The 111,975-nt window shown below is 56.1% G+C and carries 112 protein-coding genes, 2 tRNA genes and 2 pseudogenes; 71 read left to right on the top strand and 45 right to left on the bottom strand.

Going from position 1 to position 111,975, the window contains the following annotated elements; genetic code table 11:
• Positions 1-190, bottom strand: a 190-nt coding sequence (gene mdtJ / locus IM273_RS05355) for a multidrug/spermidine efflux SMR transporter subunit MdtJ (protein ID WP_193055536.1), incomplete at its 3' end; no start/stop codon positions are given.
• Between the two features lie 422 nt (positions 191-612).
• Between mdtJ and IM273_RS05360 the strand changes: the two genes are divergently transcribed.
• Complete coding sequence (locus IM273_RS05360; RefSeq protein ID WP_028012964.1) at positions 613-1,647, top strand: AI-2E family transporter; 1,035 nt, start codon at positions 613-615, stop codon at positions 1,645-1,647.
• A 3-nt stretch (positions 1,648-1,650) separates the two neighbouring features.
• On the opposite strand, the gene IM273_RS05365 is transcribed toward IM273_RS05360, so the two are convergent.
• A complete protein-coding gene (locus tag IM273_RS05365) occupies positions 1,651-2,598 on the bottom strand; it encodes a zinc-dependent alcohol dehydrogenase family protein (protein WP_193050122.1) in 948 nt (315 codons plus the stop codon).
• A gap of 28 nt (positions 2,599-2,626) precedes the next feature.
• Positions 2,627-3,652, bottom strand: coding sequence for an LLM class flavin-dependent oxidoreductase (locus IM273_RS05370; protein WP_193050124.1), 1,026 nt, complete (start codon positions 3,650-3,652; stop codon positions 2,627-2,629).
• Between the two features lie 177 nt (positions 3,653-3,829).
• Here IM273_RS05370 and yajD point away from each other — a divergent pair, with 177 nt between their 5' ends.
• Positions 3,830-4,177: an HNH nuclease YajD gene (gene yajD, locus IM273_RS05375; protein WP_003857471.1), complete on the top strand. Its 348-nt coding sequence runs from the start codon at positions 3,830-3,832 to the stop codon at positions 4,175-4,177.
• Positions 4,178-4,205: 28 nt separating this feature from the next.
• On the opposite strand, the gene IM273_RS05380 is transcribed toward yajD, so the two are convergent.
• Complete coding sequence (locus tag IM273_RS05380) at positions 4,206-4,991, bottom strand: MipA/OmpV family protein (protein WP_193050126.1); 786 nt, start codon at positions 4,989-4,991, stop codon at positions 4,206-4,208.
• Between the two features lie 124 nt (positions 4,992-5,115).
• On the opposite strand from IM273_RS05380, the gene IM273_RS05385 reads away from it, so the two are divergent.
• The 5 genes and pseudogenes from IM273_RS05385 to IM273_RS22715 all read left to right on the top strand — a co-directional run.
• Positions 5,116-5,811 carry a response regulator gene (locus IM273_RS05385; protein WP_028012960.1) on the top strand — a complete coding sequence of 232 codons (696 nt, stop codon included), beginning with the start codon at positions 5,116-5,118 and terminating at the stop codon, positions 5,809-5,811.
• Positions 5,808-7,004 carry a cell wall metabolism sensor histidine kinase WalK gene (locus IM273_RS05390; RefSeq protein WP_047368442.1) on the top strand — a complete coding sequence of 399 codons (1,197 nt, stop codon included), beginning with the start codon at positions 5,808-5,810 and terminating at the stop codon, positions 7,002-7,004. Before IM273_RS05385 ends, IM273_RS05390 begins: the two co-directional genes overlap by 4 nt.
• Positions 7,005-7,082: 78 nt before the next feature.
• Positions 7,083-8,231: an efflux RND transporter periplasmic adaptor subunit gene (locus IM273_RS05395; RefSeq protein ID WP_193050128.1), complete on the top strand. Its 1,149-nt coding sequence runs from the start codon at positions 7,083-7,085 to the stop codon at positions 8,229-8,231.
• Positions 8,228-11,299 carry an efflux RND transporter permease subunit gene (locus IM273_RS05400; protein ID WP_193050130.1) on the top strand — a complete coding sequence of 1,024 codons (3,072 nt, stop codon included), beginning with the start codon at positions 8,228-8,230 and terminating at the stop codon, positions 11,297-11,299. The genes IM273_RS05395 and IM273_RS05400 overlap by 4 nt, the downstream gene beginning before the upstream one ends.
• Positions 11,300-11,377: 78 nt before the next feature.
• A pseudogene (locus IM273_RS22715) lies at positions 11,378-11,560 on the top strand (hypothetical protein); the annotation flags it as partial.
• Here IM273_RS22715 and IM273_RS05405 read toward each other — a convergent pair.
• A complete protein-coding gene (locus tag IM273_RS05405) occupies positions 11,494-12,378 on the bottom strand; it encodes a LysR family transcriptional regulator (RefSeq protein WP_045261464.1) in 885 nt (294 codons plus the stop codon). The pseudogene IM273_RS22715 and the gene IM273_RS05405 overlap by 67 nt on opposite strands.
• Before the next feature lie 136 nt (positions 12,379-12,514).
• Between IM273_RS05405 and IM273_RS05410 the strand changes: the two genes are divergently transcribed.
• The gene (locus IM273_RS05410) at positions 12,515-13,495 is read left to right on the top strand and encodes a nitronate monooxygenase family protein (RefSeq protein ID WP_047368438.1); all 981 of its coding nucleotides are present in this window, start codon (positions 12,515-12,517) and stop codon (positions 13,493-13,495) included.
• A gap of 83 nt (positions 13,496-13,578) precedes the next feature.
• Here the strand turns inward: IM273_RS05410 and umuC are convergent, their stop codons facing one another.
• Positions 13,579-14,841, bottom strand: coding sequence for a translesion error-prone DNA polymerase V subunit UmuC (gene umuC / locus IM273_RS05415; RefSeq protein WP_045630206.1), 1,263 nt, complete (start codon positions 14,839-14,841; stop codon positions 13,579-13,581).
• Positions 14,825-15,259, bottom strand: coding sequence for a translesion error-prone DNA polymerase V autoproteolytic subunit (gene umuD / locus IM273_RS05420; RefSeq protein ID WP_028012955.1), 435 nt, complete (start codon positions 15,257-15,259; stop codon positions 14,825-14,827). Before umuD ends, umuC begins: the two co-directional genes overlap by 17 nt.
• 310 nt (positions 15,260-15,569) lie before the next feature.
• Here umuD and IM273_RS05425 point away from each other — a divergent pair, with 310 nt between their 5' ends.
• Positions 15,570-15,770 carry a hypothetical protein gene (locus IM273_RS05425; protein ID WP_028012954.1) on the top strand — a complete coding sequence of 67 codons (201 nt, stop codon included), beginning with the start codon at positions 15,570-15,572 and terminating at the stop codon, positions 15,768-15,770.
• Between the two features lie 46 nt (positions 15,771-15,816).
• Here IM273_RS05425 and IM273_RS05430 read toward each other — a convergent pair whose 3' ends face one another.
• A complete protein-coding gene (locus IM273_RS05430) occupies positions 15,817-16,683 on the bottom strand; it encodes an aldo/keto reductase family oxidoreductase (protein ID WP_028012953.1) in 867 nt (288 codons plus the stop codon).
• A 143-nt stretch (positions 16,684-16,826) separates the two neighbouring features.
• Between IM273_RS05430 and IM273_RS05435 the strand changes: the two genes are divergently transcribed.
• Positions 16,827-18,488 (top strand): methyl-accepting chemotaxis protein, encoded by a 1,662-nt coding sequence (locus IM273_RS05435; protein WP_193050132.1) that lies wholly within the window; start codon positions 16,827-16,829, stop codon positions 18,486-18,488.
• A gap of 27 nt (positions 18,489-18,515) precedes the next feature.
• Here IM273_RS05435 and smrA read toward each other — a convergent pair whose 3' ends face one another.
• Entirely contained in the window at positions 18,516-19,079 is a 564-nt protein-coding gene (gene smrA / locus IM273_RS05440) for a DNA endonuclease SmrA (RefSeq protein ID WP_045630204.1), read from the bottom strand.
• A gap of 355 nt (positions 19,080-19,434) precedes the next feature.
• Positions 19,435-20,346 carry a LysR family transcriptional regulator gene (locus IM273_RS05445; RefSeq protein WP_045261470.1) on the bottom strand — a complete coding sequence of 304 codons (912 nt, stop codon included), beginning with the start codon at positions 20,344-20,346 and terminating at the stop codon, positions 19,435-19,437.
• A 175-nt stretch (positions 20,347-20,521) separates the two neighbouring features.
• Between IM273_RS05445 and IM273_RS05450 the strand changes: the two genes are divergently transcribed.
• From IM273_RS05450 to uspE, 7 genes are all read left to right on the top strand, one after another.
• Positions 20,522-21,832, top strand: a complete 1,311-nt coding sequence (locus tag IM273_RS05450; protein ID WP_193050134.1) for a M20 family metallo-hydrolase — start codon at positions 20,522-20,524, stop codon at positions 21,830-21,832.
• Positions 21,832-23,277, top strand: coding sequence for a M20 family metallopeptidase (locus tag IM273_RS05455; RefSeq protein WP_193050135.1), 1,446 nt, complete (start codon positions 21,832-21,834; stop codon positions 23,275-23,277). The genes IM273_RS05450 and IM273_RS05455 overlap by 1 nt, the downstream gene beginning before the upstream one ends.
• 41 nt (positions 23,278-23,318) lie before the next feature.
• Positions 23,319-24,845, top strand: a complete 1,527-nt coding sequence (gene abgT, locus IM273_RS05460) for a p-aminobenzoyl-glutamate transporter (protein WP_193050136.1) — start codon at positions 23,319-23,321, stop codon at positions 24,843-24,845.
• 10 nt (positions 24,846-24,855) lie between these two features.
• Complete coding sequence (gene ogt, locus IM273_RS05465; RefSeq protein ID WP_028012946.1) at positions 24,856-25,371, top strand: methylated-DNA--[protein]-cysteine S-methyltransferase; 516 nt, start codon at positions 24,856-24,858, stop codon at positions 25,369-25,371.
• Between the two features lie 183 nt (positions 25,372-25,554).
• A complete protein-coding gene (fnr, locus tag IM273_RS05470) occupies positions 25,555-26,307 on the top strand; it encodes a fumarate/nitrate reduction transcriptional regulator Fnr (protein WP_006174991.1) in 753 nt (250 codons plus the stop codon).
• A 176-nt stretch (positions 26,308-26,483) separates the two neighbouring features.
• Positions 26,484-26,636: a hypothetical protein gene (locus IM273_RS05475; RefSeq protein ID WP_223824746.1), complete on the top strand. Its 153-nt coding sequence runs from the start codon at positions 26,484-26,486 to the stop codon at positions 26,634-26,636.
• 109 nt (positions 26,637-26,745) lie between these two features.
• Positions 26,746-27,696: a universal stress protein UspE gene (gene uspE, locus IM273_RS05480; RefSeq protein ID WP_028012944.1), complete on the top strand. Its 951-nt coding sequence runs from the start codon at positions 26,746-26,748 to the stop codon at positions 27,694-27,696.
• Positions 27,697-27,736: 40 nt separating this feature from the next.
• Here uspE and IM273_RS05485 read toward each other — a convergent pair whose 3' ends face one another.
• The 3 genes from IM273_RS05485 to pntA form a co-directional block, all read right to left on the bottom strand.
• Positions 27,737-28,846: a mechanosensitive ion channel family protein gene (locus tag IM273_RS05485; protein ID WP_045261475.1), complete on the bottom strand. Its 1,110-nt coding sequence runs from the start codon at positions 28,844-28,846 to the stop codon at positions 27,737-27,739.
• A 106-nt stretch (positions 28,847-28,952) separates the two neighbouring features.
• A complete protein-coding gene (pntB, locus tag IM273_RS05490) occupies positions 28,953-30,341 on the bottom strand; it encodes a Re/Si-specific NAD(P)(+) transhydrogenase subunit beta (RefSeq protein WP_013096868.1) in 1,389 nt (462 codons plus the stop codon).
• 10 nt (positions 30,342-30,351) lie between these two features.
• The gene (pntA, locus tag IM273_RS05495; RefSeq protein ID WP_100170392.1) at positions 30,352-31,881 is read right to left on the bottom strand and encodes a Re/Si-specific NAD(P)(+) transhydrogenase subunit alpha; all 1,530 of its coding nucleotides are present in this window, start codon (positions 31,879-31,881) and stop codon (positions 30,352-30,354) included.
• A 535-nt stretch (positions 31,882-32,416) separates the two neighbouring features.
• Here pntA and ydgH point away from each other — a divergent pair.
• The 3 genes from ydgH (at position 32,417) to folM (ending at position 35,690) form a co-directional block, all read left to right on the top strand.
• Positions 32,417-33,361, top strand: coding sequence for a DUF1471 family protein YdgH (gene ydgH / locus IM273_RS05500; RefSeq protein WP_028012941.1), 945 nt, complete (start codon positions 32,417-32,419; stop codon positions 33,359-33,361).
• A gap of 184 nt (positions 33,362-33,545) precedes the next feature.
• Positions 33,546-34,928: an amino acid permease gene (locus IM273_RS05505; protein ID WP_028012940.1), complete on the top strand. Its 1,383-nt coding sequence runs from the start codon at positions 33,546-33,548 to the stop codon at positions 34,926-34,928.
• A 39-nt stretch (positions 34,929-34,967) separates the two neighbouring features.
• Positions 34,968-35,690, top strand: coding sequence for a dihydromonapterin reductase (gene folM / locus IM273_RS05510; RefSeq protein ID WP_193050137.1), 723 nt, complete (start codon positions 34,968-34,970; stop codon positions 35,688-35,690).
• On the opposite strand, the gene IM273_RS05515 is transcribed toward folM, so the two are convergent.
• Entirely contained in the window at positions 35,687-36,022 is a 336-nt protein-coding gene (locus IM273_RS05515) for a GlpM family protein (RefSeq protein WP_014883596.1), read from the bottom strand. The genes folM and IM273_RS05515 overlap by 4 nt on opposite strands.
• A gap of 128 nt (positions 36,023-36,150) precedes the next feature.
• Here IM273_RS05515 and rstA point away from each other — a divergent pair, with 128 nt between their 5' ends.
• Complete coding sequence (gene rstA / locus IM273_RS05520) at positions 36,151-36,867, top strand: two-component system response regulator RstA (RefSeq protein WP_028012938.1); 717 nt, start codon at positions 36,151-36,153, stop codon at positions 36,865-36,867.
• 243 nt (positions 36,868-37,110) lie between these two features.
• Complete coding sequence (locus IM273_RS05525) at positions 37,111-37,371, top strand: hypothetical protein (RefSeq protein ID WP_193050138.1); 261 nt, start codon at positions 37,111-37,113, stop codon at positions 37,369-37,371.
• 158 nt (positions 37,372-37,529) lie between these two features.
• Here the strand turns inward: IM273_RS05525 and IM273_RS05530 are convergent, their stop codons facing one another.
• Positions 37,530-38,492, bottom strand: a complete 963-nt coding sequence (locus IM273_RS05530; RefSeq protein WP_126326097.1) for a GlxA family transcriptional regulator — start codon at positions 38,490-38,492, stop codon at positions 37,530-37,532.
• Between the two features lie 117 nt (positions 38,493-38,609).
• On the opposite strand from IM273_RS05530, the gene IM273_RS05535 reads away from it, so the two are divergent.
• Together IM273_RS05535 and IM273_RS05540 are read left to right on the top strand one after the other, a co-directional pair.
• Positions 38,610-39,251, top strand: coding sequence for an HD domain-containing protein (locus tag IM273_RS05535; RefSeq protein WP_193050177.1), 642 nt, complete (start codon positions 38,610-38,612; stop codon positions 39,249-39,251).
• A 576-nt stretch (positions 39,252-39,827) separates the two neighbouring features.
• On the top strand, positions 39,828-40,214 hold the full coding sequence (locus IM273_RS05540; protein WP_045261479.1) for a hypothetical protein: 387 nt from the start codon (positions 39,828-39,830) through the stop codon (positions 40,212-40,214).
• A 42-nt stretch (positions 40,215-40,256) separates the two neighbouring features.
• On the opposite strand, the pseudogene IM273_RS05545 reads toward IM273_RS05540, so the two are convergent.
• A pseudogene (locus IM273_RS05545) lies at positions 40,257-40,430 on the bottom strand (KilA-N domain-containing protein); the annotation flags it as partial.
• A gap of 74 nt (positions 40,431-40,504) precedes the next feature.
• On the opposite strand from IM273_RS05545, the gene IM273_RS05550 reads away from it, so the two are divergent.
• The 3 genes from IM273_RS05550 to tus all read left to right on the top strand — a co-directional run bounded on the left by IM273_RS05550 (position 40,505) and on the right by tus (position 43,048).
• Positions 40,505-40,717, top strand: coding sequence for a hypothetical protein (locus IM273_RS05550; RefSeq protein WP_370551837.1), 213 nt, complete (start codon positions 40,505-40,507; stop codon positions 40,715-40,717).
• Positions 40,718-40,746: 29 nt separating this feature from the next.
• Positions 40,747-42,045: a two-component system sensor histidine kinase RstB gene (gene rstB, locus IM273_RS05555; protein ID WP_028012933.1), complete on the top strand. Its 1,299-nt coding sequence runs from the start codon at positions 40,747-40,749 to the stop codon at positions 42,043-42,045.
• Positions 42,046-42,118: 73 nt separating this feature from the next.
• Positions 42,119-43,048 (top strand): DNA replication terminus site-binding protein, encoded by a 930-nt coding sequence (gene tus / locus IM273_RS05560; RefSeq protein ID WP_193050139.1) that lies wholly within the window; start codon positions 42,119-42,121, stop codon positions 43,046-43,048.
• Here tus and fumC read toward each other — a convergent pair whose 3' ends face one another.
• Both fumC and fumA read right to left on the bottom strand, forming a co-directional pair.
• Positions 43,049-44,443, bottom strand: a complete 1,395-nt coding sequence (gene fumC, locus IM273_RS05565; RefSeq protein ID WP_028012931.1) for a class II fumarate hydratase — start codon at positions 44,441-44,443, stop codon at positions 43,049-43,051. It abuts the gene before it with no gap.
• Positions 44,444-44,581: 138 nt separating this feature from the next.
• Positions 44,582-46,228, bottom strand: coding sequence for a class I fumarate hydratase FumA (fumA, locus tag IM273_RS05570; protein ID WP_028012930.1), 1,647 nt, complete (start codon positions 46,226-46,228; stop codon positions 44,582-44,584).
• Positions 46,229-46,427: 199 nt separating this feature from the next.
• Here fumA and manA point away from each other — a divergent pair, with 199 nt between their 5' ends.
• Positions 46,428-47,603, top strand: coding sequence for a mannose-6-phosphate isomerase (manA, locus tag IM273_RS05575; protein ID WP_028012929.1), 1,176 nt, complete (start codon positions 46,428-46,430; stop codon positions 47,601-47,603).
• 99 nt (positions 47,604-47,702) lie between these two features.
• Positions 47,703-49,235, top strand: a complete 1,533-nt coding sequence (locus IM273_RS05580; protein WP_047365362.1) for a YdgA family protein — start codon at positions 47,703-47,705, stop codon at positions 49,233-49,235.
• Positions 49,236-49,273: 38 nt separating this feature from the next.
• Here IM273_RS05580 and IM273_RS05585 read toward each other — a convergent pair whose 3' ends face one another.
• Positions 49,274-50,128, bottom strand: a complete 855-nt coding sequence (locus tag IM273_RS05585; RefSeq protein ID WP_193050141.1) for an alpha/beta fold hydrolase — start codon at positions 50,126-50,128, stop codon at positions 49,274-49,276.
• Positions 50,129-50,143: 15 nt separating this feature from the next.
• Positions 50,144-51,124: an MBL fold metallo-hydrolase gene (locus IM273_RS05590; protein WP_100170400.1), complete on the bottom strand. Its 981-nt coding sequence runs from the start codon at positions 51,122-51,124 to the stop codon at positions 50,144-50,146.
• Between the two features lie 107 nt (positions 51,125-51,231).
• Between IM273_RS05590 and IM273_RS05595 the strand changes: the two genes are divergently transcribed.
• Positions 51,232-52,128, top strand: a complete 897-nt coding sequence (locus IM273_RS05595; RefSeq protein WP_193050143.1) for a LysR family transcriptional regulator — start codon at positions 51,232-51,234, stop codon at positions 52,126-52,128.
• A 1-nt stretch (position 52,129) separates the two neighbouring features.
• On the opposite strand, the gene IM273_RS05600 is transcribed toward IM273_RS05595, so the two are convergent.
• Entirely contained in the window at positions 52,130-53,158 is a 1,029-nt protein-coding gene (locus tag IM273_RS05600; RefSeq protein WP_193050145.1) for a Mal regulon transcriptional regulator MalI, read from the bottom strand.
• Between the two features lie 177 nt (positions 53,159-53,335).
• On the opposite strand from IM273_RS05600, the gene malX reads away from it, so the two are divergent.
• The 3 genes from malX (at position 53,336) to add (ending at position 57,247) form a co-directional block, all read left to right on the top strand.
• A complete protein-coding gene (malX, locus tag IM273_RS05605) occupies positions 53,336-54,928 on the top strand; it encodes a maltose/glucose-specific PTS transporter subunit IIBC (RefSeq protein ID WP_028012923.1) in 1,593 nt (530 codons plus the stop codon).
• 48 nt (positions 54,929-54,976) lie between these two features.
• Positions 54,977-56,149, top strand: coding sequence for a MalY/PatB family protein (locus IM273_RS05610; protein WP_193050147.1), 1,173 nt, complete (start codon positions 54,977-54,979; stop codon positions 56,147-56,149).
• 96 nt (positions 56,150-56,245) lie between these two features.
• Entirely contained in the window at positions 56,246-57,247 is a 1,002-nt protein-coding gene (add, locus tag IM273_RS05615) for an adenosine deaminase (RefSeq protein WP_193050149.1), read from the top strand.
• 55 nt (positions 57,248-57,302) lie between these two features.
• Here the strand turns inward: add and IM273_RS05620 are convergent, their stop codons facing one another.
• The gene (locus tag IM273_RS05620) at positions 57,303-58,343 is read right to left on the bottom strand and encodes an oxidoreductase (RefSeq protein ID WP_048956290.1); all 1,041 of its coding nucleotides are present in this window, start codon (positions 58,341-58,343) and stop codon (positions 57,303-57,305) included.
• Positions 58,344-58,584: 241 nt separating this feature from the next.
• Here IM273_RS05620 and blr point away from each other — a divergent pair, with 241 nt between their 5' ends.
• From blr to gstA, 12 genes are all read left to right on the top strand, one after another.
• A complete protein-coding gene (gene blr, locus IM273_RS05625; protein ID WP_168733269.1) occupies positions 58,585-58,710 on the top strand; it encodes a division septum protein Blr in 126 nt (41 codons plus the stop codon).
• 233 nt (positions 58,711-58,943) lie between these two features.
• Complete coding sequence (gene ydgT / locus IM273_RS05630) at positions 58,944-59,159, top strand: transcription modulator YdgT (protein WP_013096896.1); 216 nt, start codon at positions 58,944-58,946, stop codon at positions 59,157-59,159.
• A gap of 86 nt (positions 59,160-59,245) precedes the next feature.
• The gene (locus IM273_RS05635) at positions 59,246-59,686 is read left to right on the top strand and encodes a DUF2569 domain-containing protein (protein ID WP_193050151.1); all 441 of its coding nucleotides are present in this window, start codon (positions 59,246-59,248) and stop codon (positions 59,684-59,686) included.
• Between the two features lie 76 nt (positions 59,687-59,762).
• Positions 59,763-60,344, top strand: coding sequence for an electron transport complex subunit RsxA (gene rsxA, locus IM273_RS05640; protein ID WP_193050153.1), 582 nt, complete (start codon positions 59,763-59,765; stop codon positions 60,342-60,344).
• On the top strand, positions 60,344-60,922 hold the full coding sequence (rsxB, locus tag IM273_RS05645) for an electron transport complex subunit RsxB (protein ID WP_028012918.1): 579 nt from the start codon (positions 60,344-60,346) through the stop codon (positions 60,920-60,922). The genes rsxA and rsxB overlap by 1 nt, the downstream gene beginning before the upstream one ends.
• Entirely contained in the window at positions 60,915-62,936 is a 2,022-nt protein-coding gene (gene rsxC / locus IM273_RS05650) for an electron transport complex subunit RsxC (RefSeq protein ID WP_193050154.1), read from the top strand. The genes rsxB and rsxC overlap by 8 nt, the downstream gene beginning before the upstream one ends.
• Complete coding sequence (rsxD, locus tag IM273_RS05655) at positions 62,937-63,989, top strand: electron transport complex subunit RsxD (protein ID WP_193050156.1); 1,053 nt, start codon at positions 62,937-62,939, stop codon at positions 63,987-63,989. It abuts the gene before it with no gap.
• Between the two features lie 10 nt (positions 63,990-63,999).
• Entirely contained in the window at positions 64,000-64,620 is a 621-nt protein-coding gene (rsxG, locus tag IM273_RS05660) for an electron transport complex subunit RsxG (RefSeq protein ID WP_193050159.1), read from the top strand.
• 2 nt (positions 64,621-64,622) lie between these two features.
• The gene (locus IM273_RS05665) at positions 64,623-65,309 is read left to right on the top strand and encodes an electron transport complex subunit E (protein WP_063621463.1); all 687 of its coding nucleotides are present in this window, start codon (positions 64,623-64,625) and stop codon (positions 65,307-65,309) included.
• Positions 65,306-65,941, top strand: coding sequence for an endonuclease III (gene nth / locus IM273_RS05670; RefSeq protein WP_028012914.1), 636 nt, complete (start codon positions 65,306-65,308; stop codon positions 65,939-65,941). The genes IM273_RS05665 and nth overlap by 4 nt, the downstream gene beginning before the upstream one ends.
• Before the next feature lie 591 nt (positions 65,942-66,532).
• Positions 66,533-68,041 carry a dipeptide/tripeptide permease DtpA gene (gene dtpA / locus IM273_RS05675; protein WP_028012913.1) on the top strand — a complete coding sequence of 503 codons (1,509 nt, stop codon included), beginning with the start codon at positions 66,533-66,535 and terminating at the stop codon, positions 68,039-68,041.
• 105 nt (positions 68,042-68,146) lie between these two features.
• Entirely contained in the window at positions 68,147-68,752 is a 606-nt protein-coding gene (gene gstA, locus IM273_RS05680; protein WP_028012912.1) for a glutathione transferase GstA, read from the top strand.
• Positions 68,753-68,812: 60 nt separating this feature from the next.
• Here the strand turns inward: gstA and pdxY are convergent, their stop codons facing one another.
• The 5 genes from pdxY to anmK all read right to left on the bottom strand — a co-directional run bounded on the left by pdxY (position 68,813) and on the right by anmK (position 73,395).
• Positions 68,813-69,673, bottom strand: coding sequence for a pyridoxal kinase PdxY (pdxY, locus tag IM273_RS05685; protein WP_193050161.1), 861 nt, complete (start codon positions 69,671-69,673; stop codon positions 68,813-68,815).
• 66 nt (positions 69,674-69,739) lie between these two features.
• Positions 69,740-71,014 (bottom strand): tyrosine--tRNA ligase, encoded by a 1,275-nt coding sequence (gene tyrS / locus IM273_RS05690; protein ID WP_028012910.1) that lies wholly within the window; start codon positions 71,012-71,014, stop codon positions 69,740-69,742.
• A gap of 125 nt (positions 71,015-71,139) precedes the next feature.
• Complete coding sequence (gene pdxH / locus IM273_RS05695; protein WP_028012909.1) at positions 71,140-71,796, bottom strand: pyridoxamine 5'-phosphate oxidase; 657 nt, start codon at positions 71,794-71,796, stop codon at positions 71,140-71,142.
• 57 nt (positions 71,797-71,853) lie between these two features.
• The gene (gene mliC / locus IM273_RS05700; RefSeq protein WP_028012908.1) at positions 71,854-72,177 is read right to left on the bottom strand and encodes a C-type lysozyme inhibitor; all 324 of its coding nucleotides are present in this window, start codon (positions 72,175-72,177) and stop codon (positions 71,854-71,856) included.
• A gap of 93 nt (positions 72,178-72,270) precedes the next feature.
• On the bottom strand, positions 72,271-73,395 hold the full coding sequence (gene anmK / locus IM273_RS05705; protein WP_028012907.1) for an anhydro-N-acetylmuramic acid kinase: 1,125 nt from the start codon (positions 73,393-73,395) through the stop codon (positions 72,271-72,273).
• Positions 73,396-73,650: 255 nt separating this feature from the next.
• Here anmK and slyB point away from each other — a divergent pair, with 255 nt between their 5' ends.
• Together slyB and IM273_RS05715 are read left to right on the top strand one after the other, a co-directional pair.
• Positions 73,651-74,118 (top strand): outer membrane lipoprotein SlyB, encoded by a 468-nt coding sequence (gene slyB / locus IM273_RS05710; RefSeq protein ID WP_028012906.1) that lies wholly within the window; start codon positions 73,651-73,653, stop codon positions 74,116-74,118.
• A 195-nt stretch (positions 74,119-74,313) separates the two neighbouring features.
• Positions 74,314-75,675: a GGDEF domain-containing protein gene (locus tag IM273_RS05715; protein WP_193051647.1), complete on the top strand. Its 1,362-nt coding sequence runs from the start codon at positions 74,314-74,316 to the stop codon at positions 75,673-75,675.
• Between the two features lie 37 nt (positions 75,676-75,712).
• Here IM273_RS05715 and slyA read toward each other — a convergent pair whose 3' ends face one another.
• Complete coding sequence (slyA, locus tag IM273_RS05720) at positions 75,713-76,153, bottom strand: transcriptional regulator SlyA (RefSeq protein WP_028012904.1); 441 nt, start codon at positions 76,151-76,153, stop codon at positions 75,713-75,715.
• Positions 76,154-76,339: 186 nt separating this feature from the next.
• Here slyA and IM273_RS05725 point away from each other — a divergent pair, with 186 nt between their 5' ends.
• The 3 genes from IM273_RS05725 to IM273_RS05735 are packed head-to-tail and all read left to right on the top strand — an operon-like array spanning position 76,340 to position 79,472.
• Positions 76,340-76,576: a DUF1656 domain-containing protein gene (locus IM273_RS05725; protein WP_028012903.1), complete on the top strand. Its 237-nt coding sequence runs from the start codon at positions 76,340-76,342 to the stop codon at positions 76,574-76,576.
• 2 nt (positions 76,577-76,578) lie between these two features.
• Positions 76,579-77,439, top strand: a complete 861-nt coding sequence (locus IM273_RS05730; protein WP_049000858.1) for an HlyD family secretion protein — start codon at positions 76,579-76,581, stop codon at positions 77,437-77,439.
• Positions 77,439-79,472: an FUSC family protein gene (locus IM273_RS05735; RefSeq protein WP_193051645.1), complete on the top strand. Its 2,034-nt coding sequence runs from the start codon at positions 77,439-77,441 to the stop codon at positions 79,470-79,472. The genes IM273_RS05730 and IM273_RS05735 overlap by 1 nt, the downstream gene beginning before the upstream one ends.
• Here the strand turns inward: IM273_RS05735 and sodC are convergent.
• The 3 genes from sodC to IM273_RS05750 form a co-directional block, all read right to left on the bottom strand.
• On the bottom strand, positions 79,451-79,969 hold the full coding sequence (gene sodC / locus IM273_RS05740) for a superoxide dismutase [Cu-Zn] SodC (RefSeq protein WP_045630184.1): 519 nt from the start codon (positions 79,967-79,969) through the stop codon (positions 79,451-79,453). The two genes, IM273_RS05735 and sodC, sit on opposite strands and share 22 nt — an antisense overlap.
• An 80-nt stretch (positions 79,970-80,049) precedes the next feature.
• A complete protein-coding gene (locus IM273_RS05745; RefSeq protein ID WP_193051644.1) occupies positions 80,050-80,946 on the bottom strand; it encodes an aldo/keto reductase family oxidoreductase in 897 nt (298 codons plus the stop codon).
• Between the two features lie 48 nt (positions 80,947-80,994).
• Positions 80,995-81,234, bottom strand: a complete 240-nt coding sequence (locus tag IM273_RS05750) for a DUF1289 domain-containing protein (RefSeq protein WP_028012898.1) — start codon at positions 81,232-81,234, stop codon at positions 80,995-80,997.
• A 149-nt stretch (positions 81,235-81,383) separates the two neighbouring features.
• Between IM273_RS05750 and eptA the strand changes: the two genes are divergently transcribed.
• The 5 genes from eptA (at position 81,384) to rnt (ending at position 86,055) form a co-directional block, all read left to right on the top strand.
• Positions 81,384-83,009 (top strand): phosphoethanolamine transferase EptA, encoded by a 1,626-nt coding sequence (gene eptA / locus IM273_RS05755; RefSeq protein WP_028012897.1) that lies wholly within the window; start codon positions 81,384-81,386, stop codon positions 83,007-83,009.
• Positions 83,010-83,050: 41 nt separating this feature from the next.
• Positions 83,051-83,650: a TetR/AcrR family transcriptional regulator gene (locus tag IM273_RS05760; protein ID WP_059356952.1), complete on the top strand. Its 600-nt coding sequence runs from the start codon at positions 83,051-83,053 to the stop codon at positions 83,648-83,650.
• Between the two features lie 53 nt (positions 83,651-83,703).
• Positions 83,704-84,801: an alkene reductase gene (locus IM273_RS05765; RefSeq protein ID WP_028012895.1), complete on the top strand. Its 1,098-nt coding sequence runs from the start codon at positions 83,704-83,706 to the stop codon at positions 84,799-84,801.
• A gap of 100 nt (positions 84,802-84,901) precedes the next feature.
• A complete protein-coding gene (gene gloA, locus IM273_RS05770; RefSeq protein ID WP_013096923.1) occupies positions 84,902-85,309 on the top strand; it encodes a lactoylglutathione lyase in 408 nt (135 codons plus the stop codon).
• A gap of 95 nt (positions 85,310-85,404) precedes the next feature.
• Positions 85,405-86,055, top strand: a complete 651-nt coding sequence (gene rnt / locus IM273_RS05775) for a ribonuclease T (RefSeq protein WP_028012894.1) — start codon at positions 85,405-85,407, stop codon at positions 86,053-86,055.
• A gap of 44 nt (positions 86,056-86,099) precedes the next feature.
• Here the strand turns inward: rnt and grxD are convergent, their stop codons facing one another.
• Complete coding sequence (gene grxD, locus IM273_RS05780) at positions 86,100-86,447, bottom strand: monothiol glutaredoxin 4 (protein WP_003832760.1); 348 nt, start codon at positions 86,445-86,447, stop codon at positions 86,100-86,102.
• A 338-nt stretch (positions 86,448-86,785) separates the two neighbouring features.
• On the opposite strand from grxD, the gene IM273_RS05785 reads away from it, so the two are divergent.
• Together IM273_RS05785 and sodB are read left to right on the top strand one after the other, a co-directional pair.
• On the top strand, positions 86,786-87,559 hold the full coding sequence (locus IM273_RS05785) for a C40 family peptidase (protein ID WP_028012893.1): 774 nt from the start codon (positions 86,786-86,788) through the stop codon (positions 87,557-87,559).
• A gap of 122 nt (positions 87,560-87,681) precedes the next feature.
• Positions 87,682-88,263 (top strand): superoxide dismutase [Fe], encoded by a 582-nt coding sequence (gene sodB / locus IM273_RS05790; protein WP_028012892.1) that lies wholly within the window; start codon positions 87,682-87,684, stop codon positions 88,261-88,263.
• A 37-nt stretch (positions 88,264-88,300) separates the two neighbouring features.
• On the opposite strand, the gene IM273_RS05795 is transcribed toward sodB, so the two are convergent.
• Both IM273_RS05795 and IM273_RS05800 read right to left on the bottom strand, forming a co-directional pair.
• Positions 88,301-89,467 (bottom strand): MFS transporter, encoded by a 1,167-nt coding sequence (locus tag IM273_RS05795; RefSeq protein ID WP_100170409.1) that lies wholly within the window; start codon positions 89,465-89,467, stop codon positions 88,301-88,303.
• Positions 89,468-89,630: 163 nt separating this feature from the next.
• Positions 89,631-89,720 carry a YnhF family membrane protein gene (locus IM273_RS05800; protein WP_020688313.1) on the bottom strand — a complete coding sequence of 30 codons (90 nt, stop codon included), beginning with the start codon at positions 89,718-89,720 and terminating at the stop codon, positions 89,631-89,633.
• Positions 89,721-90,017: 297 nt separating this feature from the next.
• On the opposite strand from IM273_RS05800, the gene purR reads away from it, so the two are divergent.
• Positions 90,018-91,043, top strand: a complete 1,026-nt coding sequence (gene purR, locus IM273_RS05805) for an HTH-type transcriptional repressor PurR (protein ID WP_008500597.1) — start codon at positions 90,018-90,020, stop codon at positions 91,041-91,043.
• 17 nt (positions 91,044-91,060) lie between these two features.
• Here the strand turns inward: purR and punR are convergent, their stop codons facing one another.
• Positions 91,061-91,972 (bottom strand): DNA-binding transcriptional activator PunR, encoded by a 912-nt coding sequence (punR, locus tag IM273_RS05810; protein ID WP_028012890.1) that lies wholly within the window; start codon positions 91,970-91,972, stop codon positions 91,061-91,063.
• A 114-nt stretch (positions 91,973-92,086) separates the two neighbouring features.
• Here punR and punC point away from each other — a divergent pair, with 114 nt between their 5' ends.
• Positions 92,087-93,277, top strand: a complete 1,191-nt coding sequence (punC, locus tag IM273_RS05815; protein WP_193051643.1) for a purine nucleoside transporter PunC — start codon at positions 92,087-92,089, stop codon at positions 93,275-93,277.
• A gap of 297 nt (positions 93,278-93,574) precedes the next feature.
• Positions 93,575-94,723, top strand: coding sequence for a cyclopropane fatty acyl phospholipid synthase (gene cfa, locus IM273_RS05820; RefSeq protein ID WP_028012888.1), 1,149 nt, complete (start codon positions 93,575-93,577; stop codon positions 94,721-94,723).
• 31 nt (positions 94,724-94,754) lie between these two features.
• Here cfa and IM273_RS05825 read toward each other — a convergent pair whose 3' ends face one another.
• Entirely contained in the window at positions 94,755-95,396 is a 642-nt protein-coding gene (locus tag IM273_RS05825) for a riboflavin synthase subunit alpha (RefSeq protein WP_193051642.1), read from the bottom strand.
• Between the two features lie 225 nt (positions 95,397-95,621).
• Between IM273_RS05825 and mdtK the strand changes: the two genes are divergently transcribed.
• From mdtK to IM273_RS05845, 4 genes are all read left to right on the top strand, one after another.
• Positions 95,622-96,995, top strand: coding sequence for an MdtK family multidrug efflux MATE transporter (mdtK, locus tag IM273_RS05830; RefSeq protein WP_193051641.1), 1,374 nt, complete (start codon positions 95,622-95,624; stop codon positions 96,993-96,995).
• Positions 96,996-97,148: 153 nt separating this feature from the next.
• Positions 97,149-97,225: transfer RNA gene (locus tag IM273_RS05835), tRNA-Val, on the top strand.
• A 4-nt stretch (positions 97,226-97,229) separates the two neighbouring features.
• Positions 97,230-97,306: transfer RNA gene (locus tag IM273_RS05840), tRNA-Val, on the top strand.
• A 118-nt stretch (positions 97,307-97,424) separates the two neighbouring features.
• The gene (locus tag IM273_RS05845; RefSeq protein ID WP_193051640.1) at positions 97,425-99,020 is read left to right on the top strand and encodes an FAD-NAD(P)-binding protein; all 1,596 of its coding nucleotides are present in this window, start codon (positions 97,425-97,427) and stop codon (positions 99,018-99,020) included.
• Positions 99,021-99,048: 28 nt separating this feature from the next.
• Here the strand turns inward: IM273_RS05845 and IM273_RS05850 are convergent, their stop codons facing one another.
• Both IM273_RS05850 and IM273_RS05855 read right to left on the bottom strand, forming a co-directional pair.
• A complete protein-coding gene (locus tag IM273_RS05850; RefSeq protein WP_028012884.1) occupies positions 99,049-99,684 on the bottom strand; it encodes a carbonic anhydrase in 636 nt (211 codons plus the stop codon).
• Positions 99,685-99,756: 72 nt separating this feature from the next.
• Positions 99,757-100,539, bottom strand: a complete 783-nt coding sequence (locus IM273_RS05855; protein WP_126326115.1) for an MBL fold metallo-hydrolase — start codon at positions 100,537-100,539, stop codon at positions 99,757-99,759.
• Between the two features lie 125 nt (positions 100,540-100,664).
• On the opposite strand from IM273_RS05855, the gene IM273_RS05860 reads away from it, so the two are divergent.
• On the top strand, positions 100,665-100,805 hold the full coding sequence (locus IM273_RS05860) for a hypothetical protein (protein WP_003857665.1): 141 nt from the start codon (positions 100,665-100,667) through the stop codon (positions 100,803-100,805).
• Positions 100,806-100,840: 35 nt separating this feature from the next.
• Here the strand turns inward: IM273_RS05860 and IM273_RS22395 are convergent, their stop codons facing one another.
• From IM273_RS22395 to IM273_RS05875, 3 genes are all read right to left on the bottom strand, one after another.
• Positions 100,841-101,020 carry a LuxR C-terminal-related transcriptional regulator gene (locus IM273_RS22395; protein WP_049000831.1) on the bottom strand — a complete coding sequence of 60 codons (180 nt, stop codon included), beginning with the start codon at positions 101,018-101,020 and terminating at the stop codon, positions 100,841-100,843.
• A 16-nt stretch (positions 101,021-101,036) separates the two neighbouring features.
• On the bottom strand, positions 101,037-102,443 hold the full coding sequence (locus tag IM273_RS05870; RefSeq protein WP_193051639.1) for a DUF1996 domain-containing protein: 1,407 nt from the start codon (positions 102,441-102,443) through the stop codon (positions 101,037-101,039).
• A 144-nt stretch (positions 102,444-102,587) separates the two neighbouring features.
• Positions 102,588-102,755, bottom strand: a complete 168-nt coding sequence (locus IM273_RS05875) for a hypothetical protein (RefSeq protein WP_032644868.1) — start codon at positions 102,753-102,755, stop codon at positions 102,588-102,590.
• 253 nt (positions 102,756-103,008) lie between these two features.
• Between IM273_RS05875 and IM273_RS05880 the strand changes: the two genes are divergently transcribed.
• The 4 genes from IM273_RS05880 to IM273_RS05895 are packed head-to-tail and all read left to right on the top strand — an operon-like array spanning position 103,009 to position 106,061.
• Positions 103,009-103,827: an ABC transporter substrate-binding protein gene (locus IM273_RS05880; protein ID WP_370551836.1), complete on the top strand. Its 819-nt coding sequence runs from the start codon at positions 103,009-103,011 to the stop codon at positions 103,825-103,827.
• A 2-nt stretch (positions 103,828-103,829) separates the two neighbouring features.
• Positions 103,830-104,645: an amino acid ABC transporter ATP-binding protein gene (locus IM273_RS05885; RefSeq protein ID WP_045261541.1), complete on the top strand. Its 816-nt coding sequence runs from the start codon at positions 103,830-103,832 to the stop codon at positions 104,643-104,645.
• Positions 104,645-105,391, top strand: coding sequence for an amino acid ABC transporter permease (locus IM273_RS05890; protein ID WP_049000823.1), 747 nt, complete (start codon positions 104,645-104,647; stop codon positions 105,389-105,391). The genes IM273_RS05885 and IM273_RS05890 overlap by 1 nt, the downstream gene beginning before the upstream one ends.
• On the top strand, positions 105,375-106,061 hold the full coding sequence (locus IM273_RS05895; protein WP_193051638.1) for an amino acid ABC transporter permease: 687 nt from the start codon (positions 105,375-105,377) through the stop codon (positions 106,059-106,061). Before IM273_RS05890 ends, IM273_RS05895 begins: the two co-directional genes overlap by 17 nt.
• On the opposite strand, the gene fumD is transcribed toward IM273_RS05895, so the two are convergent.
• From fumD to IM273_RS05915, 4 genes are all read right to left on the bottom strand, one after another.
• Positions 106,042-106,251 carry a fumarate hydratase FumD gene (gene fumD, locus IM273_RS05900; protein WP_028012876.1) on the bottom strand — a complete coding sequence of 70 codons (210 nt, stop codon included), beginning with the start codon at positions 106,249-106,251 and terminating at the stop codon, positions 106,042-106,044. The genes IM273_RS05895 and fumD overlap by 20 nt on opposite strands.
• Positions 106,252-106,361: 110 nt before the next feature.
• Positions 106,362-107,174 carry a MetQ/NlpA family ABC transporter substrate-binding protein gene (locus tag IM273_RS05905; RefSeq protein ID WP_028012875.1) on the bottom strand — a complete coding sequence of 271 codons (813 nt, stop codon included), beginning with the start codon at positions 107,172-107,174 and terminating at the stop codon, positions 106,362-106,364.
• Between the two features lie 23 nt (positions 107,175-107,197).
• Positions 107,198-107,866 carry a methionine ABC transporter permease gene (locus IM273_RS05910; RefSeq protein WP_028012874.1) on the bottom strand — a complete coding sequence of 223 codons (669 nt, stop codon included), beginning with the start codon at positions 107,864-107,866 and terminating at the stop codon, positions 107,198-107,200.
• Positions 107,859-108,881, bottom strand: a complete 1,023-nt coding sequence (locus IM273_RS05915) for a methionine ABC transporter ATP-binding protein (protein WP_126345695.1) — start codon at positions 108,879-108,881, stop codon at positions 107,859-107,861. Before IM273_RS05915 ends, IM273_RS05910 begins: the two co-directional genes overlap by 8 nt.
• Before the next feature lie 400 nt (positions 108,882-109,281).
• Between IM273_RS05915 and IM273_RS05920 the strand changes: the two genes are divergently transcribed.
• Complete coding sequence (locus tag IM273_RS05920; protein WP_192970961.1) at positions 109,282-110,652, top strand: cystathionine beta-synthase; 1,371 nt, start codon at positions 109,282-109,284, stop codon at positions 110,650-110,652.
• 11 nt (positions 110,653-110,663) lie between these two features.
• Positions 110,664-111,809, top strand: a complete 1,146-nt coding sequence (locus IM273_RS05925) for a PLP-dependent aspartate aminotransferase family protein (RefSeq protein WP_049000819.1) — start codon at positions 110,664-110,666, stop codon at positions 111,807-111,809.
• Positions 111,810-111,975 lie beyond the last annotated feature (166 nt).

Below are 111,975 nucleotides of genomic sequence, written 5' to 3' on the forward strand. Positions count from 1 at the left end.
CCCACAGCGCATAGGCCACACCCAGCGCAATTTTCTTCACCGCAAATGAGAGGAAAATATAGGAAAGGGATATCATCACCAGCATTAAAATAAAACCGGTATTGCCCTCGCTGACGCTTGCCCATTTCATTGACAGCGTGCCGGTAATTTCAGCGAGGATAGCCAGGGCTAATAAGATCCAGTAAAACATGTTTTTCTCCTGCTTGAGAATATAATCCATCGTGGCCCGCTGCATGCAGCAAACCAAAAAAATATGAAATTAAATCAGACGGCTAAGCGCGTAGCGCCAGCTCAGGCAGAAGAGGTGACTATAGTGCGGTGCGCCAGTGTTGCTCACCAGCAATCAGGCAGAAGGAGGTAGAAAATAGAGCAGCGTTGTTTGAAGAATAGGTCCTGAACAAATTGTCCATAAAATTACAATTATCCGCGTTGTTGCTTCTCGTCTTTGCGGATGAAAATTGTCCTCGGTAGTTGAACACGCCAAATTTGTACCATAACTGAAGATTTTACTCAAAGTCTTTTCAATTCTTTACCCATCCCGTTTGATTTTGGTTAGTTTATTGCAGGACGTTTACCCTCTATTATAAATAAAAAGCGTTTTTTGGAGTCACCATGGCTAAACCCATTATTACCCTCAACGGGTTAAAAATTGTCATCATGCTGGGCATGCTGGTGATCATACTCACGGGCGTTCGTTTTGCCGCCGACATCATTGTGCCCTTTATTCTGGCCCTGTTTGTTGCGGTGATCCTTAACCCACTGGTCCAGCGCATGACGCGGCTGCGCATCCCGCGCGTGCTGGCAATTACTCTGCTAATTAGCGTCATTATTTTCGCCATGGTGTTACTGGTTGCGTATCTGGGTACCTCGCTGAACGAACTGGCGCGAACGCTGCCGAAATACCGTTCCTCGCTGGCGATACCGCTGCTGCAGCTTGAGCCCTGGCTTCAGCGCGCGGGAATAGAAGTTTCGGTTGAGGAGCTTCTTAAATATATCGACCCTAATGCGGCCATGACCATCGTCACAGGCCTGCTGACGCAGCTTTCCAATGCCATGACCTCCATTTTCCTGCTGTTTTTAACGGTGGTGTTCATGCTGCTGGAGGTGCCACAGCTGCCCGCAAAGTTACAGCAAATCATGGTTCGTCCGGTTGAAGGAATGGGCGCTATTCAGCGCGCGCTGGACAGCGTTTCACGCTATCTGGTACTGAAAACCGTCATCAGCCTGGTCACCGGGGTGGTGGTCTGGGGAATGCTGGTGGCGCTGGACGTCCGCTTTGCGTTCGTCTGGGGGTTACTGGCATTTGCGCTCAATTACATTCCTAACATCGGCTCCGTGCTGGCGGCAATCCCCCCTATTCTTCAGGTGCTGGTATTCAGCGGATTTTATGATGCACTGATTCTGCTGGCCGGCTATCTGGCGATTAACCTGGTATTCGGGAATATTCTTGAACCACGAATGATGGGGCGTGGGCTGGGGCTTTCGACGCTGGTCGTCTTTTTGTCCCTGATTTTCTGGGGCTGGCTGCTCGGTCCCGTAGGCATGCTGCTCTCCGTTCCGCTGACCATCATCGTGAAGATTGGTCTGGAACAGACGGCGGGCGGGCAAAGCATCGCCGTGCTGCTGAGCGATATGAGCCATCAATAGCTGTCATTCCGCCATCGACATGAGGGGCTTGCTTGCCCTTCCTCCTTCACGGTAAGCCCTGAGCGCCCTCTGCCAGTCCGTCAGAGGGTACACCGTTCCGGGGCTGTACTCACTGGCGCGCATCCGGGGCCAGATTTGATCGAACTCCGCGCGCCACGCCTCTGCGCTGAGCCCATCCAGATAGTTACGAATATGGAACCACGCCACGCGCGGCAGGGGCCGCTGCTGGCGGAAGGTCTGCCCGGAGAGCAGCCCGTAGCAGACAAATATGCCCTGCTCCGGCAGCACGCTCAGGATCGCTTCCGCCAGCGCCCCGCCGGTTGCATCGTAAACGACGTCGGCACGCGCGGCAACGGAGAGAATCCGCTGCATGTCATGCTGTGCGACAGGAACGATCCCCATCGCCGCCAGCCGTTCAGCGTGAGCGGGCGAACGATGAATACCGTACACCGCCTCTGCCCCCGCCAGACGCGCCCACTGCCCGAGCAGAATGGCGCAATCCGAACCGGCGGCCGTGAGCAGCACCCGCTTTCCCCGCGGTGGATAGTGGCTCAACATCATCTGCGCCGCCAGCGGGTTGATATAGGCCCGCGCGGCCAGGCGTGAATCGACATCATCCGGCACGGGTATCGCATACTCTGCCGGGCAATCCGCATAGCGCTGCCAGGTGCCCTGCCCGCGCAGCGGCAGAACGCGTTTACCCTGCAGATACGCAAAAGACGCGGGCGCCTGAATGACAACGCCGACGCCTTCATAGCCCGCGACGGCGGGCAGCGGGGTTCTGTGGCGGTAAGCGCCCGTAATGGGAATGAGATCGGACGCGTTCACCGGCGCATACAGCATTTGCACGCGGAGGTGTCCCGGTGCAAGCGCGCCCGGCGGCGCGGTTTCAGGTTGCAGAACAGATTCTGGCTCGCCAAAACGGCGATACCAGAGGGCCAGATTTTCCATTACGATCTCACGGCTGACGGCGGAATACTTAATCGCGCCAGCCCATTGCCGGTGCGACATGTTTGAGAATGGACTCAATCACGTGCGCATTGTAATCCACACCGAGCTGGTTCGGTACGGTCAGTAATAACGTATCAGCCTCGGCAATCGCCTCGTCCTTCTTCAGCTGTTCAATCAGCCTGTCAGGCTCCGCGGCATAGCTGCGCCCGAAGATCGCGCGCGTTTTTTCATCAAGATACCCCACGCTATCGCTGTCGTTGCGGCTGGCACCGAAGTACATCCGGTCGCGCTCGTCCATCAGGGCAAAAATACTGCGGCTGACCGAGACGCGCGGCTCGCGCGCATGCCCTGCCTCTTTCCACGCCTGACGATAGGCGCGGATCTGTTTTGCCTGCTGAATATGGAACGGTTCGCCGGTTTCGTCGTCTTTCAGGGTTGAGCTTTGCAGGTTCATGCCGAGCTTCGCGGCCCATACCGCCGTCGCATTTGAACCGGCGCCCCACCAGATGCGCTCCCGCAGCCCTTCAGAATACGGTTCCAGGCGCAGCAGCCCAGGCGGATTGGGGAACATCGGCTGTGGATTCGGCTTTGCAAACCCTTCGCCGCGCAGCACCTCAAGCAGCACCTCGGTATGACGGCGCGCCATGTCCGCTTCGTTTTCCCCTTCCTGCGGGACATAGCCGAAATGACGCCAGCCATCAATGACCTGCTCCGGGGAGCCGCGGCTGATGCCAAGCTGCAAACGGCCGCCGGAGATCAGATCTGCCGCGCCCGCATCCTCGGCCATATACATCGGGTTTTCATAGCGCATATCAATCACGCCCGTACCGATTTCAATGGTTTTCGTTTTCGCGCCTATTGCCGCCAGCAGAGGGAACGGCGAGCTAAGCTGACGGGCGAAGTGGTGCACGCGGAAATAGGCGCCGTCCGCGCCCAGCTCTTCAGCGGCCACGGCCAGGTCGATGGACTGCAGCAGCGTGTCTGCCGCCGAGCGCGTGCCGGACTGCGGAGAAGGCGTCCAGTGACCAAACGATAAAAACCCGATCTTTTTCATAACCCTGTGTCCTGATAATGCGTTGCGTTCTGTCCACTTTACGCATTACCCGGTAAGAATAAATGCCGTTTATTTAACGGAATGCATCAAATAAATTGACGGAATAGAGGGGTTCGTCATTCCGCTCCATAATGGATATAATATTCCCCACTTTTTTCATGGCAGGTAAAACCGGCAATGGCTCTGATCCCTAAAAACTACGCGCGACTGGAAAGCGGCTATCGCGAGAAAGCATTAAAAATCTATCCCTGGGTCTGCGGACGCTGCTCGCGGGAGTTCGTCTATTCCAACCTGCGTGAATTGACGGTTCACCATATCGATCATGACCATACTAACAACCCGGAAGATGGCAGCAACTGGGAGCTGTTGTGCCTGTTTTGCCACGATCACGAGCATTCGAAATACACCGAAGCGGATCAGTACGGCACCACCGTGGTCGCCGGTGAAGACGCGCAAAAAGACGTGGGTGTCGCCACGTTTAACCCGTTTGCCGATTTAAAAGCGATGATGGATAAGAAGAAATAATCTTCTCGTCCGCTCGTGCTCCGCGATTTTAAAATGTCCAGGTGATAGCGGCGGTTGCAGACCCCTCATTGCGCCGCATCACTATTGGGCTTTCATTCGCATGGTCGCCAAGCCAGGTATAGTCCGCGCTCAGGACCGTTCCCCAGTGAGCATCGAACTGATGGCTCCAGGTCAGGCTGGTGTCGACGCCATAAAATCCCCCCGGCGCTGAATAGCGGCGATAGCCGGTGCGGCGGCTCTGCTGCTCGCTGACCCCATACCAGGTATTCAGATAACGGCTGTCGCCAAACAGAGCCACAGACTGAAGGGCGATCGTGTCCTCGCTGTTTTGTAGGGGAATCAACGTAACGGACGCCTGATAACTTACACCCTGGCTGTCCGTTAACGGTAGCGTCGCCTTACCCTCAACGCTTAGCCAGGACGCAGCCTGCCAGCCGACGGCCAGGCCGGTATTCAGGGTGGCATCAATGTCCCCCATCCCTTTCAGATTGTTTGCGCCCTCACGCCAGCCAGAATTTTTCTCTGCCCTCCCGAGGTCGTAACCCAGCGTATGTTCCAGGTACCAACCGCTGTCGTTTTGCAGGTCATATCCCACTCCTTTTTGTGCATCAATAAAGAAAGCACCCTTGCGCCCCTGCAGCACAGGAACCACCTGCCACACCTGCTTGTCTGAGCCTGAATAACGGGGGGCATAGTGACCGCCCAGCCCGACGGTTAAAGAGCCAGAAGCGGCGTCATCATCCGCCTGCACACCTGAGGCAACGGCCATCAGAAGCGGAACGGTCATATACAGGCCTTTTTTTATCGCTATCATACTGTTCTCCACGCAGACGCTGGCGTCTGCTAATTCAGGGTCTGCCACACAATGTTGGCGCAGTATGGTTTGGCTAAATCAATGAATCGTCGGGATAGTGTTAAGAAACGGTCAAGGTGAACGGATGTTGTCCAGAAGAGTGCTGATTATTGAAGATGACGCCGATGCGGCTGGCGTGCTTGAAGCCTATTTACGTCGTGAAAATTACGATGTCACCATTACCGGAGACGGTCTTTCCGGGCTGGATATGGCGCAGCGGTGGAAACCCGACCTCATCCTGCTGGACGTGATGCTGCCCGGGCTTAACGGCACCGAAGTGCTGGCCGGACTGCGTCGTAAAAGCGATGTACCGGTGATCATGGTCACCGCCATGGGCGACACCCCCGATCGCATTGGTGCCCTGCGGTACGGTGCCGATGATTATGTTGTAAAACCCTATCATCCGGGAGAAGTCGTGGCTCGCGTACAGGCGGTGCTGCGACGCAGCAGTAAAAAAGAGACAGACGACGAGATCCTTCGCTGGCAAACGCTGGAGGTGGATGTGGCCGCCATTGTGGCGAGCGTGGATAACGGCGGCGACGCGCCCGTTATGCTCGATCTTACGCCAACGGAATTCTCGCTTCTGGCAACGCTGCTGCGCTCTCCCGCTCGACCCTTTTCCCGTCAGTACCTGCTGGAACACTGTCTGCCGGAAAGCGAGGCGCTGGAGCGCGTGGTGGACACCCATATTTATAACCTGCGTAAAAAACTCGAAGCGGCGGGTATTTCCGGCGTGTTGATTAACGTTCGCGGCGTGGGATACAGGTTCAGACAACCATGATAAAAAACCGGCACTCCTCTCTCTGGCGCTGGATTTGCGCGCGTATCCTGGCACTGGCCATCGGCAGCGTGATCGTCATTGCCACCTGCATGTGGCTACGTTATGCGGTACAGAACTACTGGATAATGGGCAGAATGCCAGCGGCGGTCCGGCAGGAATTTCTGACGCTCAGCCAGAACCCACAGGCCGATCCGGCCCGCTTCCACAGCATTGTGGATACCTGGTGGGGGCTGAGTTATTCCACGCCATCCATCGCCTCTGCGGACTGGGTTACGGTGGCCCTGCTGGTGCTGGTGATGATCCCGTTTATTGTGGTAATGGGGTTAAAACACGCCCGACCGCTGGCTCTGCAGTTCAGCCGTCTTCGCGATGCCGCCAAAGATGTCGCCGACGGGCAGTTTGGCCGTCAGGCTGAACTGGTCAAGGATGCGCCAGCGGAAATGGTCAGCTTTGCAAACGACTTTAACTCCATGACGGGGCAACTCGCCCGCTATGAAAAAGAGCTCCGCGCCTCGCACGTCGCGATGGCGCACGAGCTGCGTTCGCCCCTGACGGCCGCCATTGGTCGTCTGCAGGGCATGTTGGACGGTGTGTTTGATGCCAGCCCGATGCAGTTGGAAATGGTGATGAAACAGCTTCAGCATCTTAATCGCCTGACCGATGAGCTTCACCTTCTCTCGTTAGCGGACGCGGGAAATCTGGTGCTGGAAGAGCAGGCCTTTTCTCTGGATGAGCTTATTCAGGAGCGGGCGGCCTGGATCATGCCGCAGGCCGAAGCGCATCATTTTACGATTACGCTGCGTAACCCGCGTACGTTCCCGTTCAGAGGCGATGCGTTCCGCATGGGGCAGGTATTTACTATCCTTATGGAAAATGCACTACGCTACGGGCGCGAAGGCGGCCATCTTGAGGTGGCGCTGCACTACGCCAGCGGGCATTACGCCATTGAATTTCACGATGACGGACCGGGCGTATCCCCCCAGTTCTTACCGGACATGTTTAAGCGCTTTAGCCGTGAGGAGCAGTCCCGCGCGCGGCATTCCGGCGGCAGCGGCCTCGGTTTGTCTATCGCCCGGGCGATTTGTCAGGCACATGGGGGCACGATCGAGGCCTCATTACCGGAAACGGGCGGCCTTGCTGTGCGTATTTTGTTACCCTGGCAGCCGTCCGGTAATGAAAATATCCACTCTTGATAAACCCTTGACAGAACATCGAATCTTTCTCGACGTAGCGCGCATTTAATAACGCCCTCATCTTTATGGAGCGGCGTTATGTCAGACGAATTTGTTCTCTCCCTCCGCCACTGCCTGCACCATCTGTACGGCGTGGCGCGCACTCTTTCCTGGGTAAGTTTTCTCCCTCTGGTCCTGCTCGCGCTGGTGATTTTTCCGCTCACCGGCTGCGGTGACAAACAGGAAAATAAGCCTGCCCCAGTGCGTAAGGTGCGCTACGTCGTCGTACGTACAGCCCAACCCCTCCCCGCGCTGGAAAGGACCGGTGAGATCCATGCCCGCGATGAAACGACGCTGAGCTTTCAAACCGGGGGGCGAATACTGACGCGCAGCGTTGATATTGGCGATCGGGTTAATGCCGGACAGCTGCTGGCCACACTTGAAAATACCACCGGACAAAATCAGCTCGACAGCGCAACGGCCGACTATGAAGGGGCCACAGCCTCAGCGCAGGTTGCCGCGCTTAACGTCAGCCGAATGCAAAAGCTCATGCCGACGGGCGCAATAGCCCGCACGCAACTCGACAGCGCCCGCGCGGACTGGCTTGTCGCCCGCGCGCGATTAAAAAGCAGCGAGGCCGCGTGGCGTAACGCCCGCGAAAGCCTTGGCTGGACGCGCATTATCGCTCCACAAACCGGCACGATCACCGAGGTGAGCGCCTCTGCGGGCCAGGTTGTCAGCGCGGGACAGACGGTGCTTACGCTGGCGACCGGCGAAGCACGCGACGTAGCATTTGATATCGCCACGCCCGATGCGATACCGCCGCTGGATAAGGCGGAATTGCGGATTTCCCTTCTCAGCGACCCGTCGATACAGGCATCTGCCGTGCTGCGGGATATCACCCCGCAGGCCGATCCTCAGACCCGCACCTGGCGCGTCAGAGCCACCCTGATAAACCCGCCAGCGGCGATAGCGCTGGGTGCCAGCGTCACCGTCACCCTGCCCTCGACTGGCCCGCGAGGTTACGTCGTTCCCGCATCGGCGCTGAGCCGAACAGGAGATAGACCGGCGGTGTTCGTGATTACCCCGCATTCGCAGGCGCAGCTGCGCGCGGTGGTGCCTGCCTGCTATACGGCCTCCTCGGTGATTATCGCCTCCGGCCTTGAGCCAGGCGACCGGGTGATTACGGCTGGCGTGAGCAAACTCCGTTCCGGAGAGCCGGTGGTACCCGGGGAGGTTCAGCCATGAACACGAAACCGGAAGCGAAATTTAACCTGTCCGCATGGGCGCTTAACCATCAGCAGATGTTCAGTTTCTTCATGCTGCTGATCGTGGCGATGGGCGTGTTCTGCTATGAAAAACTGCCGCGTAATGAAGATCCGGTTTTTACCATTAAAACGGCGGTCGTCTCCGCGCAGTGGCCGGGCGCGTCCGTAACGGACACCACCCGTCTGCTGACCGATACGCTTGAAAAAAAGCTGCAGGAAACGCCCTGGCTTGATTATCTCGAAAGTGAAACCCGCGCCGGGAGCACGGTTATCCATGTGAATCTCCGTGACAATACCCCACCGCAAAAGGTGCAGGACATCTGGTATCAGGTCCGCAAAAAAATGCAGGACATCGCGCCGTCTTTACCGGAAGGCGTTCAGGGCCCGGCCGTGAACGACGAATTTGACGATACGTTCGGCACGATTTACGGCTTTATTCCCGACGGCTACACCTTACGGGAAGTGCGGGATCGCGTTGAGACAATACGTCGTGAGCTTGCCTCCTTGCCAGATATCGGCAAAACCACCCTGCTGGGCGAACAGCAGGATCAGATGGTTCTCGCCTTTTCTCCGGCCCGTCTGGCGGGTATGGGACTGGATATTCAGGCGGTCGCCGATGCGCTGCGGGCGCAAAACGCGGTTGTCCCGGCTGGCGTTATGCGTACCGGGCAGGAGAACATCGCGATCAAGGTCAGCGGGGCGCTCACGTCCGAAGAGAGTTTACGCGCCGTCACGCTGCACATTAACAATCGCTATATTCCGCTGACCGATATCGCCACCGTCACCCGGGAAGCCGCCGAGCCGCCGGCCCCCGCGTACCGGGTAAACGGCAAACCGGCCATCGGGCTGGCGGTGTCAATGGCGCCAACGGGCAACATGCTGCGTTTTGGCGCCGCGCTGAACGACAGAATGACAGTCCTCAGCGCCGGGCTGCCGCACGGTATTGAGATGGTGAAAGTTGCCGATCAGTCGGCGGTGGTCAGTGACGCGGTAAGTGGTTTTGTCCGGGTGCTTATTGAAGCTGTTGTTATCGTGCTGGCAGTTTCATTTGTCTCGCTGGGTTTGCGGGCGGGGCTGGTGGTGGCTGCGGCCATTCCGCTGGTGCTCGCCATGACGTTTGCCGGCATGATGCTCGCCGGCATCGGGCTTCAGCGTATCTCGCTTGGGGCGCTGATCATTGCGCTGGGTCTGCTGGTGGATGACGCCATGATCGCCGTCGAAACGATGGTCTCCCGACTTGAAGCCGGGGATTCCCGTCGGCATGCGGCCACCCATGCATTCAAAACGACGGCCTTCCCGATGCTCACCGGAACCCTGGTGATGATTGCCGGGTTTATTCCCGTTGGTTTTGCGGCCTCCAGCGCCGGTGAATATTGTTTTTCCCTGTTTGCGGTAGTGCTGATTGCCCTGCTCTGCTCCTGGGTTGTCGCGATCCTGTTTTCGCCGCTGACGGGCACGTGGCTGCTGCCGGAGAAGGTCAGACATCGCGCGGCAGGCCCTGGAAGGATCGCACGCGGGTACGGGCGGCTTTTAGGGCTGGCGCTACGTCACCGGCTCGCCACCGTGCTGATTGCGCTTTCCGCGCTGGGGCTGTCCGTGTACGGCACGACGTTTATGCAGGGTGAGTTCTTCCCCGCGTCGGACCGGCCTGAGCTGCTGGTCAGCCTGACGCTTCCGGCCAACGCGTCGCAGCCCGAAACGTTAAGAGAGGTGGAAAAGCTGGAACACGCGCTGGCCGGCAACAGCAATATCGAGCGCTACTCGACGTACGTCGGGTCAGGAGCCATCCGTTTTTACCTGCCGATGGACGTGCTGCTGGAAAATGAAAACATCGCCCAGATTGTGGTGGTGGCGAAGGATCTTCAGGCGCGGGATCGTCTGCATGGGCAGTTGAACAGGCTGCTGGCGGCGCAGTTTAGCGACATCATCACGCGCGTGTCGCCCCTGGAGCTTGGGCCGCCCGTCGGCTGGCCAATCAAATACCGGGTGAGCGGGCCTGATTATCTGCAGGTCCGGGCGCTTGCGAACCGTCTGGCCGACGCGATTGGCCAATCGCCGCTGTCGCGCGAGGTTAACCAGACGGCCGGAGAGCCGGAGAGGAACATTACTCTGAAGGTGAATCAGACGGCGGCCAGGGCGGCAGGAATATCGTCAGAAGCTCTCGCCCGCACCTTGAATACCCTCTGGTCCGGCAGCGTTGTCACCTCGGTCAGGGATAACGATCGCCTTGTCGACGTGGTACTGCGGGCCACGGACAATGAACGTCACAGCACCGCCACCCTCTCCTCGCTGACCGTTCAGGGGAATGACGGTAAAAAAATTCCGCTCAGCGCCGTCGCGACGCTGGTCTGGAGCGTGGACGATCCGGTCATCTGGCGTCGACAGCGGTTGCCTTTTATTACGGTGCAAACTGACCTCGCGCCGGGGCTGAGGGCCGAAGCGGTATCGGCGGCGCTGCGTCCGGCGATCGATACGCTGCGCGCGGAGCTGCCTGCCGGTTACAGCATAGAAGAAGGCGGCGCGGTTGCCGAATCAGATAAGGGGAACAGCTCCGTTTTTAGCGTTCTTCCGGTGACGCTTGTCATCATGTTGATGCTGCTGATGCTTCAGCTGCGCCGATATTCCCGGATGCTGCTGGCGCTTCTGATGGCCCCGTTTGGTTTACCGGGGATCGTGCTGGCTATGCTGCCCGGTGGCACGCCGATGGGATTTGTCGCGCTGCTGGGCGTCATCGCCCTGGCGGGGATGATCGTGCGTAACGCGGTGATACTGATTAGCGAGGTAGACAGTAATCTTGCTCAAGGGATGGCAAACGATGCCGCGATTGTGGCGGCCGCGGAGCATCGGGCCAGACCCATCTGTCTGACCGCCTGCGCCGCCATTCTGGGCATGATCCCGATCTCTCATCAGGTATTCTGGGGGCCAATGGCCTATGCGATTATCGGCGGGCTGCTGGTCGCGACGCTGGTAACGCTGACCGTATTACCCGCGTCGTTTAGCCTGCTGTTACAGTGGGGGACTCAGCGCAAAGCCGCAGAAGAAAGGTGAGCTGAGGCTCAATCGTTCCCCGGCAGATTACACAGCAGTCAGCGCAAAACGGTTCCTCAGGATCCGGGGGATCTCATCCTCCGTCAGATGCTGCGGCTAAACTGCGCAAACGAACCCACGCCTCGCCTGCTGAATGCCATGGAACAGACTGGCGCGCGGTGTCATGAACTGGCGGCTCCTCTCCGGTGGCGGTTTTACACTAAACTTTCCAGCCACTCGGTAAAGGCCCGCACCTTGCGGGAGAGATGGCGGTGTGGATAGAGAAGCGACAATTTACGATCCGGGGAGCGATGCTCCGGTAACACTTCAACCAGTTGGCCGCGGTCAATATAGGGCTGCAGAAAAAGATTCATCCCCTGTATTAACCCTAACCCGGCCAGGCCCGCCGCAATGTAGGCTTCGGAGTTATCCACGACCAGCTTGCCGGGCAGCGTTATTTCCGCAATGCCTTCTGGCGTAGTAAACGTCCAGGGTTGAATTTTTCTGCTGTTGTTATTGATCCAGTTGATGGCCTGATGTTTGTATAAATCATCCAGCGTTTCTGGCGTACCGTGTTTTGCCAGCCAGGCCGGGCTGGCACAGGTCGTGATTTTAATGTTCCCGATTTTGCGCGCGACATAGTCACCATCGTCCAGCTCCCCCACTCGCAGCACACAGTCCAGGCCATCGCGCAGCATATCCCGACGGCGGTCAGAGCTGCTCAGTATGATGTCGATTTCAGGATGCTGCCGATAAAAATCCGGCAGGTTGGGTATGACCCTCAGCGCCGCAAAAGCGATGGGCATATCCACCCGCAACTGACCGTGTATTGCCCGGCCAGTGCCAAACGACTCCAGTAAATCGTCCGCCTGCGCCAGCAGGGGTTTACTTCGGCGATAAAACGCCTCGCCGTCCGGCGTCAGGCTAATCCGCCGCGTTGTTCTCTGCAGCAAACGCGTGCCGCTGTGCTGCTCCAGATGCTGTAACGCTTTGGTGACCGCCGGACGGTGGATCTGCAGATTTTCCGCCGCCTGGGTCAGGCTGCCCGACTCGACAATTTCAATGAAAACTCTAATTGATTCAAAGAGATTTAGTTGCATTGGTTGTCTCTTTTGCCGTCACAGGAATGTCAGGATTGTTACTTATTTTATAACAGTGATGAATCTTTTTGGCTATTTTTCCTAACAATCTTCCGCCCTACACTCTCCTCCATTCAAACGTGAGGAATGTTCTGCTATGAAAAATAACCGTATCTGTCAGATCCTGGGGATCGAAAAGCCTGTTATTCAGGGACCGTTATCCTGGCTTACTGATGCCCGTTTAGTGGCCGCGGTCAGCAATGCAGGAGGACTCGGCGTGCTCGGCCCCAACGCAGGGTTAACCGCCGATACCGCGGTCTCCACGCCGGAAGAAACCGCCGAAAAAATGCGGGAAGAAATTCGCAAAACCAAACGGCTGACCGAAAAACCCTTCGGCGTGAACCTGATCCCCACCGCCGTTAATGACGTCTGGACCGGGCCAATTCTTAAGGTGATAAAAGAGGAAGGCGTCAGGGCCGTGGTGTATACGGGCTATGGTGAAGGCAGCATTATTCCTGCGCTGTTCAATGAGTTAAAAGAGGCGGGTATCGCCATTATCTACCGCGACATTAATCCCACCCCGGAAAACACCCGTCTCGCGGAAGACGCAGGGGCTGACATTATCGTCGCCACCGGTTTTGACGAGGGCGGGACGCTGCCCGCAACGGCGCTGGGTACTTTTTCCATCGTGCCGCTGATTGCCGATGCCGTGAAGCATGTTCCGGTGATGGCGGCGGGCGGTATTACCGATCGCCGCACCGCCAGAGCGGCGCATGCGTTAGGTGCGGAAGGCGTGTTTGCCGGTTCGGTCTTTATCAGTACCGTAGAAAGCCGCGTGCCGCAGGAGGTCAAAGAGAAAATTGTTGCCGCCAACGGCCTGGACCTGCTGCTTTTCCGCACCGTCCCTCACTACTATCGTTCTCTCCCCGGCAAGCTGGCGGAAAAACTGGCGGCGATGGATAAAGCTGGCGCAAGCAATGAAGCGCTGGGCAAGGCGATGGGAGGATTGCGGGGCCTGCGCCTGGGCATGCTGGAAGATAACACCGATGAAGGTTATATCGCGCTCGGCACGGGGATAGGAAGTATCCGCAGCGTGAGAAGCGTGGCTGAGGTTGTCGATGCGTTAACGGTTGAGTAAGCCCTTAACCCTGATGCTATGGACGCTGCACAGGAGCGGCGTCCGTAAACCGTCTTCGGCTCTTTGTCACACATAGCCGCCTTTCATCTCGCTACCGGCAAATCCGCGTACCGCGTCGTATAAGCCGGTGACAGCATCTCCCGCTTCATCGCCCAGGCTTTCTCAATCCCCTGCCCGGCAAACCATATTTTCCCTTTGCCGGAATGATTTAAGCTGTCGATGGTTTCCATCAGCGCGGCGCTGTTGGCGCTCGGGCGGTTATCGTCAAACAAATTCAGCTGGGCAACGCCGCTGCTGAAAAAGTCTGCCAGCATCACCCCCGCTTTCATATAGCGATATCCGTCAAGCCAGATACGACCCAGCGCCTCAGTGGCGGCACGAATGATATCGCGCGAATCATTGGTGGGCGTCATCAGGGTGACGGAAGCCTGATTGCCGTAATAAATTTCGTTGTCGGCATGCGGGCTGGTGCGCACAAACACGCTGATAAAGCGGCAATACTGATGCTCGCCACGCAGTTTTTCCGCAGCACGTTCTGCATAGGCGCAAATGGCCTGATGCATCTCCTCGTACTGCGTAATACGGTGTCCAAACGAACGACTACAGATAATTTGCTGCTTCGTGGGAGTAAACTCTTCCAGATCGAGGCAGGGCTCACCTCGAAGCTCGCGCGCCGTGCGCTCCATTACCACGTTAAAATGTTTGCGGATGACCCAGGATGACGCTTCCGCCAGCTCCAGCGCCGTGGTTATCCCCATCGCGTTAAGCTTTTTAGTGATGCGTCGTCCTACGCCCCACACCTCCTCCACCGGAACCTTTGCCAGCAGCTTACGCTGCCGTCCACGATCCGAGAGATCGACCACGCCACCGGTGGCTGACCACCGCTTCGCCGCATAGTTGGCCAGCTTCGCCAGCGTTTTAGTCGGCGCAATCCCGACACCCACACTTAAACCTGTGTTTTTAAAGACCTGCGTACGCATCTGATGACCGAATGCTTCCAGCGAGATGCAGTTGCTGACACCCGAAACGTTCACAAATGCTTCATCGATGGAGTAGATCTCAATGGCCGGCGCGAGATCGGTCAGCGTCTGCATCACCCGGCTGCTGAGATCGGCATACAGCGCATAGTTGGAGCTAAAGACGTAAACCCGCGACGGATACCCCTTCTCTTTGAATTTAAAATAGGGCTCCCCCATTTTTATGCCGAACTGCTTTGCCTCCCGCGACAGCGAAATAATACAGCCGTCGTTATTGGACACCACCACGATGGGCTTACCCACCAGATCGGGGCGAAACACCCTCTCGCAGGAGGCATAGAAGCTATTCACATCAACCAGCGCGAACATGTTTATGCGTTTTGAGCGTATGAGTGACGACACCGAAGATTTGCAGCTCCTCTTCGGACTGAAAGGCGATCGGCTGATAGCGGGCATTACGCGGCAGCAGCCGCAGAACCGGGCGGGTCTGTAGCTCTTTCACCGTAAACTCGCCGCCGACCGACGCCACAACAATGTCCCCGTGTTCGGCATTTAACGAGCGGTCTACCACCAGCAGATCGCCGTCGCTAATCCCTGCGCCGATCATGGAGTCCCCGCTCACTTTGATAAAGTAGGTCGCACTGGGGTGCCTGACCGCCAGCCGGTTAAGATCGAGACGATCCTCCACATAATCCTGCGCAGGGCTTGGAAAGCCACAGGCAACACGCTCAAGATATAAAGGTAATTCAATAAGTTGCTTTGGATGATAAGAAAAGAGAGTGTCCATAAATGCCTTTCCCGCCAGATGCTGTATATAAACACAGTATTACGGATTACGGCACAGGATCAAGGTCATTTCCGACAAAGACCGCAAACGCGTTGAAGTTTGAGCGGATTTAATTTAGCAACCTCTCCTGCTGGCGATCGCAGATGGGCCAACCAAAAGTCATAAAAAAGTCACTAACAAACACTTTAAAATCACTTCATGTGAAAAAAAGATCATTAAATCACTATAGAAACACTATTAATTGACTTAAACATCAGAATAACGCATATTTGAGGGCACGAATTATCAATACTTTTGGAGGACGTTTTCTATGCCAGCCCGTGACTATCCCGACAAGCGAGTTGCCCGCGGTTTAGCAAAGGAGGCCGATCTCAGGATGTTGAGCGCCCGCATTGAGCCTGACCTGATGGAATACATCAGAATCACCGCCTTTGAGACGCGAAAAAGCAAGCAGGAAATTGTGGCAGAAGCGTTAGCGCTTCACAGACAAAAAAGTCAATGCGGAGTCTGAGCAGGCAAAGCCTGGAAGTGTCCTTCCGGCTTTGCCCATGCTGTGATTAACCCATCAGCGCATTCAGTTTTTCAAGTGCTTCAGGCGGCAATTGCACCTCTCCCGCCGCGAGGTTTTGCCGCAGATGCGCCACGGATGACGTGCCGGGGATCAGCAGGATGTTCGGCGACCGTTGCAGCAGCCATGCCAGCGCAACCTGCATCGCCGTTGCGCCCAGGGAATCCGCGACGGCCTGCAGGCCGGTGGACTGCAGTGGCGTGAAGCCTCCCAACGGGAAGAACGGCACATACGCAATCCCCTGCTGCGCCAGTAAATCCACCAGCGCATCGTCGCCGCGGTTCACAATGTTGTACATGTTCTGCACGCAGACGACCTGCACCATCTTCCGCGCTTCCGCCACCTGCGTGGCCGTGACGTTGCTCAGACCAATGTGGCGTACCAGCCCCTGCTGCTGTAATTCTGCGAGGGTGGAAAGCGGTTCAGCAATCGATCCTTCTGCCGGGCCGTGTGCGCTAAACATGATCCGCAGGTTCACCACGTCCAGCACATCCAGCTTCAGGTTGCGCAGGTTGTCATGCACCGCCTGGGTCAGCTCCTGCGCGGAAAAGGCCGGCAGCCAGGCCCCTTTGTCATCGCGACGGGCACCGATCTTGGTGACGAGGGTGAGATCGTCCCGGTAAGGATGAAGCGCCTCGCGGATCAGCTGGTTCGTCACATGCGGGCCGTAAAAATCGCTGGTATCGATATGATTCACACCCGCCGCCACGGCTTCGCGCAGCACGTCCAGCGCGGCCTGTTTATCCTTCGGCGGGCCAAATACGCCCGGCCCGGCAAGCTGCATTGCCCCGTAGCCCAGTCGTTTCACCGTTCGCGTTCCGAGCGCGTACGTCCCGCTTTTATCAATGCTGCTCATGTTAACCTTCCTCATAAAATGATCCGGATTTACAACAGGTTCCTGACCGAAGCCCTAAGTTAAGCGCGAGTTAAATTAAAGTTTAAATTCTATACGACGATAGTATGGGTGTACCTCTGCATCTTTTCTAACGGACGACCGCTATGCTGAAAAATCTGCACGTGATTACCGGAATTATCTTTGCCCTCACCATATTCTGTCTGCTGCAAGTTGTCACGGGAGGGTTGTTCTACTCTGCCGTCAGCAACGATCGCCATAACTTCCAGAACTCCGGCGTGCTGAATGCCCAGCAGGAAAGCCTGAGCGACAGCGTGAACACGCTGGTGAAAACGCGCGTTACCGTCACCCGCGTGGCAATCCGCTACCTGAAGAACCAGCGCGACCCGGCATCCCTTGCCGCGATTAACAAACTGCTCGGCACCGCAGGCGACTCGCTGGCTAAAGCTGAAGCCTATAACAAAGAATGGCAGAAAATGCCGCAGGTTAACGGCCAGAATGCGGCGTTAACCGACGAGATGCAGAAGTCATGGAATCAGATGCACGAGGTGATGCGTTTGTCGATTGAGTATCTGCGTGCCGACAACTACCAGGCCTATGGCGATCTGGACGCTCAGCAGGCCCAGGACGACATGGAAGCGGTCTATAACCGCTGGCGCGCCGAGAACAACACGCTGCTGAAGGCGGCAACCGAAGAGAACCAAAGCAGCTTCACGCAGATGCAGTGGACGCTGGCAGCCATTTTCCTGGCCGTTATCGCCGTGCTGGTGGTGATCTGGCAGGGTTTACAGCACCTGCTGTTAAAACCGCTCAACGCCATCATGAACCATATTCGCGCCATTGCGGGAGGCGATCTGACGCAGGATATCACCCTCTCTGGCCGCAATGAGATGGGTCAACTGGCGGCTGGCCTGCACGAGATGCAGCAGTCGCTGGTGACGACCGTCAGCGCCGTACGCGGCAGCACCGACTCCATCTACACCGGCGCGGGTGAAATTGCCGCAGGGAGCAACGATCTCTCCGCCCGCACCGAAGAGCAGGCCTCCTCGCTCGAAGAGACAGCCGCCAGCATGGAAGAGCTGACCGCAACGGTTAAACAGAACTCCGATAACGCCCGTCAGGCGACGCTGCTGGCGAAGAATGCCTCTGAAACAGCGGCTCGCGGCGGCCACGTCGTGGATAACGTGGTGCGCACCATGAACGAAATTGCCGACAGTTCGCAGCAAATCGCTCATATTACCGGCGTGATTGACAGCATTGCGTTCCAGACCAACATTCTGGCGCTTAACGCCGCGGTGGAAGCCGCACGCGCAGGCGAGCAAGGCCGCGGGTTTGCGGTTGTCGCCGGTGAAGTTCGTACGCTGGCCAGCCGCAGCGCGCAGGCGGCGAAAGAGATCAAAGGGCTTATTGAGAACTCCGTCAGCCGGGTGAGCACCGGTTCTGAGCAGGTCAGCGAAGCGGGCGCGACTATGAAGGAGATTGTCGCCGCCGTCACCCGCGTCACCGATATCATGGGCGAGATTTCGTCCGCATCGGATGAGCAGAGCCGCGGAATTGAGCAGGTGAGCCTGGCCGTGTCGCAGATGGACAGCGTGACGCAGCAAAACGCCGCGCTGGTGCAGCAGTCGGCCACGGCGGCAGCGGCGCTGGAAGATCAGTCCGAACAGCTGCGTCAGGCCGTGGCCGCGTTTCGTCTGAACGGTAAAGCAAACGCCACCGCCCCGCGCCCGGCCAACGTTAAAACGCCGCAGCTGCTGCGTCCGGCAACGGCTAATGCCACCCCGGACAGTAACTGGGAAACCTTCTAAGCCTCAGGCGGGCGAAGATATCGCCCGCTAACGGCTGCGCTTGGCGTGCCGTTCCCAGTTCTCCTGCTTCGCGTCGTCGGATTTTCGCAGGGAAACATAGCAAGCCCCGCTGCCGCCGTGATGCGGCAGCGCCACGCAGAACGCCTGCACTTCCTCGAACTCGGTTAACCAGCGTGCCAGATAGCTACGCACCACATTAGGATGCGAATTTTGCTCGCGCCCTTTCCCGTGGATGATGATGAGGTTACGTAATCCGTCACGACTGGCCTGGCGAATAAAGGAATACAGCATCTGGCGGCAGCGTTCAGCGGGCTGACGCAACAGATTTAAGCTGGCCTGTCGGGAGTATTTACCCGAACGCAGCTTATCAATAACGCCCTGCTGGACACCTTCGCGCTGGAACGCCAGCGGCTCGTCAAGCGGCAATAGCTCAAGGAAACCCAGGGTCAGAAAGTTGTCGAGCTGTTCGGTATCGATGTCCTGGCGAGCCCGGGTATTACGGCTTTGCTGCCAGTGGATATCGGTGCAGCGTTTCAGGGGCTGGACATCCTCCATGGCGTCAAGAAAAAGGGATTTGTCGTCAGGGTTCATGGAAATCCTCCGGCTACATCTGGGCTTGTACTATACCTGCGCCAGACAGGTGTCTCAATAACCCTTAGAAGATGAGGCACGAGATAAATATTAACCCGATGAATATATATAGTCATTATAAAATGCACTTAAACCTGACTTAACTAAAACCCCAACAACAGTAAAATAGGTGATTTGCGTTAAATTTTTCTAAAATCAGTCATTCACCTTCCTTTCATTTTTCGGGAAAGGTGTTATAACTAAATTTACCTGCCTCATGGATATAATACCCAGGACTTGCGAAAGGACGCACTGCTGTGTGTACTATAGGGTCTGTCTGATGTCGGGCAGACTCTGTTTTTTTATTATGCGACATTCACCCTGAAATTATTTTTCTCGCTTCCCTTCTGAATTGCGTAATTAATGATTCGGCAAGCGGAGTTTGACGAGAATCCCGGCGCTGAATTAAATAATATGCGGCTTTTGGAAGCGACTCGGCAACCGGCAGAATGACCAGACGGTGCGCCAGCAGCGGATCACAGCCTAACTCCTGTGGAAGGATACTTAAAAAATCACTTTGCGCAACAAGGCTAATGCAGGAAGAAAAGGTTTCGCACACCACGCCAATCCGCGGTATTTGCGAGCGGTGGCTAAATAGATCTTCTAATTGCTTATAATAACTTCCCCGCGGCGTTGGCATTGTCCAGTTATAATGCAGCAGATCGTTAATGGATGTTGCCCCTGTCGCCGGATGCCCTTCCCGGCAAAATACCGCAAACGGTTTTTCGAAGAGTTTTTCAAACGTAAACTCATGGTCGTAAGGCCCCTGATAATAGGTGTTGATGGTGAAGTCCAGTTCGCCCTGGCGTAATTCATTGATCATCGACACCAGCTGCCCTTCCATAATTCGCACTTTAACCTGCGGGTGCTGGGCGTGAAAACGGGTGATGACGGCGGGCATCAGGCTGCGTGACACGCTGGCCCCCATCCCGATATTGATCTGCCCGGCCAGATCCCCCTGCCGCTGGCGAATATCATCCTGCGCCGCACGCAGCTCTTCCAGAATCAGCCTGGCGCGCTGGTAAAATCCTTCCCCGCACTCGGTCAGCGCAACGCCTTTACTCCGGCGAACAAAAAGCTGCGCCGCCATGCCCTCCTCCAGCTCTTTGATGGATTTGGTCAGCGCCGGCTGCGAGAGATTCAGCGTCCGGCTGGCACCGCGAATGCTGCCCTGACGCGCCACTTCAACAAACGCCCGGATTTGATGAAATTTAATCTGAAATGACATAGCCCAACCGATAACCGTTGTTTATCAGAGTAAAGAAACTGTCATCTACTTTAATGGAAAGGGATGTGCGAGGGTAATTCCTGAACGGTTAAAACTGTGAAAAAACGGTTAGTGATAAGTAAAAACTATCACAGCGTGAAGCAGTTCACATTTTTTAATGATGACAGGAACAGATATGGACACACTGGCGCAGTACATCCAGACATTAGCCCCCCAGTTGATCGCATGGCGTCGCGATTTTCACCATTTTGCGGAATCCGGCTGGGTAGAGTTCCGTACCGCCGCAAAGGTCGCGGAAATCCTTGACTCCCTGGGCTACGAACTGGCGATGGGTCGCGACGTGATCGATGCCGAAAGCCGTATGGGGCTGCCCGATGACGCCACCCTTTCGCGAGAGTTTGCCCGTGCGCGGTCACAGGGGGCGCCTGAGAAATGGCTGGCACCGTTTGAAGGCGGATTTACCGGCATTGTGGCGACCCTGAATACCGGACGACCGGGCCCGACGCTGGCGTTTCGCGTCGACATGGATGCCCTTGATTTAAGCGAAGCGCTCGACGACAGCCATCGCCCGTTCCGCGACGGTTTTGCCTCCTGCAACGCGGGAATGATGCACGCCTGCGCGCACGACGGCCACACCACCATTGGCCTGGGGCTGGCAAAGGTGCTTAAGCAGAACGAAGCGCAGCTCAACGGTACCGTCAAGCTGATCTTCCAGCCTGCCGAGGAAGGCACCCGCGGCGCTCGCGCCATGGTCGCCGCCGGGGCGCTGGACGGCGTGGATTATTTTACCGCCATCCATATTGGTACCGGCGTCCCCGCCGGAACGGCGATCTGCGGCAGCGATAACTTTATGGCAACCACCAAGTTCGACGTGAACTTTACCGGCGTTGCCGCACACGCGGGCGGCAAACCGGAGGATGGACGTAACGCCCTGCTTGCCGCCGCGCAGGCCGCCCTCGCCCTGCACAGCATCGCCCCGCACAGCGAAGGCGCTTCCCGCGTCAACGTCGGCGTGATGCAGGCGGGTAGCGGCCGCAACGTGGTGCCCGCAAATGCACTGATCAAGGTTGAAACCCGCGGCGAAAGCGAAGCAATAAACCAGTATGTCTTTGAACGTGCGCAGGCTGTCATTACCGGCGCGGCCGCGCTCTATGGCGTGAGCGCGGAGATGCGCCTGATGGGGGCCGCCACCTCCAGCGCACCGACGCCGGCCTGGGTTGATTACCTGCGTGAACAGGCGAGCCAGGTATCGGGAATTGTGCACGCAATCGATAAGGTGAAAGCGCTAGCAGGCTCTGAAGACGCCACGCTGATGATGGCCCGCGTGCAGCAGAACGGCGGCATGGCATCGTATATGGTGTTCGGCACGGATTTGAGCGCCGGACATCACAACGAAAAATTCGACTTCGATGAGCAGGTCATTGCTGTCGCCATTGAAACGCTGGCGCGAACTGCGCTCAATTTCCCGTGGACGCGAGGTGTGTAATGCAGGAGAACTACGCTTTTATTGCCGATGCCATCGACACGCGATGTCAGACGCTAACCGATATTGCCGATGCAATTTGGGATCATCCCGAAACCCGCTTTGAAGAGTTCTGGTCCTCCAGACGGCTCGCTGACGAGCTGGAAGCCGAGGGCTTTACGCTGACCCGCGAGGCAGGCGGTATCCCAAATGCCTTTATTGCCAGCTTCGGCAGCGGGAAACCGGTTATCGCTCTGCTGGGCGAGTACGACGCGCTGGCCGGGCTAAGCCAGCAGGCGCACTGCGCGACGGCGCAATCCGCCACGCCGGGGGCGAACGGCCACGGCTGCGGGCATAACCTGCTGGGCACCGCAGCGCTTGCGGGCGCGGTGGCGGTAAAAAGCTGGCTGGAGCAGCACGGCGGCAGCGGAACGGTGCGTTTTTACGGCTGTCCCGGTGAGGAAGGCGGCTCCGGGAAAACCTTTATGGTACGTGAAGGTCTGTTTGATGACGTTGATGCCGCTGTCACCTGGCACCCGGAGGCCTTTGCCGGGATGTTTAACGTCAGCACGCTGGCCAACATTCAGGCGGCCTGGCGTTTTCACGGCGTGGCGGCGCATGCGGCCAACTCGCCCCATTTAGGGCGCAGCGCGCTGGACGCCGTGACGCTGATGACCACCGGCACCAACTTCCTTAACGAGCACATCATAGAGAAAGCGCGCGTCCATTACGCCATCACCGACACCGGCGGGATTTCGCCCAACGTGGTGCAGGCGCAGGCTGAAGTGCTGTACCTGATCCGCGCCCCGGAGATGACCGACGCGCAGCAGATCTACCAACGCATCGAAAAAATTGCCCAGGGCGCGGCAATGATGACCGAAACCACCGTGGAATGCCGCTTTGATAAAGCCTGCTCCAGCTACCTGCCGAACCGCACGCTTGAGGCTGCGATGTACCGCGCATTGCAGCACTACGGCACGCCGGAGTGGACCGATGAAGAGCGCGACTTTGCCCGCGAAATCCGCGCCACGCTGACGCCCAACGATCTGCAGAACAGCCTGAAAAACATTGCCGCCACGGGGGGAAAGGCAGGCAAAGCCTTTGCCCGCCGCCATCAGGAGACGCTGCTGGTGGATGAAGTCGCGCCCTATGCCATCACCGATAACGTGCTGGCGGGTTCAACTGACGTGGGTGACGTCAGCTGGAAAATGCCGGTCGCCCAGTGCTTCAGCCCCTGCTTTACCGTTGGCACGCCGCTGCACACCTGGCAACTGGTGGCGCAAGGACGAACCTCCATCGCCCACAAAGGCATGCTGCTGGCCGGGAAAGTGATGGGCGCAACCGCACTCAATCTGCTGCAGGATGCAGACCTGCTGAAAACATGCCGTGAAGAGTTCGAACAACAAATAGAAGAAAAACCGTACGCGTGTCCGATCCCACTGGGCGTGACACCGTCACCTTTAAAATAAAAAAACACAACACAACAACACAACACTCCCGAGGAACGCCCATGAGTATGTCATCCATACCTTCGCATTCCCCATCCGGTAAGCTCTATGGCTGGGTTGAAAGGATCGGCAATAAAGTGCCGCACCCTTTCCTGCTGTTTATCTATCTGATTGTGATTTTGATGGTTGCCACCGCCGTGCTCTCGGCCTTTGACGTCAGCGTGCGCAGCCCGGCAGACGGCAGCCTGGTGGCGTTGAAAAACCTGCTCAGCGTTGACGGGCTGCACTGGTTTTTACCGAACGTGATCAAAAACTTCAGCGGTTTCGCTCCGCTGGGGGCCATTCTGGCGCTGGTGCTGGGCGCCGGGCTGGCTGAACGCGTGGGCTTGTTACCCGCACTGATGGTAAAAATGGCGTCCCACGTCAGCGCGCGCTACGCCAGCTACATGGTGCTGTTTATCGCCTTCTTCAGCCACATTTCATCCGATGCCGCGCTGGTGATTATGCCGCCGATGGGGGCGCTGATCTTCCTCGCCGTCGGGCGCCATCCCGTGGCGGGTCTGCTGTCGGCCATTGCGGGCGTGGGCTGCGGCTTTACCGCCAACCTGCTGATCGTCACCACCGACGTGCTGCTCTCGGGCATCAGCACGGAGGCGGCGAAAACCATTGATGCGGCCATGCACGTCAGCGTGATCGACAACTGGTACTTTATGGCCAGCTCGGTGATTGTCCTGACGATTGTCGGCGGGCTGATTACCGATAAGATCGTCGAGCCGCGTCTGGGCAAATGGGAAGGCCGTAGCGATGAAAAGCTGGAGACGCTAAGCAAAGAGCAGCGCTTCGGCCTGCGCGTGGCTGGGCTGGTCTCGCTGGCGTTTATCGCGCTGGTGGCGCTGATGGTGGTACCGGAAAACGGCATACTGCGCGATCCGGTTAAGCATACCGTCCTGCCGTCGCCGTTTATTCAGGGCATCGTGCCGCTGATTATTCTCTTCTTCTTTGTCGTCTCGCTCGCCTACGGTATCGCTACCGGCAAAATCCGCCGTCAGGGCGATCTGCCGCAGCTGATGATCGAGCCGATGAAAGAGATGGCGGGCTTTATCGTGATGGTATTTCCGCTGGCGCAGTTTGTGGCGATGTTTAACTGGAGCAACATGGGCAAGTTTATGGCCGTGGGCCTGACCGACGCGCTGGAGGCTGCCGGATTAAGTGGCGTACCGGCGTTTGTCGGGCTGGCGCTGCTGTCATCCCTGCTGTGCATGTTTATTGCCAGCGGCTCCGCCATCTGGTCAATTCTGGCGCCGATCTTCGTGCCGATGTTTATGATGCTCGGGTTCCACCCGGCGTTTGCCCAGATCCTGTTCCGCATCGCGGACTCCTCGGTGATCCCGCTGGCACCCGTCTCACCTTTCGTTCCGCTGTTTTTAGGCTTCCTGCAGCGCTATAAGCCCGAGGCCAGACTGGGTACCTACTATTCGCTGGTTTTACCCTACCCGCTTATCTTTTTAGGGGTATGGCTGGTGATGCTGGTGGCATGGTATCTTGTCGGCCTGCCGATTGGGCCGGGGATATACCCGAGGCTAAATTAAAGGATTGAAAATGCTGAGATTACTCGAAGATAAAATTGCGACGCCGCTCGGGCCGCTGTGGGTGATCGCGGACGAGCAGTTCTGCCTGCGCGCCGTTGAGTGGGAAGAGCACAGCGACCGCATGGAGGAACTGCTTGATATTCATTACCGCGCACAGGGTTATGAACGCATCAGCGCCACCAACCCGGGCGGGCTGAGCGACAAGCTGGCGGCGTATTTTGAAGGCGATCTCAGCATCATTGACACTCTGCCAACCGCCACGGCAGGTACCCCTTTTCAGCGCGAAGTGTGGCAGGCGCTGCGGTCGATTCCGTGCGGGCAGGTCATGCATTACGGCCAGCTCGCGGAGCAGCTAGGCCGCGCAGGCGCCGCACGCGCGGTGGGTGCCGCCAATGGCTCTAATCCGGTCAGCATTGTGGTGCCCTGCCATCGGGTCATTGGCCGTAACGGCACCATGACCGGCTATGCCGGCGGCGTGCAGCGCAAGGAGTGGTTACTGCGTCACGAAGGGTATCTCTTGCTGTAGATCCCAGGCTTTTTGTGCTTAATTTTCTACCGGCTAGGCTAAAAATCCACAATCAAGCTGTGGAATTTCAAGAAGATGGCAACACGTTGCCGTCTCTTGTCCTTATTGAGAGTTTGTCAGGCTTACGTACTTACCAAAAAGATGTTAAAATTGACCAATATCAATTAAGGCTTGAGCAAACCTATGATCCCGGAAAAGCGAATTATACGACGCATTCAGTCTGGCGGTTGTGCTATCCATTGCCAGGATTGCAGCATCAGCCAGCTCTGTATCCCGTTTACCCTGAATGAGCATGAACTCGATCAGCTCGATAATATCATCGAGCGCAAAAAGCCGATTCAGAAAGGGCAGACGCTGTTTAAAGCGGGAGACGAACTGAAATCGCTCTATGCTATCCGCTCTGGCACCATCAAGAGCTACACCATCACCGAACAGGGTGACGAGCAGATCACCGGCTTCCACCTGGCAGGCGATCTGGTGGGCTTTGATGCCATCGGCACTGGTCACCACCCGAGCTTTGCTCAGGCACTCGAAACCTCGATGGTTTGCGAAATTCCGTTTGAAACCCTGGACGATCTGTCCGGTAAGATGCCTAACCTGCGTCAGCAGATGATGCGTCTGATGAGCGGTGAGATCAAAGGCGATCAGGACATGATTCTGCTGCTTTCCAAAAAGAACGCAGAAGAGCGCCTGGCCGCGTTTATCTACAACCTCTCCCGCCGCTTCGCCGAGCGCGGTTTCTCGCCGCGTGAGTTCCGTCTGACCATGACCCGTGGCGATATCGGTAACTACCTGGGCCTGACCGTTGAGACCATCAGCCGTCTGCTGGGTCGTTTCCAGAAGAGCGGAATGCTGGCCGTTAAGGGTAAATACATCACTATCGAAAACGGCGAAGCGCTGGCCGTTCTTGCCGGACACGCACGCAACGTGGCGTAACTCTCCGCCTGTTGATAACCAGACTGATAAATTCACGTGATTTATTGGTCTGGTATCATCGCTTCCGCTTTAAGACATTTTCACCGTAGCACGTCCCCACACAGCGCCTGAAAGGTTGTCGTTGAGGTTATGAATTGAGAGAAAGTTTGTTTTTCGTTTCAGTCGTGATCGCCTCAGTGACCTTTATATTCATCTGGATCATGCTTGTCGGTCCGATGAAGGGGGAGGAAAAAACCTACGTTCAGGATTCCACGACCTTTGCGATAGCGGTGATGGTGCTGCTGTTCATTGCGTTTATCGCGGTGACATCCACCGTGCTTTTCCTCTGATAAATTTTCATGAATTATTGATCTGGCAAAAGCTCCCCTCTGTTTCATTCAGGATATATAGGTTACTCTTTTAATTACAGACTGTGGTGACAGTAGTAAGGAGACCTGTATGGCCAAGTATCAAAACATGCTGGTAGCTATCGATCCGAATCAGGACGATCAGCCGGCATTACGACGTGCTGTGTATTTACATCAACGGATTGGTGGCAAAATCAAAGCGTTTTTGCCGATCTATGACTTCTCGTATGAGATGACCACCCTTCTGTCGCCTGACGAGCGCACCGCTATGCGTCAGGGCGTCATCAGCCAGCGTACCGCGTGGATCCGTGAACAGGCGAAGTATTACCTGGAAGCGGGCGTGCCTATTGATATTAAAGTGGTCTGGCATAACCGACCTTTTGAGGCCATTATCCAGGAAGTGGTTGCCGGTGGGCACGACCTGCTGCTGAAGATGGCGCACCAGCACGACAAGCTGGAGTCCGTAATCTTCACTCCGACCGACTGGCATTTGTTGCGTAAATGCCCTTGCCCGGTCTGGATGGTGAAAGACCAGCCGTGGCCTGAAGGCGGGAAAGCCGTTGTGGCGGTGAATCTCGCGAGCGAAGAGGATTATCACAATTCGCTCAACGAGAAGCTGGTGAAGGAGACCATCCAGCTTGCCGATCAGGTTAACCATACCGAAGTGCATCTGGTGGGCGCCTATCCGGTTACCCCGATCAATATCGCCATTGAGCTGCCGGAATTTGACCCAAGCGTCTATAACGACGCGATCCGCGGTCAGCACCTGCTGGCGATGAAAGCGCTGCGCCAGAAGTTCAGCATTGACGAGAACATGACGCACGTGGAAAAAGGGCTGCCTGAAGAGGTGATCCCGGATTTAGCCGAACATCTGCAGGCCGGGATTGTGGTGCTGGGCACCATTGGCCGGACCGGTATCTCTGCTGCCTTCCTCGGCAATACCGCCGAACAGGTGATCGACCATCTGCGCTGCGACCTGCTGGTCATCAAGCCGGATGAGTATCAGACGCCGATTGAGCTGGACGACCCGGAAGACGATTAACGTAAACATCAAAGCCCGCCGCTCCGGCGGGCTTTTCTCATCAGCTCTCCATTACCGGCTTCGGCTGTTCACCTGACTCATCCTGCATCCACGGCGCGTGCAATACCATGCTGGGCAGCGCCAGCTTAATCTCCTGGGCGTTCAGTCCTTCAAGAATACGGATATTGATCTCCTGCTGGATGTCCATGTATTTATTGTAATCCGCAGTATTAACGATATGGACGACTTCAAACGTCAGGCGGTCGCGGTCAAATCCCAAAAAATGGGCACGATCGAATTTTGTCTCGCCGACATCGGTAATGATCTGCCTGACCATATCCCCCACGTAGCGCAACTTATCGGGCGGCGTGTCGCTGGCAACGCCAAAGGTAAAGACGATGCGACGCGTCTGCATGCGTTTGTAGTTGTGAAGCGTCTGCTGAAGCAAAATGGCGTTACCGCAGACGATCTGCTCCCCGCTCAGGCTGCGGATGCGGGTCGTTTTCAGGCCAATGTGCTCTACCGTCCCCGCCACGTCGTTGAACACCACAAAATCGCCAATTTCAAACGGCTTATCAAAGCCGATAGAGAGCGAGGCAAACACGTCGCTGAGGATCGTTTGTACGGCGAGGGCGATGGCAATACCCCCTACCCCAAGGCTGGCAACCAGAGCAGTGATGTTGACGCCCGCGTTAGCAAGGATAGACAGCAGCATCACTGACCAGACGATGGCACGGAGAATAAGCCCCGTGATCACCAGCGTGACCGGGTTTTTATGGCTTCCAGGCGCCAGCATGACGTGACGAAGCCACGACACCACCCCCTGATCCATCCACAGCGCCACCTGGATGGCGAAAACCAGGAACCAGGCGTGGCTCACGGTGCCAAAGAGATGATCCGGCAAGTCAACGAAACGCAGGCTGAAGAGCAGCGCCACCACAAACAGCAGGAAGCGGCTGGTGCGGTTAAGCATATCGGTCAGGATAAAACGCATCCGGTTGGTGGTCGGGTGCTTGTCGCCCCAGGTGGTGATGCCTTTCTTAACGAACGCGATCAGGCGCGTTAGCAGCCAGTACACCAGCAGCGTCACAAAGACAACCGTGGCGGCGCCTATCCAGAATGTCGGCGTCATCATCAGCGCGATGATGTCGAAGCGGGACAGAAATTGCATTACACCTCCTCGTATTACACAAAGGGTAAAGTATAGACAGAGGAGAAACGCTGGCCGCAGAAATAGGAAAACCGCCCCGAAGGGCGGTTTGTCAGGAGAAAGCGAATTACAGCGCTTTCAGAATCGCATCCACGCTGGCTTTGGCGTCGCCAAACAGCATATGGGTATTCTCTTTGAAGAACAGCGGGTTCTGCACGCCAGCATAGCCGGTGTTCATAGAGCGTTTGAAGACAATGACGTTCTGCGCCTTCCACACTTCCAGAACCGGCATCCCGGCGATTGGGCTGCGCGGATCGTCCTGTGCCGCCGGGTTAACGGTGTCGTTAGCACCAATAACCAGCACGGTGTCGGTGTCGGCGAAATCATCATTGATCTCGTCCATCTCCAGCACGATGTCGTATGGCACCTTCGCTTCCGCCAGCAGTACGTTCATGTGGCCCGGCAGACGTCCCGCCACCGGGTGAATACCAAAACGAACTTTGATACCGCGCGCGCGCAGCTTCTCGGTGATTTCCGCCACCGGATACTGCGCCTGCGCCACCGCCATACCGTAGCCTGGAGTGATGATCACAGAATGCGAGTTTTTCAGCATTTCCGCGGTGTCTTCCGCGCTGATCTCACGGTGTTCACCCACTTCTTCGTCAGAGCCGGTAGAAGATCCGTCAGAACCGAAGCCACCGGCGATAACGCTGATGAACGAACGGTTCATCGCCTTACACATGATGTAAGACAGGATGGCACCGGAAGAACCGACCAGCGCACCGGTGACGATCAGCAGGTCGTTGCTCAGCATAAAGCCCGCAGCCGCCGCTGCCCAACCGGAGTAGGAGTTCAGCATCGAGACAACCACCGGCATATCCGCACCGCCGATGGACGCCACCAGATGCCAGCCAAACGCCAGCGCGATGATGGTCATCACCAGCAACGCCAGTACCTGCAGGCCCACGCTTTCGGTACGCACGAAGACCACCAGGAGCACAAACGACACCACCAGCGCCGCCAGATTCAGCTTGTGACGGTTAGGCAGCATCAGCGGTTTAGAAGAGATCTTACCGCGCAGCTTGCCGAACGCCACGATAGAACCGGTGAAGGTTACTGCACCGATGAAGATACCGAGGAACACTTCGGTCAGATGAATGTTGACAAGAATCGGCTCCATGCCCGGTTCGTGATACAGGTAGCTGTTGAAGCCCACCAGCACCGCTGCCAGGCCCACGAAGCTGTGCAGAATCGCCACCAGCTCCGGCATCTCGGTCATTTCCACGCGCTTCGCCAGGCGAATACCAATCGCGCCGCCGATGATCATCGCCACCAGGATCCACGCCACGTTGCCGGTATCCGGCCCGAAGATGGTGGCAATCAGCGCAATCGCCATCCCGGCGATACCAAAGTTATTTCCCTGCTGAGACGTTTCGTGTTTGGAAAGCCCCGCCAGACTGAAAATAAACAGGATTGCAGCAACAATGTATGCGGCTGTCACTAATCCTCCAGACATATGCTACCCCTTAGCCTTTACGAAACATTTTCAGCATGCGCTGAGTCACGGTGAAACCACCGAAAATATTGATACTGGCGATCAGCACCGCGATAAAGCTCAGGAAGCTGATCCAGCCGCCGTGTCCAATCTGCAGCAACGCCCCTACCACGATGATCCCGGAGATAGCGTTGGTCACCGACATCAGCGGCGTATGCAGCGCATGGGAGACGTTCCACACCACGTAGTAACCCACAACGCACGAGAGTGCGAAGACGGTAAAGTGGCCGAGGAACTCTTTCGGCGCGACGTCAGCCAGCCAGCCGAACAGAATAATGACCAGCGCCATGATGGCGTATTTGCGCCACGGAGAAGCCGGTTTAGCCGGTTCTTTTGGCTCGGGTGCCGCTTTCGGCGCAGCCTGGGGCTGGGCTGAAACCTGAATAGGCGGTGCAGGCCAGGTAATTTCACCTTCGCGAACGACGGTTACGCCGCGCACCACCACATCGTCAAAATCGACGGTGATGTTGCCGTCTTTCTCTTTGCAGAGCAGCTTCAGCAGGTTAACGAGGTTCGTGCCGTACAGCTGAGACGACTGGGTTGGCAGGCGGCCAGGCAGGTCGGTATAGCCGATCACCTTCACGCCGTTAGCGGTCGTGGTCACCTGATTGGCAACGGTATACTCGCAGTTACCACCGTTTTGCGCCGCCAGGTCGACAATCACGCTGCCCGGCTTCATGGAGTCGACCATCTCGCGGGTGATCAGCTTCGGCGCCGGTTTACCCGGAATAAGCGCGGTGGTAACAATAATGTCGACGTCTTTCGCCTGCGCGGCGAAGAGTTCCATTTCGGCTTTGATAAAGGCTTCGGACATCACCTTCGCGTAACCATCACCGCTGCCCGCTTCTTCCTTAAAGTCCAGCTCAAGGAATTCGGCCCCCATGCTCTGAACCTGTTCCTTCACTTCAGGACGGGTGTCGAACGCGCGCACGATAGCGCCCAGGCTGTTTGCCGCACCGATTGCGGCGAGCCCCGCCACGCCCGCGCCAATCACCATCACTTTCGCCGGTGGAACTTTCCCCGCCGCGGTGATCTGGCCGGTAAAGAAGCGTCCAAATTCGTGGGCTGCTTCAACAATGGCGCGGTAACCGGCAATGTTTGCCATGGAGCTCAGCGCATCCAGTGACTGCGCGCGCGAAATACGCGGCACGGAGTCCATCGCCATCACGGTCACGCCACGGGCCGCCAGCTTCTCCATCAGTTCAGGATTTTGTGCAGGCCAGACGAAGCTCACCAGCGTGGTGCCTGGATTCAGCAGCGCAATCTCACTCTCTTCCGGCGCGTTGACCTTCAGAATCACGGGCGACTGCCAGACTTCAGCACCGTCCACCACTTCCGCGCCAGCCTGAGTAAAGGCTTCGTCATCGAAACTCGCCAGCTTGCCTGCGCCGCTTTCAACCGCGACGGTAAAACCCAGTTTAAGCAGTTGCTCCACCGTTTTCGGTGTTGCCGCTACGCGGGTTTCATTGGCTAACCGTTCTTTTGGTACCCCAATACGCATAGTTTTCCCTTCCATCGGTTTTTGATGATGGTTTGTCGATAAATGCCCGCGGTTTGTATCAATTTTCGCCAGCATGATAGCGACGAGAAATGAGTAACCCCGCAAAATAAAACAGTAACAAACTGTCTATAACCTACTGAAAATAGCGCTTGTGATCTACCGCCAGAAAACACTATTTCTTACTTTATCTGTGAAAAATAAGCGATCGGCGTCACTGACAGTGATATTTACCTTAAATTCATCGCCAGAACCGATAAATCGCGCAAGCGAAGCGGTAAAAACATGATATAGCGCCATAAGAGAACAAGTTATTAACATTAAATTAACTTGTAAAAGTCATATGCTTTATCAGTTTTGCTTGTCAAACGCCTGTTTTTTCAACATATCACTAAATGTTATCGAATTCGGTAATTGAGTGAGCACAGGCAGTGAAAAATGGCGCAGACAGCGACGGGTTTTAAATGCCATAATCGGGGCCGTCTCAAATAAACAACAATACCAGTACATGGTTTGCGCAAGGCGAAGGATTATTTTTATGAAGCTTAAGAACACACTCCTGGCGTCCGCACTTCTCTGTGCGACCGCCCTGTCTGCGAATGCCGCAACAGAGTTAACGCCAGAGCAAGCGGCAGCGTTAAAACCTTTTGACCATACGGTCATTGTGGGTCGTTATAATTCTATTGGCGATGCCGTCGCCGCCGCATCAAAAGCCGCGGATAAAAACGGGGCGGCCTCGTTTTACGTAGTTGACCAGTCCGATTACGGCAACAGCGGTAACCAGCGCGTGACCATTGCGCTGTATAAAGATAATGCACCAAAGGCTGACGCGCCGAAAAATCGCGTGATCAACGGTATCGTTGAGCTGCCGAAAGACCAGGCCATTGAGCTGGAACCTTACGACACCGTTACCGTTCAGGGCTTCTATCGCAGCCAGCCAGAAGTGAACGATGCCATCACCAAAGCCGCGAAAGAGAAAGGTGCCTACTCTTTCTATATCGTGCGTCAGGTAGATGCTAACCAGGGCGGCAACCAGCGCATTACCGCATTCATCTACAAAGAAGATGCGAAAAAACGCGTTCTGCAGAGCCCGGATGCCATCCCTGCGGATTCTGAAGCGGGTCGCGCGGCGATAGCCAAAGGCGGCGAAGAAGCGAAGAAAGTTGAAATTCCGGGCGTAGCGACCTCTGCGGCGCCAAGCGCTGAAGTGGGCCGTTTCTTTGAAACGCAGTCCACGAAAGGTGGCCGTTACTCCGTGACGCTGCCGGACGGCACCAAAATTGAAGAGCTGAACAAAGCCACTGCCGCGCAGATGGTGCCGTTCGACAGCATCAAGTTTACCGGCAACTACGGCAATATGACGGAAGTCTCTTATCAGGTCGCGAAGCGTGCGGCGAAGAAAGGGGCGAAGTATTACCACATCACCCGCCAGTGGCAGGAACGTGGTAACAACGTGACCATCAGCGCCGATCTGTACAAGTAACAAAACCGTTGACGAAAGGCGGCGCAATGCCGCCTTTTTTGTTACTTTTTTTGAAAATCTGCCACACATCATTGCATGCTTTCGTTACACTCCGTAAAATCCCGCGCCTTAGTGTGATCCACCATTTTTATGCGCCTTAGCGAAATAATTATTCTGGATTGGGACTTTTCATAACAGGAAGCCAATGGAAAAGAAACTTGGCCTGAGTGCTTTAACTGCACTTGTATTGAGCTCAATGCTGGGCGCGGGCGTATTCAGTTTACCGCAGAACATGGCGGCCGTCGCAAGCCCTGCCGCCCTGCTCATTGGCTGGGGCATTACCGGTGTCGGGATATTGCTGCTGGCGTTTGCCATGCTGTTGCTGACGCGCATTCGCCCGGATCTGGATGGCGGCATTTTCACCTATGCACGTGAAGGTTTCGGCGAGCTGATCGGCTTCTGTTCCGCCTGGGGCTACTGGCTGTGCGCGGTCATCGCCAACGTCTCTTATCTGGTAATTGTCTTCTCGGCGCTCAGTTTCTTTACCGATACCCCTGAGCTGCGCCTGTTTGGCGACGGTAATACCTGGCAGTCTATCGTCGGCGCCTCGGTGCTGCTGTGGATTGTTCACTGGCTGATTTTGCGCGGTGTCCAGACCGCCGCCAGCATCAACCTGGTGGCGACGCTGGCGAAGCTGGTGCCGCTTGGCCTGTTTATCGTGCTGGCCTTCATTGCGTTCCGTCTCGACGTGTTTTCGCTTGATTTCAGCGGCATTGCGCTGGGCGTTCCGGTCTGGGAGCAGGTGAAAAACACGATGCTGATTACCCTGTGGGTATTTATCGGCGTTGAGGGTGCCGTCGTGGTTTCTGCCCGCGCGCGTAATAAGCGCGATGTGGGCCGCGCCACGCTGCTGGCCGTCCTGGCGGCGCTGGGCGTGTATCTGCTGGTGACCCTGCTGTCGCTGGGCGTGGTGGCGCGTCCTGAACTGGCCGAAATGCGTAACCCGTCCATGGCAGGACTGATGGTGAAAATGCTCGGCCCGTGGGGCGATGTGGTGATTGCCGCAGGGCTGATCGTCTCCGTCTGCGGCGCTTATTTGAGCTGGACCATCATGGCGGCTGAAGTGCCGTTCCTGGCCGCGACGCACAAGGCGTTTCCACGCCTGTTTGCCCGTCAAAACCAAAATAATGCGCCATCAGCCTCACTCTGGCTGACCAACATCAGCGTTCAGGTCTGTCTGGTGCTGATCTGGCTCACAGGTTCAGACTATAACACCCTGCTGACCATCGCCTCGGAGATGATTCTGGTACCCTATTTCTTAGTGGGTGCGTATTTGTTAAAAATCGCCACGCGTCCGGCGCACTATGTTGTGGGCGTAGGGGCCTGTATTTACGGCCTGTGGTTGTTGTATGCTTCCGGGCCGATGCATCTGCTGCTGTCGGTTGTGCTGTATGCGCCGGGTCTGCTGGTGTTTATCTATGCCCGCCGCACGCATCAGCTGGAGAACGCGCTGAAACGCCGTGAAATGGCCTTAATCGGGCTGTTACTGGTTGCTGCCGTACCGGCAACCTGGATGTTAATGGGATAGCACTGTCTTTCCCATTGTTGAACTGTAAAGGAGAATACGATGGGAAATGCACCGCTTCGCCCAATACTGATCACCGGTGGAGGCCGCCGTATCGGCCTCGCCCTCGCCCATCACTTTCTCAACCTTCGGCATCCGGTCATTGTCAGCTACCGTACGGAATACCCGTCGATTGAGGGGCTGCGCAAGGCCGGAGCGATCTGCATTCAGGCTGATTTTTCCACCGACGAAGGCATTCTGGCCTTTGCCGAACAGATTAAATCCACCGCGACGGGGTTGCGTGCCGTGATCCATAACGCCAGCGCATGGTGTGCCGAGAAGCCCGGCACGTCCCTCAGCGATACGCTCTCCGCCATGCTGCAGATCCACGTTAACGCCCCTTATCTGCTTAATCACGCGCTGCAGGATCTGCTGCGCGGCCACGGGCATGCGGCGGGTGACATTATTCACTTTACCGATTATGTGGTGGAGCGCGGCAGCGACAAGCATATCGCCTACGCGGCCAGCAAAGCCGCGCTGGATAACATGACGCGCTCCTTTGCCCGCAAGCTCGCGCCCGAGGTGAAGGTGAACGCCATCGCCCCGGCGATGATTTTGTTTAACGAACACGATGATACGGAATACCGCCAGCAGGCGCTGAATAAGTCGCTGATGAAAATTGCCCCAGGCGAGAAAGAGGTGATCGACCTTGTAGATTATCTGCTCACCAGCTGCTACGTCACCGGCAGAACCTTTGCCGTGGACGGCGGTCGCCCGCTGCGCTAGTGAAAGCGGCTCCAGAAGAAGATTAACACCCAGGCGCTGAGCCCCCAGCAGACCACTGCCCCGCCCAGCGCCAGGGGAAGCCGCAGAAAACCGGTGAAATACCACAGGGAAAGCAGGTAGAGAAAGTACGGAATGATTGACCACATGCCAAACACGATGGTCGTGCGTAGCGCTTCCGTACCCCGCTCAGAGGCCACAATATAGTGGGCAATCAGCGCAAAGGTCGGGAATAGCGGGATCAGCCCGGCAATATAATAGTTTTTGGTTTTTGCCAGAATGCCAATCAGTAACACCACCAGCGCCCCCAGCGCGGCTTTGATCACCAGCCCCATATTTTTTCCTATAACAATCAAATAACAAGAAACGTCAGAATAACGGAAGCGGCGTTAATTTTGAAAGATTAATGGAAGGTTAAGGTTCCGCGGTGTATTTTGGCTTTTTTCACGAAAACAGACGCTGTATGAATAAGATTGTATATGTTGAAGACGAACCCGAAGTCGGGCAATTGATCGCCGCCTATCTGGGTAAACATGATATGGACGTCATTGTCGAGCCTCGCGGCGATCGTGCCGAAGAGGTGGTCGTCCGTGAAAACCCGGATTTAGTGCTGCTGGACATCATGCTGCCAGGCAAAGACGGCATGACGCTCTGCCGGGACCTGCGCGCCCGCTGGGACGGTCCTATCGTTCTGCTTACCTCACTGGACAGCGATATGAACCATATTCTGTCGCTGGAGATGGGCGCCAATGATTACATTCTGAAAACCACACCGCCTGCCGTCCTGCTGGCCCGCCTGCGCCTGCATTTGCGCCAGCACGCCAGCATCGAACGCGAAGCGCCCGCGCCGTCCCTGACGCCGCACAAAGCGTTGCGCTTCGGTACGCTGTCTATTGACCCGGTTAACCGCCAGGTCCTGCTTTCCGGCGAGCTTATCGCCCTTTCTACCGCAGACTTTGACCTGCTCTGGGAGCTGGCCACGCATGCCGGGCAAATCATGGACCGCGACGCGCTGCTGAAAAACCTCCGTGGCGTGAGCTATGACGGTATGGATCGCAGCGTTGACGTGGCGATTTCGCGATTACGCAAAAAACTGCAGGATAACGCCACCGAGCCCTACCGCATTAAAACCGTGCGTAACAAGGGTTATCTGTTCGCCCCACACGCCTGGGAAACCTGATCGTCGGATAGGATAATCTGCGCGAATTGAAGGCATTGCGCGAAACGCCCTCTTTTCGCGCATTTATTTTTACGTTTGCGCAACATTTAACTTGCTAAGCACGCAAACTATTCCATAATTAGCTTCTCGACTCTCCTGTCTTCAGCTCATCCCGCTCTTGCGATCGTTTTACTCATTTTCGCCGTGAAGCTTTCACGACATCGCTCCCAGAAATCTTGAAATGAGGATTTAAGCCCATGAATTATGTATAGCTACGGTCAGGTAGAAGCGATAAAAACCAATCTTGAGTGGATTGTTAATCAGGCAACCCTTAACCACACCTCACCCTCACGCACCGATCAAAAAGCGCTCTTTGACCTGCTGGAACTCATCCAGTCTTATGAAATACTGCTGGATCTCATCAGCGAATACGGGCCGGATGTGATTGATACGCACATTGCGGAAGGCCTGGCCGTGACCGAAAAACTCATCGCCAAGGTAAAAAACAGCGCGAAATCCATATAACACGCTCGACAGTCGTGAAAAAACCGAAAGGTTTTCATGTATATTCTGCACATAGCGTTTTTTCGGCGAGATCCAATGAAAAAGCTGTTTGTGCAGTTTAGTGTGCAGAAAATCTGCAATTTAGTGGAAAGGCTATAGCTTCTCTCCCGTTCGCAAAGCTATTCAAGGCTCGTCATTTTCTGGTAATCATTAGGTGTTATTCCTGTCAGGCGATAAAATACTCGCCTCATAACATCCGGCCCAGAAAAGCCACATTCAACGGCAAGTTTCTTCGCTGGCATTTTTTCCTTTTCAATCAGTACTTTTGCTCTAGATACGCGCTCGCGTTCGAGCCACTGCGCCGGGGTAAGGCCAATTTCCTGCCGAAATATCCGCGTAAGGTGCCTCTGGCTGAAGTTAATATGCTCTGCCATCATAGCAACCGTTGTCACGTCTTTAATATTCGCGATTGCCCATCTCTGGAGCTCCTGAAGAGCTGTACGGCCATCAAGCGAAAGCGTATTGCTCCTCATAAAGTGAGACTGGTTAACTGGACGCCGGAAAAACATGACCATTTGATCGGCGACTTCTGCCGCAACCTCCCTACCGAGATCTTCTTCAACAAGTCGCAGTGCCAAATCCAGGCCTGAAGTAACGCCCGCCGCCGTTCTCACTCGCCCATCGTCAACATACAACGCATCTGCCTCTACGATTATTTGGGGATGCCTGGCGGAAAGGGTTTTCGCACATGCCCAATGCGTGGTCACTCTTTTTCCATTTAGCTTTCCGGTGAGCGCCAGGAGTAATGCCCCCGTACAAACTGAACCAAACCGCTTGCTTGACTCGCAGAGTGCGTTAATTCCATCCAGCACACGGGGGTCCGGCTGGTAATAAGCAATATCCGGCGCGCCGGCAACAAGGAATGTATCTGCCGTAAGCCCACCGCAGTCTGACAGGGTTGCATCTGCCGTTATCTTTACGCCTGACGAAGACCGAATCACAGGATCGGTAACCGAAACAACGCGCAGCGAGTAAAAGCTGCGCTTAAGAACCCGGTTAGCCTCAGCAAACACATCTATGGGGCCACAGACATCAAGCATCTGAACGCCTGGCACCGCCAGAATAAAAACGTTATGACTCATTTTAAGTCTCCGGAGTCCTGAATCATCTCTATGTCCCATAAAGTCTTTAAAATACATTTTGGGACATTCAAGGTAAACCTTATGCTGTATACCTACAACAGAGAAGAGGAGTATTTCATGATTCGCACAACCGAAGATATCAGTATCCCGGACAGCAAAATGGCCCGTGAAGCCACCGAGTTCATTCGTGACACGGAATCCGATCTGCTTTTTAACCATTCAAGCCGCGTTTACCAATGGGCGGCTCTGGCCGGTCAGAAAAGAGAGGTTAAAGCCGATGCTGAGCTTTTGTACATTGGATGTATGTTCCATGACATTGGCCTGACTCGCGAATACTGTAGCTGCGATAAACGTTTTGAAGTAGATGGTGCAAACGAAGCACGGAAGTTTCTGGAAAAATATGGCATCGGAACTCAGGATATTGATAAGGTCTGGACAGCAATTGCCCTCCACACCACGCCGGGTATTCCGGAATTCATGGCACCGGAAATAGCGCTACTTACGGCAGGAGTAGAAATGGACGTGCTGGGAATTGATTTTGAAGTATTCTCACAGGAAGAAATCAGCGCAGTTACCCAGCGTTTCCCACGTACACCGCATTTTAAGGAGGACATTATTCAGGCCTTTTATGACGGCATCAAACACAAGCCGCACACGACATTTGGTAACGTAAAAGCGGATGTACTTGCAGACAAGGACACACTCTTCAAGCCTATGAATTTCTGCAGCATTATCCGACAGTCTCGCTGGCAAGGCTGATAACGGACAGACTGAATAGTACCTGATGGGGGCATCAGGTACTATTCAGTCATGGGGATGTTCGGATAAGAGTAATAGTGCGAAAGTCTCCTTCCGGTCAACTGACAGTATGCCAGTGAAGCCACATTGCATCGCATTGCGTCTTATCCATCCGGTACCAAAGAGTTTTTCTCCGGATTCGGGGAAGATATAAATCTAGATTTCGCAGCTTAAGTACAATTTGCTAAGAATTTCGGCATCAGCGGCGAATTGCATAAGTTTGTAAAAAATTCAACACCTTCAGAACAAACGCTCGCATCAGATTGATCATTTCAAAATTACCAGCAGTTAAATCGATTCCCTTACAGGTTTAATGCATCTGTCGATGTAAGTCATGAACGTCTATTTATCCACTCAAGGGAATAGCAGGTGATTTATCCGCTGTAGGGATATCCCTTTTAAATCCACTTACAAATGCGCTCGTGTTGGAAGAATTTCATGTATGGTATTCTTTTGTTGTTTATATTTAGTACATTGCCCACAGTAGTTACATCCTATGCTCAATTACATTGTCATTAATTAGTTAGCGAGATAAGAATGAAATCAAATGTAAAGTATACTTTTCATCACTTCGGCATCCCGTTACAGGATGGCGTTTTTGAAGGTGCATACAGCGAAAAAGCCGGGATGTATACAGTTGATAACCCAGGTCAGTTTCGTGTGCAGTGGCATAGATTTAAAGACAGTTCTCCACTCCACAATCTGATAAAAACTGTGCCTCACGTCGCCTTCAAAGTGGACAACCTGCTAAGAGCTATCGAAGATGAAGAAGTAATTCTTGGTCCCTATGAGCCCATTGACGGTTTCTTTGTTGCCATGATTAATGACAATGGCGCACCGATTGAACTCATAGAAACTACACTCTCTGATGATGAAATCTGGGGAAGAGCAAGGTCCGGTCAAGGCGACCTTTACAGGAAGTAATTTTATCCGGGAGCCGTTGTGAAAAGGGCTCTCTGTGAATACTTATTTGAAGCCTGGCAAATAAATCTGAACTTCGCTCATCATCCACTCACGAGCCACATGAAGAAATTGTTTCCTACCACCAGCTTCCCACCGGGCCATTTTGCTGGCGCAATGACTAACCTCTTTCGTTTCGGTATTAATAATATGATCAAGCTTGTTCAGCCGAGAAATTGCTTCAAAACTGAAAGAGAAGACAGGCCTACCGAACGATAAAACGATCGGGCATTCGCCGCAGACGCCCCTATCAGCTGCGTCATACATACGCGTGCTGGATGTTGTCGGCAGGTGCTAATCCTGCTTTTATAGCGAATCGGATGGGTGATGAGAATGCAGAGATGGTCTTCCATGTATACTCTGCGAGGATAAATGTTCTCGATAGCGATCAGGTACCATTTTTGAATCAGCGCTTTGGCGGATATGCAAGTGCCCCTATAGTGCCCCTGAAGGTAAAAACAAAGTAGTTAATTACTTGATGTCCCGGTGATATTTAATGAAAAAGCTGTTTGTGCAGTTTTATCTTTTACTGTTTGTCTGCTTCCTGGTGATGACCATGCTGGTCGGGCTGGTCTATAAATTTACCGCCGAACGTGCGGGCCGGCAGTCGCTGGACGATCTGATGAAAAGCTCGCTCTATTTGATGCGCAGCGAGCTGAGAGAGATCCCGCCACACGACTGGGCGAAAACCCTGAAAGAGCTGGATCTCAATCTGTCATTCGATTTACGCATCGAGCCGTTGAAAGATTTCGATCTGGACCCGCCCGCCATGCAGCGTCTGCGCGACGGGGACATCGTCGCGCTGGATGAGAAATACACCTTTATCCAGCGCATTCCGCGCAGCCATTATGTGCTGGCCGTTGGACCGGTGCCCTATCTCTATTATCTGCACCAGATGCGCCTGCTGGACATGGCGCTGATGGCCTTTATCGCCATTTCGCTCGCATTTCCGGTCTTTATCTGGATGCGGCCCCACTGGCAGGACATGCTGAAGCTGGAATCCGCCGCGCAGCGTTTTGGCGAGGGGCATTTTACCGAACGCATTCACTTCGACAGCGGTTCCAGCTTTGAGCGTCTGGGCGTGGCCTTTAACCAGATGGCCGATAACATCAACGCCCTGATCGCCAGTAAGAAGCAGCTGATCGACGGAATTGCGCACGAGCTGCGCACGCCGCTGGTTCGCCTGCGCTACCGTCTGGAGATGAGCGAAAATCTGACCGAGGCAGAGAATCAGGCGCTTAACCGCGACATTGGCCAGCTTGAAGCGCTGATTGAGGAGCTGCTGACCTACGCGCGTCTCGACCGCCCGCAAAACGAGCTGAACCTCACCACGCCGGATCTGCCCGCCTGGCTGCAAACCCACATTGATGACGTTCAGAGCGTAAACCCGCAGCGCACGCTGTTGACGCGCGTCACGCCGGGTGACTACGGCGCGCTCGATATGCGCCTGATGGAGCGCGTGCTGGACAACCTGATGAACAACGCCATGCGCTACAGCGAAAGTACGCTCCAGATTGGCCTGGATTTGCAGGGCAACCGGGCCAGCCTGACGGTGGAGGACGACGGACCGGGAATTGCCCCGGAAGCGCGAGAAACCGTGTTTGAACCGTTTGTCCGCCTCGATCCCAGCCGCGATCGCGCCACCGGCGGATGCGGCCTGGGGTTGGCGATTGTCTACTCTATCGCGCAGGCGATGGGCGGCACGGTGCATTGCGAGGAGAGCGAGCTCGGCGGCGCGCGCTTCTGTTTTAGCTGGCCGGTGTACCATAACATCGCCCTTCCCGTCCCTGCCTGACCTCAACCGCACGCTGGCCTGACCCGGCGTGCTGTGCTATATGATAAGTATGTTGTAACTAATGAGAGTGTTTATGGCGAACTACGATCTCATCGAACGGCTTAACGGCACGTTTCGGGAAATAGAACACGAACTCCTGACCCTGACCGAGCGTTTGCAGGCCTGCCGCCTGCTGGCCGCGCGCGTCTTTACCCTGCCGGATGTGGCTAAGGGAGCCGAGCACGATCCGCTGGACACCATCGAGGTCGAACAGCACATCGGCAGCGCGGCCCTTGAGCTGGCGCTAAAACACTATCGTCGCCTGTTTATCCAGCAGCAGTCAGAAAACCGCAGCAGCAAGGCCGCCGTGCGCCTGCCGGGGGTCATCTGCCTGCAAACCGATGCGACATCGCGCGAAGCGCTGGAAAGCCAGATTGCGCATATCAACACCCTGAAAGCGGCCTTTGAAAAGATCATCACCGAAGAGTCCGGCCTCGCGCCTGCCGCGCGGTTCGAGTGGGTGCACCGACAGCTTCCGGGGCTGATTACCCTGAATGCCTATCGGACGCTGACGGTACTGCGTCACCCCGCTACGCTGCGCTTCGGCTGGGCGAATAAGCACATCATTAAAAACTTCACCCGGGATGAGATTCTGGCCCAACTGGAAAAAAGCCTGAAATCGCCGCGCACCGTCGCCCCGTGGTCGCGGGAGCAGTGGATTGAGCGCCTGGAGCAGGAGTACCACAGCATCGCCTCGCTGCCAGCGGATGCGCGCCTGAAGATAAAGCGCCCGGTGAAGGTGCAGCCTATCGCTCGCGTCTGGTATTCCGGTCAGCAAAAGCAGGTACAGTATGCCTGCCCGACGCCGCTGATTGCGCTTTACGATGCCGATCAGGGCGCGGTGGTACCCGATATTGGGGAACTGCTGAATTACGATGCTGACAATGTTCAGCACCGTTACAGACCTCAGGCGCAGCCGCTACAGCTGATTATTCCTCGGCTGCACCTGTACGTGGCGGGATGATTATTTCAGGCTACCGACCATCGCTTCCGGGCGAACCCAGGCGTCAAACTCCGCCTCCGTGAGATAGCCCAGCGCCAGGGCGGAGGCTTTCAGCGTCAGCCCCTCTTTATGCGCTTTTTTGGCGATCTCGGCGGCCTTGTCGTAGCCAATATGGGTATTGAGCGCGGTGACCAGCATCAGAGATTCATTGAGCAGCTGGCTGATGCGTTCGCGATTGGGCTCAATCCCCACCGCGCAATGCTCGTTAAAGCTCTCCATCCCGTCCGCCAGCAGGCGAACAGATTGCAGCACGTTGTGGATCACCATCGGGCGATAGACGTTCAGCTCGAAGTTGCCGGACGCACCGCCCATGTTGACGGCCACGTCGTTGCCCATCACCTGGCAGCAGAGCATGGTCATGGCTTCGCACTGGGTCGGGTTCACTTTACCCGGCATGATGGAGCTGCCCGGCTCGTTTTCCGGGATGCTGATTTCACCGATGCCGCAGCGCGGGCCCGAGGCCAGCCAGCGCACGTCGTTAGCAATTTTCATCAGCGAGGCCGCCAGCCCCTTCAGCGCGCCGTGGGTGTGGACCAGCGCATCGCAGGTCGCCAGCGCTTCGAACTTATTGGGCGCCGTGACGAACGGCTGTCCGGTGATGGCAGCAAGCTCCTCCGCCACGCGCACCGCGTATTCTGGATGGGTGTTTAACCCGGTACCGACCGCCGTCCCACCGAGCGCCAGCTCCGCCAGGTGCGGCAGGCTGTTCTCGATATGCTTCAGGTTGTGTTCCAGCATCGCCACCCAGCCGGAAATCTCCTGGCCGAGCGTCAAAGGCGTGGCGTCCTGCAGGTGCGTACGGCCAATCTTGACGATGTCGCGGAAGGCCTGCGCTTTCTCGTTAAGCGTGGATTTGAGCACGTTGAGCTGCGGGATAAGCTGCTCGCGAATGGCGATTACCGCCGCCACGTGCATCGCCGTCGGGAAGACGTCGTTAGAGCTCTGGCTTTTGTTGACGTCATCGTTCGGGTGGACCTTACGTTCCATGCCGCGCACGCCGCCCAGCAGCTCGCTCGCCCGGTTCGCCAGCACTTCGTTCATGTTCATGTTGCTCTGGGTACCGGAACCGGTCTGCCAGATAGCGAGGGGAAATTCGTCAGGATGCTTGCCCGCCAGCACTTCGTCTGCGGCGTTGATAATGGCGGTGGCTTTATCGGCGTCCAGCAGGCCCAAATCCTGGTTCACTTTCGCGGCGGCGCGTTTGGTCAGCGCCAGCGCCTGAATCAGCGAGACGGGCATTTTTTCGGTCGAAATACGGAAGTGCTCCAGCGAACGCTGGGTTTGCGCGCCCCATAGCTTGTCGGCCGGGACGTCGATGGCGCCCATCGAGTCTTTCTCATGGCGTACCGTGGTCATTACTTTCTCCTTGATAACAAAAGAGGGATTGCTCACATGCTTAAGGGATAAGTATTGATGACTTCTGAGAAACGGTATGGCGCTTTGTGCGCTCTTTTTGATGTCGGGTGGCGGCTGCGCCACCCGGTTTATTTCAATTTATTTCACGCACGCCGAACACTGGGACGACTGGATCTGCTTGAAGAAGTCGTTGCCTTTATCATCCACGAGGATAAACGCCGGGAAGTCTTCCACTTCGATTTTCCAGATCGCTTCCATACCCAGCTCCGGGTATTCCACGCACTCCAGGCTCTTGATGCTGCCCTGCGCCAGAACCGCAGCCGGGCCGCCGATGCTGCCGAGGTAGAAGCCGCCGTGCTTGTGGCACGCGTCCGTCACCTGCTGGCTGCGGTTGCCCTTAGCGAGCATGATCATGCTGCCGCCGTTGGCCTGCAGCTGATCAACGTACGAGTCCATACGCCCTGCCGTTGTTGGGCCTAACGAGCCGGAGGCATAGCCTTCAGGCGTTTTCGCCGGGCCCGCGTAGTAGATCGGGTGATCTTTAATGTACTGCGGCAGCCCTTCGCCGTTGTCCAGACGCTCCTTCAGCTTCGCGTGCGCAATGTCGCGGCCCACGATGATCGTGCCGTTCAGGGAGAGACGGGTCGAGACCGGATACTGAGAAAGCTGCGCCAGAATCTCTTTCATCGGACGGTTCAGGTCAACGCGAACCGCTTCACCCTCACCCGCTTTACGCAGCGCTTCCGGGATGTATTTGCCCGGGTTATTTTCCAGCTTTTCGATCCACACGCCTTCGCGGTTGATCTTGGCCTTGATGTTGCGATCCGCAGAGCAGGAGACGCCCATCCCGACCGGACAGGAGGCACCGTGGCGCGGAAGACGGATCACGCGCACGTCGTGGGCGAAGTACTTACCGCCAAACTGCGCCCCGAGTCCCAGATTACGCGCCTCTTCCAGCAGTTCCTGCTCAAGCTGCACGTCGCGGAACGCCTGACCGTGCTCGTTACCTTCGGTTGGCAGGCCGTCGTAGTATTTGGTTGAGGCCAGCTTGACGGTTTTCAGCGTGCTTTCCGCCGAGGTACCGCCAATCACAAACGCGATATGGTACGGCGGGCACGCCGCGGTGCCGAGGGTACGCATCTTCTCAACCAGGTAATTTTTCAGCTTGCCCGGGGTGAGCAGCGCTTTGGTTTCCTGGTAGAGATAGGTTTTGTTGGCTGAACCGCCGCCTTTGGCGATACAGAGGAATTTGTACTCGTCACCGTCAACGCTGTAGAGGTCAATCTGCGCGGGCAGGTTGGTGCCGGTGTTGACCTCTTTGTACATATCCAGCGCCGCATTTTGCGAGTAGCGCAGGTTGTCTTCGGTGTAGGTGTTGTAGACGCCGTGAGCCAGCGCCGCTTCGTCACCACCGCCGGTCCAGACGCGCTGGCCTTTTTTACCGACGATGATCGCCGTGCCGGTGTCCTGGCACGTTGGCAGAATGCCTTTCGCCGCGATATCGGAGTTACGCAGGAACTGCAGGGCAACGTACTTGTCGTTTTCGCTGGCTTCCGGGTCGCTCAGAATATCGGCAACCTGCTGCTGATGCGCGGGGCGGAGCATAAAGGAGGCATCGTGGAAAGCGTGCTGCGCCAGCAGCGTCAGCGCCTGCGGATCCACCTTGAGGATCTCTTGTCCTTCAAACTCAGAGACGGAGACGTGATCGCGGGTTAACAGGTAATACTCGGTCTGATCCTTACTGAGGGGGAAAGGATCCTGATAATGGAAGGGTTTATTCGACATTGTTCTCTCACTTACTGCTTCGGTCTGTTTATTCAGGGCAGATGTTCCGCTGCCCGGCTTAAAAGCGAGTCAGCTTATCCTACACAATTTTTTAACAAAAACTGAGACTAGTACGACTTTTTACATCCACAGGTTACTTCCACGTAGTTTATTGCTTTAATACCCGGAGTTAATTCCACATTTGAATCAGGGCTTGATAATGCAAAAACTCATTAACTCAGTGCAAAACTACGCCTGGGGAAGTAAAACTGCGTTAACGGATCTCTACGGTATCGCGAACCCGAACAACCTGCCGATGGCGGAACTGTGGATGGGGGCGCACCCGAAGAGCAGCTCAAAAATTGAAGACGCCAGCGGCCAGGTACGCAGCCTGCGTGACGTGATTGATGCCGATAAAGCCGCACTGCTGGGCGACAAGGTGGCTCAGCGCTTTGGCGAACTGCCGTTCCTGTTTAAGGTGCTGTGCGCCGACCAGCCGCTCTCCATCCAGGTTCACCCGAACAAGAAAGCGTCTGAAATCGGCTTTGCCAAAGAGAACGCGGCGGGCATCCCGCTGGACGCCGCCGAGCGTAACTACAAAGATCCAAACCACAAGCCGGAGCTGGTTTTTGCGCTGACGCCGTTCCTGGCGATGAACGCCTTCCGCGAGTTTTCAGAGATTATCTCCCTGCTGCAGCCGGTCGCGGGTGCCAACAAGGCTATTGCCCACTTCCTCGAAAACCCAAACGCGGACGCGCTCAGCCAGCTGTTTGCCAGCCTGCTGAATATGCAGGGTGAAGAGAAATCTCACGCGCTGGCGGTGCTGAAAGCGGCCCTGAACAGCCAGCAAGGGGAACCGTGGGAGACCATCCGCCTGATTTCCGAGTTTTACCCTGACGACAGCGGCCTGTTCTCCCCTCTGCTGCTGAACGTGGTGAAGCTGAACCCGGGCGAAGCGATGTTCCTGTTCGCGGAAACCCCGCACGCCTACCTGCAGGGCGTAGCGCTGGAGGTGATGGCCAACTCTGACAACGTGTTGCGCGCGGGCCTGACGCCGAAATATATCGACATCCCTGAGCTGGTTGCCAACGTGAAGTTTGTAGCGAAGCCTGCCGCTGAGCTGCTGACTCAGCCGGTGAAAAACGGCGCAGAGCTGGACTTCCCGATTCCGGTTGAGGATTTTGCGTTCTCCCTGCACGACCTCAATCAGACGGAAACGACAATCGCACAGGAAAGCGCAGCGATCCTGTTCTGCGTCGAGGGCGAAGCAACGCTGCGCAAAGGCGAGCAGCGTCTGGTTCTCCAGCCTGGCGAGTCAGCATTCGTTGCAGCCAATGAGTCCCCGGTCAGCGTGAGCGGCACCGGTCGCCTGGCGCGCGTTTTTAATAAGCTTTAAGCACTTACTGAATTTTTTAACAACTCTTGCTAAGCTAGTTGAAGGCTTAATATCTCCGGGCGGTTTTTACCGCCTGGTTTCATTTTAGGGATAGTCGCAATGAAAAAATCGGTCGTAGCGGTTGGAGTGATTGTAGCGTTAGGCGTGGTCTGGACGGGTGCCTCCTGGTTTACCGGGAAACAGCTGGAAGGCCGTCTGGCTGAGATGGTGGCGCAGGCTAACGGAGAAATTAAGCGCAGCGCGCCGGAGGCGGGTCTGGAGCTGAGCTACCAGAACTATCAGCGCGGCGTGTTCACCAGCCGCATGCAGCTGGTGGTGAAGCCGGTGGCCGGTGCGGCAAACGGCTGGCTGAAGCCGGGACAGAGCGTGGTGCTGGATGAAGTGGTAAGCCACGGTCCGCTGCCGCTGGCGCAGCTAAAGTCGTTTAACCTGATCCCGTCCATGGCGTCCGTTCATACCGTACTGGTGAATAACGACGTCACTAAACCGCTGTTTGACCTGGCGAAGAATGAATCACCTTTCGACATTAACACCCGTATTAGCTACTCCGGTGATACCAGCTCTGATATCGCGCTGAAACCGCTGAACTACGAGAAAGAGAACGAAAAAGTCGCCTTCAGCGGCGGCCATTTCAAACTTGATGCGGATCGGGACGGCAACGTCTTCTCCATGACGGGTGAAGCGGAAAGCGGCCTGGTCAACGCCGTGAACGAATATAACCAAAAAGTTCAGCTCACCTTCAACAACCTGAAAGCCGACGGCAACAGCCGTATGACCGACTTTAAAGAGCGTATCGGCGATCAGAAGCTCTCCGTGGATAAGATTGCTATCGCAATTGAAGGAAAAGAGATGGCCGTGCTGGAAGGCATGGACGTTAACGGTCAATCCGACGTATCCAAAGACGGTAAGAGCATCAATACCCAGCTGGATTACACGCTGAAGAGCCTGAAAGTGCAGAATCAGGATCTGGGCACCGGCAAACTGTCGCTGAAGATCGGCAATATCGACGGCCAGGCATGGCACGAATTTAGCCAGAAATACAGCAAAGAGAGCCAGGCGCTGCTGACCGACGCCGCGCTGCAGCAGAACCCGGAAGTGTACCAGCAGCAGGCGATGGCGGTGCTGTTCAATAACTTGCCAATCCTGCTGAAAGGCCAGCCGGTGGTCACCGTTGCGCCGCTGAGCTGGAAAAACAGCAAAGGCGAAACCAGCTTTAACCTGTCGCTGTTCCTGAAAGATCCTGCAGCCGCCACGGGTGAACCGCAGACGCTGGCGCAGGAAGTGGATCGCAGCGTGAAGTCGCTCGACAGCAAGCTGACCATCCCGATGGATATGGCGACCGAGTTTATGACCCAGATTGCGAAGCTGGAAGGCTACGGCGATGAAGATGCCGGCAAGCTGGCGAACCAGCAGGTGAAAGGTCTGGCGGCGATGGGTCAGATGTTCCGCATCACCAAAGTGGAAGACAACACCATTTCCACCAGCCTGCAATATGCCAACGGCCAGGTAACGCTGAATGGCGACAAAATGCCGCTGGAAGAGTTTGTTGGCATGTTTGGTATGCCGACGCTCGGAATGCCGGAACCGGCTGAACCCGCAGCGCCAGCCGTACCGGCGGCACCGCAGCAGTAAACGTCAAAACCCCTCGCAAGAGGGGTTTTTTATTGCCCTTATCCTTTCCATCCCTCCAGGAAATCCAGCAGCAAGGCGTTAACTTTCTCAGGCTGTTCCTCCTGAGGAAGATGGCCGCACTCGTCGATACCCTGCGCCCGCAGGTTATCCGCCATTTCAGCCCAGACGCTTTGCATATCGAAAAGCTTGCCAACCGCGTGAAAATCATTGCCCCACAGCGACATTACCGGACAGGCGATTTTCACGTCAGCGTCGGCAAGATCCTGCGCCACGTCTTCCGCGTTGGCGCGATAGTCAGCCATCGCGCCTCGCACGGCTCCGGGCGCCTGATACGCGCGAACATAGGTGTCAAACGCCTCGCCGCTGATGGTTGACGGATCGTAGGTCCAGTCCGAGAAAAAGTGGCGCAGCCAGATATTTTCACGTCCCGCAATCAGCGCTTCCGGCAGATCGGGCACAAGATGGAACAGGAAGAACCAGTATGCGCGGGCGATGGACGCATTCAAATCGCGCGCCACGATACGCGTTGGCACGTTATCCATGACCACCAGACGATCCACCAGCTCAGGGTAATCTTTTGCGAACCGCGTCGCGACGCGCGCCCCGCGATCGTGCCCCACCAGCACCGCCTTCTGTAACCCCAGCGCACGCATCAGCTCCCGGATGTCCCGGGCCATGTTCCGTTTATCATAGCCAGAAGCCGGTTTATCCGTTTCGCCATATCCTCGCAAATCCGGCGCGATGACGCGGTAGTGCCGGGACAATACAGGTATCTGGTAGCGCCAGGCATAGTTTGTTTCAGGAAAACCGTGCAGAAGAATAACCGGCGCGCCTTCACCCTCTTCAACCACAAACTGGCGAATGCCGTTTGCCGTTACGGTGTAACTTTTCATATTCGTAACCTCACTTTATTTCAGCAGAGGCACGTTGGCCGCACGTTGATAAGGACCGTAATTTACAGGGTTCCAGCTATAGCCCTGCTGCCAGGCGGTGATATGCCCAATACCGGGGAAAGGCAGATGCGCAGCGGCCATCCACTCGCCGTCTTTCGCCAGGGCGTTAAACTCCTGCGCCCGGGACGAGATGGCTTTTTTCGAATCGACATCAAAGCGAATAGACACTTCAGGATGCGGGAACTGGACGGCTGGCGCATGAATCAGATCCCCAATGAAGTTAATAGCCGTCCCCTGCGACGCAAAGCGATAAACGGTACTGCCGGGCGTATGGCCAACGGCATAGGCCGTCTGGACTTCCGGGATCGGCGAAGCTGGCGGAACGAAGGTTTTAAGATGTCCGGAGGCTTTATAATCAGACAATGCTTTTCGGGCGATAGCAAAATACTCTTTCGCATTAGCCGGCGCGCTCGCTTCTTTTGCAGGATCAAGCCAGTAGTCGGCCTCCCCCTGCGGTACGTAGACGGTGGCATTGGGGAACAGCGCTTTACCGTCTGCATCGCTCAGGCCACACACGTGGTCAAGATGAAGATGCGTCAGGAAAATGGTATCAACCTGCTCGGGACGATAGCCTGATGCTTTCATATTGTTAACCAGCTGGCCGGCCGTTTCCGGCACGCAGTGCCCCGCTCCGCTGTCAATCATGACCAGATGTTTACCGGTATTAACCAGGAAAGCGTTAAAAGCGGTCGGCATGCGGTCGGCATCGATTTTATGCTGAGCCAGCAGTTTACGAACCTTGTCGTCTGAAAGACCGTGGAGTAATGACGGCGAAAGGTCGTTATAGCCGTCGAACAGCGCCGTGACCTCATATTCCCCTACCGCCAGACGATAATAGCCGGGGACCTGCTGCTTCACCTGCGCAGGTGCGTCAGCCCAGGCGGCACTTACCAGTAACAGGCTGCTGAATGCCAGAACCGTTTTCAACTTTTTCATCTTCACTCCAGATTGATATTCTTCAGGTTGTGAAGAGACTATGGCAGCGTAACGATAAATACTGTAGATATGTACTTTGATAAGGCAGCATAACGAAAAGCGATACAATGAAACTGGAAGACGTTGAAGTGTTTGTCGAAGCGATTAAGGCGGGTAGCCTGGCGGGCGCCGCGCGTCGGCTCTCAATGAGCGCCATGGCGGCGTCACGCTCTCTTAACAATCTTGAGGCTGAGCTGGGGGTCAGGCTGGTGCATCGCACCACGCGATCCCTCTCACCCACCAGCGATGGTGACGTTTTTTTGCCTCATGCGCAGGCGTTGCTGGAAGATAAAAATAACGCGCTGGCCGATCTGTTTCCTGATGGTACGCACCTGTCCGGACGCCTTCGCATTACCGCCTCAGCGGCGTTTGGACGCAAGATCGTTGCACCGATGTTGCCGCTGTTTATGCAGCAACATCCTGCCCTGCAGGTCGACCTGCTGGCAACCGATGAGCAAATTGATATTGTCGGGAAAGGCATAGACGTGGCGTTACGCATTGCACCGCTGCGCGATAACCGGTTAGTCGCACACCGCATCTGTGATAACCCCCGCGAGCTTTGCGCCAGTGCGGAGTATCTCGCCGCGCACGGTTCACCGAAATTGCTTAACGATCTGGCTGGACATAGCTGCCTGACCACCTCAGATACGACGCACTGGTCGTTTGAAAAGGGTGAACAGCGCTACAAACAAAAGGTCTCAGGCCGATTCTCGGCTAATTCTATTGAGGCGATTTTCGAGGCTTGTCTGGGGGGACTCGGCATCGCAAATTTATCTCGCTGGTACGTAGAGCCTGCCATTGCTGAGGGTAAACTCGTGCGGATCGTCCTGGAAGATGCTCAGCCGGAATCGCTGGCCATTTGGGCGGTTTACCCGACCTCCCGGCTGATCCCGGCAAAAGTACGAAAATTTGTAGAAGCCCTGGAGACACATCTGACGCTCAACCCGCTTACGCAGCAGAGCTGAGTTATTTCACCGTCACCAGCCGCGCCGCCACAATCTGGTGCCCGGACTGGACATCCGTGTTGTCGATGCGCTGCATAATTCTGTCTGCCAGCGTGTAGCCCATCTCCCGCGCAGGGGTGGTAGCCCAGACAATCGGCAGGTCATCCAGCGCGTTTTCACCAACGTCGGCGAACGCCCCCAACGCCACCTGATGGCCGAAGAAGGTTTCCACCCCGCCCTCGCCGCTCTGACGGCCGGCGCGGATCAGGCCAAACCAGGCACCCATGGCAATCACATCGTTGTAGCAAATCACGGCGCTGATGGTCGGATTGCTTCGCAGCAGCGCGCCTATCGCTTCCGCCGCCATCTTCTGGCTGGATTCACACTCCACGACCCACTCGCTGTGGAACGGCAGGCCGTATTTAATCAGCGTCGCGCAGTAGCCGCCGACCCGCTCGGCGCGCGTCAGGGAGGAGCTTTTCCCTCCCAGCCAGGCAATGCGCTGATGCCCGCGGCGAATAAGATGTTCGGTCAACATTTGCGCGGCCTGCATGTTATCCGGGCGCAGCGTATCGGCTTCGTCGAGGTAGCTGGCGCGCGAGGCGAACACCAGCGGCACGCCTTTTTCGGCGGCACGCTCGCACAGTTCGCTACCCACGCCCGACGCTCCGGCGACGATCACTCCGTCAACCCCCTGGGTCAGCAGCATATCGAGACGGGAGAGAAGCTGCCCGGCCTCGCGCCCGCCGTGCAGCAGAAAGACCATCCGCCCCTGCGCTTCCAGCGCTTCGGTTAACCCGGCGGTCAGCTCCGCATAAAAAGGTGACGTCAGGTCACGGACAATCAGGCCAATCACCCCGCTTTGCCCACCGCGCAGCGCCGACGCCTGACGGTTACGCACAAAGCCCAGCTGTTCAACCGCCTCGTTCACCCTCTGGCCGGTTGCGGGCGAGATGCGCCCTTTACCACTGAGCACGAGAGAAACGGTGCTGACGGAAACCCCCGCCGCCAGCGCGACATCGTTGATGGTGACTTTTTTCGCTACAGCCATGTGTCAGCGTGACTCCCTGAAATGAGATCGGTAAAACGTTTTATCAATACGTTATCTTTATACTACCAGTCAAAGCCTGAGAATGTGATTTAGCGCGCACTAAACTTTGATAAAACGTTTTATCTTCTCGCAGCATTGAAGCAGGCAAACTGATTTTAACAATAAAGGAGTCGTTTTATGACGGCGAAAACAGCACAAAAAATATCGCTGTGGGAGTTTTTCCAGCAACTGGGTAAAACCTTTATGCTGCCCGTGGCGCTCCTCTCGTTCTGCGGGATCATGCTCGGGATCGGCAGCTCGCTGAGCAGTAAAGACGTTATCACGCTGATCCCGTTCCTCGGTACTCCCGTGCTGCAGGCGATCTTTATCTGGATGAGTAAGGTCGGCTCCTTCGCGTTTAGCTTCCTGCCCGTGATGTTCTGTATCGCCATCCCGCTGGGCCTGGCCCGCGAGAATAAAGGCGTCGCGGCGTTTGCCGGGTTTGTGGGTTACGCCGTGATGAACCTGGCGGTTAACTTCTGGCTGACCGCGAAAGGCATTCTGCCGACCACCGACGCAGCCGTGCTGAAGGCCAACAATATTCAGAGCGTGATTGGTATTCAGTCTATTGATACCGGGATCCTCGGAGCGGTGATCGCCGGGGTCATTATCTGGATGCTGCACGAGCGCTTCCATAATATCCGCCTGCCGGATGCTCTGGCCTTTTTCGGCGGTACCCGCTTCGTGCCGATTGTCACCCTGGTGGTCATGGGTCTGTTCGGCCTGATCATTCCGCTGATCTGGCCAGTCTTTGCGATGGGCATCAACGGCATTGGCCGCATCATCAACGGCGCGGGAGATTTTGGTCCGATGATCTTCGGCACCGGCGAGCGTCTGCTGCTGCCGTTCGGCCTGCAGCATATCCTGGTGGCTCTGATTCGCTTCACCGAAGCGGGCGGTACCATGGAGGTTTGCGGTCACGACGTGAGCGGTGCGCTGACCATCTTCCAGGCGCAGCTGAGCTGTCCGACTACCCACGGCTTCTCCGAAAGCGCCACCCGCTTCCTGTCTCAGGGTAAAATGCCGGCCTTCCTCGGCGGCCTGCCGGGTGCCGCGCTGGCGATGTACCACTGCGCGCGCCCGGAAAACCGACATAAAATTAAAGGGCTGCTGATCTCCGGCGTGATTGCCTGCGTCGTGGGCGGCACCACCGAGCCTATCGAATTCCTGTTCCTGTTTGTTGCGCCGGTGCTTTATCTCATCCACGCGCTGCTGACCGGCCTGGGCTTTACCGTGATGGCGGTGCTGGGCGTCACCATCGGCAACACCGACGGCAACGTGATTGACTTCGTGGTGTTCGGGATCCTGCACGGCCTGTCAACCAAGTGGTATCTGGTGCCGGTCGTGGCGGCTATCTGGTTCGCGGTGTACTACGGTATCTTCCGCTTCGCCATCACCCGCTTTAACCTGAAAACGCCGGGCCGCGATACCGATACCGCCACCAGCGTTGAGCAGGCGGTGGCCGGTACCGTGGGCAAATCCGGGTATAACACCCCTGCCATTCTGGCTGCGCTGGGCGGTGCGGATAACATTACCTCGCTGGATAACTGCATCACCCGCCTGCGTCTGTCGGTGGCGGATATGTCAAAAGTGGATACCAACGCCCTGAAAGCCAACCGGGCCATCGGCGTGGTACAGTTAAATCAGCACAATTTGCAGGTGGTTATCGGCCCGCAGGTTCAGTCGGTGAAAGATGAGCTGGCAACCCTGATGCGAACAGTAGAAGCCTGATGCCTCAACCCCCTCTCATGAGGGGGTTTTACTTTAAGGATTAACGTCATGTTTGATTTTTCTACCGTCGTGGATCGTCACGGCACCTGGTGTACGCAGTGGGACTACGTCGCCGACCGCTTTGGCGCGGCGGATCTGCTGCCCTTTACTATCTCTGATATGGACTTCGCCACCGCCCCCTGCATTACCGACGCGCTGCATCAGCGCATCAACCACGGCGTGCTGGGCTACAGCCGCTGGAAAAACGACGAGTTTCTTGCCGCTGTTGAACACTGGTTTCGGCAGCGCTTTAACAGCCGCATTGATAAAGAAACCATCGTTTATGGCCCTTCCGTCATCTACATGGTGTCAGAGCTGATCCGCCTCTGGTCAAAGCCCGGTGACGGCGTGGTGGTCCACACACCGGCGTACGATGCGTTTTACAACGCCATTGGAGGCAATGCGCGTCAGGTAGTGGCTGTTGAGATGGAAAAGCAGGCGACTGGCTGGCAGGGCAATATGGCGGCGCTTGAAGCGGCCCTGGCGAAACCGGAAAACAAAATTCTGCTGCTGTGCAGCCCGCAGAACCCGACCGGCAAGGTCTGGACGCGGGATGAATTGACGCAGATGGCGGAACTCTGTGAGCGCTATGACGTGGCGGTTATCAGCGATGAAATTCATATGGACATGGTCTGGGGGGCGCATCGCCACACCCCGTGGAATGCGGTAGCGCGCGGCAAATGGGCGCTTCTCACCTCCGGCTCGAAAAGCTTTAATATTCCGGCACTAACAGGCGCATACGGCCTGATCGGCGATGAAGAGAGCCGTAACGGCTATCTCAGCGCGCTAAAAGGACGGGATGGGCTCTCTTCCCCTTCCGTGCTGGCGCTGACGGCCCATATCGCCGCCTATCAGCAGGGAGAGCCGTGGCTTGATGCCTTGCGTCGTTATCTGGAAGAGAATCTGTTGTATATCGCACAGGAATTAAACAGTGCTTTTCCGAAACTGAACTGGCAGCCGCCGGAAGCAACCTATCTGGCCTGGATTGACCTGCGCCCGCTGAACATTGACGACAGGGCACTGCAAAAAGTGCTGATCGAGCAGCAAAAAGTCGCCATCATGCCGGGATACACGTACGGAAACGAGGGTAACGGCTTCGTGCGCCTTAACGCCGGCTGCCCATGCAGCAAGCTGGAACAAGGGGTGCAGCGCCTCATCGCCGGGATCAACACGCTCCTGTAATTTGTTTGCGCAACGGAATATTCCCTTGCGCAAATAGCTTTTTACCCCGTTTTGTTTTTATAATATGGCGCACTTTAACCCGAAAAGAGTGCGACCATGATTGATACACGCCTGCCCTTAACTGATATTCATCGTCACCTTGACGGTAACATTCGTGCCCAAACCATCCTCGATCTTGGCCGCCAGTTCAACTTAACGCTTCCCGCTCAGACCCTTGAGTCCCTGATCCCACACGTACAGGTCACCTCCAATGAACCGGACCTGGTCAGTTTCCTGAGCAAACTCGACTGGGGCGTGAAGATGCTGGCCTCGCTGGATGCCTGCCGCCGCGTGGCGTTTGAGAACATTGAAGACGCGGCCCGTAACGGCCTGCACTACGTTGAGCTGCGCTTCTCGCCGGGCTATATGGCGATGACCCACAGCCTGCCCGTTGCAGGCGTGGTGGAGGCCGTCATTGAAGGCGTCCGTGAAGGGTGTAAAACCTTCGACGTTCAGGCCCGCCTGATCGGCATTATGAGCCGCACGTTCGGTGAAGCCGCCTGCCTGCAGGAGCTGGAAGCGCTGCTGGCGCACCGCGATGCCATCACTGCCGTCGACCTCGCTGGCGACGAACTGGGCTTCCCCGGCAGCCTGTTCCTCTCCCACTTCAACCGCGCGCGCGATGCCGGCTGGCACATTACCGTCCATGCGGGTGAAGCAGCGGGCCCGGAAAGCATCTGGCAGGCCATCCGCGAGCTGGGCGCCGAGCGTATCGGCCACGGCGTGAAGGCGGCAGAAGACCGCGCGCTGATGGATTTCCTGGCGGAGCAGCGCATCGGCATTGAGTCGTGCCTGACGTCCAACATTCAGACCAGCACCGTAGCAACGCTGGCGCAGCACCCTCTGAAAACGTTCCTTGAGCACGGCGTGCTGGCCTCGCTGAACACGGACGATCCGGCGGTTCAGGGCGTGGATATCATCCACGAGTACAACATCGCCGCGCCGCAGGCGGGCCTGAGCCGCGAGCAGATCCGTCAGGCGCAGATCAACGGGCTGGAGATCGCCTTCCTGACGCCTGCGGAGAAGCAGGCGCTGCGGGATAAGGTGGCAACCGCGTAAAACCTTTTGCCGGGTGGCTTCTACGCCTTACCCGGCATACAAAAGAATTTAAAACTTATGCCAGACAGAGCGTGGCGCGATGTTTGGCAGATTCAATCCCCAGCTCAATCAGCTCCATAATCTGGATCGCCTGGCTGGCCGGAACCGGGTTCTCCCCCGTTCCGTTCAGCGCATCGCGGATGGCAGCATAATAAGCCGGATAGTTACCCGGGATCGTTAACAGGGTTTCCTCAACCAGCTCCTCACCTTCCGTCCGTGTCACGACACCGTCGCGCATATCATAGCCCCAGTCTTCCTGCGGCAGACGTTCACCGTTTTTGAGGCGATCTTCCTGCGGATCGAGGCCAAACTTCACGTAGCTCCCGCGCGTGCCGTGGATGATATAGCGGGCAGATTCCGCGGCAGCGACCATCGTGCCGTGCAGCACAATCCGCCGCTGCGGGTAACTCAACACCGCGTGGAAGTAATCCGTTGTCTGCGCACCGGGCCTGAGCTGGGCCAGATCGACCGTCATGCTCACCGGCAGCCCAAACAGATTAACGGCCTGGTCCAGCAGATGCGGGGCTAAATCGTACCAGATGCCGCTGCCCGGACCGGCCTGCTCGCGCCAGCGGTTTCTCACCTGCGGACGGAAACGGTCAAAATGCGATTCAAAAAAAACGATCTCTCCTAACGTGCCTTCCCCGAGAAGCGTTTTAACCGTCAGGAAGTCGCTGTCCCACCGGCGGTTATGGAAAACGGACAGCACTCTGCCCAGACTTTTTGCCAGCGCCTCCAGCTCACGCGCCTGTGACAACGTCACGGTGAAGGGTTTGTCAACTACGACGTGCTTCCCGGCTTCCAGCGCGGCTTTCGCAAGCGGGAAGTGCGTGTCGTTCGGGGTGGGAATAACAATTAAATCGATATTCGGATCGTTGAAAAGGTGTTTAGGCTCGGAGACAACCGGCACTGCGGGCCAGTCAGCGTGGACTTTGGCGGCGTCGCTGCTGGATACCGCCGCCAGCGCCATTCCCGGCGTTCCGGCTATCAGAGGCGCATGAAACGTTTTGCTCGCGTACCCGTAGCCTATAAGCCCGACGCGGATGTTATCACTCATCGTGTTGTCCTCTTTTTGCGTTTCTTATTTCATACTGGCCTTTCTGGCATTGCCCTCATTAATAATGAGCCATGGCGCTTAAAATAGCAGGCTGTAACGGCTATTTTTGTTACATAGTATTAACCTTCTGATTTTGTTTAAGGGAATCGTTCCCAAAGCGCTTGCCGTCAGAGAAACAGCGCTGTAACATTTGCGACCTGTATTTATGGATAAATTACAACAGTGAATCATGGCATCAATTATTAATCGAATCATTGAATTAGCGGGATGGATTGTTCTTGGGGTTTCGGTCATTTTGCTCGGCGTAGCCAGCCATATTGATAACTACCAGCCGCCGGAGCCTGCTGCCGTCACCCATCCTAAGTAACCGGTTGCTGCTTTAAAGAGTGACATAATGTGTCAGTTTCGTATTGCCAGCCCTGGTGAACGCGGTTAACCTTCTCTTCCAGGCATCACCTTCGGTGCCTGAATTTCAGCAAAGAAAACTCCTAATTTCGTCGCGTTATCTGAGTGGGCTGTTTACGTCTGTATTAATCCGTTTATTATTCGACCGAATTACCTTAACTGGTATTACTCACTTTTATATGGAAAATTATTAATATGACAGTTCAGGACTATTTATTAAAATTTCGCAAGATCAATTCGCTTGAGAGCCTGGAAAAACTGTTTGACCATCTGAACTACACCCTGTCGGATAATCAGGACATCATCAATATGTATCGCGCCGCTGACCATCGCCGTGCGGAGCTGGTGTCCGGCGGACGCTTGTTCAACGTCGGCGAGGTCCCGAAGTCCGTATGGCGTTACGTTTTATAAGAAAGTAGCCATCCGCGCGAAATGTTATATACTCTCCGCCCTGCAAACTGGCTGTACAACATTTCGCGCAGATAATGGGAGAGTTCATGACCGCAACGCCTGGAGAACGCATCGGAGGCTGGTTAATCGCCCCACTGGCATGGCTGCTGGTTGCCTTATTAAGCGCATCGCTTGCGCTGCTGCTTTATACCACCGCATTGATTACCCCTCACGCTATTCAGACCCTGATGTCGCAAAGCGTGCTGAATATAGCGATGTGGTTTGTGTCGTTCGTTTTCGCGATTGGGATGTGGTACTACACCCTGTGGCTGACTATCGCCTTCTTTAAGCGCCGCAAGAGTGTGCCTAAGCACTACATTATCTGGCTGCTCATTTCGGTTCTGCTGGCGGTGAAGGCATTTGCTTTTTCGCCCGTATCAGACGCGCTTGCTGTCCGCCAGCTGCTTTTCCCGTTACTGGCTGCGGCGCTGCTGGTGCCCTATTTCAAACGTTCATCGCGTGTGAAAAACACCTTCGTGAACCCGTAATAACCTTACAGATAACCTGTTGTCGCCTGCCCCGGTTTGTCCGATAATAGGCGGCTTTTTTATTTCAGGCTAAATAATGACCGATTACTTACTGCTCTTTGTCGGCACCGTGCTGGTTAACAACTTCGTTCTGGTGAAGTTCCTTGGCCTGTGCCCGTTTATGGGCGTGTCCAAAAAGCTGGAAACAGCGATGGGCATGGGGCTGGCGACGACCTTCGTCATGACGCTGGCGTCCATCTGCGCGTGGTGGATTGACACCTGGATCCTCATCCCGCTGGGGTTAATCTATCTCCGTACGCTGGCGTTTATTCTGGTTATCGCGGTGGTGGTGCAATTTACCGAAATGGTGGTGCGTAAAACCAGCCCGGCGCTCTATCGCCTGCTGGGTATCTTCCTGCCGCTGATCACCACCAACTGCGCGGTGCTTGGCGTGGCGCTGCTGAACATCAACCTTGGCCATAATTTTATGCAATCGGCGCTGTACGGTTTCTCCGCCGCTGTCGGTTTCTCATTTGTTATGGTGCTGTTCGCGTCGATTCGCGAACGTCTGGCAGCAGCGGATATCCCTGCGCCATTTCGCGGTAATGCCATTGCGCTGGTGACCGCGGGTTTAATGTCTCTGGCCTTTATGGGCTTTAGTGGTCTGGTGAAGTTGTAATGAATGCTATCTGGATTGCCATCGCCTCTATCAGCGTCCTGGGGTTGGTGTTTGGCCTTATCCTGGGTTACGCCTCCCGCCGTTTCGCGGTAGAGGACGATCCTGTTGTTGAAAAAATTGATGAGCTTTTGCCGCAAAGTCAGTGTGGACAGTGCGGCTACCCGGGCTGCCGCCCTTACGCTGAAGCGGTAGGCATTCAGGGTGAAAAAATTAACCGCTGTGCGCCCGGCGGCGAAGCGGTGATGCTGAAAATTGCCGCCCTGCTTAACGTCGATCCGCAGCCCGTTGATGGCGATGCGGAAGTCCAGGAGCCGGTTCGCGCCCTCGCGGTGATCGACGAAGCAAACTGCATCGGCTGCACCAAATGTATTCAGGCCTGCCCGGTCGACGCCATTGTCGGCGCGACCCGCGCCATGCACACCGTTGTGGCGGATCTCTGCACCGGCTGTAACCTCTGCGTGGCCCCCTGCCCGACGCAATGTATAGAGCTGCGCCCGGTTGAAACGACTACCGAAAGCTGGAAGTGGGATCTTCAAACCATTCCGGTTCGCAATATTCCTGTGGAACAACATGCTTAAGTTATTTTCTGCTTTCAGAAAAGAGAAGATCTGGGACTTTGACGGCGGTATCCATCCGCCAGAGATGAAAACCCAGTCCAACGGCACGCCGCTGCGTCAAATTCCGCTGGCGACGCGTTACGTCATGCCGCTCAAGCAGCATATTGGCGCTGAGGGCGAGCTGTGCGTGAAAGAAGGCGATACCGTCCTTCGCGGTCAGCCGCTGACCTTTGGTCGCGGACGTATGCTGCCGGTGCACGCCCCCACCTCCGGTAAGGTGGTCGCCATTGCGCCGCATACGGTGGCGCATCCGTCCGCGCTGTCGGAACTGAGCGTGATTATTGAAGCCGACGGCGAAGACCGCTGGATTGACCGTGACGGCTGGAGCGACTACCGCAGCCAGAGCCGCGAAGCGCTCATCGAGCGCATTCATCAGTTCGGCGTGGCCGGGCTTGGCGGCGCGGGCTTCCCGACCGGCGTCAAGCTGCGCGGCGGTGGCGATAACATTCAGACACTGATTATCAACGCCGCCGAGTGCGAACCGTACATCACCGCCGACGATCGTCTGATGCAGGACTGCGCCGCCCAGGTGGTGGAAGGCATCCGGATCCTTGCGCACATTCTGCAGCCGCGGGAAGTGCTGATTGGTATCGAAGACAATAAACCGCAGGCTATCTCGATGCTGCGCGCCGTGCTGGCCGGTAGCCATGATATCAGCCTGCGCGTCATTCCGACCAAGTACCCCTCTGGCGGTGCTAAACAGCTGACACAGATCCTCACCGGCAAGCAGGTCCCGCACGGCGGACGCTCTTCGGATATCGGCGTGCTGATGCAGAACGTGGGCACCGCGTACGCCGTGAAGCGCGCGGTGATCGACGGCGAGCCGCTGACCGAGCGCGTGGTGACGCTGACCGGGGAAGCGGTCTCTCGTCCGGGCAACGTCTGGGCACGTCTGGGTACACCGGTGCGTCACCTGCTGGAGCAGGCTGACTTTTGCCCGGGCAGCGATCAGATGGTGATCATGGGCGGCCCCCTGATGGGCTTTACCCTGCCGTGGCTCGATGTGCCGGTGGTTAAAATCACCAACTGCCTGCTCGCGCCTTCCCCGACCGAGATGGGTGAAGAGCAGGAAGAGAAAGGCTGTATTCGCTGCAGCGCCTGCGCCGACGCCTGCCCGGCGGATCTGCTCCCGCAGCAGCTGTACTGGTACAGCAAAGGCCAGCTGCACGACAAGGCGAAAGCCCATAACCTGGCCGACTGCATCGAATGCGGTGCCTGCGCCTGGGTCTGCCCTAGCAACATTCCTCTGGTGCAGTATTTCCGCCAGGAGAAGGCTGAAATTTATGCCATCTCCATGGAAGAAAAGCGCGCCGCAGAAGCCAAAGCGCGCTTTGAAGCGCGCCAGGCGCGACTGGAACGCGAAAAAATCGCCCGTCAGGAGCGCCATAAGCAGGCCGCCGTTCAGCCTGGCGAGAAAGATCAGGATGCGATTAACGCTGCTCTGGCGCGCGTTCGCGAGAAAAAAGCCACCGCGGCGCAGCCTGTGGTGATCCCGGCTGGCGAGAAGCCGGACAACAGCGAAGCCATTGCGGCGCGTGAAGCACGTAAAGCTCAGGCACGCGCCCGTCAGGCTGAAAAAGCGCAAACGGTCCAGGCAGAGGCGGAGATCGACCCGCGTAAAGCCGCCGTTGAGGCGGCGATAGCCCGCGCCAAAGCCCGCAAAGCCGGTGAGCGAAGCGTGGTGGTTGAGCAGGAAGCGGTCGCCCCTCGCAAAGCGGCCGTTGAAGCGGCGATTGCCCGCGCCAAAGCGCGCAAAGCAGCGCAGCAGGCGCCAGCCGCAGAACCCGAAGCACCGGTCGACCCGCGCAAAGCCGCCGTTGAAGCGGCGATTGCCCGCGCCAAAGCCCGTAAGGCGGCGCAGCAGGAAGAGCAGCCGCAGGCCGCCAACGATGACCCGCGCAAGGCCGCCGTCGCCGCCGCCATTGCGCGCGTTCAGGCAAAGAAAGCCGCACAGCAAGCAGTTAACGAGGATTAAATGGTTTTCAGAATCGCAAGCTCCCCCTACACCCACAATCAGCGCCAGACATCGCGCATCATGATGCTGGTCTGCCTGGCGGCGCTGCCGGGCATTGCCGTTCAGTGCTGGTTTTTCGGCTGGGGAACCCTGTTCCAGATAATCCTGGGCTGTACCAGCGCCTTAGCGGCGGAAGCCCTTGTGCTTAAGTTGCGCAAGGCGGCGGTCTCCCGCATTCTGGCCGATAACTCCGCGCTACTCACCGGCCTGCTGCTGGCGATCAGTATTCCGCCGTTTGCCCCGTGGTGGATGGTGGTGCTCGGCACCGTGTTTGCAGTGATTATTGCCAAACAGCTGTATGGCGGCCTCGGTCATAACCCGTTTAACCCGGCAATGATTGGCTACGTGGTGCTGCTGATCTCCTTCCCGGTACAGATGACCAGCTGGCTGCCCCCGCACGAGATTGCGGCCGCGGTTCCGGGCTTCATGGATGCTCTGCACGTGATCTTCACCGGCCATACCGCACTCGGTGCGTATATGAACGCGCTGCGTATGGGCGTGGACGGTATCAGCCAGGCGACGCCGCTCGATACGTTTAAAACGTCCCTGCATGCCGGGCACAGCGTTGAGCAAATTATGAAATCGGCCATCTACAGCGGCGTGCTGGCAGGAGCCGGCTGGCAGTGGGTCAACCTGGCGTATCTGCTAGGCGGCCTGTTCCTGTTGCAGCAGAAGGCCATCCGCTGGCATATTCCGGTCAGCTTCCTCGTGACGCTGGCGGTCTGCGCCACGCTGGGCTGGGTATTCGCTCCTGAATCGCTGGCCAGCCCGCAGATGCACCTGCTCTCCGGCGCGACCATGCTGGGTGCCTTCTTTATCCTGACGGATCCGGTGACGGCCTCAACGACTAACCGCGGACGCCTGATCTTCGGCGCGCTGGCTGGCCTGCTGGTTTGGCTCATCCGCAGCTTCGGTGGCTACCCGGACGGCGTGGCCTTTGCCGTCCTGCTCGCCAATATTACCGTTCCGCTCATCGACTATTACACGCGTCCGCGCGTGTACGGCCATCGCTAAGGGTTTCGCCATGTTAAAAACGATGCAAAAACACGGCGTCACGCTGGCTGTCTTCGCCGCGGTCCTGACGGGGCTGACGGCACTGGTTAATGCGTTGACCAAAACGACCATCGAAGAACAGGCCTCGAAGCAGCAAAAGGCGCTGTTCGATCAGGTGATCCCGTCCGATTTCTACGATAATGACCTGCAAAAAAGCTGCTTTGTGGTAGATGCGCCGCAGCTTGGGAAAGGCCCGCACCGCCTCTTTATCGCCCGCAAAGGGGATAAACCGGTCGGCGCGGTGATGGAAGCGACCGCGCCTGACGGCTATTCCGGCGCCATTCAGCTGCTCGTGGGCAGCGATTTCTCCGGTACCATCCTGGGCACCCGCGTGACGGAACATCATGAAACGCCGGGTCTTGGCGACAAAATTGAAACCCGTCTGAGCGACTGGATTTTGCACTTTGCCGGTAAAGTGATCCATGGTGAAGATCACATCGCGTTTGCGGTGAAGAAAGACGGCGGCGAGTTTGACCAGTTCACGGGCGCAACCATCACCCCGCGGGCGGTGGTAAACGCTGTAAAACGTGCCGGGCTGTACGCTGAAACGCTGCCCGCGCAGATCAACAATCTTCCGGCCTGTGAGGAGTAATCATGAGCCAGGTTAAAGAGGTTATTGTCCAGGGATTGTGGAAAAACAACTCCGCGCTGGTACAGCTTCTGGGTATGTGTCCCCTGCTGGCGGTGACATCCACCGCCACCAACGCGCTCGGTCTGGGTCTGGCAACCACGCTGGTATTGACCCTGACCAACCTCTCCATCTCTGCCCTGCGACGCTGGACGCCGTCGGAAATTCGTATTCCGATTTACGTCATGATCATTGCGTCGGTGGTCAGTATTGTCCAGATGCTGATTAACGCCTACGCGTTTGGTCTGTACCAGTCGCTCGGGATCTTCATTCCTCTTATCGTCACCAACTGTATCGTGGTGGGTCGTGCGGAAGCGTTCGCGGTGAAAAACAGCCCGGCCATGTCGGCGCTGGATGGTTTTTCCATTGGCATGGGTGCCACGTGCGCCATGTTCGTGCTGGGCTCGCTGCGTGAAATCCTCGGCAACGGTACGCTGTTCGACGGCGCAGATGCGCTGTTGGGCGGCTGGGCCAAAGTGCTGCGCATAGAAGTGTTCCACACCGACACGCCATTCCTGCTGGCGATGCTGCCGCCCGGCGCGTTTATTGGCCTCGGCATGATGCTGGCGATAAAATACCTGATTGATGAGAAACGTAAGCGCCGCGCGGCAGAGCGCAGCGTTCTGGAAGGGACACCCGAGAAGGCCTCATGAACAAAGAAAAGCGCATTGCGATCCTGACCCGTCTGCGGGACGAGAACCCGCACCCGACGACGGAGCTGAATTTTACCTCTCCGTTTGAACTGCTGATCGCGGTGTTGCTCTCTGCGCAGGCGACCGATGTGAGCGTCAACAAAGCCACCGCCCTGCTCTATCCGGTCGCCAATACGCCGAAGGCCATGCTGGAGCTGGGCGTGGAAGGCGTGAAGTCATATATCAAAACCATCGGCCTGTTTAACAGCAAAGCCGAGAACGTGATTAAGACCTGTCGGATCCTGCTGGAACAGCACGGAGGCGAAGTACCGGAAGATCGCGCCGCGCTGGAAGCCTTGCCGGGCGTGGGGCGTAAAACCGCGAACGTTGTGCTCAATACCGCGTTTGGCTGGCCGACCATCGCCGTTGATACGCATATATTCCGCGTCTCAAACCGGACCAACTTCGCCCCAGGGAAAAATGTCGAGCAGGTAGAAGAGAAGCTGTTAAAAGTGGTTCCTGCCGAATTCAAGGTTGACTGCCACCACTGGCTGATTTTGCACGGTCGTTATACCTGCATAGCCCGAAAGCCGCGCTGCGGCTCCTGCGTTATTGAAGATCTCTGCGAATATAAAGAAAAAGTCTATCCCTGACCGTCATAATCCCTTGCCAAAAGAAGGGCTACCGTTCGTTCTTCTTTTGGCCGTTATTTGTCCGCTCTTACTTTCTTCTGACTTGTCACTTGTTCGGCTCTATAACGCTCAAACAGGTTAATACTTTTTTCATAGCCAAAAATTTCTATACATCTGTGATCGCGATCACTCTGATAACGTCATGTTGATTTTTTGTAGTCAAAGTCATCGCAAACCCTTTGCCGGGCAAGATTTAAATGCGTTTAGCCGGAAGATAAGACCAGCTATTTTTCAGAATATGGGCTATATCACTACAATAAGCGGCAAATAGCAGAACATATCGCCGAAACCCCATCGCACTGGGTGTATACCAGTCGAAAAAACTACCTTTAGTTATCGTATAAAATTTAACGCTAAATAACATTTGTAGAAACCGACAATTATACCGTTCAAGATATATGTAACAGATTATTACAAACGTATTGCCAGACGGGGCAGGATAGTGAACATTACCCGCCGTTTCTCCTCCCAATATAACTATAAGGCGGATGGGCTACAGCCATCACGCTATGAACACCCCCGTTAATATGGGATGTAAAAAAAGAGGTATATGTGTCGACTGCAAACAATAAACCAACAGATGAAAGCGTGAGTCTGAACGCTTTTAAACAACCGAAAGCGTTTTATCTCATCTTCTCTATCGAGTTATGGGAGCGTTTTGGTTACTACGGCCTGCAAGGGATCATGGCGGTTTACCTGGTTAAACAGCTGGGTATGTCCGAAGCCGATTCCATCACGCTGTTCTCCTCCTTTAGTGCCCTCGTTTACGGTCTGGTTGCTATCGGCGGCTGGCTGGGTGATAAAGTTCTCGGTACTAAGCGCGTCATTATGCTGGGTGCCATTGTTCTGGCTATTGGCTATGGTCTGGTTGCATGGTCAGGACATGATGCGGCTGTGGTCTACATGGGCATGGCAACCATCGCCGTGGGTAACGGCTTGTTCAAAGCGAACCCGTCTTCCCTGCTCTCAACCTGCTACAGCAAAGATGACCCACGTCTGGACGGTGCATTTACCATGTACTACATGTCCATCAACATCGGTTCCTTCTTTTCCATGCTGGCAACCCCATGGCTGGCCGCGAAATTCGGCTGGAGCGTGGCGTTTGCGCTGAGCTTCGTGGGTATGCTGATCACCGTGGTAAACTTCCTGTTCTGCCGCAACTGGGTGAAAGACTACGGTTCAAAACCTGACTTCGAGCCTGTCCACATGGGCAAGCTGCTGGCTACCATCGTGGGCGTTGTCGTCCTGGCGGCGATCGCCACCTGGCTGCTGCACAACCAGGGTATCGCTCGTGCCGTTCTGGGCGTAGTTGCGCTGGGCATCGTGGTCATCTTCGCGAAAGAAGCGTTCGCTATGAAGGGTGCAGCCCGTCGTAAGATGATTGTGGCGTTCATTCTGATGCTGGAAGCGATTATCTTCTTCGTGCTGTACAGCCAGATGCCAACCTCTCTGAACTTCTTCGCTATTCGTAACGTTGAGCACTCTATCCTGGGTATCGCATTCGAACCTGAGCAGTTCCAGGCGCTGAACCCCTTCTGGATCATGATCGGTTCCCCGATTCTGGCCGCAATCTATAACAAGATGGGCGATCGTCTGCCAATGCCGCACAAGTTCGCGGTGGGTATGGTGCTCTGTTCTGGTGCGTTCCTGGTGCTGCCGCTGGGGACTAAGTTTGCGTCCGACGCCGGTATCGTGTCCGTTAACTGGCTGATCCTGAGCTACGCGCTGCAGTCTATCGGCGAACTGATGATCTCCGGTCTGGGTCTGGCGATGGTTGCACAGCTGGTTCCACAGCGTCTGATGGGCTTCATTATGGGTAGCTGGTTCCTGACCACTGCCGGTGCGGCGATCATCGCCGGTAAGATCGCGAACCTGATGGCTGTGCCAGAAAACGTGACCGATCCGCTGCTCTCCCTGAACGTCTACGGTACCGTGTTCATGCAGATTGGTATCGCTACGGCGGTTATCGCGGCGCTGATGCTGCTGACCGCGCCGAAACTGAATCGAATGACTCAGGACGACGACAAGACGGCGGAAGCGAATAAAACCGCTACCGCGTGATATCTGAGAGAAACGACAGAACAGAAGCCGCTAAGAGATTAGCGGCTTTTTTTTTGTCCCTTCGCGCACTAACATAGCTGAAACCTCAGCAAAAAGGAGTTACCGATGAAACTGTTCTACAAACCGGGCGCGTGCTCTCTTGCTTCCCATATCACCCTGCGCGAGAGCGGCAAAGATTTCACGCTGGATGGCGTTGATCTGATGAAAAAGCGCCTGGAAAACGGGGATGACTTTTTTGCGATTAACCCAAAAGGGCAGGTTCCGGCCCTGCTGCTGGATGACGGAACTCTGCTGACCGAAGGCGTGGCGATTATGCAATTCCTGGCGGACAACGTACCGGATCGCCAGCTCCTTGCCCCTACCGGCAGCGTCGCACGTTATAAAACGCTGGAGTGGTTGAACTATATCGCCACCGAGCTGCACAAAGGTTTTACCCCCCTCTTCCGCCCGGATACGCCGGAAGAGTACAAGCCGACCGTTCGAGCTCTGCTGGAGAAAAAGCTGCAGTATGTTAACGAATCGCTGAAAGACGATCAGTGGATTTGTGGTTCACGCTTCACCATTGCCGACGCGTACCTGTTTACCGTACTGCGCTGGGCGCGTGCGGTTAAGCTGAACCTGGAAGGGTTGGACCACATCGCATCGTATATGGCGCGCGTGGCGGAGCGTCCAGCGGTGGCCGCGGCGCTAAAAGCGGAAGGGTTGAATTAAGCGAGCCGTCTGTGTTGCCGGGTGGCGCTGACGCTCACCCGGCCTACGAACTCTGGACGATTATAGCCGTGTGGCGCTGAAATAGTGCTCCGGCTTCGCGATACGATCCTGTGCCGCGACCACCTGCAGTTCATATTCCTGCATCTCTTTCGTCGCAATCATAATTTCGTACACCGCTGCCGTCACGTGCTCCAGCGCGTCTCTCACCGTTGCACCCTGCAACAGTTTCACCAGCAGCAGTCCGCTGGTCACATCACCCACGCCCACCGGCTGACGCGTGCCGAAATCCACCAGCGGACGGCTGATATGCCATGCGTCATCTTTCGTTACTAGCAGCATCTCAAAACGCTCCTGACTCAGCCCTGCGCGGGCGAGATGTTTTACCAGCACAATCTCCGGACCCTGGGCTATCAGCTCGCGAGACGCACGTACAGCCTCTTCTACGCTGTTAACCGGATGCTCGCTGAGGATCTCCAGCTCAATCAGGTTGGGCGCAATGATATCGCTGGCGGGCAGCGCATGGCGAACGTGAAATTCCGCTACGCCAGGCGCCACGATGCAGCCTTTCTCCGGGTGTCCCATGACGGGGTCGCAGAAATATTTTGCCGCCGGGTTTGCCGCTTTCACCTGACGGACGATGCCGAGGATGTGTTCCCCCTGCTCCGCTGAGCCGAGGTAGCCGCTCAGAACGGCGTCGCAGCGCTTGAGCTGGTCGATATCCGCAATACCCTGCACAACCTCTGTGAGATGCGAAGGCGGCATCACGCAGCCGGTCCATTTGCCGTATTGCGTGTGGTTAGAGAACTGCACGGTATTGAGAGGCCAGACGTTGGCACCGAGGCGGCGCATCGGGAATTCCGCTGCGCTATTGCCAGCATGTCCAAACACAACGTGGGACTGAATGGCGAGGATGTTCTTCATCTTTTTCTTACCAAACCCTGAACAAACAAAAAGGGCGTGGTTTCCCACGCCCCTCGAGACTTTTACTTACTTCCAGCAGACCAGACAGTAGTTTTTCTTACCGCGGCGCAGCAGCGTGTAGCGGCCATACAGACGATCGCCGTCAACGAAGGTGTATTCCGGATCAGCCTGCTTTTCACCGTTGATGGTGATAGCGTTGGAGGCGATGGTTTTACGCGCCTGACCACGGGAAGGCTGGAGCTCAGAGTCCACCAGCGCCTGCATCAGGTCAGCTCCTTTTTCCATCTCAACCATCGGCACGCCGTCCTGCGCCAGCTGTTCGAAGTCCGCTTCGCTCAGATCGCTCAGCGTACCGTTGAACAGGCTTGCGGTGATGCGTTTTGCCGCGGCCAGGCCCTCTTCACCATGAACCAGTTTGGTCACTTCGTCCGCCAGAACGTACTGGGCACGCGGCGCTTTACCGCTGTTCTTATCTTCCTCTTCCAGCGCATTGATCTCTGCAATGTCCATGAAGGTGAAGAACTTCAGGAAGCGGTAAACATCGGCATCCGCCGTGTTGATCCAGAACTGATAGAATTTGTACGGGCTGGTTTTCTTCGGATCGAGCCACACCGCGCCGCCTTCGGTTTTACCGAATTTGGTGCCGTCTGCTTTGGTGATCAGTGGAACGGTCAGGCCGAAGACCTGGTTCTGATGCAGACGACGGGTCAGGTCGATACCGGAGGTGATGTTCCCCCACTGGTCAGAGCCGCCGATCTGCAGAGAGACGCCGTGCAGCTTGTTCAGGCAGGCAAAGTCATAGCCCTGCAGCAGGTTGTAGGAGAACTCGGTAAAGGAGATACCCTGATCGTCACGGTTCAGACGCTGCTTGACCGCTTCTTTGTTAATCATCTGGTTAACAGAGAAGTGCTTGCCGATGTCACGCAGGAAGGTCAGCACGTTCATGCCGCCAAACCAGTCGTAGTTGTTAGCAGCAATGGCAGAGTTATCACCACAGTTGAAGTCGAGGAACGGTGCAACCTGTTTGCGGATCTTATCCACCCACTCCTGCACGGTATCTTCGGTGTTCAGCTTACGCTCCGCGGCTTTAAAGCTCGGGTCACCAATCAGACCGGTCGCGCCGCCCACCAGGGCAACAGGCTTATGGCCCGCCATCTGGAAGCGTTTCAGGCATAACAATGGAACAAGATGCCCCAAATGCAAGCTGTCAGCGGTGGGATCGAAGCCGCAATAGAGCGCGATCGGGCCTTGCGCCAGTCGCTCTGCTAACGCTTCCTCGTCCGTCACCTGGGCCACGAGGCCCCGCTCTTGCAATTGTTTAATCAAGTTACTGCTTGCCATCAAATTCTCCATGTATAAACGACTGCACCTTTGCCGGTACACGACTTTTCGCCTGATGCGAAAGGACCATAGAATAAAGCGCAAGCGCGGTGTGCGCTAGCGCTTAAATCAACAAATTTCGGGGATTACGGCGCCAGTCTGTCGATTTTCCAGCCGCCATTCTCGCGCTGGTATAAAAAACGGTCATGCAGGCGATGCTCACCGCCCTGCCAGAATTCCATCTGCTCAATCGGAATGCGGAAGCCGCCCCAGAAGCTCGGCAGCGGAATTTCCCCCTGCTGGAACTTCTGTTTCAGCTCCAGGAATTTACTTTCCAGCACGCCGCGGGCAGAGATCCGGCTGGACTGTTTTGATACCCAGGCACCAATCTGGCTGTCGCGCGGGCGGCTGTGGAAATACTTCACCACCTCAAGGGTCGAGAGACGTTCCGCTTTACCGGTGACCATGACCTGACGTTCCAGCATGTGCCACGGGAACAGCAGGCTGATGCGCGGGTTGTTTTCTAAGTGGTGCGCCTTGCGGCTGCCCAGATTGGTATAGAACACCAGCCCTTTCTCGTCGTAATGCTTAAGCAAGACGATGCGCTGATACGGTTGACCGTTTTCATCTACCGTCGCGACGACCATGGCCGTTGGGTCGGCCAGCTTCGCGTCGCAGGCCTGTTTCAGCCAGCGCTCAAAAAGCACGAGGGGTTCAGCGGGAAGATCCTGGCGACGCAGGCCGCCTTTGGTGTATTCACGGCGCAGATGCGCAATTTGCTGCAGTTCGTCGTTATCTGACATGGCGTTAGCTGATCTTGAGATTGGGTGGCGCTATTGTGCGCCGCCCCTGTAAAAATCTCAACGCTTCGGATTTTCAAGCTGGCAGTTGTTCAGCACAATGCGGTCGCGTTTGTAGACCGTGGCGCTGTCGCCTTTCGACCAGAATACATAGATGCCGTCCGAATAACGCGCCCCGGAGGCCGAGATACCCTGTTTAAGGGTTAGCAGCTTGTTATCGTAAACGAAGCTGGCTTCCTGACGCGGGTTATTCAGCTTCACGGTCAGCGGTTTTTCATCGCAGCGATACTCCAGCGTATCGGTCTGCATGCGCTCAAGGAACTGGTTATAGACGCTGCATCCTGACAGCAATAAAGGCGCGGCAATAAGAAGAAGTTTTTTCATGGGCGTATTCCGAAGACTTTCCTGGTCCTGGAGGGCATGGCTGCCCCCCTGTTTTATTCCATTCTAACGACGAGGCGCCGCGCTGAATTTCAGTTAACTCTGATTATGACGAGGATTTGCAGGGAAAATCGCCCCGAGGACGCTGGCCTCGCGCGCGCCGGTTACCGACGGCAAATTCCCTGGCAGCCCTGCGATAGTGCGCCAGGCAAGCCAGGCGAAAGCCAGCGCTTCCATATCATCCCCGCTGATGCCGGCCTCGTCCGTCGTGGTCACCTCAGTGCCCGGCAGCAGCCCGGCAAGACGCGCCATCACCAGCGGGTTTCGGCTTCCCCCGCCGCACACCAGCAGGCGTTCGCAGCCGCCGCTGAGCAGCACTTGCTCAGAGATCGACACGGCCGTTAATTCGGCAAGCGTCGCCTGGACATCCTGCGGGGCGAGTGCCGGGAACAGCGCAAGCTGGCGCTCGAGCCAGCCAAAGTTGAAGTATTCTCGTCCCGTGCTTTTCGGCGCCGGTAAGGCAAAATAAGGGTCGCTGAGCATGGACTGCAGCAGCGGGAGAACCACTTTACCCTCGCTCGCCCACTCGGCGTTTTTATCGTACGGTTGACCGCACTGCCGCCAGATCCAGGCATCCATTAACATATTCCCCGGGCCGGTATCGTAGCCGCGAACGGGCTGCCCCGGAATAAGCATCGAGAGGTTAGCAATCCCGCCTATGTTGAGCACCATGCGGCGTTCTGTAGGGTGCGCCAGCAACGCCTGATGGAAGGCAGGCACCAGCGGCGCGCCCTGGCCGCCAAGCGCAATATCGCGGCGACGAAAATCCCCGACGACCGTTACGCCCGTCTTCGCCACAATCTGGTTGTTATCGCCGATTTGCAACGTATGCGGCGCGTCGCCAGTCGGCTCATGCCAGACGGTTTGTCCGTGACACCCGATGGCGACCACATCCTGGGGACGGAGGTGTTCTTTTTGCATTAACGCCTGCACCGCATCCGCAAACAGCGCCCCCAGCCGAACATCAAGTTGACCAAGCTGGGAGAGGGTTAACTGCTGCCCCTGACAGATGCTCAGAATATCCTCTTTCAGCGAAAGGGGGATTGGCCAGGTCAGGCTCGCCTGCTGTGCCACCATATGTTCGTCAATGGCGGCCAGAACGACATCTACCCCATCCAGACTGGTGCCCGACATCACACCAATGTAGCGACCCGATTTCATGCGCTTTCCTTACGTTGCGTGGGCTAAGGATATCCACTCAACCATAAACAGCGCTCCTTTGCCATCCGACGATAATATTTTTTAACAATGTCTTGCCGGTATGGCGAGTGGCTCCTGTTTATGTCTCGTTAAGTCAAATTCAAGTACAATTTTCTTATTGTTAGTGCAAAGATATGAACTATGGCTCTTTATGCCATATAATTTAGCCATAACGGATGCCTCCAGATGGGCGTTTTTGGTGAACAGGAGATTCAAATGATTGTACGTGTACTGGGCGTTTCGCTGATTGGTTTAACCCTCGCTGGCTGTGTGAACGACAGCTCGCTGTCTGGCGACGTTTACAGCGCTTCTGAAGCAAAACAGGTTCAGAGCGTGACTTACGGTACCGTTGTTAACGCCCGTCCTGTACAAATTCAGGGTGGTGATGAAAACAACGTGATGGGCGCAATCGGCGGTGCTGTACTGGGTGGTTTCCTGGGTAATACCGTTGGCGGCGGCACGGGCCGTTCTCTGGCAACCGCAGCGGGCGCTGTAGCGGGTGGTGTCGCGGGTCAGGGCGTACAGGGCGCGATGAACAAAACCCAGGGCGTAGAGCTGGAAATTCGTAAAGACGACGGCAGCACCATTATGGTTGTTCAGAAACAGGGCAACACCCGCTTCTCTGCGGGTCAACGCGTCGTGCTGGCGAGCAACGGCAGCCAGGTTACCGTTTCTCCGCGTTAATTAAAATGGATGTGGTCATCAGGCCACATCCATTTACAATATATATCACCCTCACAAATATATTTACAGAATACATTCATCCCACGCATTATTAAACGCGCCATATATTGTTTCTGCGCAAAGTATTTAGCGTGCTAATTGATTAAACTCTTCGCAATCATCTCTTCATAATTATTTTAATTTGTAAAACTTTATATGCTTGCGAATAGTCGTTCTGTAAAAGGTCGTTATATCTCGTTCTGTTTCGGTTGCTTTGTCGTCATCGGAATATTACAGGTTTTATTTTCAAAACTGGTTGACTGGGTTCCGTCCTTTTCGCCTCTTTTGTTCCCCACACTCACCATTTTTTTACTCGTGTTTCACCTGTTTATTGCCTGTTTTATGGCAATGAAATACTGGTGTGATAAGCGGCGGCTCTATCTGATTGCCATCTCATTTGCCTTTGCCGGTTCGGCCTTGCTGATGGTCGGCACATTGACCAGCTTTCCGGCGTGGCTGGATCTCTATCAATTCAACGTTGTGAACTACAACGATGCGATGATCTACTATATGTTCCGCCACCTCTTAATGGCGGTGCTGATGATCGTTTCGGCATTACTTTATCCCACGCGCAATCTGCCCCTTTCACGGTTGGCGCATATCATCATCGTTAGCGGTTCATTTCTTTTTACCGCATGTATGGTGATTCTGGCCTGGATGTATTCCAGCCATTCCCCGTTTTTATCCCTCGATCTGGTTGATAATGAAACGCGGCAGTTTATGGTTCTCTGGAGCCACAGCATTAATATTTCATTAATCGTTCTCTGGGTCGTGACACTAGCCACGCTGATGTTTATTACGCGCGTGCGTAATCTGTTCTGGGTAGGCGGTAATTTTCTGTGTGTCTGCTATGTCGTCACGCTCTCTATGCTGTTTGTAGGCGGACATGCAGAAGATATATCCTGGTATCGCGCCCGATTATTTGAAACCGTCGCGACGCTGATTATTATTTTTGTGCTGCTCTATGATGTCTTCAGGTTGTATCGTGACTCCCATTTGAAGTATCAGCAGTCGTATCAAAATTCGATTCGCGATCCGCTCACGCGCCTTTATAACCGCAGCTATTTTTATGAATCGTTAAACCAGGCGCTGGGCATCGCCAAACCCAGCCGCCCGGTTTCGGTTATCGTCAGCGATCTCGATCGTTTCAAGCGTATCAACGACAACTACGGTCACCTGCAGGGAGATAAAGTCCTGCAGTTTGTCGCCAATCTGCTGATGGACTCCGTACGTCCGCAGGATATCGCAGCGCGAATCGGCGGCGAAGAGTTTGTCCTGATGCTAGCAAACACCTCCGCAGAAGACGCATATCAGGTGGCAGAGCGCATTCGGTTGAAGCTAAGCGGTTTTGATAAAATTAGCAGCGAGGGTCAGTTACCAGAGCCGATTACCATCAGCATGGGTGTGTTTACGGCAACCTCTTCGTCGGTAAGCGCAGAAGCGTGCGTGGAAAGTGCCGATAAGGCGATGTATGAAGCGAAAGAGACGGGCCGTAACCGCGTCGTTGTCTTTAAGTAAAAACAAGGCCTTGCAGATGCAAGGCCGTGTTGTCTGGTCAGTCGCGAGACTGTAGCTCGTGAATGTTTTGCTCAAGGCGCGCAATGAGGCTGATGAGCATTTCCAGCTCCGTCGGTGAAACGCCTGAAAGGATTTCGCCGCGCGTTTTGGTGATCACCGCTTCCATTTCAGTGATGATAGGCGCCGCTTTCTCCGTCAGCTTAATGCGCTTGGCGCGACGATCGCTGGCGCAGGTTTGCCGGGAGATCAGTCCCTTCTCTTCCAGTTGGTCAAGCGTGCGCACCAGCGACGGTTGCTCAATGCCTATCGCTTTAGCCAGTTGAATTTGCGACTGGTCGGGCGGCAGCTGATGAATGTTGTGCAACGTGACCCAATGCGTCTGCGTCAGTTCCAGAGGTTTCAGGCGATGGTCAATCAGAGCACGCCAGACGCGTACCAACCTTGCCAGATCAGAACCTAATGGCGATTCCAATTTCATCTCCTTATAATTAGCTTGCTAAGTTATTATACTGATTTTAGAATAGTGTGCAGCATTTGTATTGGCAAAACAAATGCAATACTGCATTCATCGGACTCAAAAGTATGACTTACACTGAATTATGATGCTTCTTCATACTCAGACAAGCCAACGCGGCATTCTGTTCACTGCAAAGGATTTCTGCCTGTGATCTTTTTTCATCGCTCAGAAGGTTTACCCCTTCAGGACCTGATCTTCGGTGCGTCAGTCTACTTTCCTCCCCTGTTTAAAGCCGTGCTGGTGGGCTTTGTTCTCTGGCTCATCGCGCATCGCCTGCTTCGCGACTGGATGTACTCCGGCGAAATCTGGCACCCCATGCTGATGGATCTCTCCCTGTTTGCCCTCTCCGTATGCCTGGGCCTTGCTGTTCTGATCGTGTGGTGAATATGCCTCTGAAAACGCTGAAGTACTTTTCCACCCTGTTCGTTCTTGTCCTCGCCCTGGCTGCCGGATGGTGGTTGTGGAATTATTATATGCAGTCCCCCTGGACCCGTGACGGCAAAGTTCGCGCTGAGCAGGTCAGCATCACCCCCCAGGTCTCGGGAAGTATCACAACACTGCTGGTTAAGGATAACCAGTACGTTAAAAAGGGAGAGGTGTTATTCCGCATCGACGACACCCCGTATCACATTGCAATTCTGAACGCCCAGGCGCAGCTGGCAAAAGCCCAGTCTGACCTTGCAAAGGCCAATAATGAGGCCAATCGCCGCCGTCACCTGTCGAAAAACTACATCTCCGCGGAAGATTTAGATACCGCCAATATCAACGTCAAGGCCATGCAGGCGAGCGTCAACGTGGCTGAGGCCACGCTGAAGCAGGCGCAGTGGGAATTAACCCAAACCGTGGTCACCGCCCCCGTCGACGGATGGGTGACCAACCTCTCCGCCCGGGTGGGAAATTATGCCACCGCCGGTCAGCCGGTTTTTGCTCTCGTCGACAGCCACTCGTTCTACGTAGTGGGCTATTTCGAGGAGACCAAGCTTCGTCATATACATGAAGGCGCACCCGCCGCCATAACGCTGTATAGTGGCCCGCAAAAGTTACAGGGTCACGTTTCCAGCATTGGCCGCGCCATTTACGATCAAAGCGTTGAAACGGATTCCGGGCTGGTGCCGGACATCAAGCCGAACGTACCGTGGGTGCGCCTGGCTCAACGCGTGCCTGTGCGCGTGGAGTTTGACCGTTTACCCGAGGACATCACGCTGGTTTCCGGCACCACCTGCACTGTCTCTATCGGAACCCGTTAATGAAGCTGCAGGCGCTCTCCTGGCAAAACACGCCGTGGATGAAAGCGACGCGCCCCCAGTGGCGCTACGCGCTGCGTAACGGCATTGCCATGTGCCTGGCGCTGACTGTTGCCTATTATCTGAACCTGGATGAACCCTACTGGGCGATGACCTCCGCGGCGGTGGTAAGCTTCCCCACCGTTGGCGGGGTGATCAGCAAAAGCCTTGGCCGTATCGCAGGTAGCCTGCTGGGCGCCACCGCGGCGTTAATTATCGCGGGCCACACGCTGAACGATCCATGGCTGTTCCTGCTGAGCATGGCGGCATGGCTGGGTTGCTGTACCTGGGCCTGCGCCCATTTCACCAATAACGTGGCCTATGCTTTCCAGCTGGCGGGCTATACCGCCGCCATTATCGCCTTCCCGGTCGTCAACGTGCTCGACACCACCGAGCTATGGGATATCGCACAGGCGCGCGTCTGCGAAGTCATTGTCGGGATCCTCTGCGGCGGATTTATGATGATGATCCTGCCCAGCACCTCTGACGGCACTGCGCTTATCACTGCGCTGAAAACCATGCATACCCGGCTGCTGGAACATGCGAGCCTGCTGTGGCAACCGGATACCAGCGATGACATCCGCCTCGCGCATGAAAAGGTTATCGGGCAGATCCTGACCATGAATCTGTTGCGAATTCAGGCGTTCTGGAGCCATTACCGTTTTCGCCGTCAGAACACGCTGCTTAACTATTTGCTGCACCAGCAGCTGCGCATGACCAGCGCTATCTCCAGTCTGCGCCGAATGCTGCTCAACTGGCCGACACCGCCAGAAAACACCCGCGCGGTAATCGAAACCCTGCTCGCGGCGCTCGCGCGACCGGATGCGGACATCTATACCGTCGCGAAGATCATCGCCCCGCTCGCTCCGGTGGATGAGTTTGATTATCGCCATCGCGCCTTCTGGCAGCGGCTGAATTACTTTTGTCGGCTATACCTGCGCAGCAGCCGCTGGATTAAGGCGGTAGAGAATGCTACCCCGGTCACGGAGTTCGCCGTTCCCGGCAGCCCGGCTCTCGCACGTCACACCGATTATCTGGAAGCGCTGTGGAGCGGTTTTCGCACCTTCAGCGCACTGATGCTGGTGGGGGCGTGGAGCATTACCACGCAGTGGGAGTCAGGCTCGGCGGCGTTAACGCTTGCCGCTATCAGCTGCGTGCTTTACTCCGTCGCGGCCTCGCCGTTTAATTCGCTTACGCTGCTGCTGCGAACACTTGTTTTGCTATCACTGTTCAGTTTTGTGGTGAAGTTTGGCCTGATGGTGCAGATAAGCGATCTCTGGCAGTTTCTGCTATTCCTGTTTCCGCTGTTAACTACGATGCAGCTCCTTAAGCTGCAAATGCCGAAACTGGCGGGTCTGTGGGGGCAGCTGATTGTCTTTATGGGCTCGTTTATCTCCGTGACGAATCCGCCGGTGTATGATTACGCCGCTTTTCTGAATGACAACCTGGCAAAGATTCTTGGTGTCGGGCTGGCGTGGCTGGCCTTCGCGGTGTTGCGTCCCGGCTCTGACGCACGCAAAAGCCGTCGACATATCCGTGAATTGCGCAGAGGGTTTGTCGACCAGCTCAGCCGCAAGCCGCATCTGCAAGAAAGCGAGTATGAATCGCTGGTTTATCACCACGTCAGCCAGTTAAATAACAGCCAGGACGCGCTGTCCCGACGCTGGCTGCTGCGCTGGGGGGTGGTGCTGTTGAACTGCTCGCACGTGGTCTGGCAGCTTCGCGCATGGGAAACGCGCTCCGATCCGCTGTCGCAGGTGCGTGATGTGTGCATCTCTCTGCTACGCGATGTGATGAGCGAGCGCGGCGTTCAGCAGCGGCCTCTGGAGGCCACGCTGGCTGAACTGCAGCGGATCTGCGACACCCTTGTCCAGCATCATCTTCCCGCCGCCCGCGATTTGGCCTCGATAATCTGGCGCCTGCACTGCTCGCTGTCGCAGCTGGAACAGGCGCCCCCGCCGGGAACCATTGGGGATCAGATTACGCCGCAGGCATAGCGCGCCCCGCCGCCGCCAAGCGGTTTAGGCTGATCGGACATGTTATCGCCGCCCACATGGATCATCAGCGCTTTGCCTTTGACCTCATCCAGCTTTTTCAGCCGCGGGGCCACGACCGGATCCGTGGCTTTACCGTCATTGTTTACCACCAGCACCGGCAAGTCGCCCAGGTGTCCCATACCATCAGGCCCTTCATGTTTACCTGAATTCTGCGGGTCAAGGTGGCCCCCTGCTGCTTCCGCTGCCGACGGTTTACCCTCTTTCATGGCTGGCTGACAGCTCCCTTTGGCATGAACATGGAAGCCGTGTTCGCCCGGCGGGAGTGCTTTAAGATCGGGTGCGAATTCCAGCCCTTTATCGGTCTCGGTGATTTTCACCGTCCCGATGGACTGACCCACACCCTGTGAGGTGACGAGATTCATTTCTACTTCGTCGCTGGCTGCCTGCGCCCCTGCGCAAACAACCAGCGTGACCAATGCCAGAGTAAAACGCTTCATATGACCTCCACTGGTTATTTTTTGCCCCTTAAGTGTATACCAGGGGCACAGATTTCACCGGAAAGTCACCTTCTTGCGGTTTAAGGCACGTCGTAACCCAGCGCGGCCTTGCGGATGCGGAACCACTGCTGGCGGGTCATCTGCAGCTCTTCGGCGGCCAGCGCGGAACGGACGCGTTCAATTTTCCCTGAGCCAATAATCGGCAGCGGTTTTGACGGCAGACGCAGGATCCAGGCGTAAACCACCTGCTCTATGCTCTGGGCATTCAGCTCGCGGGCGATGGTTTCCAGCTCATTGCGCAGCGGCTGGAACGCATCATCATTAAACAGGCGTCCACCGCCGAGGCATGACCAGGCCATCGGGCGGATGCGCAGTTGCTGCAGCTGGTCGAGCGTGCCATCCAGCAGCAGCGGCTGATGCACCGGGGAGATCTCAACCTGGTTAGTGGCGAGCGTAAACGGCAGACGAGACTGAAGCAGCGCAAACTGGGCCGGGGTAAAGTTGGAGACGCCGAAGTGACGCACCTTCCCGCTCTGATGCAGGCTCAGGAAGGCTTCCGCCACCTCGTCGGCATCCATCAGCGGGTCCGGACGGTGAATCAGCAGCAGGTCGATACGATCGGTTGCCAGATTGACCAGCGACTGCTCGGCGCTCTTGATGATATGGGCGCTGTCGGTGATGTAGTGGCCGAGGGTATGCTCCGGTTTGGCCGTGGTGGCAATACCGCATTTAGTAACGATCTCCATGCGCTCCCGGAGTGCCGGAACCAGCTTGAGCGCCTCGCCAAAGGCGGCTTCACACTGATAGCCACCGTAAATATCCGCATGATCGACGGTTGTTACCCCTATATCGATATGCTCTTCAATAAAGCTTGCCAGCTGGAGGGGGGACATATTCCAGTCCATCAGGCGCCAGTAGCCCATCACAAAACGGGAGAATTCTGGCCCCTGGGGGGCAAGGGTAATACGCTGAACCATAACATTTTCCTCAAGGACGTGATGTCATGAGTATACGCAATTACCGCATTAAAACAGTGAAGGTTGCTGGGGTTCTTCGGTTTCAGAGGCTTTGTTTGCGCGGATTTTGCGCAGAAGTCGCTGTCTGCAGAGGCGCAGCACATCCTGCTTTTGCGTGTCGCTGAAGTTTTGCCAGTTAAAACGCTCGTCACGGGTACGCATGCACCCGCGGCAATAACCGCGTTCATCTGACTGACAAATCCCCCGGCACGGGCTCTGGATGGGGAAAAACTCCAGTTGCTCTGCCACACTCACCTCCGGTTAACCTCTCTCACCTACAGTGAAGACGCTAAAAGCGCCGCGTGCAAGGGCTTTACCACAGTTTTGTGGCATTAAGGTTTCACTAATCTTCCCTCTCTATACTCGCCACATCATGACAATGACAGGTTTACCGATCGATGTGGTTAAGTAAAAAGTTACAATGTAACGACATAAAATTTACTCTGGGCTGTGCACTCTTTTTTACTCTGCTCAACGGGCTGTTTATCCAGCGCAGCTGGGCCATTATTGCCCCTGCGCATCTGCACGATATTCTCTTCGCCGCATCCGTACCGGTGGTGCTGTTTTGTGGCTGGGTCATTGTATTTAGCCTGCTCAATATCCCGTATATCCGTAAGCCGCTGATGATCGTCTTAACTGTCGGGTGCGCTGCGGCAACTTACTTTATGTATACCTACGGCGCGGTGATCGATCAGAACATGATTGTGAACGTGTTCGAAACTAACTCCCAGGAAGCCACCGCGCTGGTGACCCCGCAGATGATTCTGTGGATTGTCATAGCCGGTCTTGTTCCATCCCTGGTGCTGGCGCTGACCCGCATTCGTACCGGCAAATGGTGGTACGCCCTGCTGACGCGTGTTGCCGCGATGCTCGGTGCCCTGCTGGTGATTATTCTTATCGCCGCGGTGTTTTATAAAGATTACGCGTCGCTGTTCCGCAATAACAAAAGCATCGTCAAAATGGTCACTCCGGCGAACTACGTCAGCGCCGTGGTGAAATACAGCAAGATGCGCTGGTTTGCCGGCGATCAAACGCTGGTGCGGATTGGCGAAGATGCGCACAAAGGCGCGCTGATTACGGGTCAGCAGAAGAAAACCGTTCTGGTGCTGGTCATCGGCGAAGCGTCGCGCGCGGCGAACTACTCCCTCAATGGCTACGGGCGTGAAACCAACCCCGAGCTGAAAAAGCAGGATGTGATTAACTTCCCGCAGGCCTCCTCGTGCGGCACTGAAACCGCCGTATCCGTTCCGTGCATGTTTTCCGGTATGACGCGCAGCAAATACGATGCCGACCTGGCGCACCATCAGGAAGGGCTGCTCGACGTGCTCAACCATGCGGGTATCAACCTCCTGTGGCGCGACAACGACGGTGGCTGTAAAGGTGCCTGCGATCGTATTCCCCATACCGACATGACGCAGTGGAAGCTGGATCAGTTCTGCAAAGACCAGTCCTGTATTGATGACGTGAATTTCTACCGCCTGGACAACGTGCTGGACGGTCTGAAGCAGGACACGGTGCTGGTTATCCACCTGATGGGCAGCCACGGCCCGGCGTACTATCGCCGTTACCCGGATAATTTCCGTAAATTTACCCCCACCTGCGACACCAACGAAATTCAGGATTGCGACCATCAGGCGCTGATGAACACCTATGACAATACCATCCTGTATACCGACAGCATGGTCAGCAAAACCATTGATGCGCTGAAAGCCCGTCAGGCGAACATGAACACCGCGCTGATTTATCTCTCGGATCACGGGGAATCGCTCGGTGAAAGCGGTATTTATCTGCACGGCACGCCGTACATGCTGGCGCCGGAGCAGCAGACGCACATTCCGTTTATGTTCTGGCTGTCCCCGGACTATGCGAAAAACTTTGGCATCAACGCGCAGTGTTTACGCGACCACGCAGCAAAAAATGCGGTTTCGCAGGACAATTTATTCTCGACGGTGCTGGGCATGATGGACGTTAAATCAAGCGTTTATCAGCAACAGTTGGACATTCTGAATGCGTGTCGCAGGTAATAGCGCTTGCATTAGACCGAACGGTCTATTAGAGTGAATCCATGAGCAGAAATACTGAACACGACACGCGCGAACATCTCCTGGCGACCGGCGAGCGGCTGTGCATGCACCGCGGCTTCACCGGTATGGGGTTGAGCGAGCTATTAAAAACCGCTGAGGTACCGAAAGGGTCGTTCTATCACTACTTTCGGTCCAAAGAGGCCTTTGGCGTGGCGATGCTGGAGCGGCACTATACTGCTTACCACCAGCGCCTCGCGACCCACTTCGCCACGGGGGAAGGTAACTATCGGGATCGTGTTCTGAACTACTACCAGGAAACGCTGAACCAGTTCTGTCAGCAGGGCATTATCAGCGGATGCCTGACGGTTAAACTCTCTGCCGAAGTGTGCGATCTCTCAGAAGATATGCGCACTGCAATGGATAAAGGCGCCAGCGGCGTTATCGCCCTGCTGGCGCAGGCGCTGGCGAAGGGGCGCGAAGAAAATACGCTCGCCTTCCCCGGGGATCCCTTAACGCAGGCTCAGGTGCTCTACTCCCTCTGGTTAGGCGCCAACCTGCAGGCTAAAATTTCTCGCAGTGCCGTGCCGCTCGAAAGCGCGCTGGCACATGTGATAAGTACGATTACTGCGCCTGGCGCTTAGCAGGCGTTTTTATTTACGTTATTACTAGTCGACTGGTCTACTCAGGAGTCGTTATGTCAGCTGAAAAATTATTTACCCCCTTAAAAGTGGGTGCCGTCACCGCGCCAAACCGCGTGTTTATGGCTCCGCTTACCCGTCTGCGCAGCATTGAGCCGGGTGATATCCCAACCCCACTGATGGGTGAATACTATCGTCAGCGTGCCAGCTCTGGCCTGATCATCACTGAAGCCACGCAGATTTCTGCTCAGGCCAAGGGATATGCGGGTGCGCCGGGGCTGCACAGCCCGGAGCAGATCGCCGCATGGCAGAAAATCACCGCGGGCGTTCACGCTGAAGACGGTCGCATTGCGGTCCAGCTGTGGCATACCGGTCGTATCTCCCACAGCAGCATTCAGCCTGGCGGTCAGGCGCCGGTTTCAGCGTCTGCCCTGAACGCGAACACCCGCACCTCCCTGCGCGATGAAAACGGCAACGCGATCCGTGTCGACACCTCTACGCCACGCGCGCTGGAGCTGGATGAGATCCCGGGTATCGTGAACGATTTCCGTCAGGCCGTGGCCAACGCCCGTGAAGCCGGTTTTGACCTGGTTGAGCTGCACTCCGCGCACGGTTACCTGCTGCACCAGTTCCTGTCACCGTCGTCTAACCATCGTACTGACCAGTACGGCGGCAGCGTCGAAAACCGCGCCCGCCTGGTGCTGGAAGTGGTTGACGCCGTTTGTCAGGAGTGGAGCCCGGATCGTATCGGTATCCGCGTCTCCCCAATCGGTACGTTCCAGAACGTCGACAACGGTCCGAATGAAGAAGCGGACGCGCTGTATCTGATTGAAGAGCTGGCGAAACGCGGCATTGCCTATCTGCACATGTCCGAGCCGGACTGGGCCGGCGGTAAGCCTTATACGGAAGCCTTCCGTCAGAAAGTGCGCGAGCGCTTCCACGGGGTGATCATCGGTGCGGGTGCTTATACCCCTGAGAAAGCCGAAGATCTGATTAATAAAGGGCTGATCGACGCCGTGGCGTTTGGCCGCGACTATATTGCCAACCCGGATCTGGTTGCTCGACTGCAGCAGAAAGCGGCCCTGAACCCGCAGCGTCCTGAGAGCTTCTACGGCGGCGGCGCGGAAGGCTACACCGACTACCCTTCACTGTAATCTCGCCATTGTTCATTGATAGCGGCGACACTTCGCCGCTATACTAAAACATCGTTTCTGTTCAAAAAAATAGTCTATTCCATTGGTTAATGAGGAAATTATGCGCCTACTTCACACCATGCTGCGCGTTGGCGATCTGCAACGTTCTATCGATTTCTACACTAACGTCCTGGGCATGAAGCTGCTGCGCACCAGCGAAAACCCGGAATATAAATACTCGCTGGCGTTCGTGGGTTACGGCCCGGAAACGGATGAAGCGGTCATTGAACTGACCTACAACTGGGGCGTGGACAGCTATGAGCTGGGCACCGCCTACGGCCATATCGCGCTGGAAGTGGATAACGCGGCCGAGGCGTGTGAACGCATTCGCAGCAACGGCGGTAACGTCACGCGCGAAGCCGGCCCGGTAAAAGGCGGCACCACCGTTATTGCCTTTGTAGAAGATCCGGACGGTTACAAGATCGAGCTGATTGAAGCCAAAGACGCGGGTCGCGGTCTGGGCAACTGATCCCTCAGGGCGCAACATGCGCCCGTAGTTTTACTGCATCACCCTGCAAAATTTGCCATAATGCGCACTGCTTTTTCCCCTTGTAAGAGACCCTGATGTCCGATAACGCTCAATTTAGCGGTCTGTGCGACCGTTTTCGTGGTTTTTATCCCGTTGTCATTGATGTAGAAACAGCCGGATTTAACGCTAAAACCGATGCGCTGCTCGAAATTGCCGCCATCACGCTGAAGATGGATGAACAGGGCTGGCTTACACCGGACACCACGCTGCATTTCCACATTGAACCTTTCGAAGGGGCAAACTTACAGCCGGAGGCGCTGGCGTTTAACGGTATCGATCCGCATAACCCGCTGCGTGGTGCAGTCAGTGAATATGATGCGCTGCACGCCATATTTAAAATGGTGCGTAAAGGCATGAAAGAGAGCAACTGCAGCCGCGCCATCATGGTAGCCCATAACGCCACCTTCGATCACAGCTTTACCATGGCCGCAGCCGAACGCGCGTCGCTCAAACGCAACCCTTTCCACCCGTTCGTGACCTTCGACACCGCCGCGCTAAGCGGCCTGGCGCTGGGACAAACGGTTTTATCCAAAGCCTGCATTACGGCGGGTATACCGTTTGACGGTACCCAGGCGCACTCCGCCTTATATGATACGGAGCGCACCGCAGAGCTGTTCTGTGAGATCGTCAACCGCTGGAAGCGTCTGGGCGGCTGGCCGCTGCCGATGGGCGACAGTGAAGAATAAAAAAAAGCGACCTCTTCAGGTCGCTTTTTTATTAACGCAGAAAATTATTCAGCGTCCGGCTCTTCCGTTTTGTACTTCGCCGCCGTCTCTTTGATCAGCTGCTGCAGTTCGCCGCGCTGATACATCTCAATCAGGATATCGCAGCCGCCCACCAGCTCGCCGTCTACCCACAGCTGCGGGAAGGTCGGCCAGTTAGCGTATTTTGGCAGCTCAGCGCGGATGTCCGGGTTCTGCAGGATATCAACGTAAGCAAAACGCTCACCACAGGCTGACAGCGCCTGAACCGCTTGCGCGGAGAAGCCGCAGCTTGGCAGCTTCGGAGAACCTTTCATATACAGCAGAATCGGGTTTTCAGCGATCTGGCGCTGGATTTTTTCAATAGTGGTGCTCATGTCTTGCTTCCTTTAACTTCTGTTACGGCAATAGTCTGACATTGTAGCGGGTCAGGCTGGCATCGGAAAATAACATTTTCGTCACGTTTATATATTTTACCCCGACTCCACAAAAGTTGCATTGCAAATGGTGTTTACCCCTTCGCCCGTCAGGGTTTTGCTTAGGGAGTGAACAATTGTGCGTCAGAACGATGAATTTTTTTGCACTTGCTAACGAAACACGTTTTTAGATTGAAAAATGCTATTAACTTCTCGGGTTTTTATGGATTAGAATCGACGGGCTTTGTAAATCACACGCGGGTATTATTGATGACCTGCATATATCAGGGGACTGCCCAGTGGCGCGGATAACTAAAATCTCGATCACGCTCTGTGCTTTACTGTTTACATCACTCACGTTAACGCCAGCGGCAAACGCCTCTCAGCAGGCGCGGCAATCTGCTGTACAAAAAAGCCATCTGGTTAAAGCCACAGAACGTAAGAAAAAAACCAGCAGCAAGAACGACAAGAAAAAAACTACCGCTCAGACTAAACAAACCGCTTCCAGCAAGACGAAAACAAAATCTTCCCGCACTACCCGCACCGCCAAAAATAAAGCTTCGCAGACCGCCGCTAACCTCGTTACAGAAAAATGCATTACCCGCAAAGGCCATAAAGCAAAATGCACGAAGGTAACAAAGCTGGCGGATGTGCATAAAGTGCGTGTGCAAAAAGCGCAAAAAACCGCGATGAATAAACTGATGGGGCAGATTGGCAAACCTTATCGTTGGGGCGGCAGTTCGCCGCGTACCGGTTTCGACTGCAGCGGCCTCGTCTATTACGCCTATAAAGATCTGGTTAAATTCCGTATTCCACGTACCGCCAATGAGATGTATCACCTGCGCGATGCGTCACCGGTTAACCGGGGTGAGCTGGAAAACGGCGACCTGGTCTTCTTCCGCACGCAGGGTCGCGGTACGGCTGACCACGTGGGCGTCTACGTCGGCAACGGGAAATTCATCCAGTCTCCGCGCAGCGGTCAGGACATTCAGATCACCTCGCTCAGCGAAGATTACTGGGTACGTCATTACGTCGGCGCGCGTCGCGTCATGACGCCAAAAACCATTCGTTAATCCCTGCCCTGCCGCATCTGCGGCAGGGTAAGTTCCTCTTTTGCATACTCTTTCAATTTGCTATCCTGTCCTTGTTGTCTGTAGGGTTATTGGCAACACAAAATACAATAAGGAGAGAAGCAATGTCGTTCGAATTACCTGCACTACCGTATGCAAAAGACGCCCTGGCACCGCACATTTCTGCGGAAACCCTGGAATACCACTACGGCAAGCATCATCAGACGTACGTCACTAACCTGAACAACCTCATCAAGGGCACCGATTTTGAAGGCAAAACGCTGGAAGAGATCGTTCGCAGCTCAGAGGGTGGCGTTTTTAACAACGCGGCTCAGGTGTGGAACCACACTTTCTACTGGCACTGCCTGGCGCCGAATGCCGGTGGCGAACCTGCCGGTGAACTGGCAGCCGCCATCAACGCCGCCTTTGGCAGCTTTGCAGAGTTTAAAGCGAAGTTTACCGATGCCGCCATCAAGAACTTCGGTTCTGGCTGGACATGGCTGGTAAAAGAGGCGGATGGCAAACTGGCTATCGTGTCCACGTCTAACGCGGGCACCCCGCTGACCACCAGCGCTACGCCGCTGATGACCGTGGACGTGTGGGAACATGCTTACTACATTGATTACCGTAATGCGCGCCCGAACTACCTGGAGCACTTCTGGGCTCTGGTTAACTGGGACTTTGTCGCGAAGAACTTCGCCGCGTAAGAGACACGCAGAAGGGGTAACCCTTCTGCGTTTTTGCTTATTCAGCCGTGCAAACCGCTTCAGGCTGTTTACGGCCGGACATCATCACCAGCAGCAGGCCGAGCGCGGCAATAATCGCCCCCATCACCGGCACAAAACTGTACCCAAGACCGCCTGAAATCACGGCGCCTCCGGCGGCAGCACCCAGCGCATTGCCGAGGTTGAACGCCCCGATATTCACGGAAGACGAGAGACCCGGCGCCTCATGGGCGACACGCATCACGCGCATCTGCAGCGGCGGCACCACGGCAAAGGTGGCAGCGCCCCAGACAACCATCGCAATCGCCGCGCCGAATTCATTCTGCGCCAGCCACGGGATCGCGACCATAATGACAATCAGCAGGGTTAAAAAGCCCTTCAGCGTGCCGCTCACGGAACGGTCAGCAAATTTCCCGCCGAGATAGTTGCCAATCGAGAAGCCGACGCCAATCAGCACCAGCATCGCGGTAACAAAGAGTGGCGTTGCGTGGGTAATGTCGTGTAAGACCGGCGAAATATAGGTGTAGAGGGTAAACATCGCTCCTGCCCCCAGCACGGTGGTCAGCAGCGCGGAGAGTACCTGCGGGCGCATCAGCACCGACAGCTCTCTGCGTACATCAGGGCGTTCACCCGCACTGCCTTTTGGCAGGGAGAAGAATAACGCCACCATCGAGACCACGCCCAGTCCGGCCGTCGCCAGGAAGGACATCCGCCAGCCAATGACCTCGCCCAGCCAGGTTGCCGCAGGAACACCGCCGATGTTAGCGATGGTCAGCCCCATAAACATGGTCGCCACGGCGCTGGCCTGCTTGTGTTTTGGCACCACGCTTGCGGCCACGACCGAGCCCAGACCAAAGAAGGCACCGTGGTTGAGGCTGGTCAGAATGCGCGACAGCATCAGAGTGGTGTAATCCGGCGAAATGGCCGAAAGCACGTTGCCCAGGGTGAAAATCGCCATCAGGAAAATCAGCGCATTGCGGCGCGCACGGTGCGAAAGCAGAAGCGTCATCAGCGGCGCTCCTACCATCACGCCGATGGCGTAGGCGCTGATTAACATCCCGGCGGCCGGGATCGAGACGTCCACGCCCCGGGCGATAACGGGCAGTAACCCCATCGGGGAGAATTCAGTGGTGCCAATCCCAAAAGCGCCAATCGCCAGGGCCAGCAGGGGAAAATTGATTTTCATGCGTCAACTCCGGATGCCGTGTCATGTGGTGACACAGAACAAAGAAGCGGAAAGCATGACATCAATCACAAAAAATGAGAAGTTAACAAAATGGCAAAAGATTTTTGCCAGAGAAGTAACAATCGGAGCGTTCGGGAGGGAGAAGGCTCTCCCCCCGCGTAAATCAATGCAGCGCAGCCGTCAGGCCAGCCGCCACAATCAGCGCCAGCACAATAACGGTGGTGAACAGCGAAAACTTCAGATCGGAACTCATCAATTTTTCTCCTTTTAATCCCCCCACGAAAAGTGAGCTTGCTCATTTTTGCACAGTTTACGTCAAAAATCTTCCTGGATTTAAGCTGATAAACACTTTACCTCTTCCCCTTTTCATCAAGATAGGCCAAAATTCCACGCTAAATTTATTAGCGTACCGGCCATTGACCCCCTCCTGACGTCCCGTGTCGTTTTCCCGGCGTGCCGCAATTCAAAATTGCGTGATAAGGGTGAGAGAAGGCAAACGTTTACCTTCAAGTTTTTCAGGAGCTTACGATATGGTCTGGAGTGACATTTAATGGCAACAATTAAAGACGTAGCAAAACGCGCAAACGTTTCCACTACAACCGTATCACATGTAATTAACAAAACCCGTTTTGTGGCGGAAGAGACGCGCAACGCCGTTTGGGCAGCGATCAAAGAGCTGCACTACTCGCCGAGCGCGGTTGCGCGCAGCCTCAAGGTTAATCACACCAAGTCTATTGGTCTGCTGGCGACCAGCAGCGAAGCGGCCTATTTTGCCGAGATCATTGAAGCGGTAGAAAAAAACTGCTTCCAGAAAGGCTATACCCTGATTCTCGGCAACGCCTGGAACAGCATTGAAAAACAGCGCGCCTACCTGTCGATGATGGCGCAAAAGCGCGTGGACGGCCTGCTGGTGATGTGTTCAGAGTACCCGGAATCCGTGCTGTCGATGCTGGAAGAGTATCGCCATATCCCTATGGTGGTGATGGACTGGGGCGAAGCGCGCGCCGACTTCACCGACTCCGTTATCGATAACGCCTTCGAAGGCGGTTACATGGCGGGCCGTTATCTGATCGAACGCGGCCACCGCGAGATTGGCGTGATCCCGGGCCCGCTGGAACGCAACACCGGCGCGGGCCGCCTGGCTGGTTTTATGAAAGCGATGGAAGAAGCGCTAATCACCGTGCCGGAAAACTGGATCGTGCAGGGCGACTTTGAGCCGGAATCAGGCTACCGCGCGATGCAGCAGATCGTCTCCCAGCCGCACCGTCCAACCGCCGTTTTCTGCGGGGGCGATATCATGGCGATGGGCGCCCTCTGTGCGGCCGACGAGCTGGGTCTGCGCGTACCGCAGGACATCTCCGTGATCGGGTATGACAACGTGCGCAACGCGCGCTTCTTCACGCCAGCGTTGACCACCATTCACCAGCCGAAAGATTCGCTGGGTGAAACCGCCTTCAATATGCTGCTGGACAGGATCGTCAACAAGCGTGAAGAGTCGCAGTCCATTGAAGTTCACCCTCGCCTCATCGAACGCCGTTCCGTTGCGGATGGCCCGTTCCGCGACTACCGTCGTTAATTTCATTGCGGAGCCAGTCAGTCTGGCTCCCGCAGCCACTCCCGGTTAAGCGTTTCGCTGTCCCCCAGATAGTCCAGCAGCCAGGCCATCGCCGGCGAGACATCATTTTGTTGCCAGGTGAGGCAGCAGGCCGCATCCGGGAACGGATTCTCCAGCGTTAGCTCAACCCACTCACCGGTGTCGATTCGCGGACGTGCAAAATGGGCGGGCACCATGCCTACGCAGAGCCCGGCACTGAGGCACGTCGCCGATGATCCCCAGTCGGGGGCGACAACTCGCCGCTGGTTGTCCAGCAGCCAGGTAATTCGCTTCGGCAGCGAGCGGGAGGTATCTTCCAGCACCAGCGACGGCCAACTGCGCAGCGTATCGTCGCTCAGCGGCCCTTCCGTCGCCGCCAGGGGATGATCGCTTGCCACCACGCATTTCCAGCTCAGCATCCCCATATCGCGGAAGGCGTAACGTCCCCCGACCGGGATCGCCTGGGTTGCGCCAATCGCCATCTCTACCCTGCCGTCCGCCAGCGCATCCCAGACGCCGTTGAACACCTCCTGCGAGACCCGCAGTTCTACGTCTGAGAAATGCCGATAAAAATCGACAATCATCTGCCGGGTGCGCTCGGGCTTAACGATGTTATCCACGGCAATGGAAAGGTGCCCCCGCCAGCCGTTCGCGATCTGCTGGCACTGCTCGCGGGTGATCTGCATTTTTTTGATAACAGAACGCCCTTCCTTTAAAAACCACGCCCCTGCGGGCGTTAATTCCACATCACGATGCCGCCGTTCAAACAGCGGTACCGCCAGCCACTCCTCAAGCTGTCGCACCGTATAGCTGATGGCCGAAGGGACGCGGTGCAACTCCTGCGCCGCTCCGCTAAAGCTGCCGTTACGCGCGACAGCATCGACCACTTCAAGAGAATAATCTGACCACATTTTCTGCCTGCAAAAAATTTGAATGCACCCGCCAAATATTAGCGTTTCACAAGCCGCTTTGCACTCCCTACACTCTGCGCCAACGTACACCTGCCTCCTCAGGAGAATAAAAGAATGCAACCCAGGAAAGGATTTTTAGTCTGGCTCGGCGGCTTAAGCGTGCTGGGCTTTTTGGCCACCGACATGTACCTGCCGGCGTTTGCCGCGATGCAGGAAGACCTGCAAACTCCTGCCGCGGCCATCAGCGCCAGCCTGAGCCTGTTCCTTGCCGGTTTTGCTTTCGCACAGCTGCTCTGGGGACCGCTCTCGGATCGCTTCGGTCGTAAACCGGTGCTGCTGCTGGGGCTGGCCATTTTTGCCGTGGGCTGCCTGGGGATGCTATGGGTGCGCGATGCTACCTGGCTGCTGGTGCTGCGGTTTGTTCAGGCGGTCGGCGTCTGTGCCGCGGCCGTGACCTGGCAGGCGCTGGTCACCGACTACTACCCCGCGAACCGCACTAACCGTATTTTCGCCACCATCATGCCGCTGGTGGGGCTCTCACCGGCCCTCGCCCCGCTGCTGGGCAGCTGGCTCCTCGCGCACTTTGACTGGCAGGCCATCTTTGCCACGCTGTTTGCCATCACGCTGGTGCTGATGCTGCCGGCGTTCGCCCTCAGGCCCGCGCATAAAAAAGAGGCGCACGCAGACGCGAAGCCGATTACCTTCACCTCCCTGCTGAGCGCGAAAGCGTATCGCGGCAACGTTCTGATCTATGCCGCCTGCTCGGCGAGCTTCTTCGCGTGGCTGACCGGTTCGCCTTTTATTCTGCACGATATGGGCTATAGCCCTGCGGCCATTGGCCTGAGCTACGTTCCGCAGACCATCGCGTTCCTGGTGGGCGGGTACGGCTGTCGCGCGGCGCTGCAAAAATGGGAAGGCCAGCAGATGTTGCCGTGGCTGCTGGTGCTCTATGCGCTGAGCGTCATTGGCACCTGGGCCGTTGGCTTTATTCCGGGCGCGGGTCTGGCCGAAATATTGATTCCATTCTGCGTGATGGCCATCGCGAACGGGGCGATCTACCCTATCGTTGTGGCGCAGGCGCTACGTCCGTTCCCGCAGGCGACAGGCCGCGCGGCTGCGCTGCAGAACACCCTGCAGCTGGGGCTGTGCTTCCTGGCAAGCCTGGTGGTCTCCGCGCTGATTGCCACGCCGCTGCTGACGACAACCAGCGTGATGCTGGCTACCGTTGCGCTGGTGGCGTTGGGTTATCGCATGCAGGCCTCCGCGCAGGATGAGAGCACGCAGGTAGAAACCTCGCATGCCTAATCGCGCCAGAAACTATGTTAATTTTCAGTGATTAGGTTGCTAAGAATTTTCTATTGAATCACCAAATTTTGAGGCCTATACTAAATTTGGTTCGATTAAATACGATAAATATTATGTGTTAACGGGAGCCGGAGTGCTCCCGTTTTACCATGGAAGGCATTTCGGCAAGGGTTATCTCCCTTCCTCTGTTCTACGTCGGATACTAGCCTCGCGGTATTTACCGTGAGATTTCTCACAAACCAAAAAAGCGTCTACGCTGTTTTAAGGTTCTGATCACAGTAGGGTGATGGAGAAGCTATGAGTTCATCGTGTATAGAAGAAGTCAGCGTTCCGGACGATAACTGGTCCCGGATCGTTAGTGAACTGTTAGGTCGGGCAGGCATCACTATCAACGGATCATCCCCATCGGATCCTCAGGTTAAACATCCCGATTTTTTTAAACGCGTGTTGCGCGAGGGGTCGCTAGGCCTGGGGGAAAGCTATATGGACGGCTGGTGGGAATGCGAACGGCTGGATACTTTTTTCGCCAGCGTGCTGCGTGCTGGTCTGGAAAAACAGCTCCCCCGTAATCTTAAAGACACCCTGCGTGTCGCCTCTGCCCGTCTCTTTAACCTGCAAAGTAAAAAGCGTGCCTGGATCGTCGGCAAAGAGCATTACGATCTCGGCAACGATCTGTTCAGCCGCATGCTGGACCCCTTCATGCAATACTCCTGCGCCTACTGGAAAGAGGCGTCGACGCTTGAAGAGGCTCAGCAGGCCAAGCTGCGCCTGATTAGCGAGAAATTGCAGTTGCAGCCCGGTATGCGCGTGCTGGATATCGGCTGCGGCTGGGGCGGGCTGGCGTATTTTATGGCGAAGCACTACGGCGTCAGCGTGGTCGGCGTCACCATTTCCGCTGAACAGCAAAAAATGGCGCAGGAGCGGTGCCTGGGGCTTGACGTGGATATCCGCCTGCAGGATTACCGGGATCTGAACGAACAGTTTGACCGGGTCGTTTCCGTGGGCATGTTCGAGCACGTCGGGCCGAAAAATTACGACACCTATTTCGAGGTGGTGGACCGTAATCTGAAACCGGACGGTATTTTCCTGCTGCACACCATCGGCTCTAAGCGGACCGACAATAACGTTGACCCGTGGATCAACAAATACATCTTTCCGAATGGCTGTTTACCGTCCGTACGCCAGATTGCCAACGCCAGCGAATCCCATTTCGTGATGGAAGACTGGCATAACTTCGGCGCGGATTACGACACCACGTTAATGGCGTGGCATGCACGTTTTCAGGAAGCCTGGCCTGAAATTGCGGACAACTATTCTGAACGATTCAAGCGGATGTTTAGCTATTATCTGAATGCCTGCGCGGGGGCGTTTCGCGCGCGAGATATTCAGCTCTGGCAGGTTGTTTTTAGCCGTGGGATTGAACACGGCTTGCGGGTCGCACGCTAGAAAAATAACCCCGGTCAGCCGGGGTTATTTTTTATTCTTCTTCTACAGCTTTAACTATTGCGGCTTCTTTTGCGGCCAGCACGCGCTCAACGGTATCTACAACCGCCTGGGTTTGCGGATCGATTTCGATATTCACGCGATGCCCCAGTTTTTTCGTACCCAGCGTGGTGCGCTGCAGCGTCTCGGGAATTAAATGCACGCAAAAACGCGTCGGAGTAACTTCTCCCACCGTCAGACTAATCCCATCAATGCCAATAAACCCTTTATAGAGGATGTATTTCATTAATGACGGGTCCTGCACTTTAAACCAGATTTGACGGTTATTTTCTGATGTAACGATTTTCGCCACTTCGGCGGTGGTCATGATGTGCCCGGACATCAGATGGCCGCCAATCTCGTCGCTGAACTTCGCCGCGCGCTCAACGTTGACGGTGTCCCCCACCACCAGCTCGCCCAGGTTAGTAATACGCAGCGTCTCTTTCATTAAATCAAAGCTAATCTGGTTGCCATTAATTTCGGTGACGGTCAGGCAGCAACCGTTATGAGCAACCGAGGCGCCAGTTTCGATGCCGTCGAGCATATATTCCGGCAGCTCTACAACATGAGTACGAAAATTAGGTTTTTCATCAATGGACACCACTTTGGCGGTGCCCTGCACAATACCAGTAAACATGCTTACAACTCCTGTTTTTTCCGGACGGTGGTGACACCGTTTAATCCCACCACAATAACAGTTGGAAAAACAGGTTGCCAGCGGAGCGCATTTTCTGGCGATTTTTTCACTAGATAAATAGCTAAAGCCCGCTACAATAGCTGGCACCCCCCTGCATTTTCTTCTTGCTGCCCGTTTCGGCGGCTTTTTTAGTCTCTCATATAACTACAAAATAAAGGTGTTCACGTGCAGAAGTACATGAATGAAGCGCGCCAGCTATTGGCACTGGCTATACCAGTGATCGTCGCGCAGGTGGCCCAGACCGCAATGGGATTTGTGGATACGGTAATGGCGGGTGGCTACAGCGCCACCGATATGGCGGCCGTTGCTATCGGCACGTCAATCTGGCTGCCGGCCATCCTGTTCGGCCACGGTCTGCTGCTCGCCCTCACCCCGGTTATCGCTCAGCTTAATGGCTCGGGTCGTCGCGAGCGTATTGCCCATCAGGTCCGCCAGGGTTTCTGGCTGGCAGGGTTTGTCTCTGTGCTGATTATGGTCGTGCTCTGGAACGCGGGTCATATCATCCGCGCCATGCATAATATTGACCCGGCGCTGGCAGACAAAGCCGTGGGCTATCTGCGCGCCCTGCTCTGGGGTGCGCCCGGCTACCTCTTTTTCCAGGTCGCCCGTAACCAGTGTGAAGGGCTGGCGAAAACCAAGCCCGGCATGGTGATGGGCTTTATCGGCCTGCTGGTGAATATTCCGGTGAACTACATCTTTATCTACGGGCATTTTGGCATGCCGGAGCTGGGCGGCGTTGGCTGCGGCGTGGCGACGGCTGCGGTTTACTGGGTAATGTTCTTCAGTATGATCGCTTATGTGAAACGCGCCCGTTCAATGCGCGATATTCGTAACGAGAACAGATTCAGCACGCCGGACTGGAGCATCTTGACGCGCCTGGTGCAGCTAGGCTTGCCGATTGCGCTGGCCCTGTTCTTTGAGGTGACGCTCTTTGCCGTGGTTGCCCTGCTGGTCTCCCCGCTGGGGATTGTTAACGTGGCCGGACACCAGATCGCGCTCAACTTCAGCTCCCTGATGTTCGTCCTGCCGATGTCGCTGGCGGCGGCGGTGACGATTCGCGTTGGCTTCCGCCTGGGACAGGGCTCCACCCTGGATGCGCAAACGGCCGCGCGCACCGGGCTGGGCGTCGGTGTTTGCATGGCCATCTGTACGGCGCTGTTTACGGTGGCGCTGCGCGAGCAGATCGCCCTGCTCTATAACGACAACCCGGACGTGGTGGCGCTGGCTTCGCACCTGATGCTGTTGGCTGCGGTGTATCAGATTTCTGACTCCATCCAGGTGATTGGCAGCGGCGTATTGCGCGGATATAAAGACACGCGTTCGATCTTCTTTATTACCTTTATCGCCTACTGGGTGCTGGGTCTGCCTACTGGCTACGTGTTGGCGCTGACCGATCTGGTCGTTGATCGCATGGGGCCAGCCGGATTCTGGATGGGCTTTATCATCGGACTGACGTCGGCGGCGATCATGATGATGATGCGCATGCGCTTCCTGCAGCGCCAGCCGTCAACGGTAATTTTGCAGCGCGCTGCGCGTTAACTACGCAGTAGCCGCCAGCTGGCGGCTACTTTCTCTTCACTTTGCGCGGTAATGAAGCAATCGCGTGAAATCAGAGAGAAAAATGCGTTTTCCCTCTTGCCTCCTTGATGCTGTGCCGCTAATATTCGTCCCCGTTGTCACCGACAACACGTTGCGTTCATAGCTCAGTTGGTTAGAGCACCACCTTGACATGGTGGGGGTCGTTGGTTCGAGTCCAATTGAACGCACCATTCTGCGTCCGTAGCTCAGTTGGTTAGAGCACCACCTTGACATGGTGGGGGTCGGTGGTTCGAGTCCACTCGGACGCACCATTTCAGTCCTGAAATGGTGCAAATTCTCTCCTTTTACCCTGAATTTTCTTAATCGCTTATTTTCATCATTATTCTCCTGCTACGCTTTTCTTATGGAATAAATACAGGAAGCGCGTCAATGAAGAATATCGCGATTATCGGCTCCGGCCCCACAGGGATTTACACCTTTTATCATCTGCTTAATAACAGCACCCCGCTCTCCGTATCCGTCTTCGAACAGGCCGATGAAGCCGGCGTGGGCATGCCCTATAACGACGACAATAATTCCCGGCTGATGCTGGCGAACATTGCGAGCATAGAAATTCCGCCCATTTTTATGACCTACCTCGACTGGCTCAAGGAACAGAGCGACACCCATCTGGCGCGCTTTAAGGTTGATAAAGCCAGCCTGCATGACCGGCAGTTCCTGCCCAGACTCCTGTTGGGAGAGTATTTTCGCGACAGCTTGCGTTCAATCGTGAAAGAGGCAAAAAAGCTGGGGTTCCAGGTTACGGTCCATGAATCCGCGAAGGTAACGGACATCATCCCCTCGACAACCGGCGTAACGCTTTCCGTCAACGACACCACTTTGCCCGATCGGTTTGACCTGGCGGTTATCGCCACCGGCCACGTCTGGCCAGATGAGGAGGAAGCCACGCGCACGTTCTTCCCCAGCCCGTGGTCGGGGTTGATGGACGCCAGCATTCCCCCTTGCCGCGTGGGCATTATGGGAACGTCGTTGAGCGGTCTGGACGCGGCTATGGCGGTGGTAATGCAGCACGGTGAGTTTCGTGACGGTAAATTCCTCCTCGACAAGGGCAGCGAAGGGTTAAACATTACGCTGATGTCCCGCACGGGCATTCTGCCGGAAGCCGATTTTTACTGTCCAATCCCTTACGAACCGCTGTCGGTATTGACCGAATTCGTGGTTGAACACGAGATAGCCAAAGGATCGGACGGCCTGCTTGACCGCATATTTTCCCTGATGGTGAAAGAGCTCGAGCTCGCCGACCCGGCGTGGTGCGAGAAAATTTCTCTGCGTAACCAGGATGCCGACAGCCTTCGTGAGGCATGGTTTGAGGACCGTAAACGGCACGGGCCCTTTACCTGGGCGGAAGAGAACCTCAGCGAGGTTGAACGCAACAAACGCGAACGGCGCACCGTGGCCTGGCGCTATACCGTCCTTCGACTGCATGAGGTGGTTCAGGAGATTGTGCCCCACCTCAGCGAAGAGGACAGAGAGCGCTTTAAGCAGGGCCTCGCCCGCGTGTTTATCGACAACTATGCCGCCATCCCGCCGCAGTCTATCCGCAGGCTGCTTGCGCTTCGCGAGGCCGGCATCATTAGCGTGGCGGCGCTTGGCGATGATTACACGCTCGACGCCGGCAGCGATCGGACGGTAATTACCACCAAAGAGAGCGTTTATCGTTTCGACGTGTTTATTGACGCGCGCGGGCAAAAGCCGCTCAAAACAAAGGACTTGCCTTTCCCGACGCTGCGTAAACAGCTGGCAGAGACGGGCGACGAGATACCCGACATTGGTGAGGATTACACGCTTAAAGCGCCTGAAACGGTTCGCGGGCGCATTGCTTTCGGTGCGATACCGTGGCTGATGCACGATAGTCCCTTCGTTCAGGGGCTGGCGGAGTGTGCGGAAATTGCAGAGGCGATGGCGAAGGCGGCTGAAAAACCTGCCTCGGGGAGACGGCGTCGGTTACCGTACGTGGAGAACTGACAGGGCTTCCATGCCCTGCTATCGGTAATTACTCGAAGAAGACCTCTGGGTTTTCCGACAGCGATACGAACGTTTTGGTGTTCTTATCCAGGGCAAGGATTTTGCCGCTTTCAATGTCATACACCCAACCGTGCAGACGAAGCGAATTATTACGCAGGCCCACCGCGACGGACGGATGGGTCTTGATGTTGCTCAACTGCGCAAACACGTTCTCCTGCACCATCGCATTCACTTTATCGATAGGCTTGTCCCAGCTTTTCTTCTCTACCACGGCTTTCGCCGCGTCGGAATAGCGCAGCCAGTGCGATACGGCTGGCATTGGCTCCAGGTTGGCGTTATCGGCAATCGCCTTCATCGCGCCGCAGTTGGAGTGGCCGCAGATCACGATATCCGTCACGCCCAGCGCCACCACCGCGTACTCGATAGTTGCAGATACGCCGCCCGGCTCCGGCCCGAAAGGCGGGACAATGTTGCCAGCATTACGAATGACAAAAAGCTGTCCCGGCTCTTGCTGGGTGACCAGTTCAGGAACCAGACGGCTGTCGGAGCAGGAGATGAACAGCGCTTTGGGATTCTGGCTGGACGCTAAACTGCGAAAGAGCTCTTTACGTTGCGGGAAAATCTCTTTTTGAAAGCTGAGAAAACCTTCAATGATATGTTGCATAGCAATTTCTCTTTTATCTGTTTTCGTTTAGGTATGATCGCGATCACACTCGTAAAGTTTACCCACCGTACTTTACCTGAGACAAGCAATATATTTCTGGCCCGACCGCTGCACGATGTCGTCGGCGTTCGCCGGGATGTTTTGCCCTTCGAACGCGCCGTAAAGACGAGCGAACGATTTTCCCGCCAGGCGCCGGGTAACGTCCTCAACCGTACGGGCAGGCAGCGGGAGCATATTCGGGTAGCTCCACATAAACGACACCGCATCTTTCCCCGGGGTGACCTGCAAAATATCCCCCGCCAGCAAAACGCCCTCGCCCTCCTGCCAGTGCAGTACCGTTCCGCCCGCAAAATGGCCGCCGAGACGTAGCAACGTGACGGACGGCCAAATCTCCAGCGCCTCCCCCTCCCAGAAATGAATCGCCGGGCTGTTGCGCATCACCCATTCGCGGTCGCTGGCGTGCAGGTAGACCGGCGCATCGAAAGCCGCGGCCCACTCCTGCATCGTGGTGTAATAGTGCGGATGCGAAATCGCAATGGCGTGAAGGCCACCGAGCGCGGTGATGAGCGCTTGGGTTGCGGGATCAAGGTTGGCAATGCAGTCCCAAAGAATATTGCCGTGCGGGGTGCGCAGAAGCAGCGCCCTCTGGTTAATCGCAAAAGCGGGAACCGTTTTGATACTGAACAGCGCGGGCTCCAGCAGCTGCCATTTATTCACGTGCGTGGCCGTCACCGTCGCGTAATCAATCCACGCCTGACCGCTGACCGGGACATACTGGCGTTCATCCTCGCAAATCGGACATCTCTCCGGCTTTCCATCATAGGAGGTACCGCAGGTTTTACAGAGTGTAATCATGAGCGCTCCTCGGTGATAAAGCACTGAGTATGGCAGGGATTATCCTTATGTGCTGCGAGGTACATTGCCGACGTTTTTTACCCTATACTATGCCAGTATCAAAAACCGAACAGAGCAGGTGCAACATGGAAATTGATCTCGATAACTTAGTTTTTAACGGTCTGGATGAAGCGGAAGAGCGTAACGCGGAACGTCTGGACGACGCGGATAAAAAAGCGCAGGCGATTGTTGCCGACGACGACTGCGGTGATGCCTGCAAGATTTGATAAAAAAAGCACCGGTAAACCGGTGCTTTTTTATTTTACTTTTTCAGCCCGTCAATGGCCGCCGCACGGTGCGCTTCCACGGTTCTCGGGGAAAGGTTCAGGCGTGCAGCCACCTCTTTATTACTGCACCCTTCCAGCAGTACGGTCAGGGTAACCAGAATGCCCTTCTCATTTTTCAGACTGTCGACATTACCAGTTAACGTTGCTGAGAACAAAAAAACGCGGGCGTAATCAGATCTCAGGCGTTTTGCTAAAGCCGGTCAGCATCAGGATCAGGCTTTGCGGGGAAGACGCCGTCTCAAACTGGTAGTGATTTCCCTGACGATCGCCGCCGATGTACCACGAAATCTCGGTTTTCCCTTCTGCCAGCGCCTTGCGCACCGCCTTATCCACGTCCACCATCCGGTATTCGCGGGAGTGGTTAAGGTAAAGCACCGCATCCGAGCGGTAGTTACAGGCTGGCCGCGACTGCCAGCTCACGCTGGCCGGATCCCAGTCGTTGCTTGCCGGATAGAAGAAAATTTGATCCGCGCCGTTGGTTTCCACTTTCCCGCCATAAATCCGCACGCGGTATTTAAACTGCGAAGGATCCTGTCCGGCAGGCAGCGGGGGAATGTGAAACTTCACCAGCGACAGCGTTTCGCTGTTTTTGGTGCGCCCGCCGTTCTGCCAGTTATCCTGCACCAGCAGGACCTGGGGCTCTGGCTGGGTAAGCGCGGGCTCCAGGCTGCTGAGCCAGACGCTGGCCTTCGCTTTTGAATAACCATACGGAACGGTGGTGCCGCAGTCCAGACCGCGGTTCATGCACAGATCGGTCATAAAGCACGCGGCATCTTCCGTCCAGCCGTTCATAAAATCAGCATGCGCCGTATACAGGCTCCCCCACCGCTCTTCACGCTCGTTGCCGTGCATGATGGGGTCGAGAGAAAGCTGCGCTTTGCTGGTATCGAGCGAGCTAATCGTCGGGAGCACGTACGCAATGTTCATGTTCACAGTGGGAATTTTCACCGGGAAGTCGGACGGGCACTGCCCTTTGGTGTCGTAGGTGGCGTTGGCCAGACCGTGAGCGGGCTTAAGATTTACCCCGTCCCAGCAGTTCGGAAACTGAATGCCGATATTAAACTGCACGGCATCGTTCGCCTTGCGTAAGCCGCAGACCTCACCCGTTTTGGTGGTGTAGCCCTTGCCGTTAGCGCACAGGAAGGTGATATGTGGATTCGGCGCGGTGCCGTGATGATCGCCCGCCAGCAGCGACAGCCCCGCCGGGAACGGGTGCAGCGGCCAGGTGTCGACGTTCGATGCCTGATAATAGGTTTTTTGATAGGCGGGTTTGACCACCGTTCCGTCAGGCAATTTCAGAGAGGGTGCCCAGTAGGCCGAGCTGTCTGCTTTGTTATCGCAGGTGGTCTTTTCATCTTTACGCAGCGATTCACGGCTGGAGAAGGCATCCGTTTGCACGTTGCCAAAAAAATCGTGCAGCATGGCCTCGTTGGGCATGCCGTGCATCATAATGGCATCGTCGCCGAGCGTGTGGGAGTAACCGCAGACGACGTGCGCCTGTGGCGCAGCGTGCGCCGCCTGCATGGCAATCAGTAGTGCGGTGGCAGAAAGTGCCGGGGTTAATACTGTCCGTTTCATTATCATCTCCTTCTGAGAAAGGAGATATTGGTATCAAAACGGCCAGGGTTTACCGAGGATTTGCCCGCGTATTTTTCCGTTCATCCCTGCTTTACACGGATCACGCACAGTTCATTCCAGTACGTTTCGCGCGTGCGGCGAAGTTCAGCGTGACGTTTTATCATGGAACCACTCCGGGTCGATGTTAGCGACGTCCACGCCATACAGGCTGGCAACAGGCAGTATTGACTCCAGAACACGCTGCGCGCTGTTCTCCGCATTCGCTGGCCGGGTCGCAAAAAACCGCCGTAGCGTGCCGATCCATTTTTTCATTGCCTTTACCCCTCTCGCTTCACCAGCCCTGAGTTAAGCACGCGTTTCCTGGCCGCGGAAATATCAATTCCGGCAGTCGATGTGCAGGACGTGCAAATAGCTCCTTACATTTACCTGCCGGTAACACACTGTTCACTAATGCTTTTTTGTATAGAGCAAAGAACATTTTCTTATTTGGCGATAGCTTTTGCTTATGGGAGCGTAACGGTGCAAAACAAAAACAACGGGACGAACGATGACTATGGCAGCAAAGATGAAAAGGTTTAAAAAAGGGACGGCAGTTCTGGGATTACTGGCCGCCGGGAGCCTGTTTTCAGCGCAGGCGCTGGCCGATCGGCTGGAGGATATTAAGGCCGCGGGGGTGGTGAAAGTCGCCACGTTTGACGCCAACCCACCGTTTGGCTCAATTGATGCAAAAACGCACGAGATCGTGGGTTACGACGTGGACTTTGCCAAAGCACTGGCAAAATCACTCGGCGTGAAGCTTGAACTGGTTGCCACCAATCCGGCCAACCGAATTCCGCTGCTTCAGTCCGGTAAAGCAGACCTGATCGTAGCGGATATCACCATCACCCCGGAACGCGCGCAGGTGATTGATTTCTCCACCCCCTATTTCGTGACCGGACAACAGTTCCTGGTTCCCGCCAAATCGCCCGATAAGCTGGATGAATACAGCCGGGCGCGCATTGGCGCGGTCAAAGGCACCACGGGTGAACAGGCGCTCCACCAGCGTTTCCCGCAGTCCCGCGTCCTCTCTTATGACGATATCCCGCTGGCGCTGACCGCGCTGCGCAACGGCAACGTGCAGGCCATCACCCAGGACAGCACCATTCTGGCCGGGCTGCTGGCGCAGGCGCCGGATAAAGCCAACTTCAAAATTCTGCCCGACCTGCTCAGTAAAGAAGAAATTGGCGTCGGGGTGAAGAAAGGTGAAACGGCGCTGCTGAAAGCCGTCAATGATGAGCTGGTTAATCTCGAGAAGAACGGTCAGGCGGCAAAAATCTATGACGTCTGGTTTGGCCCAAATACGCCCGCTCCACAGCCTCGCGCCTTTAAAATAGAAGCCAGGTAATTATGCTCTCAGGTTTATTTTCCCACTCCGCGGCCGGTGCCGCGGATTTTTCACATCTGGAACAGGCCAGCGTTGAGTTTCGTCACGTGGACAAACGCTACGGCGACCATCAGGTTTTACGCGACATTAACCTCACCATCACGCCCGGTGAAGTGGTTGCTATTCTCGGCCCTTCCGGTTCGGGTAAATCAACGCTGATCCGTCTTATCAATCAGCTTGAAACCCTGAGCGGCGGGGAAATCCTGGTCGACAGCAAGCCGACCGGGCAGCTTTCCGGCAGCAGGCTGCGTCAGCTGCGCAGCCGCGTTGGATTTGTGTTTCAGCAGTTCAATCTGTATGCCCACCTCACCGCCAGCCAGAACATCACCCTCGCACTGGAGCATGTGCACGGCTGGAAGCCGCAGCCAGCTCAGGAGCGCGCGCTGGCACTGCTGGAGAAGGTCGGAATGCAGGAAAAGGCTCACCACCTCCCCGCTGAGCTTTCCGGCGGCCAGCAGCAGCGCGTGGCGATTGCCCGCGCCCTGGCCTCGTCGCCGCAGATCATCCTCTTCGACGAGCCGACGTCGGCGCTCGATCCGGAGATGATTGGCGAAGTGTTATTCGTCATGAAAGCCCTTGCCCATAGCGGGATCACCATGATTGTCGTGACTCATGAGATGCAGTTCGCCCGGGAAATTGCCGACCGGATTGTCTTTATCGACGGCGGGCAGATTCTTGAAACCGCGCCGCCGGGGCAATTTTTCAGTCAACCGTCGCATCCCCGGGCGCAGCGTTTCCTGCAAAAAGTGCTGAACCCGCTGCACCAGGAGCACCTCTGATGCCCGCCCTCGACTGGCAGGGCGTGCTGGCCGGACAGCCTCTGCAGTGGATACTCTCCGGATTTCTCACCACCCTGTGGGTGACGCTGGCGGGGGGCCTGATCGCCAGCCTGCTTGCACCGTTCTTTTTGCTCCTGCGTCTTTCCGGTGGACGCATCGGGAATGCGGTCGTCAGCGGCTGGGTATCGCTGTTTCGCAATACGCCGCTGTTGGTCCAGCTGCTGTTCTGGTATTTCGCCGCCTGGAACGGGTTACCGCAGGGCTTTCGAGACGCGGTGAATGCGGATCACAGCTGGTCAATTCTGCCCGGCGACGTCTGGTGGTTTACCCCTGAGTTTTTATGTTCTGCCTGGGGGCTGGGCGTTTTTACTTCGGCGTTTTTAATTGAGGAAGCGGCATCGGGACTGCGTTCTGTTCCTGCCGGACAGCAGGAAGCGGCGCTGGCGCAAGGGTTCTCCTCGTGGCGTTTATTTCGCTACATCCTTCTGCCGCAGGGGCTCGCCAACGCCTGGCAGCCCGTTGTCGGCCAGTACCTCAATTTGATGAAGCTCTCCTCGCTCGCCAGCGGGATTGGCTTCGCTGAGCTAACCTACCAGGTCCGGCAGATTGAAAGTTACAACGCCCACGCCATGGAGGCGTTTATCGTCGGTACGGTGCTCTATTTGCTTACCGGCATTGTCATGGGGATGGTGCTGGTGCGCGTCGGTCCGCATTCAGGGAGGAAAAAAGATGGTTACAGGATTTAACGTTATTTTCGAAAACCTGGATTATCTGCTGTGGGGACGAACGGCAGCGGGTGAACCCGGCGGCGTACTGCTTTCGCTGCTGATGGCCGCAGGGGCCGCCCTGCTTGCGCTTCCCGGCGGCGTGACGCTGGCGTGCCTCGCCTGGCGCTATCCTGGGCTGGTGCGCAGGGGGCTTTTTCTGTGGGCGGAGTTGATTCGCGGTATTCCCCTGATTTTTGTGATTTTCTGGATGTGGTATCTGTTGCCGCTGATCACCGGAGGGGATCTGCCGGGGGCGCTGACCGTGACGCTGGCGCTGGCCTGGTTTACGGCGGCATCGGTGATGCATTCGGTTTTTGCCGGGCTCAGGGCGCTCCCAGCGGGTCAAAACGAGGCCGCGCTGTCTCAGGGGTTCAGCACGCAGCAAACCCTGTGGCGCGTGCTGCTGCCGCAGACGCTGAGAAATATTTTGCCGTCGCTGGTGGGAATTTTTATCAGCCTGCTGAAGGATACGTCGCTGGCATTCATCGTCAACGTCCCGGAGCTGACAACGGTGGCGGGACAGGTCAATAACCGGGTGCAAATCTACCCGGCGGCCATCTTTATCTTTACGGGTGCGGTCTATTACTTGCTCTGCTGCTCGCTTGAACAGGTCGCGAAACGCTGGCGCGTTAGCCGGCCAGCGCCTTAACCACCGTTTCCATCGCTTCGGTTGTCAGTGCGCTGCGCTTGATGCGCTGGTTCGCCAGCGCCGTGCGCAGCACGCCCGCAATGACAATATGCTTCGGCTCCTGCCCTAAATCACGCATCTCCAGCACCACCTTTCCGACCACCCGGCACATCTCCTGGTACAGCGCTTCATCTTTGGTCACGTTACCCATCGTCATCACTCCATTGCCTGTTAAACGTTGAGCTTAAATGATTCTCCCGCCGGATACAAAAAAGAAGCCCGGCGAGGATCTCGCCGGGCTTCATCTGGAAAATCAAATAATTAGTTGTTTACTGGAATGACCGCGCCTTTGTATTTGGTGCGGATCCAGTCCTGAATCTCTTTGGAGTGCAGCACGTTCACCAGCGCGACGATGTCTTTCTTTTTCTCGTCGCCGCGATGCACAGTAATGATGTTGGCGTACGGGTTGTTTTCACCGCTCTCTACCGCAATCGGGTCGTGAACCGGATCCAGACCGGCGTCTATCGCATAGTTGGCGTTAATCACCACCGCGTCGCCTTCGTCGTTGTTGTACATCTGCGGCAGCAGGGACGCTTCCACGTTCGGCGTGAACTTCAGTTTTTTCGGGTTCTCAACGATATCGCTGATGCGCGCCGTCACTTTGTCGATGCCCGGCTTCAGCTTGATCACGCCCTCTTTTTCGAAGATGGAGAGAATACGGCCTTCCTCGGAAACCGCATCACGCATGATGATCTTGCCGCCTTCCGGCAGGTCCTTCAGGGATTTGTATTTTTTTGAGTAGATGCCGATTGGCTCAATGTGGATCGCGCCCGCACTGACAAAATCGTAGTCTTTATCGCCCGCATGATCTTTCAGCACGCTGTTCAGGTAAGGAATGTGCTGGAAATAGTTCGCGTCGATGTCATGACCCGCCAGCGCAGTGTTCGGCAGAATGTAGTCCTGGAACGGTTTAATCTCCAGGTCGATACCCTGCTTCGCCAGAATCGGCTTGGCCTGCTCCAGAATTTCGGCGTGCGGCGTGTTGGATGCCCCCACGGTCAGGGTGTCGGCCCAGGAGGCGAAGCTCAGGGCGCTCAGGGTTGCGGCGGCGATCAGTGTCAGTGTCTTTTTCATGATGTGGTTCCTGTGTGTATTTATTAGCGTTTATCTAACAGTGAAGTAATGACATCGCCGCAGAACTGGATAATGAAAACGATGATTAAAATGGTCACCGTTGCCACCAGCGTGACGTCACCATGGTTGCGCTGGAATCCTTCCAGATAAGCCAGATTTCCTAAACCACCGGCGCCAATCACCCCCGCCATGGCGCTGTAGCTCACCAGCGCAATCAGCGTCACCGTAATACCTGATACCAGTGCAGGTGATGATTCCGGCAGTAAAACCCGAAACACGAGCGTGCTAAGCCGTGCGCCCATCGAGCGCGTGGCTTCTATCACGCCTTTATCCACTTCACGCAGGGCAATTTCCACCAGGCGTGCGTAGAACGGTGCGGCACCCACGATCAGCGCCGGCAGCGCCGCGTTGGCACCAAGAATGGTGCCGACGACGGTCTTGGTGAACGGGATCAGCAGAACGATGAGAATGATGAACGGAATCGAGCGGAACACGTTCACCACTATCGAAATGACGCTGTAGACCGTGCGGTTGTGGAACAAGCCACCGCGCGCGGTTAAAAACAGCGCCAGGCCCAGCACGATGCCCAGAACAAAGGTCGCCACGCCGGACAGCGCGGTCATGTACAGCGTCTCCAGCGTTGCAGCCCAGAGCTGATCCCACTTGAGATGCGGAAAGAGATTCTCAGACATGTTTAATTACCTCGCCTTCAATATCGCTGTGCTGCAGGTCGGCGAGGATATTGTTCAGTTGTTCATCGGATGCCGCCACGTGGACCCAGAGCTGCCCGAAAACACCGTGGGCGGTCTGCGTCATTTTTCCGTGCAGGATGTTAAACGGCAGGCCGTAGCGCAGGGTGAGTTCCCCGACAATCGGCTTATGCGTGCTGTGTCCGGTAAAGGTCAGCCTGATCACCGTGCCTTCCAGATCGTTTGCCAGTTCGGTATTGAAGGTCTCTTCCTCGGCGTACTGGCTGACCTGGCGGACAAACTGCTGCGTAATCGGCTGCTGCGGATGGGTAAAGACGCTCAGCACGTCGCCCTCTTCCACCACTTTGCCGTTCTCCATCACCGCCACGCGGTCGCAGATTTTGCGCACCACGTGCATCTCGTGCGTGATCAGCACGATGGTGAGCTTGAAGCGGCGGTTAATGTCCAGCAGCAGATCGAGGATCTGATCGGTGGTCTGCGGGTCGAGCGCGGACGTAGCCTCATCGCAGAGCAGCACGTCGGGGTTGTTGGCCAGCGCGCGCGCAATCCCCACGCGCTGCTTTTGCCCGCCGCTCAGCTGCGACGGATACGCATTTTCGCGTCCCTTCAGACCAACCAGCTCCACCAGTTCGGCGACGCGCGCCTTAATCTTCGCTTTTGGCACACCGGCAATTTGCATAGAGAAAGCAATGTTCTCACTCACCGTGCGCGACCACAGCAGGTTGAAGTGCTGAAACACCATGCTGATCTTCAGACGCGCCTGACGCAGTGCTTCACCTTTTGCGGCGGAGATATCCTGCCCGTTAATGGTGACGCTCCCGGCGCTGGGTTTCTCCAGACCGTTCAGCAGGCGAATCAGCGTGCTTTTCCCGGCGCCGCTGTAACCGATAATTCCGTATATTTGTCCCTGTGCTATCGTCAAATTGACGTTATCAACGGCTGTGAGTGCCACCTTTCCGTTGTCAAAAACCTTCGAAATATTGCTCAGTACAATCATTCTTATTCGTTATCCGTGCCGCCCTTGGCGGTTTAGCAGTATGGATGTCCAAAAGATAGTAAACAGGCGTTATCAGCTTTTAAATGAACAAAAAAGAATGTGTTATAACTTTCGGAAATAAACAGCGGATTTACCGGGTGGGAAGCATTTAGACCAATTTCAGCAATGATTATCTACGAGACGCATATATGCTGGCTTACCTTCCGTAAAAGCGGTCATTTTTTCAGCATTTTATGCCGATATAGCCATCCTCACATCCAGACAACTTTACGTCTTGCTGTCCTGACATCCAAAAACGGTATTTATATTCCTTTCCGTTCTAAACGGCAGTGAATGGTTCTTTATTGAGAAAATTTCACCGCCCTATCATCCCGTCATGACATCCCGAAAGGAAAACATCATGACGATTTACCACTCCGTCACCGAACTGATTGGCCGCACGCCGCTGATCCAGCTGCATAAGCTTGATACCGGTCCCTGCTCGCTGTTTCTGAAGCTGGAAAACCAGAACCCCGGCGGCTCGATTAAAGACCGCGTTGCGCTGTCGATGATTAACGAAGCGGAACGTACCGGCCAGCTGCAGCCGGGCGGCACGATTATTGAGGCCACGGCGGGCAATACCGGCCTCGGCCTGGCGCTGATCGCCGCCCAGAAAGGCTACTCGCTGATCCTCGTAGTGCCCGACAAAATGAGCCGCGAAAAGATTTTCCACCTGCGCGCGCTGGGTGCTCAGGTGGTGCTGACCCGCTCGGACGTGAATAAGGGCCACCCCGCCTATTACCAGGATTACGCCCGGCGTCTGGCCAACGAGCTGCCCGGCGCGTTTTACATCGACCAGTTTAATAACGTGGCCAACCCGCTGGCGCACCGCACCACCACGGCACCGGAACTCTATGAACAGCTTGACGGCAAGATTGACGCCATCGTCGTCGGCGTCGGCTCAGGTGGTACGCTCGGTGGCCTGCAGGCGTGGTTCGCCGAGCACTCTCCGCACACGGAGTTTGTCCTGGCTGACCCGGCCGGATCCGTTCTCGCTGACCAGGTGGAAACCGGACGCTACCACGACGCGGGCTCCTGGCTGGTGGAGGGCATTGGCGAAGACTTTATTCCCCCGCTGGCCCACATCGAAGGGGTGAATCGCGCCTGGCGCATCTCCGACCGCGAAGCCTTCGCCACCGCGCGCGAGCTGCTGAAGACGGAAGGCATTCTGGCGGGCTCCTCCAGCGGCACGCTGCTGGCGGCGGCGCTGAAGTATTGCCAGGCGCAGACCACGCCGAAGCGCGTGGTGACCTTTGCCTGTGACAGCGGCAATAAGTATCTCTCGAAGATGTTTAACGACGACTGGATGCGCCAGCAGGGGCTTATCACGCGCCCTCAGGCGGGCGACCTCTCTGACTACATTGCCCTGCGCCATGATGAAGGCGCTACCGTCACCGCCGCGCCGGACGATACGCTTTCCACCGTACTGGCACGCATGCGTCTGTATGACATCTCTCAGTTGCCGGTCCTGGAGAACGGCAAGGTGGTGGGCATTATCGACGAGTGGGATCTGCTGCGGCATATCGGCGGCGACGGCGACCGCTTTGCCCTGCCGGTCACGGCGGCCATGACCCGTCAGGTGGAATTTCTCGATAAACGTGCCACGGAGAGTGCCCTGCACGCCATCTTCGACCGCGGTCTGGTGGCCGTCATTAACGACAATGACCGTTTTCTCGGTCTGATTACGCGCAGCGACGTCCTGACCGCGTGGCGCAATCGTCTACAGCAATAAAGGATTAAACGATGAAAAACCTGGCAACCCTGAGCGTCCACAGCGGCGCATTCAACGACCCGCACGGCGCCGTCATGCCGCCGATTTACGCCACGTCGACGTTTGCGCAACCGTCACCGGGCGAGCATACCGGCTATGAGTATTCCCGCAGCGGCAACCCAACGCGCCATGCGCTGGAAACCGCCATCGCCGAACTGGAAGGCGGCACGCGCGGCTACGCCTTTGCTTCCGGTCTGGCGGCCATCTCCACGGTGCTCGAGCTGCTGGATAAAGACAGCCATATCGTCGCCATTGATGACGTTTACGGCGGGACGTACCGCCTGATTGAAAACGTGCGCAAACGCAGCACCGGCCTGCAGGTCAGCTGGGTTAAGCCGGACGACCTGGCCGGGCTTGAGGCCGCCATTCGCCCGGAGACCCGCATGGTGTGGGTCGAAACGCCGACCAACCCGCTGCTGAAGCTGGCGGATCTGGCGGCCATTGCGGCGATCGCCCGTCGTCATAACGTCATCAGCGTGGCGGATAACACGTTCGCATCGCCGGTGATCCACCGTCCGCTGGAGTCCGGTTTCGATATCGTGGTGCACTCCGCCACCAAATACCTTAACGGCCACTCTGACGTGGTGGCTGGGCTGGCAGTGGTGGGAGATAATCCGGCGCTGGCGGACCAGCTTGGCTATCTGCAAAATGCGGTCGGTGGTGTCCTGGATCCGTTCAGCAGCTTCCTGACCCTGCGCGGTATCCGCACGCTTGCGCTGAGGGTAGAAAAGCACAGCAGCAACGCGCTGGAGATTGCGCAATGGCTGGCGCAGCATCCTCTGGTCGAAAAGGTATTCTATCCCGGCCTGGAATCACATCCGCAGTACCAACTAGCCCGCACGCAGATGGCGCTGCCCGGTGGCATGATTTCCGTCGTGGTAAAAGGCGATGCGCAACGCGCCACCGAGGTGATTCGCAACCTGAAGCTGTTCACCCTCGCGGAAAGCCTGGGCGGGGTGGAGAGCCTTGTGAGCCAGCCTTACAGCATGACGCACGCCTCGATTCCGCTGGAGCAACGGCTGGCAAACGGTATTGTGCCGCAGCTGATCCGCCTCTCGGTAGGCATTGAAGATCCAAAAGACCTGATTGCCGACCTCAGCCAGGCGCTGCAAAAATAAGCAAACGGCGGCAGGTCGCTCACCTGCCGCCAAAAGTTGTCATCATGGCTTAACGCCTTGATAACAATATTATGTGAAACGGCATTGATTAATTCTGAAACACCGTTTCCATTTTCCTTTTATCTTAAAATTAGCGTATAATGCGCGCCAAATCCCTAGTGAATGG

This window comes from Enterobacter cloacae complex sp. P13B (assembly GCF_014895915.1).
Lineage (GTDB): Bacteria > Pseudomonadota > Gammaproteobacteria > Enterobacterales > Enterobacteriaceae > Enterobacter > Enterobacter bugandensis.

What these genes read in the sequence shown, in the direction of transcription:
- abgT (WP_193050136.1), top strand. Translation starts at nt 23,319, where the DNA reads ATGAGTATGTCATCCATACCTTCGCATTCCCCATCCGGTAAGCTCTAT.
- pdxY (WP_193050161.1), bottom strand. Translation starts at nt 69,673, where the DNA reads ATGAAGAACATCCTCGCCATTCAGTCCCACGTTGTGTTTGGACATGCT.
- IM273_RS05585 (WP_193050141.1), bottom strand. Translation starts at nt 50,128, where the DNA reads ATGAAAAGTTACACCGTAACGGCAAACGGCATTCGCCAGTTTGTGGTT.
- add (WP_193050149.1), top strand. Translation starts at nt 56,246, where the DNA reads ATGATTGATACACGCCTGCCCTTAACTGATATTCATCGTCACCTTGAC.
- IM273_RS05595 (WP_193050143.1), top strand. Translation starts at nt 51,232, where the DNA reads ATGAAACTGGAAGACGTTGAAGTGTTTGTCGAAGCGATTAAGGCGGGT.
- IM273_RS05880 (WP_370551836.1), top strand. Translation starts at nt 103,009, where the DNA reads ATGAAAAGGTTTAAAAAAGGGACGGCAGTTCTGGGATTACTGGCCGCC.
- nth (WP_028012914.1), top strand. Translation starts at nt 65,306, where the DNA reads ATGAACAAAGAAAAGCGCATTGCGATCCTGACCCGTCTGCGGGACGAG.
- tus (WP_193050139.1), top strand. Translation starts at nt 42,119, where the DNA reads ATGGCGAACTACGATCTCATCGAACGGCTTAACGGCACGTTTCGGGAA.
- IM273_RS05400 (WP_193050130.1), top strand. Translation starts at nt 8,228, where the DNA reads ATGAACACGAAACCGGAAGCGAAATTTAACCTGTCCGCATGGGCGCTT.
- IM273_RS05380 (WP_193050126.1), bottom strand. Translation starts at nt 4,991, where the DNA reads ATGATAGCGATAAAAAAAGGCCTGTATATGACCGTTCCGCTTCTGATG.
- gstA (WP_028012912.1), top strand. Translation starts at nt 68,147, where the DNA reads ATGAAACTGTTCTACAAACCGGGCGCGTGCTCTCTTGCTTCCCATATC.
- IM273_RS05745 (WP_193051644.1), bottom strand. Translation starts at nt 80,946, where the DNA reads ATGGTTCAGCGTATTACCCTTGCCCCCCAGGGGCCAGAATTCTCCCGT.
- IM273_RS05530 (WP_126326097.1), bottom strand. Translation starts at nt 38,492, where the DNA reads ATGAGTCATAACGTTTTTATTCTGGCGGTGCCAGGCGTTCAGATGCTT.
- yajD (WP_003857471.1), top strand. Translation starts at nt 3,830, where the DNA reads ATGGCTCTGATCCCTAAAAACTACGCGCGACTGGAAAGCGGCTATCGC.
- slyB (WP_028012906.1), top strand. Translation starts at nt 73,651, where the DNA reads ATGATTGTACGTGTACTGGGCGTTTCGCTGATTGGTTTAACCCTCGCT.
- IM273_RS05875 (WP_032644868.1), bottom strand. Translation starts at nt 102,755, where the DNA reads ATGAAAAAATGGATCGGCACGCTACGGCGGTTTTTTGCGACCCGGCCA.
- umuD (WP_028012955.1), bottom strand. Translation starts at nt 15,259, where the DNA reads ATGGACACTCTCTTTTCTTATCATCCAAAGCAACTTATTGAATTACCT.
- IM273_RS05850 (WP_028012884.1), bottom strand. Translation starts at nt 99,684, where the DNA reads ATGCAACATATCATTGAAGGTTTTCTCAGCTTTCAAAAAGAGATTTTC.
- grxD (WP_003832760.1), bottom strand. Translation starts at nt 86,447, where the DNA reads ATGAGCACCACTATTGAAAAAATCCAGCGCCAGATCGCTGAAAACCCG.
- IM273_RS05405 (WP_045261464.1), bottom strand. Translation starts at nt 12,378, where the DNA reads ATGCAACTAAATCTCTTTGAATCAATTAGAGTTTTCATTGAAATTGTC.
- IM273_RS05730 (WP_049000858.1), top strand. Translation starts at nt 76,579, where the DNA reads ATGCCTCTGAAAACGCTGAAGTACTTTTCCACCCTGTTCGTTCTTGTC.
- IM273_RS05795 (WP_100170409.1), bottom strand. Translation starts at nt 89,467, where the DNA reads ATGAAAATCAATTTTCCCCTGCTGGCCCTGGCGATTGGCGCTTTTGGG.
- smrA (WP_045630204.1), bottom strand. Translation starts at nt 19,079, where the DNA reads ATGAACCCTGACGACAAATCCCTTTTTCTTGACGCCATGGAGGATGTC.
- IM273_RS05515 (WP_014883596.1), bottom strand. Translation starts at nt 36,022, where the DNA reads ATGGGGCTGGTGATCAAAGCCGCGCTGGGGGCGCTGGTGGTGTTACTG.
- rsxB (WP_028012918.1), top strand. Translation starts at nt 60,344, where the DNA reads ATGAATGCTATCTGGATTGCCATCGCCTCTATCAGCGTCCTGGGGTTG.
- rsxC (WP_193050154.1), top strand. Translation starts at nt 60,915, where the DNA reads ATGCTTAAGTTATTTTCTGCTTTCAGAAAAGAGAAGATCTGGGACTTT.
- IM273_RS05665 (WP_063621463.1), top strand. Translation starts at nt 64,623, where the DNA reads ATGAGCCAGGTTAAAGAGGTTATTGTCCAGGGATTGTGGAAAAACAAC.
- pdxH (WP_028012909.1), bottom strand. Translation starts at nt 71,796, where the DNA reads ATGTCAGATAACGACGAACTGCAGCAAATTGCGCATCTGCGCCGTGAA.
- IM273_RS05910 (WP_028012874.1), bottom strand. Translation starts at nt 107,866, where the DNA reads ATGTCTGAGAATCTCTTTCCGCATCTCAAGTGGGATCAGCTCTGGGCT.
- IM273_RS05590 (WP_100170400.1), bottom strand. Translation starts at nt 51,124, where the DNA reads ATGAAAAAGTTGAAAACGGTTCTGGCATTCAGCAGCCTGTTACTGGTA.
- manA (WP_028012929.1), top strand. Translation starts at nt 46,428, where the DNA reads ATGCAAAAACTCATTAACTCAGTGCAAAACTACGCCTGGGGAAGTAAA.
- IM273_RS05395 (WP_193050128.1), top strand. Translation starts at nt 7,083, where the DNA reads ATGTCAGACGAATTTGTTCTCTCCCTCCGCCACTGCCTGCACCATCTG.
- rstA (WP_028012938.1), top strand. Translation starts at nt 36,151, where the DNA reads ATGAATAAGATTGTATATGTTGAAGACGAACCCGAAGTCGGGCAATTG.
- IM273_RS05765 (WP_028012895.1), top strand. Translation starts at nt 83,704, where the DNA reads ATGTCAGCTGAAAAATTATTTACCCCCTTAAAAGTGGGTGCCGTCACC.
- IM273_RS05450 (WP_193050134.1), top strand. Translation starts at nt 20,522, where the DNA reads ATGGACACACTGGCGCAGTACATCCAGACATTAGCCCCCCAGTTGATC.
- IM273_RS05620 (WP_048956290.1), bottom strand. Translation starts at nt 58,343, where the DNA reads ATGAGTGATAACATCCGCGTCGGGCTTATAGGCTACGGGTACGCGAGC.
- IM273_RS05610 (WP_193050147.1), top strand. Translation starts at nt 54,977, where the DNA reads ATGTTTGATTTTTCTACCGTCGTGGATCGTCACGGCACCTGGTGTACG.
- slyA (WP_028012904.1), bottom strand. Translation starts at nt 76,153, where the DNA reads ATGAAATTGGAATCGCCATTAGGTTCTGATCTGGCAAGGTTGGTACGC.
- IM273_RS05425 (WP_028012954.1), top strand. Translation starts at nt 15,570, where the DNA reads ATGCCAGCCCGTGACTATCCCGACAAGCGAGTTGCCCGCGGTTTAGCA.
- gloA (WP_013096923.1), top strand. Translation starts at nt 84,902, where the DNA reads ATGCGCCTACTTCACACCATGCTGCGCGTTGGCGATCTGCAACGTTCT.
- IM273_RS05525 (WP_193050138.1), top strand. Translation starts at nt 37,111, where the DNA reads ATGTATAGCTACGGTCAGGTAGAAGCGATAAAAACCAATCTTGAGTGG.
- IM273_RS05385 (WP_028012960.1), top strand. Translation starts at nt 5,116, where the DNA reads ATGTTGTCCAGAAGAGTGCTGATTATTGAAGATGACGCCGATGCGGCT.
- rnt (WP_028012894.1), top strand. Translation starts at nt 85,405, where the DNA reads ATGTCCGATAACGCTCAATTTAGCGGTCTGTGCGACCGTTTTCGTGGT.
- eptA (WP_028012897.1), top strand. Translation starts at nt 81,384, where the DNA reads ATGTGGTTAAGTAAAAAGTTACAATGTAACGACATAAAATTTACTCTG.
- rsxG (WP_193050159.1), top strand. Translation starts at nt 64,000, where the DNA reads ATGTTAAAAACGATGCAAAAACACGGCGTCACGCTGGCTGTCTTCGCC.
- ydgT (WP_013096896.1), top strand. Translation starts at nt 58,944, where the DNA reads ATGACAGTTCAGGACTATTTATTAAAATTTCGCAAGATCAATTCGCTT.
- IM273_RS05825 (WP_193051642.1), bottom strand. Translation starts at nt 95,396, where the DNA reads ATGTTTACTGGTATTGTGCAGGGCACCGCCAAAGTGGTGTCCATTGAT.
- IM273_RS05635 (WP_193050151.1), top strand. Translation starts at nt 59,246, where the DNA reads ATGACCGCAACGCCTGGAGAACGCATCGGAGGCTGGTTAATCGCCCCA.
- IM273_RS05760 (WP_059356952.1), top strand. Translation starts at nt 83,051, where the DNA reads ATGAGCAGAAATACTGAACACGACACGCGCGAACATCTCCTGGCGACC.
- IM273_RS05445 (WP_045261470.1), bottom strand. Translation starts at nt 20,346, where the DNA reads ATGTCATTTCAGATTAAATTTCATCAAATCCGGGCGTTTGTTGAAGTG.
- IM273_RS05845 (WP_193051640.1), top strand. Translation starts at nt 97,425, where the DNA reads ATGAAGAATATCGCGATTATCGGCTCCGGCCCCACAGGGATTTACACC.
- IM273_RS05735 (WP_193051645.1), top strand. Translation starts at nt 77,439, where the DNA reads ATGAAGCTGCAGGCGCTCTCCTGGCAAAACACGCCGTGGATGAAAGCG.
- IM273_RS05435 (WP_193050132.1), top strand. Translation starts at nt 16,827, where the DNA reads ATGCTGAAAAATCTGCACGTGATTACCGGAATTATCTTTGCCCTCACC.
- umuC (WP_045630206.1), bottom strand. Translation starts at nt 14,841, where the DNA reads ATGTTCGCGCTGGTTGATGTGAATAGCTTCTATGCCTCCTGCGAGAGG.
- IM273_RS05860 (WP_003857665.1), top strand. Translation starts at nt 100,665, where the DNA reads ATGGAAATTGATCTCGATAACTTAGTTTTTAACGGTCTGGATGAAGCG.
- IM273_RS05855 (WP_126326115.1), bottom strand. Translation starts at nt 100,539, where the DNA reads ATGATTACACTCTGTAAAACCTGCGGTACCTCCTATGATGGAAAGCCG.
- fumD (WP_028012876.1), bottom strand. Translation starts at nt 106,251, where the DNA reads ATGGGTAACGTGACCAAAGATGAAGCGCTGTACCAGGAGATGTGCCGG.
- IM273_RS05715 (WP_193051647.1), top strand. Translation starts at nt 74,314, where the DNA reads ATGCTTGCGAATAGTCGTTCTGTAAAAGGTCGTTATATCTCGTTCTGT.
- IM273_RS05925 (WP_049000819.1), top strand. Translation starts at nt 110,664, where the DNA reads ATGAAAAACCTGGCAACCCTGAGCGTCCACAGCGGCGCATTCAACGAC.
- IM273_RS05920 (WP_192970961.1), top strand. Translation starts at nt 109,282, where the DNA reads ATGACGATTTACCACTCCGTCACCGAACTGATTGGCCGCACGCCGCTG.
- IM273_RS05580 (WP_047365362.1), top strand. Translation starts at nt 47,703, where the DNA reads ATGAAAAAATCGGTCGTAGCGGTTGGAGTGATTGTAGCGTTAGGCGTG.
- IM273_RS05360 (WP_028012964.1), top strand. Translation starts at nt 613, where the DNA reads ATGGCTAAACCCATTATTACCCTCAACGGGTTAAAAATTGTCATCATG.
- IM273_RS05540 (WP_045261479.1), top strand. Translation starts at nt 39,828, where the DNA reads ATGAAATCAAATGTAAAGTATACTTTTCATCACTTCGGCATCCCGTTA.
- punR (WP_028012890.1), bottom strand. Translation starts at nt 91,972, where the DNA reads ATGTGGTCAGATTATTCTCTTGAAGTGGTCGATGCTGTCGCGCGTAAC.
- sodB (WP_028012892.1), top strand. Translation starts at nt 87,682, where the DNA reads ATGTCGTTCGAATTACCTGCACTACCGTATGCAAAAGACGCCCTGGCA.
- IM273_RS05895 (WP_193051638.1), top strand. Translation starts at nt 105,375, where the DNA reads ATGGTTACAGGATTTAACGTTATTTTCGAAAACCTGGATTATCTGCTG.
- IM273_RS05800 (WP_020688313.1), bottom strand. Translation starts at nt 89,720, where the DNA reads ATGAGTTCCGATCTGAAGTTTTCGCTGTTCACCACCGTTATTGTGCTG.
- IM273_RS05870 (WP_193051639.1), bottom strand. Translation starts at nt 102,443, where the DNA reads ATGAAACGGACAGTATTAACCCCGGCACTTTCTGCCACCGCACTACTG.
- IM273_RS05485 (WP_045261475.1), bottom strand. Translation starts at nt 28,846, where the DNA reads ATGCAATTTCTGTCCCGCTTCGACATCATCGCGCTGATGATGACGCCG.
- IM273_RS05915 (WP_126345695.1), bottom strand. Translation starts at nt 108,881, where the DNA reads ATGATTGTACTGAGCAATATTTCGAAGGTTTTTGACAACGGAAAGGTG.
- IM273_RS05885 (WP_045261541.1), top strand. Translation starts at nt 103,830, where the DNA reads ATGCTCTCAGGTTTATTTTCCCACTCCGCGGCCGGTGCCGCGGATTTT.
- IM273_RS05365 (WP_193050122.1), bottom strand. Translation starts at nt 2,598, where the DNA reads ATGGAAAATCTGGCCCTCTGGTATCGCCGTTTTGGCGAGCCAGAATCT.
- IM273_RS05390 (WP_047368442.1), top strand. Translation starts at nt 5,808, where the DNA reads ATGATAAAAAACCGGCACTCCTCTCTCTGGCGCTGGATTTGCGCGCGT.
- cfa (WP_028012888.1), top strand. Translation starts at nt 93,575, where the DNA reads ATGAGTTCATCGTGTATAGAAGAAGTCAGCGTTCCGGACGATAACTGG.
- IM273_RS05410 (WP_047368438.1), top strand. Translation starts at nt 12,515, where the DNA reads ATGAAAAATAACCGTATCTGTCAGATCCTGGGGATCGAAAAGCCTGTT.
- IM273_RS05600 (WP_193050145.1), bottom strand. Translation starts at nt 53,158, where the DNA reads ATGGCTGTAGCGAAAAAAGTCACCATCAACGATGTCGCGCTGGCGGCG.
- purR (WP_008500597.1), top strand. Translation starts at nt 90,018, where the DNA reads ATGGCAACAATTAAAGACGTAGCAAAACGCGCAAACGTTTCCACTACA.
- fumA (WP_028012930.1), bottom strand. Translation starts at nt 46,228, where the DNA reads ATGTCGAATAAACCCTTCCATTATCAGGATCCTTTCCCCCTCAGTAAG.
- rstB (WP_028012933.1), top strand. Translation starts at nt 40,747, where the DNA reads ATGAAAAAGCTGTTTGTGCAGTTTTATCTTTTACTGTTTGTCTGCTTC.
- pntA (WP_100170392.1), bottom strand. Translation starts at nt 31,881, where the DNA reads ATGCGTATTGGGGTACCAAAAGAACGGTTAGCCAATGAAACCCGCGTA.
- rsxA (WP_193050153.1), top strand. Translation starts at nt 59,763, where the DNA reads ATGACCGATTACTTACTGCTCTTTGTCGGCACCGTGCTGGTTAACAAC.
- mliC (WP_028012908.1), bottom strand. Translation starts at nt 72,177, where the DNA reads ATGAAAAAACTTCTTCTTATTGCCGCGCCTTTATTGCTGTCAGGATGC.
- anmK (WP_028012907.1), bottom strand. Translation starts at nt 73,395, where the DNA reads ATGAAATCGGGTCGCTACATTGGTGTGATGTCGGGCACCAGTCTGGAT.
- punC (WP_193051643.1), top strand. Translation starts at nt 92,087, where the DNA reads ATGCAACCCAGGAAAGGATTTTTAGTCTGGCTCGGCGGCTTAAGCGTG.
- IM273_RS05455 (WP_193050135.1), top strand. Translation starts at nt 21,832, where the DNA reads ATGCAGGAGAACTACGCTTTTATTGCCGATGCCATCGACACGCGATGT.
- rsxD (WP_193050156.1), top strand. Translation starts at nt 62,937, where the DNA reads ATGGTTTTCAGAATCGCAAGCTCCCCCTACACCCACAATCAGCGCCAG.
- tyrS (WP_028012910.1), bottom strand. Translation starts at nt 71,014, where the DNA reads ATGGCAAGCAGTAACTTGATTAAACAATTGCAAGAGCGGGGCCTCGTG.
- IM273_RS05370 (WP_193050124.1), bottom strand. Translation starts at nt 3,652, where the DNA reads ATGAAAAAGATCGGGTTTTTATCGTTTGGTCACTGGACGCCTTCTCCG.
- malX (WP_028012923.1), top strand. Translation starts at nt 53,336, where the DNA reads ATGACGGCGAAAACAGCACAAAAAATATCGCTGTGGGAGTTTTTCCAG.
- IM273_RS05430 (WP_028012953.1), bottom strand. Translation starts at nt 16,683, where the DNA reads ATGAGCAGCATTGATAAAAGCGGGACGTACGCGCTCGGAACGCGAACG.
- IM273_RS05505 (WP_028012940.1), top strand. Translation starts at nt 33,546, where the DNA reads ATGGAAAAGAAACTTGGCCTGAGTGCTTTAACTGCACTTGTATTGAGC.
- folM (WP_193050137.1), top strand. Translation starts at nt 34,968, where the DNA reads ATGGGAAATGCACCGCTTCGCCCAATACTGATCACCGGTGGAGGCCGC.
- fumC (WP_028012931.1), bottom strand. Translation starts at nt 44,443, where the DNA reads ATGACCACGGTACGCCATGAGAAAGACTCGATGGGCGCCATCGACGTC.
- ydgH (WP_028012941.1), top strand. Translation starts at nt 32,417, where the DNA reads ATGAAGCTTAAGAACACACTCCTGGCGTCCGCACTTCTCTGTGCGACC.
- IM273_RS05890 (WP_049000823.1), top strand. Translation starts at nt 104,645, where the DNA reads ATGCCCGCCCTCGACTGGCAGGGCGTGCTGGCCGGACAGCCTCTGCAG.
- sodC (WP_045630184.1), bottom strand. Translation starts at nt 79,969, where the DNA reads ATGAAGCGTTTTACTCTGGCATTGGTCACGCTGGTTGTTTGCGCAGGG.
- ogt (WP_028012946.1), top strand. Translation starts at nt 24,856, where the DNA reads ATGCTGAGATTACTCGAAGATAAAATTGCGACGCCGCTCGGGCCGCTG.
- fnr (WP_006174991.1), top strand. Translation starts at nt 25,555, where the DNA reads ATGATCCCGGAAAAGCGAATTATACGACGCATTCAGTCTGGCGGTTGT.
- pntB (WP_013096868.1), bottom strand. Translation starts at nt 30,341, where the DNA reads ATGTCTGGAGGATTAGTGACAGCCGCATACATTGTTGCTGCAATCCTG.
- IM273_RS05535 (WP_193050177.1), top strand. Translation starts at nt 38,610, where the DNA reads ATGATTCGCACAACCGAAGATATCAGTATCCCGGACAGCAAAATGGCC.
- uspE (WP_028012944.1), top strand. Translation starts at nt 26,746, where the DNA reads ATGGCCAAGTATCAAAACATGCTGGTAGCTATCGATCCGAATCAGGAC.
- IM273_RS05905 (WP_028012875.1), bottom strand. Translation starts at nt 107,174, where the DNA reads ATGAAAAAGACACTGACACTGATCGCCGCCGCAACCCTGAGCGCCCTG.